The 115,343-nt window shown below is 31.3% G+C and carries 113 protein-coding genes (2 of these 113 running past the window's edge); 47 read left to right on the top strand and 66 right to left on the bottom strand.

The features are described from left to right. The 6 genes from aroC to WA327_RS10815 all read left to right on the top strand — a co-directional run. Positions 1-315: the final stretch of a chorismate synthase gene (aroC, locus tag WA327_RS10840; RefSeq protein ID WP_336069622.1), read on the top strand. The gene continues 744 nt to the left of window position 1, outside the view; 315 of the gene's 1,059 nt are visible here — the last part of the coding sequence; its start codon lies beyond the left edge, outside the window; its stop codon occupies positions 313-315. 78 nt (positions 316-393) lie between these two features. After that, positions 394-1,719 carry a dicarboxylate/amino acid:cation symporter gene (locus tag WA327_RS10835; RefSeq protein ID WP_336069620.1) on the top strand — a complete coding sequence of 442 codons (1,326 nt, stop codon included), beginning with the start codon at positions 394-396 and terminating at the stop codon, positions 1,717-1,719. 158 nt (positions 1,720-1,877) lie between these two features. Then, positions 1,878-2,915 carry a glutathione synthase gene (gene gshB / locus WA327_RS10830; RefSeq protein WP_336069618.1) on the top strand — a complete coding sequence of 346 codons (1,038 nt, stop codon included), beginning with the start codon at positions 1,878-1,880 and terminating at the stop codon, positions 2,913-2,915. A gap of 9 nt (positions 2,916-2,924) precedes the next feature. Beyond that, positions 2,925-4,073, top strand: coding sequence for a sulfurtransferase (locus WA327_RS10825; RefSeq protein ID WP_336069616.1), 1,149 nt, complete (start codon positions 2,925-2,927; stop codon positions 4,071-4,073). Then, positions 4,073-4,903, top strand: coding sequence for an N-formylglutamate amidohydrolase (locus WA327_RS10820; RefSeq protein WP_336069614.1), 831 nt, complete (start codon positions 4,073-4,075; stop codon positions 4,901-4,903). The genes WA327_RS10825 and WA327_RS10820 overlap by 1 nt, the downstream gene beginning before the upstream one ends. 2 nt (positions 4,904-4,905) lie before the next feature. Further along, entirely contained in the window at positions 4,906-6,063 is a 1,158-nt protein-coding gene (locus WA327_RS10815) for a flavohemoglobin expression-modulating QEGLA motif protein (protein WP_336069612.1), read from the top strand. A gap of 77 nt (positions 6,064-6,140) precedes the next feature. Here the strand turns inward: WA327_RS10815 and WA327_RS10810 are convergent, their stop codons facing one another. From WA327_RS10810 to WA327_RS10795, 4 genes are all read right to left on the bottom strand, one after another. Beyond that, a complete protein-coding gene (locus WA327_RS10810; RefSeq protein WP_336069610.1) occupies positions 6,141-8,246 on the bottom strand; it encodes a mucoidy inhibitor MuiA family protein in 2,106 nt (701 codons plus the stop codon). 267 nt (positions 8,247-8,513) lie between these two features. After that, complete coding sequence (locus WA327_RS10805; protein WP_336069608.1) at positions 8,514-8,867, bottom strand: hypothetical protein; 354 nt, start codon at positions 8,865-8,867, stop codon at positions 8,514-8,516. A gap of 38 nt (positions 8,868-8,905) precedes the next feature. Next, complete coding sequence (locus WA327_RS10800; protein WP_336069606.1) at positions 8,906-9,325, bottom strand: DCC1-like thiol-disulfide oxidoreductase family protein; 420 nt, start codon at positions 9,323-9,325, stop codon at positions 8,906-8,908. Between the two features lie 20 nt (positions 9,326-9,345). Continuing rightward, the gene (locus WA327_RS10795) at positions 9,346-11,157 is read right to left on the bottom strand and encodes a tetratricopeptide repeat protein (RefSeq protein WP_336069604.1); all 1,812 of its coding nucleotides are present in this window, start codon (positions 11,155-11,157) and stop codon (positions 9,346-9,348) included. Positions 11,158-11,514: 357 nt separating this feature from the next. Between WA327_RS10795 and WA327_RS10790 the strand changes: the two genes are divergently transcribed. After that, positions 11,515-13,080 carry a thiol-activated cytolysin family protein gene (locus WA327_RS10790; protein WP_336069601.1) on the top strand — a complete coding sequence of 522 codons (1,566 nt, stop codon included), beginning with the start codon at positions 11,515-11,517 and terminating at the stop codon, positions 13,078-13,080. Positions 13,081-13,118: 38 nt separating this feature from the next. On the opposite strand, the gene WA327_RS10785 is transcribed toward WA327_RS10790, so the two are convergent. From WA327_RS10785 to WA327_RS10775, 3 genes are all read right to left on the bottom strand, one after another. Next, the gene (locus tag WA327_RS10785) at positions 13,119-15,293 is read right to left on the bottom strand and encodes an endonuclease MutS2 (protein ID WP_336069598.1); all 2,175 of its coding nucleotides are present in this window, start codon (positions 15,291-15,293) and stop codon (positions 13,119-13,121) included. A gap of 101 nt (positions 15,294-15,394) precedes the next feature. Continuing rightward, on the bottom strand, positions 15,395-16,228 hold the full coding sequence (locus tag WA327_RS10780; RefSeq protein ID WP_336069595.1) for an HNH endonuclease domain-containing protein: 834 nt from the start codon (positions 16,226-16,228) through the stop codon (positions 15,395-15,397). A 13-nt stretch (positions 16,229-16,241) separates the two neighbouring features. Further along, the gene (locus WA327_RS10775) at positions 16,242-17,732 is read right to left on the bottom strand and encodes a YfcC family protein (protein WP_336069592.1); all 1,491 of its coding nucleotides are present in this window, start codon (positions 17,730-17,732) and stop codon (positions 16,242-16,244) included. 380 nt (positions 17,733-18,112) lie between these two features. Between WA327_RS10775 and ung the strand changes: the two genes are divergently transcribed. Further along, complete coding sequence (gene ung, locus WA327_RS10770; protein WP_336069589.1) at positions 18,113-18,778, top strand: uracil-DNA glycosylase; 666 nt, start codon at positions 18,113-18,115, stop codon at positions 18,776-18,778. Between the two features lie 194 nt (positions 18,779-18,972). Here the strand turns inward: ung and WA327_RS10765 are convergent, their stop codons facing one another. From WA327_RS10765 to WA327_RS10740, 6 genes are all read right to left on the bottom strand, one after another. Beyond that, complete coding sequence (locus WA327_RS10765; RefSeq protein WP_336069587.1) at positions 18,973-19,173, bottom strand: hypothetical protein; 201 nt, start codon at positions 19,171-19,173, stop codon at positions 18,973-18,975. A gap of 3 nt (positions 19,174-19,176) precedes the next feature. Continuing rightward, a complete protein-coding gene (locus WA327_RS10760; RefSeq protein WP_336069585.1) occupies positions 19,177-20,031 on the bottom strand; it encodes a substrate-binding domain-containing protein in 855 nt (284 codons plus the stop codon). Positions 20,032-20,090: 59 nt separating this feature from the next. Continuing rightward, positions 20,091-20,960, bottom strand: a complete 870-nt coding sequence (locus WA327_RS10755; protein WP_336069584.1) for a nucleoside phosphorylase — start codon at positions 20,958-20,960, stop codon at positions 20,091-20,093. After that, positions 20,960-21,892, bottom strand: a complete 933-nt coding sequence (locus WA327_RS10750; protein ID WP_336069583.1) for a DUF1835 domain-containing protein — start codon at positions 21,890-21,892, stop codon at positions 20,960-20,962. Before WA327_RS10750 ends, WA327_RS10755 begins: the two co-directional genes overlap by 1 nt. Positions 21,893-21,895: 3 nt before the next feature. Then, entirely contained in the window at positions 21,896-22,222 is a 327-nt protein-coding gene (locus WA327_RS10745; RefSeq protein ID WP_336069580.1) for a translation initiation factor, read from the bottom strand. A 71-nt stretch (positions 22,223-22,293) separates the two neighbouring features. Continuing rightward, a complete protein-coding gene (locus tag WA327_RS10740; RefSeq protein ID WP_336069579.1) occupies positions 22,294-23,241 on the bottom strand; it encodes a 2-oxoglutarate and iron-dependent oxygenase domain-containing protein in 948 nt (315 codons plus the stop codon). A 135-nt stretch (positions 23,242-23,376) separates the two neighbouring features. Here WA327_RS10740 and WA327_RS10735 point away from each other — a divergent pair, with 135 nt between their 5' ends. Then, the gene (locus tag WA327_RS10735; RefSeq protein WP_336069577.1) at positions 23,377-25,353 is read left to right on the top strand and encodes a dehydrogenase E1 component subunit alpha/beta; all 1,977 of its coding nucleotides are present in this window, start codon (positions 23,377-23,379) and stop codon (positions 25,351-25,353) included. A 37-nt stretch (positions 25,354-25,390) separates the two neighbouring features. Here WA327_RS10735 and WA327_RS10730 read toward each other — a convergent pair whose 3' ends face one another. Then, positions 25,391-25,522: a hypothetical protein gene (locus WA327_RS10730; protein ID WP_255593076.1), complete on the bottom strand. Its 132-nt coding sequence runs from the start codon at positions 25,520-25,522 to the stop codon at positions 25,391-25,393. A 360-nt stretch (positions 25,523-25,882) separates the two neighbouring features. Between WA327_RS10730 and WA327_RS10725 the strand changes: the two genes are divergently transcribed. After that, positions 25,883-26,659, top strand: a complete 777-nt coding sequence (locus WA327_RS10725; RefSeq protein WP_336069574.1) for a hypothetical protein — start codon at positions 25,883-25,885, stop codon at positions 26,657-26,659. Here the strand turns inward: WA327_RS10725 and WA327_RS10720 are convergent. The 8 genes from WA327_RS10720 to WA327_RS10685 all read right to left on the bottom strand — a co-directional run bounded on the left by WA327_RS10720 (position 26,652) and on the right by WA327_RS10685 (position 36,921). Beyond that, complete coding sequence (locus WA327_RS10720; RefSeq protein WP_336069572.1) at positions 26,652-28,034, bottom strand: TolC family protein; 1,383 nt, start codon at positions 28,032-28,034, stop codon at positions 26,652-26,654. The two genes, WA327_RS10725 and WA327_RS10720, sit on opposite strands and share 8 nt — an antisense overlap. 2 nt (positions 28,035-28,036) lie before the next feature. Continuing rightward, positions 28,037-29,389, bottom strand: coding sequence for a biotin/lipoyl-binding protein (locus WA327_RS10715; protein ID WP_336069570.1), 1,353 nt, complete (start codon positions 29,387-29,389; stop codon positions 28,037-28,039). A gap of 1 nt (position 29,390) precedes the next feature. After that, positions 29,391-31,058 (bottom strand): ATP-binding cassette domain-containing protein, encoded by a 1,668-nt coding sequence (locus WA327_RS10710; protein WP_336069569.1) that lies wholly within the window; start codon positions 31,056-31,058, stop codon positions 29,391-29,393. Beyond that, the gene (locus WA327_RS10705; protein WP_336069567.1) at positions 31,051-31,737 is read right to left on the bottom strand and encodes a TetR/AcrR family transcriptional regulator; all 687 of its coding nucleotides are present in this window, start codon (positions 31,735-31,737) and stop codon (positions 31,051-31,053) included. The genes WA327_RS10710 and WA327_RS10705 overlap by 8 nt, the downstream gene beginning before the upstream one ends. Before the next feature lie 66 nt (positions 31,738-31,803). Next, positions 31,804-33,069: a mechanosensitive ion channel domain-containing protein gene (locus WA327_RS10700; protein ID WP_336069565.1), complete on the bottom strand. Its 1,266-nt coding sequence runs from the start codon at positions 33,067-33,069 to the stop codon at positions 31,804-31,806. A 71-nt stretch (positions 33,070-33,140) separates the two neighbouring features. Further along, positions 33,141-33,728 (bottom strand): pseudouridine synthase, encoded by a 588-nt coding sequence (locus WA327_RS10695; protein WP_336069563.1) that lies wholly within the window; start codon positions 33,726-33,728, stop codon positions 33,141-33,143. Then, on the bottom strand, positions 33,718-36,024 hold the full coding sequence (locus tag WA327_RS10690) for a DNA topoisomerase 3 (protein WP_336069560.1): 2,307 nt from the start codon (positions 36,022-36,024) through the stop codon (positions 33,718-33,720). The genes WA327_RS10695 and WA327_RS10690 overlap by 11 nt, the downstream gene beginning before the upstream one ends. Positions 36,025-36,108: 84 nt before the next feature. Then, a complete protein-coding gene (locus WA327_RS10685) occupies positions 36,109-36,921 on the bottom strand; it encodes a DUF1853 family protein (RefSeq protein ID WP_336069558.1) in 813 nt (270 codons plus the stop codon). 105 nt (positions 36,922-37,026) lie between these two features. Between WA327_RS10685 and WA327_RS10680 the strand changes: the two genes are divergently transcribed. Continuing rightward, positions 37,027-38,583 carry a DEAD/DEAH box helicase family protein gene (locus tag WA327_RS10680; protein WP_336069557.1) on the top strand — a complete coding sequence of 519 codons (1,557 nt, stop codon included), beginning with the start codon at positions 37,027-37,029 and terminating at the stop codon, positions 38,581-38,583. Positions 38,584-38,641: 58 nt separating this feature from the next. Next, complete coding sequence (locus WA327_RS10675) at positions 38,642-39,757, top strand: DEAD/DEAH box helicase (RefSeq protein ID WP_336069555.1); 1,116 nt, start codon at positions 38,642-38,644, stop codon at positions 39,755-39,757. 53 nt (positions 39,758-39,810) lie between these two features. Here WA327_RS10675 and hpf read toward each other — a convergent pair whose 3' ends face one another. After that, positions 39,811-40,116 carry a ribosome hibernation-promoting factor, HPF/YfiA family gene (gene hpf / locus WA327_RS10670; protein WP_336069554.1) on the bottom strand — a complete coding sequence of 102 codons (306 nt, stop codon included), beginning with the start codon at positions 40,114-40,116 and terminating at the stop codon, positions 39,811-39,813. Between the two features lie 126 nt (positions 40,117-40,242). Between hpf and WA327_RS10665 the strand changes: the two genes are divergently transcribed. The 3 genes from WA327_RS10665 (at position 40,243) to WA327_RS10655 (ending at position 44,816) form a co-directional block, all read left to right on the top strand. Next, positions 40,243-43,080 (top strand): pitrilysin family protein, encoded by a 2,838-nt coding sequence (locus WA327_RS10665; RefSeq protein WP_336069553.1) that lies wholly within the window; start codon positions 40,243-40,245, stop codon positions 43,078-43,080. A gap of 164 nt (positions 43,081-43,244) precedes the next feature. Continuing rightward, positions 43,245-43,604, top strand: coding sequence for a hypothetical protein (locus WA327_RS10660; RefSeq protein ID WP_336069551.1), 360 nt, complete (start codon positions 43,245-43,247; stop codon positions 43,602-43,604). A 147-nt stretch (positions 43,605-43,751) separates the two neighbouring features. After that, complete coding sequence (locus tag WA327_RS10655; protein ID WP_336069549.1) at positions 43,752-44,816, top strand: alkene reductase; 1,065 nt, start codon at positions 43,752-43,754, stop codon at positions 44,814-44,816. 554 nt (positions 44,817-45,370) lie between these two features. Here the strand turns inward: WA327_RS10655 and WA327_RS10650 are convergent. The 3 genes from WA327_RS10650 to WA327_RS10640 form a co-directional block, all read right to left on the bottom strand. Beyond that, on the bottom strand, positions 45,371-46,453 hold the full coding sequence (locus tag WA327_RS10650) for a T9SS type A sorting domain-containing protein (protein WP_336069548.1): 1,083 nt from the start codon (positions 46,451-46,453) through the stop codon (positions 45,371-45,373). A 256-nt stretch (positions 46,454-46,709) separates the two neighbouring features. Continuing rightward, positions 46,710-47,138: a peptidylprolyl isomerase gene (locus tag WA327_RS10645; RefSeq protein ID WP_336069547.1), complete on the bottom strand. Its 429-nt coding sequence runs from the start codon at positions 47,136-47,138 to the stop codon at positions 46,710-46,712. A gap of 98 nt (positions 47,139-47,236) precedes the next feature. Next, positions 47,237-48,115, bottom strand: coding sequence for a winged helix-turn-helix domain-containing protein (locus WA327_RS10640; protein WP_336069546.1), 879 nt, complete (start codon positions 48,113-48,115; stop codon positions 47,237-47,239). A gap of 127 nt (positions 48,116-48,242) precedes the next feature. Here WA327_RS10640 and WA327_RS10635 point away from each other — a divergent pair, with 127 nt between their 5' ends. Together WA327_RS10635 and WA327_RS10630 are read left to right on the top strand one after the other, a co-directional pair. After that, positions 48,243-49,046 carry a hypothetical protein gene (locus WA327_RS10635; protein WP_336069544.1) on the top strand — a complete coding sequence of 268 codons (804 nt, stop codon included), beginning with the start codon at positions 48,243-48,245 and terminating at the stop codon, positions 49,044-49,046. Positions 49,047-49,343: 297 nt separating this feature from the next. Further along, complete coding sequence (locus WA327_RS10630) at positions 49,344-49,631, top strand: DUF3817 domain-containing protein (protein ID WP_336069543.1); 288 nt, start codon at positions 49,344-49,346, stop codon at positions 49,629-49,631. Positions 49,632-49,640: 9 nt separating this feature from the next. Here the strand turns inward: WA327_RS10630 and WA327_RS10625 are convergent, their stop codons facing one another. Both WA327_RS10625 and WA327_RS10620 read right to left on the bottom strand, forming a co-directional pair. After that, positions 49,641-50,030, bottom strand: coding sequence for a hotdog domain-containing protein (locus tag WA327_RS10625; protein ID WP_336069541.1), 390 nt, complete (start codon positions 50,028-50,030; stop codon positions 49,641-49,643). Between the two features lie 3 nt (positions 50,031-50,033). Next, complete coding sequence (locus tag WA327_RS10620) at positions 50,034-50,921, bottom strand: DUF72 domain-containing protein (protein WP_336069539.1); 888 nt, start codon at positions 50,919-50,921, stop codon at positions 50,034-50,036. A gap of 121 nt (positions 50,922-51,042) precedes the next feature. Here WA327_RS10620 and WA327_RS10615 point away from each other — a divergent pair, with 121 nt between their 5' ends. From WA327_RS10615 to WA327_RS15075, 3 genes are read left to right on the top strand one after another with little or no spacing between them, the layout of a single operon-like run. Beyond that, positions 51,043-51,459: a glyoxalase gene (locus tag WA327_RS10615; protein WP_336069537.1), complete on the top strand. Its 417-nt coding sequence runs from the start codon at positions 51,043-51,045 to the stop codon at positions 51,457-51,459. A gap of 6 nt (positions 51,460-51,465) precedes the next feature. After that, complete coding sequence (locus tag WA327_RS10610; RefSeq protein ID WP_336069534.1) at positions 51,466-51,789, top strand: hypothetical protein; 324 nt, start codon at positions 51,466-51,468, stop codon at positions 51,787-51,789. Between the two features lie 17 nt (positions 51,790-51,806). Continuing rightward, the gene (locus WA327_RS15075; protein WP_407942461.1) at positions 51,807-51,911 is read left to right on the top strand and encodes a GreA/GreB family elongation factor; all 105 of its coding nucleotides are present in this window, start codon (positions 51,807-51,809) and stop codon (positions 51,909-51,911) included. Here the strand turns inward: WA327_RS15075 and WA327_RS10605 are convergent. The 7 genes from WA327_RS10605 to WA327_RS10575 form a co-directional block, all read right to left on the bottom strand. Beyond that, the gene (locus tag WA327_RS10605) at positions 51,908-52,591 is read right to left on the bottom strand and encodes a DUF2461 domain-containing protein (RefSeq protein ID WP_336069532.1); all 684 of its coding nucleotides are present in this window, start codon (positions 52,589-52,591) and stop codon (positions 51,908-51,910) included. The genes WA327_RS15075 and WA327_RS10605 overlap by 4 nt on opposite strands. A gap of 94 nt (positions 52,592-52,685) precedes the next feature. Beyond that, positions 52,686-52,841, bottom strand: coding sequence for a hypothetical protein (locus WA327_RS10600; RefSeq protein ID WP_336069530.1), 156 nt, complete (start codon positions 52,839-52,841; stop codon positions 52,686-52,688). A 27-nt stretch (positions 52,842-52,868) separates the two neighbouring features. Beyond that, a complete protein-coding gene (locus WA327_RS10595) occupies positions 52,869-53,108 on the bottom strand; it encodes a hypothetical protein (protein WP_336069528.1) in 240 nt (79 codons plus the stop codon). Between the two features lie 95 nt (positions 53,109-53,203). Then, positions 53,204-53,362 carry a DUF1328 family protein gene (locus WA327_RS10590; RefSeq protein ID WP_304144336.1) on the bottom strand — a complete coding sequence of 53 codons (159 nt, stop codon included), beginning with the start codon at positions 53,360-53,362 and terminating at the stop codon, positions 53,204-53,206. A gap of 47 nt (positions 53,363-53,409) precedes the next feature. Then, the gene (locus WA327_RS10585) at positions 53,410-54,312 is read right to left on the bottom strand and encodes a mechanosensitive ion channel family protein (protein ID WP_336069524.1); all 903 of its coding nucleotides are present in this window, start codon (positions 54,310-54,312) and stop codon (positions 53,410-53,412) included. A gap of 50 nt (positions 54,313-54,362) precedes the next feature. Beyond that, entirely contained in the window at positions 54,363-54,866 is a 504-nt protein-coding gene (locus tag WA327_RS10580; RefSeq protein ID WP_336069522.1) for a DNA starvation/stationary phase protection protein, read from the bottom strand. A gap of 161 nt (positions 54,867-55,027) precedes the next feature. Next, entirely contained in the window at positions 55,028-55,807 is a 780-nt protein-coding gene (locus tag WA327_RS10575) for a tRNA pseudouridine synthase A (protein ID WP_407942460.1), read from the bottom strand. Positions 55,808-55,895: 88 nt separating this feature from the next. On the opposite strand from WA327_RS10575, the gene WA327_RS10570 reads away from it, so the two are divergent. Both WA327_RS10570 and WA327_RS10565 read left to right on the top strand, forming a co-directional pair. Next, positions 55,896-56,333: a hypothetical protein gene (locus WA327_RS10570; protein ID WP_336069520.1), complete on the top strand. Its 438-nt coding sequence runs from the start codon at positions 55,896-55,898 to the stop codon at positions 56,331-56,333. A gap of 93 nt (positions 56,334-56,426) precedes the next feature. Beyond that, on the top strand, positions 56,427-58,148 hold the full coding sequence (locus WA327_RS10565) for a sodium:solute symporter family protein (protein ID WP_336069518.1): 1,722 nt from the start codon (positions 56,427-56,429) through the stop codon (positions 58,146-58,148). On the opposite strand, the gene hisIE is transcribed toward WA327_RS10565, so the two are convergent. The 19 genes from hisIE to WA327_RS10470 all read right to left on the bottom strand — a co-directional run bounded on the left by hisIE (position 58,145) and on the right by WA327_RS10470 (position 76,993). Next, the gene (hisIE, locus tag WA327_RS10560; protein ID WP_336069516.1) at positions 58,145-58,741 is read right to left on the bottom strand and encodes a bifunctional phosphoribosyl-AMP cyclohydrolase/phosphoribosyl-ATP diphosphatase HisIE; all 597 of its coding nucleotides are present in this window, start codon (positions 58,739-58,741) and stop codon (positions 58,145-58,147) included. The genes WA327_RS10565 and hisIE overlap by 4 nt on opposite strands. 42 nt (positions 58,742-58,783) lie before the next feature. Further along, positions 58,784-59,539 carry an imidazole glycerol phosphate synthase subunit HisF gene (gene hisF, locus WA327_RS10555; RefSeq protein WP_336069514.1) on the bottom strand — a complete coding sequence of 252 codons (756 nt, stop codon included), beginning with the start codon at positions 59,537-59,539 and terminating at the stop codon, positions 58,784-58,786. A gap of 77 nt (positions 59,540-59,616) precedes the next feature. Beyond that, a complete protein-coding gene (hisA, locus tag WA327_RS10550; RefSeq protein ID WP_336069513.1) occupies positions 59,617-60,351 on the bottom strand; it encodes a 1-(5-phosphoribosyl)-5-[(5-phosphoribosylamino)methylideneamino]imidazole-4-carboxamide isomerase in 735 nt (244 codons plus the stop codon). A gap of 15 nt (positions 60,352-60,366) precedes the next feature. Then, a complete protein-coding gene (hisH, locus tag WA327_RS10545; RefSeq protein WP_336069510.1) occupies positions 60,367-60,960 on the bottom strand; it encodes an imidazole glycerol phosphate synthase subunit HisH in 594 nt (197 codons plus the stop codon). 85 nt (positions 60,961-61,045) lie between these two features. Then, positions 61,046-62,179 (bottom strand): bifunctional histidinol-phosphatase/imidazoleglycerol-phosphate dehydratase HisB, encoded by a 1,134-nt coding sequence (hisB, locus tag WA327_RS10540; RefSeq protein ID WP_336069507.1) that lies wholly within the window; start codon positions 62,177-62,179, stop codon positions 61,046-61,048. Positions 62,180-62,215: 36 nt separating this feature from the next. Further along, a complete protein-coding gene (hisC, locus tag WA327_RS10535) occupies positions 62,216-63,268 on the bottom strand; it encodes a histidinol-phosphate transaminase (protein WP_336069505.1) in 1,053 nt (350 codons plus the stop codon). Between the two features lie 64 nt (positions 63,269-63,332). After that, positions 63,333-64,619, bottom strand: a complete 1,287-nt coding sequence (hisD, locus tag WA327_RS10530; RefSeq protein ID WP_336069502.1) for a histidinol dehydrogenase — start codon at positions 64,617-64,619, stop codon at positions 63,333-63,335. A 78-nt stretch (positions 64,620-64,697) separates the two neighbouring features. Next, entirely contained in the window at positions 64,698-65,555 is an 858-nt protein-coding gene (hisG, locus tag WA327_RS10525; RefSeq protein WP_299096749.1) for an ATP phosphoribosyltransferase, read from the bottom strand. 263 nt (positions 65,556-65,818) lie between these two features. Then, complete coding sequence (locus tag WA327_RS10520) at positions 65,819-66,634, bottom strand: prohibitin family protein (protein WP_336069496.1); 816 nt, start codon at positions 66,632-66,634, stop codon at positions 65,819-65,821. Positions 66,635-66,647: 13 nt separating this feature from the next. After that, positions 66,648-68,681 carry a VWA domain-containing protein gene (locus WA327_RS10515; protein WP_336069494.1) on the bottom strand — a complete coding sequence of 678 codons (2,034 nt, stop codon included), beginning with the start codon at positions 68,679-68,681 and terminating at the stop codon, positions 66,648-66,650. 68 nt (positions 68,682-68,749) lie between these two features. Then, positions 68,750-69,496: a 3-oxoacyl-[acyl-carrier-protein] reductase gene (gene fabG / locus WA327_RS10510; RefSeq protein ID WP_027878974.1), complete on the bottom strand. Its 747-nt coding sequence runs from the start codon at positions 69,494-69,496 to the stop codon at positions 68,750-68,752. A gap of 117 nt (positions 69,497-69,613) precedes the next feature. After that, positions 69,614-70,486: a succinate--CoA ligase subunit alpha gene (sucD, locus tag WA327_RS10505; RefSeq protein WP_336069491.1), complete on the bottom strand. Its 873-nt coding sequence runs from the start codon at positions 70,484-70,486 to the stop codon at positions 69,614-69,616. An 83-nt stretch (positions 70,487-70,569) separates the two neighbouring features. Beyond that, positions 70,570-70,974 (bottom strand): nuclear transport factor 2 family protein, encoded by a 405-nt coding sequence (locus WA327_RS10500; RefSeq protein ID WP_336069489.1) that lies wholly within the window; start codon positions 70,972-70,974, stop codon positions 70,570-70,572. Next, entirely contained in the window at positions 70,974-71,909 is a 936-nt protein-coding gene (locus WA327_RS10495; RefSeq protein WP_336069487.1) for a UDP-3-O-(3-hydroxymyristoyl)glucosamine N-acyltransferase, read from the bottom strand. Before WA327_RS10495 ends, WA327_RS10500 begins: the two co-directional genes overlap by 1 nt. 23 nt (positions 71,910-71,932) lie before the next feature. After that, positions 71,933-72,499: an elongation factor P gene (efp, locus tag WA327_RS10490; protein WP_336069485.1), complete on the bottom strand. Its 567-nt coding sequence runs from the start codon at positions 72,497-72,499 to the stop codon at positions 71,933-71,935. 22 nt (positions 72,500-72,521) lie between these two features. Next, entirely contained in the window at positions 72,522-73,307 is a 786-nt protein-coding gene (gene lpxA, locus WA327_RS10485) for an acyl-ACP--UDP-N-acetylglucosamine O-acyltransferase (protein WP_336069484.1), read from the bottom strand. Positions 73,308-73,310: 3 nt separating this feature from the next. Continuing rightward, a complete protein-coding gene (locus WA327_RS10480; protein WP_336069481.1) occupies positions 73,311-74,723 on the bottom strand; it encodes a bifunctional UDP-3-O-[3-hydroxymyristoyl] N-acetylglucosamine deacetylase/3-hydroxyacyl-ACP dehydratase in 1,413 nt (470 codons plus the stop codon). Next, on the bottom strand, positions 74,710-75,738 hold the full coding sequence (gene lpxD, locus WA327_RS10475) for a UDP-3-O-(3-hydroxymyristoyl)glucosamine N-acyltransferase (protein ID WP_336069478.1): 1,029 nt from the start codon (positions 75,736-75,738) through the stop codon (positions 74,710-74,712). Before lpxD ends, WA327_RS10480 begins: the two co-directional genes overlap by 14 nt. Positions 75,739-75,763: 25 nt before the next feature. After that, positions 75,764-76,993 carry an HD domain-containing protein gene (locus WA327_RS10470; RefSeq protein ID WP_336069477.1) on the bottom strand — a complete coding sequence of 410 codons (1,230 nt, stop codon included), beginning with the start codon at positions 76,991-76,993 and terminating at the stop codon, positions 75,764-75,766. Between the two features lie 37 nt (positions 76,994-77,030). Between WA327_RS10470 and WA327_RS10465 the strand changes: the two genes are divergently transcribed. From WA327_RS10465 to WA327_RS10440, 6 genes are all read left to right on the top strand, one after another. Beyond that, positions 77,031-78,584 (top strand): PglZ domain-containing protein, encoded by a 1,554-nt coding sequence (locus tag WA327_RS10465; RefSeq protein WP_336069475.1) that lies wholly within the window; start codon positions 77,031-77,033, stop codon positions 78,582-78,584. 27 nt (positions 78,585-78,611) lie between these two features. Beyond that, on the top strand, positions 78,612-79,025 hold the full coding sequence (gene tsaE / locus WA327_RS10460; protein ID WP_336069473.1) for a tRNA (adenosine(37)-N6)-threonylcarbamoyltransferase complex ATPase subunit type 1 TsaE: 414 nt from the start codon (positions 78,612-78,614) through the stop codon (positions 79,023-79,025). Between the two features lie 167 nt (positions 79,026-79,192). Continuing rightward, positions 79,193-79,339 carry a hypothetical protein gene (locus WA327_RS10455; protein WP_336069470.1) on the top strand — a complete coding sequence of 49 codons (147 nt, stop codon included), beginning with the start codon at positions 79,193-79,195 and terminating at the stop codon, positions 79,337-79,339. 154 nt (positions 79,340-79,493) lie between these two features. Then, entirely contained in the window at positions 79,494-79,829 is a 336-nt protein-coding gene (locus WA327_RS10450; RefSeq protein ID WP_336069468.1) for a hypothetical protein, read from the top strand. Between the two features lie 58 nt (positions 79,830-79,887). After that, complete coding sequence (locus tag WA327_RS10445) at positions 79,888-81,087, top strand: alanine dehydrogenase (RefSeq protein WP_336069467.1); 1,200 nt, start codon at positions 79,888-79,890, stop codon at positions 81,085-81,087. A gap of 65 nt (positions 81,088-81,152) precedes the next feature. After that, positions 81,153-81,533: a hypothetical protein gene (locus WA327_RS10440; protein ID WP_336069465.1), complete on the top strand. Its 381-nt coding sequence runs from the start codon at positions 81,153-81,155 to the stop codon at positions 81,531-81,533. Here WA327_RS10440 and WA327_RS10435 read toward each other — a convergent pair. Beyond that, entirely contained in the window at positions 81,530-82,705 is a 1,176-nt protein-coding gene (locus WA327_RS10435; protein ID WP_336069462.1) for a proline dehydrogenase family protein, read from the bottom strand. The two genes, WA327_RS10440 and WA327_RS10435, sit on opposite strands and share 4 nt — an antisense overlap. 89 nt (positions 82,706-82,794) lie before the next feature. On the opposite strand from WA327_RS10435, the gene aroB reads away from it, so the two are divergent. Together aroB and WA327_RS10425 are read left to right on the top strand one after the other, a co-directional pair. Then, positions 82,795-83,859, top strand: coding sequence for a 3-dehydroquinate synthase (gene aroB / locus WA327_RS10430; protein ID WP_336069461.1), 1,065 nt, complete (start codon positions 82,795-82,797; stop codon positions 83,857-83,859). A gap of 86 nt (positions 83,860-83,945) precedes the next feature. Then, positions 83,946-84,263 carry a hypothetical protein gene (locus WA327_RS10425; RefSeq protein ID WP_336069459.1) on the top strand — a complete coding sequence of 106 codons (318 nt, stop codon included), beginning with the start codon at positions 83,946-83,948 and terminating at the stop codon, positions 84,261-84,263. 59 nt (positions 84,264-84,322) lie between these two features. Here WA327_RS10425 and WA327_RS10420 read toward each other — a convergent pair whose 3' ends face one another. Then, the gene (locus tag WA327_RS10420; RefSeq protein ID WP_336069456.1) at positions 84,323-84,802 is read right to left on the bottom strand and encodes a winged helix-turn-helix transcriptional regulator; all 480 of its coding nucleotides are present in this window, start codon (positions 84,800-84,802) and stop codon (positions 84,323-84,325) included. 73 nt (positions 84,803-84,875) lie between these two features. Then, on the bottom strand, positions 84,876-86,012 hold the full coding sequence (locus WA327_RS10415; RefSeq protein WP_336069454.1) for a M14 family zinc carboxypeptidase: 1,137 nt from the start codon (positions 86,010-86,012) through the stop codon (positions 84,876-84,878). Positions 86,013-86,325: 313 nt separating this feature from the next. Between WA327_RS10415 and WA327_RS10410 the strand changes: the two genes are divergently transcribed. From WA327_RS10410 to WA327_RS10400, 3 genes are all read left to right on the top strand, one after another. Continuing rightward, positions 86,326-86,748 carry a helix-turn-helix transcriptional regulator gene (locus WA327_RS10410; RefSeq protein WP_336069452.1) on the top strand — a complete coding sequence of 141 codons (423 nt, stop codon included), beginning with the start codon at positions 86,326-86,328 and terminating at the stop codon, positions 86,746-86,748. Positions 86,749-86,847: 99 nt separating this feature from the next. Next, entirely contained in the window at positions 86,848-87,219 is a 372-nt protein-coding gene (locus WA327_RS10405; protein WP_027878954.1) for a hypothetical protein, read from the top strand. Between the two features lie 2 nt (positions 87,220-87,221). Further along, positions 87,222-88,019 (top strand): TerC family protein, encoded by a 798-nt coding sequence (locus WA327_RS10400; RefSeq protein WP_336069450.1) that lies wholly within the window; start codon positions 87,222-87,224, stop codon positions 88,017-88,019. On the opposite strand, the gene WA327_RS10395 is transcribed toward WA327_RS10400, so the two are convergent. The 6 genes from WA327_RS10395 to WA327_RS10370 all read right to left on the bottom strand — a co-directional run bounded on the left by WA327_RS10395 (position 88,006) and on the right by WA327_RS10370 (position 95,533). Continuing rightward, positions 88,006-90,639 (bottom strand): DNA gyrase/topoisomerase IV subunit A, encoded by a 2,634-nt coding sequence (locus WA327_RS10395; RefSeq protein WP_106677838.1) that lies wholly within the window; start codon positions 90,637-90,639, stop codon positions 88,006-88,008. The two genes, WA327_RS10400 and WA327_RS10395, sit on opposite strands and share 14 nt — an antisense overlap. Before the next feature lie 55 nt (positions 90,640-90,694). Then, positions 90,695-91,225 carry a hypothetical protein gene (locus WA327_RS10390; RefSeq protein ID WP_336069447.1) on the bottom strand — a complete coding sequence of 177 codons (531 nt, stop codon included), beginning with the start codon at positions 91,223-91,225 and terminating at the stop codon, positions 90,695-90,697. A gap of 1 nt (position 91,226) precedes the next feature. Beyond that, positions 91,227-93,083, bottom strand: coding sequence for a DNA topoisomerase IV subunit B (locus WA327_RS10385; protein ID WP_336069445.1), 1,857 nt, complete (start codon positions 93,081-93,083; stop codon positions 91,227-91,229). Between the two features lie 355 nt (positions 93,084-93,438). Then, positions 93,439-93,891, bottom strand: coding sequence for an SRPBCC family protein (locus WA327_RS10380; RefSeq protein ID WP_336069442.1), 453 nt, complete (start codon positions 93,889-93,891; stop codon positions 93,439-93,441). 94 nt (positions 93,892-93,985) lie between these two features. Then, complete coding sequence (gene ychF / locus WA327_RS10375; RefSeq protein WP_027878949.1) at positions 93,986-95,080, bottom strand: redox-regulated ATPase YchF; 1,095 nt, start codon at positions 95,078-95,080, stop codon at positions 93,986-93,988. A 99-nt stretch (positions 95,081-95,179) separates the two neighbouring features. After that, complete coding sequence (locus WA327_RS10370) at positions 95,180-95,533, bottom strand: 4Fe-4S dicluster domain-containing protein (RefSeq protein WP_106677846.1); 354 nt, start codon at positions 95,531-95,533, stop codon at positions 95,180-95,182. Positions 95,534-95,604: 71 nt separating this feature from the next. On the opposite strand from WA327_RS10370, the gene WA327_RS10365 reads away from it, so the two are divergent. From WA327_RS10365 to WA327_RS10325, 9 genes are all read left to right on the top strand, one after another. Further along, positions 95,605-96,666, top strand: a complete 1,062-nt coding sequence (locus tag WA327_RS10365) for an acyl-CoA reductase (protein WP_336069436.1) — start codon at positions 95,605-95,607, stop codon at positions 96,664-96,666. A gap of 115 nt (positions 96,667-96,781) precedes the next feature. Then, a complete protein-coding gene (serC, locus tag WA327_RS10360) occupies positions 96,782-97,843 on the top strand; it encodes a 3-phosphoserine/phosphohydroxythreonine transaminase (protein ID WP_336069435.1) in 1,062 nt (353 codons plus the stop codon). Positions 97,844-97,910: 67 nt separating this feature from the next. Further along, positions 97,911-98,867, top strand: a complete 957-nt coding sequence (locus WA327_RS10355; protein ID WP_336069434.1) for a D-2-hydroxyacid dehydrogenase — start codon at positions 97,911-97,913, stop codon at positions 98,865-98,867. A 111-nt stretch (positions 98,868-98,978) separates the two neighbouring features. Next, positions 98,979-99,617, top strand: coding sequence for a DUF937 domain-containing protein (locus WA327_RS10350; RefSeq protein WP_336069433.1), 639 nt, complete (start codon positions 98,979-98,981; stop codon positions 99,615-99,617). 87 nt (positions 99,618-99,704) lie between these two features. Further along, positions 99,705-100,136, top strand: coding sequence for a DUF6146 family protein (locus WA327_RS10345; protein ID WP_304140695.1), 432 nt, complete (start codon positions 99,705-99,707; stop codon positions 100,134-100,136). A gap of 35 nt (positions 100,137-100,171) precedes the next feature. Then, positions 100,172-100,663: a DUF6787 family protein gene (locus tag WA327_RS10340; RefSeq protein ID WP_336069432.1), complete on the top strand. Its 492-nt coding sequence runs from the start codon at positions 100,172-100,174 to the stop codon at positions 100,661-100,663. Continuing rightward, positions 100,664-100,996, top strand: coding sequence for a hypothetical protein (locus WA327_RS10335; RefSeq protein WP_304140699.1), 333 nt, complete (start codon positions 100,664-100,666; stop codon positions 100,994-100,996). Between the two features lie 76 nt (positions 100,997-101,072). Further along, complete coding sequence (locus WA327_RS10330; protein WP_336069429.1) at positions 101,073-103,343, top strand: TonB-dependent receptor; 2,271 nt, start codon at positions 101,073-101,075, stop codon at positions 103,341-103,343. Positions 103,344-103,460: 117 nt separating this feature from the next. Then, positions 103,461-106,193: a DNA methyltransferase gene (locus tag WA327_RS10325; RefSeq protein WP_336069425.1), complete on the top strand. Its 2,733-nt coding sequence runs from the start codon at positions 103,461-103,463 to the stop codon at positions 106,191-106,193. 8 nt (positions 106,194-106,201) lie between these two features. On the opposite strand, the gene WA327_RS10320 is transcribed toward WA327_RS10325, so the two are convergent. Both WA327_RS10320 and folE read right to left on the bottom strand, forming a co-directional pair. Next, positions 106,202-106,501 (bottom strand): hypothetical protein, encoded by a 300-nt coding sequence (locus tag WA327_RS10320; RefSeq protein WP_336069423.1) that lies wholly within the window; start codon positions 106,499-106,501, stop codon positions 106,202-106,204. Between the two features lie 309 nt (positions 106,502-106,810). Further along, positions 106,811-107,407, bottom strand: a complete 597-nt coding sequence (gene folE, locus WA327_RS10315) for a GTP cyclohydrolase I FolE (protein ID WP_336069420.1) — start codon at positions 107,405-107,407, stop codon at positions 106,811-106,813. A 191-nt stretch (positions 107,408-107,598) separates the two neighbouring features. Between folE and WA327_RS10310 the strand changes: the two genes are divergently transcribed. The 5 genes from WA327_RS10310 to WA327_RS10290 all read left to right on the top strand — a co-directional run bounded on the left by WA327_RS10310 (position 107,599) and on the right by WA327_RS10290 (position 114,114). Beyond that, complete coding sequence (locus WA327_RS10310; RefSeq protein ID WP_336069418.1) at positions 107,599-110,094, top strand: DUF5916 domain-containing protein; 2,496 nt, start codon at positions 107,599-107,601, stop codon at positions 110,092-110,094. A 50-nt stretch (positions 110,095-110,144) separates the two neighbouring features. Then, positions 110,145-110,804 carry an ABC transporter ATP-binding protein gene (locus WA327_RS10305; RefSeq protein ID WP_336069416.1) on the top strand — a complete coding sequence of 220 codons (660 nt, stop codon included), beginning with the start codon at positions 110,145-110,147 and terminating at the stop codon, positions 110,802-110,804. Between the two features lie 67 nt (positions 110,805-110,871). Beyond that, positions 110,872-112,080: a GAF domain-containing sensor histidine kinase gene (locus WA327_RS10300; protein WP_336069414.1), complete on the top strand. Its 1,209-nt coding sequence runs from the start codon at positions 110,872-110,874 to the stop codon at positions 112,078-112,080. A gap of 3 nt (positions 112,081-112,083) precedes the next feature. Beyond that, positions 112,084-112,848: a TIGR02757 family protein gene (locus WA327_RS10295; RefSeq protein WP_336069413.1), complete on the top strand. Its 765-nt coding sequence runs from the start codon at positions 112,084-112,086 to the stop codon at positions 112,846-112,848. Between the two features lie 69 nt (positions 112,849-112,917). Next, on the top strand, positions 112,918-114,114 hold the full coding sequence (locus WA327_RS10290; protein ID WP_336069411.1) for a GAF domain-containing sensor histidine kinase: 1,197 nt from the start codon (positions 112,918-112,920) through the stop codon (positions 114,112-114,114). Positions 114,115-114,116: 2 nt separating this feature from the next. On the opposite strand, the gene WA327_RS10285 is transcribed toward WA327_RS10290, so the two are convergent. Beyond that, positions 114,117-115,343 carry the 3' portion of a hypothetical protein gene (locus tag WA327_RS10285; RefSeq protein ID WP_336069408.1) on the bottom strand. It continues 39 nt past the right edge of the window, so only the last 1,227 of its 1,266 coding nucleotides appear in the window; its start codon lies off the right edge, out of view — the gene reads right to left on this strand; it ends in the stop codon at positions 114,117-114,119.

Here is a 115,343-nt window from a genome sequence, read left to right as displayed (position 1 = left end):
GGATTTTGTGGTGCTAAAATGAAAGGTAGCGAACATAACGACCAATTCAATATCGATGGAAGCACAAAAACCAATCTTTCTGGTGGTATCCAAGGAGGAATAAGTAACGGTATGGATATTTATTTTAGAGTTGCTTTTAAACCTGTAGCAACGATTATGCAAGACCAAATAACCATTGATAAAGATGGAAACGAAGTTGAAATGCAAGGTAAAGGAAGACACGATCCATGTGTTGTACCTCGTGCCGTACCTATTGTAGAAACTATGGCTGCATTGGTTTTAGCTGATTATTATTTAATTAACAAAATATATTAATTGTCATTCCTGAATAGTCAGGAATCCTTAAAAACTAACTAAATAGAATATTGCTTAGGCAAGAGTGAAACATATCATATGAAAAAACTAGCATTACACTGGAAGATTATTATAGGAATGGTAATAGGTATCGTTTTCGGTTTTATAATGAATACTATTGATGGAGGAAAATTATTTACAACGCATTGGATAGCTCCTTTCGGAAAAATTTTTATTAATCTTTTAAAGTTAATTGCAGTTCCTTTGATTTTAGCATCATTGATTAAAGGTGTATCTGATTTAAAAGATATTTCAAAAATCAAAAAAATGGGCTTGCGTACTATTGGTATTTATATCGCAACAACTTTAGTTGCAATAGTTATTGGTTTAAGCATAGTAAATATTGCAAAACCAGGTACAGGTATGCCAAAAGACACCATCGAAAAAATTAAAATGAAATATGAAAATGATGCTGGTGTTGTCGATAAATTAAACAAAGCCAACGCCACTAAAGATGCTGGTCCATTGCAGCCATTAGTAGATATTTTCCCTAGTAATATATTTCAATCTTTTGCAGATGCTTCAATGTTACAAGTCATATTTTTTGCACTTTTTGTAGGTATTTGTCTGTTGCTGATTGGAGAGAAAAAAGCCAAACCAATGGTGGATTTTTTCGATTCGCTAAACGAAGTCATCATGAAAATGGTCGATTTAATTATGCTGTTTGCTCCTTATGCTGTATTTGCATTAATGGCAAACGTTATCATTGCTTTTGACGATACTGAGATTCTTTTAAAACTTTTATACTATGCGTTATGCGTTGTTGGTGGTTTAATTTTAATGATTTGTTTTTACTTAGTATTAGTTAGCTTTTACACCAAAAAATCGCCAATGTGGTTCTTACAACAAATTAGTCCTGCGCAATTATTAGCATTTTCAACCTCAAGTAGTGCCGCAACATTACCAGTAACAATGGAACGCGTAGAAGAGCATCTTGGCGTAGATAAAGAAGTTTCTGGATTTGTATTACCTGTTGGTGCTACCGTTAATATGGATGGAACAAGTTTATATCAAGGTATTGCTGCAGTATTTATCATGCAGGTTATTTGGCCAGAAGGACTAACTTTTACCAATCAAATCGTTATTATTTTAACAGCTTTACTAGCCTCTATTGGTAGTGCAGCTGTACCTAGTGCTGGTATGGTAATGTTAGTGATTGTTTTAGAGTCTATAGGTTTTCCTGCAGAATTATTACCAATTGGATTAGCACTAATATTTGCAGTAGACAGACCTTTAGATATGTGTCGTACCGTAGTTAATGTAACTGGTGATGCAACAGTATCTATGCTAGTAGCAAAGTCTTTAGATAAGTTGCACGATCCACATCCAAAAGAATGGGATGATAATTATGAAAACGTGAAATAAGCAGAGAACAAGTTTTATAAACTTTGTGAATCGCTTATCCTGAGCGAAGTCGAAGGATCTACTTAATTAATAGTATCTAATTTATTTATCACAAATTATTTTTAACATTAATATTTTTTAATAATTTTAATCATCTAACCAACCAAAAACCTTAAAAAATGAATGTTTGCTTTATCATGTATCCATGGGATCAAATAGACCCAGAAAATGACACAAGTCTAGCGCTTATTAAAGAATGTGCTAAACGTAACCATGGTGTTGCTATGTGTTCTCCAGCAAATTTAACGATTAGAGATAGCGTGACTAGTGCGTTTTGTACCGTAATAGGACGTATGGATAAAGTGCCAACGTCATTAAAATCATTTTATAAAAAGGCAGAGCTAAGAGAAGAAATGCTTCCGCTTGCTGGTTTTGATGCTATTTTCTTCAGAGCAAATCCGCCACTTGACCCAATCATGCTTAACTTTTTAGATTCGGTTAAAGATGATGTGTTTATCATCAATTCTTTAGAAGGTATGCGTGAAGCAAATAATAAATTATACACAGCTGCTTTTGGTGATGCACACAGCAATATCATTCCAAATACTCATGTATCTAAGAATAAAAAATACCTAATAGAACAAATTAAAAATAGTAAATCTGATAAAATGATTCTTAAACCGTTAAATGGTTTTGGTGGATCTGGTGTTATTTTAATTGAAAAGTCTGCGATGAGTAATATTAATTCTCTATTAGATTTTTACATAAGCGGAAAAGACGGCACATCAAACTATGTGATTTTACAAGATTATATTGAAGGTGCCGATCAAGGTGATGTTAGAATTTTAATGTTGAATGGTGAAGCTGTTGGCGCAATGAGACGTGTACCTGGTAGTGATGATCACAGATCTAATGTATCTGCTGGCGGAAGTGTACAAAAACATACGCTAACAAAAGCTGAAAAAGCATTATGTAAACAAATTGGACCTAAACTGGTTAAAGATGGTTTGTATTTTGTAGGTATCGATGTTATTGGCGGTAAGTTAGTAGAAGTCAATGTGATGTCACCTGGAGGAATTACTTACATCAACAAAGTTTACAAAAACAAACGTAGAGTTGAAGAAAAAGTAATAGATTTCTTAGAAAGCAAAGTGTTAGATAATTTGGAAGCTTTTAACAGACGCTCTAGATTACGTAAAAGAGTAGACGAAGCTTAATATTTAGCTATGGAAGGTTTTGATAACATAGTTTCTGTAGATTGGTTAAAAAATCATATTAATGACCCTAAAATTGTTGTTTTAAATGCAACGATACCAAAAGTTACTGGTGATTTTAAAACAGAAACACACCAAATCCCAAACGCTCGTTTTTTTGATATAAAAAAAGCGTTTAGCGATGTTTCTGCAGAATTCCCAAATACAATTCCTTCAGAAATTCAATTTCAAAACGAAACTCAAAAACTAGGCATAAATCAAGATGATTTCATTGTTGTTTATGATGAAATTGGCGTGTATTCTAGTCCTCGTGCTTGGTGGCTTTTCAAAACTTTTGGTCATAATAACGTAGCTGTTTTAGATGGTGGTTTTCCTGAATGGAATGCACATCAATTTTCAACTGAATTAAAATCAGAAAAACAGTATCCTTTAGGTGATTTCACCGCTAAATACAATCCAAATAACGTGGTGTATTTTGAGTCTTTAGACGCTATTAAAAAAGACCCAAATTTCAAAATTATCGATGCACGATCTAACGATCGTTTTATGTGTCGCGTGCCAGAACCAAGACAAGGTTTACGTTCTGGACAAATACCAAACTCGGTTAATTTACCGTATCAAAAGGTGTTAAACGGACATAAATTTCTGCAAAAAGAACAAATTGCTTCAATTTTTAAAGATTTAACAGACAACAATCAACATTTAGTATTTAGTTGTGGCTCTGGTATTACGGCTTCAATTTTAAGTTTAGCTGCAACAATTTCAGCATATAACAATAGTGTTTACGATGGTTCGTGGACAGAATACGGAACTTTAACAACAGGACATATGAATGATCCAAAACAATGGACAAAAGAAGAGTTATTAGCCTATATTTTAATTTTTATAGCGCATTCTGATTTAGAAGAAACCCGAAAAGAAAAAGAATATATCCTTTCTAGAGTAGATAAAACTATCTACAAACGTGTTGAAGAAAAATTTGAAGAAGATAATGATTATCAAAGCATTCAAAATATTATCGAAGCTGTAAAAACTCATGATTATTATCGTAATGATTTAGCAGATTTGTTTGCAGATATTAAATTAATGGCGTTTGCAGATGGTGGTTTTTATATCATGGAAAAAGAGGCTTACAACTACCTAAAAAAGATTTTAAAATAGTGGAAAGGCTTAGTATTTCTCAGATCATTTCAAAAATTGAAAATGAAGACTGTTTTCATGCGGTTGCAGAAGACTATTCTTTCACTTTAAAAATAGACAGTTACGTGCATTACGTTTGTGGTGCTGTACACGACGGACATCAGTTTAGAAAAGAACTTTGGGGCAATTGCTTGCATACCGAATATGAGCGTTGGTACGAAGAAGATCCTGAAACTAAAAACATGGTAACTTCGCATCCAATAGTCATTGCAGGAATGGATTCACGTTTTGAATACGATTTAAATCGTGCGCCAGAAACCGCTATTTACACAGATGCTTGGGGCAAACAATTATGGAAAAACCCATTACCAGAAGCTCAAAAAGAAAAATCACTTCAAAAACACGACAACTTTTACAAAGTCGTACACGCTTTAATTAATAAAATTGAAACCAAATTTGGAGTTTGCGTGGTTTACGATATGCATAGCTACAACTGGAAACGTTGGGATAGAGAAGTGCCAACTTGGAATTTAGGCACCTCGAATATAGACAACAACCGTTTTGGAAATGATGTTGAAACTTGGCGACAAAGCCTAAGCGAGCTTGATTTACCTAACGGAATTAAAAGTACATCTAAAGTCAACGATACCTTTCAAGGTAATGGATATTTCTTAAAATTTATTACTCAGAATTTTCAAAATACCTTAGTTTTGGCAACCGAAATTGCTAAAGTCTATTGCGATGAATATGAATACATTATGTATCCCGAAGTTGTTGCAGCAGTAGAAGAGCAGCTAAAAACTAGATTGGTAACTCATGCAAACGCATTTTACCAAACACACAAACAATAAAAATGACATCTACTTTAGAAGAAAAATACCAAAACTTATTTGATATTGACGCTAATCTTAATCGATTGGTCAAAAAGATTGAATTACTTAATTACATCAATCCTTTAAATATTGAAAGCGAGAAAAAACAATTCTTTTCTTCTAAATATAATTACGAGCCACAATTTAAATACCCAAAAATTAGATTTAATGGCTACAAATTGCATCGATTATTTTTTTCGCAACGATTAGAGCGTATAAAAGACGAAAGTATTCGTGAGCTTTACAAAGACATTATTTACGAATATTCTGGCTTAATAGAGTGTATTGAAACCATTGGTCAAGGACGAAAATTCTACTTTAATAGTTTAAAAAGTTTTGGTACACCAACCGAAAGAGATATTGAAAATGCAAAGTTTATCCTGCGTTTTGATGATAGTGATTTTGAAGAAGATTTATTACCACTTTACAACGTAGACGATGCTATAGCTTACTTTGAAGATTATCGTAAACGTTATGATTTTGATTTTACTATAAAAAAATCGACTAATATTTCTGCAGCAGCAATGGTGCAAAACAATACTAAAACTTTACTATTACGTCGTAATCATAAGTTTAGTAAAAATCAATTAGCAGTATTAGCCAATCATGAAATTGGTGTACACATGGTTACTACGTTTAACGGATTATCTCAGCCTTTAAAAGTGTTTTCTAACGGTTTTCCTAATAATGTAGAAACCCAAGAAGGATTAGCCGTGTATTCTGAATATATGTCAGGTAATTTAACCATTACCAGATTAAAAGAATTAGCGTATCGTGTGATAGCTGCAGATAGTTTAGCAAAAGGATATAGTTTTTCAGATACGTTTGACTTACTTCACAATCAATATAAATTAAACCGTGATAAAGCCTTTATAGTAACGTTGCGTGTGCATCGTGGTGGCGGATTTACAAAAGATCATTTGTATTTAACCGGTTTAAAAAAGGTTTATGATTATGCTAAATCAGGAGAAGATTTAAATGTTTTATTGACAGGAAAAGTGACGTTAGAATATAAAGACGTTATATTAAAAATGCAGGAATTAGGCTTAGCCATTCCATCTATTCACTACACAGATGCATATTTAACAAACGATAATCAAAATAAGAATTTTGATTTTATATTGAATAGTTTGAAGTAGCATAAAAATTGAAAAACCTCAAAACCATTCAAATAGAATAGGTTTCAAGGTTTCAAAACAACCAACCATCTCAATATTTATAAGTTGACACGTTTTTCTTTGGGGTATTTTACAGTATATGAAAATTTATGTTTTTCAGATTTTTGAGATTTTAGATTAATTTTCCATTTCATAATGCCTTTATCTTCATTATAATTAGAAGTTTCTGTTTCGATATTATCAATTTTAATTTCTTTATTTTGACTTATCGGGATTCTATCAAGCAACACAATATCTATTGCACTTGCTTTGTTATTTTTAATTTCAATTTCAAAAGCCTTATTAATTACTTTATTGTTTCCTATAAAAGTGGTCTTTTTAAAATCGTCTAGCTGAGTTCTTTTTACAACCACATTAGGGTCTACTCCAAGTGATACTGTTAAACTATCTGTTGTAGATAAGGGGTTTATGTTGGTTTTGCCAGAGTAGCTACCTTCAAAATAAACGTTAGCTTCTCCAGGTAGTAATCTGTATTGTTCCCAGTTACCAATTTTGGCTGTTAAAAAGACATTTTCGTTTATGACAGGAGCTGTAAAATAATTGTATTTGGCAGGGACATCATATTTTTCTATCTCAATAACGGTTATGTCGCCATTAGTAGCTATAGTATATGGTTTTTTAATTTCAAAACGTGTGTTTGTAATACCTTCTTCTATGGTGTCTCCGTTAGAGGTGGTTTCTTTAGTAGTAACAACTATAACACCATTAGCTCCTCTTGAACCATATATTGCAGTTTCACTAGAGTTTTTTAATGTTTCTACATTCAAAATACTATTTGGATCTATATTTGAAATTTCATTTTGACTAACTACAACACCATTGACAACAAATAAAGGAGGATTATTTGGATTAATCGTTCCGACACCTCTAATTTTAATTGCGGGTTCATCATCCCAATCTTCCTTTTTAGCCATTTCTCTTACTTTATTCGTGTAATTAGAATTTGTATTACTAATATTATTTGTGCCATAACCTATAACTATAACTTCATCTAAAGTATTATTATCTGGATATAAATTAGTATTAATTGTTGTTGAATGTATAGCAATATTTTTAGTTTCATAACCAACATAAGAGAATATTAATTCTTGCCCTTTTTCTACTTGTATTGTGTATTTGCCATCAAAATCAGTAGTGGTACCAATAGATGTCCCTTTAATTAAAACAGTTGCACTTGGAAGAGGTAATCCATTTTCATCACTAACAACACCAGATACCGTTTTAATTGTTGGGTTGTATTTATAGTTGTAACTTTTTATAACAGAGTTACTATTGTATGCACTATACTTACTTATAAAATTTAAATATTTTGGATTTACATCTGGTTTTATATTATTTGTATTAGGGTCACTAGTAGATAAGGTTAACTGTACATTATCCCAATTATTACCTGTGTTTTGATACACATGGGCTTTGTATGCTAATTCTAAGGGTGTATTTATTTTTTCGGCTTTTAAATCGTAAATAGGAAACCAACCTGCTTGCGTAACATTGTATTTAATAATTAAGTCTAAATTGGTAGTAACATCTGTATTTAATTTTACTGTAATTTCACCCGTTTTAATATCTTCTTCAGCATTAAACGCTTGTAACTGTTTTGTTAAATCATTGATAGTTTTATTATAATCTGCTATTTTTTTGTTAGACTTAAAAATGTCTGTTTTTATTGCAGTAATTCGTTTTCTAAAATAGTCTGTAAGTTGTTTTAGCTTTTCTAGGCTAACTACTTCATTTTCATTTCCTAATTTCCGATTATTTTGAATAAGTGTCATTTCTTCAATAAAGCCAGAAATTAAATTTTCTTCAAAAGTGATACTATCTTTAAGTGTTTCTATATTCTTTTTAAGAGTTTCAACTTCTTCAGAGTTTTCTGCATTTGATAAATAATTAACACCATAATTAATAGATAACACTGTTGCATCTTTTAATCCTGAAATCTGTATACTACTTTCTTGTATATAAGGTGAAAGCTTGTCAAAAGTAAATGCTGTGGTTCCTTTTTCTAAGGTTATTGATGCTGTTCTTGTCAATTGCGCACCTTCTAAATAAACGGTAACTTCAGTTAAAGTGGTTTTAGGTTTTTGGTTATCGGCATAAAGACATGCTGAAAATAATAGGGCTAGTAGTAATAGTTTGTATTTCATGATTTTTGTTTTAAATTAAGTCTCAAAGCATTACATAGTCCATTCATTAAAAGCTAATAATAGGGTAGACTTGCCTTTTATCAGAACTCAATCGATTCCCTACTAACAGAAGTAAGGCTTGAGCTGACCGTAATGCCTTGAGACTTTTTATCAACCTCTAACCAAAGGTAATTTGAATGTGAAAACTGTAAAAAGTATATTTAGGGAAGTGAACTTTTGATTAAGTAAACTTATGCTTTAGGTGAGTTATTCGTTTTAATTTAAATATTATTCAGTGTAAAAAGGTCTATACTTTTTATAGCTATTATATTTTCCTAAGTCAATATCACTAATTTTTGGATTGTCTTTTAAATAGATAACTTTAAATCTTTTGTTTTTTATTTTACTAATATCAAAATAAGAGGTAATTGTACTTTCTTCTATTTTAACACTATCAATATAAAATTGATAAACTAAATCATAAGAAGATTTATTAAGATGCTTTAATTTAATAACTTTTCCTGTAGTTGTAACACCTTTTTTTGATAATGAATTTTTATCAGAATAATTCTTATAAAGTCCTATACAAATAGCTAAAATTAAAATTGAAAATGCTAATATTTTTTGATTTTTAGTGTTCATTATACTATTTATTTTTAAATATCATATCGAGAACAATATTACTCCAAAAACTTACTCTTTAATTCTGGTGTTGGAATCATACAAGCCTCTTTTTTACCGTACCATTTGTAGCGGTTTTTGGCTATAAAATCATAAACCCAATTTCTAATAAAAGCAGGAACAATCAAAAATATAGCAAGTAGAGCAGAAGGAAAGCCCAAATCTTTAGTAATGTATAGTGCAGCTGTAGATTTCACCTTAAGTCCTTTGTCTTCAGAATATAATATAATTGAATCTGTTTTTTCAGTATCAATATTATATTTATTAATGATGTCTTGACCAGTTTTACCTTGTAACGGCGCAAACATAAAGGTGTTTTTTTTATCGTGTTTAATCACATATTGCACAGAACTGTTGCAAAGATTACAAACACCATCAAAAAGGATTAATTTTTTATGTTTTGGAAGTTGATTCACCATACAAAAATACAATGCAAGTTTTACAAGCTATTTAAAAACTCTGTTAAATCCTGATCTTTATCTAAATTAAGCTTTTTCTTAAGTCTATATTTTGATTTTAAAACACTGTCAGGCAATACATTAAGCATAGATGCTATTTGTTTAGTTGTTAAATTCATACGAAGAAATGAAGCTAACCTAATTTCCTTTTCAGAAATATCTACATTAATAGATTTAATTTTATGGTCAAAGTCATTATGTACTTCTGAAAAATATGATTTAAATATTTCCCAATCTCTATCTTCGGCGCTTTCACGTTTTAATAGCATAACAATTCTTCTAAACTCTACTTTAAATAATTCTGGAGATTGTTTTATCTTTTCTAAGTTTTCTTTTAATTCTTGTATAAAAGCATTTTTTTGAACTAAATGAAGTGTTTGTGATGCAAGCTCTTTCTTTTTAAATTCTATTTCTTGTTTATAGATTTCTTGTTGCTTTTGATTAGCTATTTTGTCTTTTTTTATTTTTTGTTTAAACCCAAAATAGAGTAAACTAGCAATAGCTAAAAAAGATATCATACCAATTGCGTATATTTTTTTTTGAAGTTTACTTAGGGATATATCTTTTTCTAACAATTTAATTTGTGCAGATTTTTTTTCTGATTCAAATTGCTCTCTTAGATTCGTAATTTCTATTTCTTTTTTTTTAGTAAAAATTGAATCTTTAGTAGTTATATAATCTTTATAAACGGATACCGCTTCATCACTTTGATTATTTAACGCTAAAGCTTCTGCGTGTAGTTTTAATGCTGAAAGATAGGCGTCAGATATACCTCGCGTCTTTTCTTCATTATATACCAAAGTAGTTTGTTCTAACGCTAAAGAGTTTTTATTTTTATCTAAATAGGCTTGTGCTAAATAACGCCTATTCATATTTTCTAAAATTTTATTATCAAATTTAATGGACTGTAAAATTGAAGATTTAAATAATTGAATAGATTTTTCAATATCTCCATTTAAATAATAAGCATACGCTAAATGAGATTGTCCATACAAAACACCACTTTCATTTTCTTCTATTTTCATTATTTTTATGGCTTCTGGTATTTTCTCTAATGCTAATTGTTGATTACCACTATCATTTGCTGCAATTCCTATACTAATTAAAGTTGCAGCATACATTTTTTTGTCTCCTGCTTTTAAAAATCCTTCTGAAGCTTCTTTAAAATATGAAATAGCTAACTCATTATCTCCGTTAGAGTTATAGGCGTTAGCCAAAGTAAATAACAAGCCACTTTCTCTATGTATATCATTACTTGCTTTTACATATGGTTTTGTATCTAATAATAGTTGTATAGATTTTTTTATATCTCCAATACGTCTGTAAGCACTTGCTAATCTAATTCTGCTTATTGCTATTTCACTACTGTCTTTAGCATATTCTGCCCAATAAACAGCTTTATTATAGATAGGTATTAAGCTATCAATTGTTCCGTTTTTAGAATAAGCATAACCTATTTCTCGTAATAACCTATTTGTAACTAAAGGATGTTTTTTGCCATCTAATGTTAAACCTTTTCTAGCGTAATTTATATGATCGTTACTATTTCCAACTAAATCTAATACGTTACATATTTCAAAATATGTTTGAGCTAAAATACTATCATTTTTAATTGCTAATGAAGCATTAATAGCTTGATCAAAAAATGTATTACAGTTAGCTTTATCATTTTTTAAACATTTCTTTCCTTGTTCTATTAATAATTTTGGTTTTTCAGGTAAATCATAAACTGCATTCTGAGCAAATGAAACTTGTAAAAACAAAATAAAGAATACAATTAATAGTTTTTTCATGGTATTAATTTTGTTCTGACTAAGTTACTAAATCTCTTTACTTAATTTACAATTTGCAAGTTTAGTGTCCTATGCTTTGATATTAAAGCAGGTACTTTGTCCATAATATTCTACTTTCTTTAATCTGTTAAAATATTGTTTTTCAATTACTTATTTTTATTTTATTTAAACTTGTCTATACAATAAATTTAATGCTTGTCCATACTTTGTCTATACTTAAAATTAGATTTTACACACATTAACTTCTAGTTTTGAGATGTCTTTAGACACCATTTGTGGTGACTTACTTAATGGAAGGCTGCAGACTTCTTTTATGTAAGCATCTAAAATGGAAATAACCACAAATAATATTTTATTATGAAAACAAGTATCAAAAACCATCTGTTAGTCCCAAAAATTATTAGTACAATAACGTTAAGTCTTTTTTTTATAATCTCTTGTAGTGAAAATGAAGATTTAGATCCTAAAAACCAGACTAATCCTGATGCTACTAGTATCAATCAATATATTGCGGGATTATCTTATAATTCAGACAGCATGTTAAATGTACAGGATACTGGAGGTGCTTCTAGCCAACGTATTGAGACATCTAATCAAACAATTCCTCAATCACCCAACATGGGAACTGTACAAATATGTAACATTAGAGATTTTAATTTAAAGTCAAATTTTGATGAAGTGTCTATTTTAAGACCAACTAACGGAATTATCTATCCAGGCGCATTAGTAAAAGGTGATCAAGGTATGTTGGATGGAGCACCTACACCATTAGCAATTTCTAGAGCTCCTATTACTTTAACCTTAGATTTACCTGGATTAGGAGCTAACGGAACTATAGTTGTAGATAACCCTGCTGGAAGTGCAAATGTTAAAACAGAAGTCGATAACGCCTTATCATGGTGGAATAATAATGCTTATCAAGAAGGTTACGTAAATGCAGCAAATTCATCTTACACGGCTGCAACATCATATTCTTCAATACAATTAGGTTTAGATTTGGGTGTAAATGTAGAATGGGCTACAGGATCTTTTGCATCACAATTACAATACGAAAGCTCTACTGAGCAACGTGTGGCATCTATTGTTTTTAAACAAGTTTTTTACACTATAGATGTAAATACACCTTTAAATCCTTCAGATTTTTTTAGCGCAACAACCACATTAGACGAGGTTCAAAATAAGATGGATAATGTAGAGCCGCCAGCATATGTAAGCTCAGTTTCTTATGGTAGAATTATTATGGTAAGAATGCAAACCTCTAACACTAACACTTCAATAAACCTAGATGCAGTACTTAAATATGCAACAGGTGTAAGTGCTGCAGTAGATGTTAATGCACAATATGAATCTATCATTTCTAATTCATCTTTAGATGTAATTACTATAGGAGGTAATGCAGAAGTTGCAACAAGTGCCATTAATGCAGCAAATATTAACGAAGGTCCTGGTTCTTTAAATTATATCATTACTGGTGAAAATGCTGTATATAGTGCTAGCAACCCTGGTGTGCCAATCGGATATCAAATACGTTATTTAAAAGATAATACACTAGCTAAAATGGGCTACACTACCGAATATACTGTTGAAGAATGTGGAAGCACTCCTTTTTATCACGATGAAGTAACTGTTGAAAATGATTCTTTTCATGATTGTAGATTTAGATTTAAGTACAAAGCACAAAATCAAAATAACTTTTCTACATCAAGTTATTATTTTTTAAATCAAGGTGATGTACTTAGTAAAACTCCTCCTAATGGTGCTCATGAAGTTGAAGTTGAATTTGAATATCAGTTTGGATCTGGTGGATGGAATTTTATTGATGACTATGATTTAGGCTATATCAATTCAGAAAAATGCTATAAGTTAACAGGAGGAAATATCTTCGGTGCAGCATCAACAGTTGGCTCTGTAGGTTGTAACTAACAAATAAAAACCATAGTTCTTAGCTATGGTTTTTTTATTTATTTTTTTACTGCTTCTACCAATTCTAATTGGTCTAAACTTACATTGGTCGTAAAAATACCGTAGTTAACAATAGCTTTTCCTTTGTCGTCAATACTATCAATACTTCCAACAGCTTTACCGTCTTCCATACGTACGCGGTCACCAACTTTTAAAACTGGTTTTGGTGGAGCAGGTTTTTCGGCTTCTTTTTTCTTCGCTTCTTTCTTTTTTTTACGAATCACTTCCACCTTTTTCTCTGCTTCTTTTTTGACTTGTTGTTGTTTTGCTTTTTCGACTTTAGCTTGTTTGGCGGTTTGTTTTTTGCGTTTAGAATTTTCAATTTGTACTAACTTGAACAACTCTGCCATTAATTCGCGTTTACGCTTATTATTAAAGTAACCTTCGGCTAAATCATTTACTTTTTGACCTAAATAAATCAAACGCTGATTGCTATCATACAATTCTTGATAGCTTTCTAATTTTTTCTGAATTTTAGCATTAATCTCTTCTAGCTTATCCGCTTCAGATTGCTTTTTCTGTTCGTTTTTCTTTAGGTTTTCGCCTGTTTTTTCAAGTTTTGCGCGTTCTTTTTGAAGTTTAGCAATGGTAGCATCAAAACGTACTTTACTGCGTTCTATCTTCTTTTTTGCTCGGTTAATTAAGCTATACGGAATCCCGTTTTTTTGCGCAACTTCAAAAGTAAAACTACTTCCTGCTTGTCCTAAAGCCAGTTTGTACATAGGCTCTAATGTGCGCTCGTTAAACATCATGTTGGCGTTAATCATTTCGTTCTTTTCATTAGCTAATAGTTTTAAATTAGCATAATGCGTCGTGATAATTCCAAATGCTTTACGGGCATAAAATTCTTCTAAAAACGTTTCGGCTAACGCACCACCAAGTTCTGGATCCGATCCTGTACCAAATTCGTCTATCAAAAACAGTGTATTCTTGTTTATTTTCTTCAAGAAATAATTCATCTGTTTTAAGCGATAACTGTAGGTACTTAAATGATTTTCAATAGATTGATTATCACCAATATCGCTAACAATTCGGTCAAATAAGCAGACTTTACTACGCTCGTGCACCGGAATTAACAAGCCAGATTGCAACATGACCTGCAATAAACCAACGGTTTTTAATGTAATACTTTTTCCACCAGCATTTGGACCAGAAATAACAATAATACGACTGTTATCTTTTAGCTCAATAGTTTGTGGATGCGTTGTTTCCTTTTTTTCTAAATTGTTTAAATAGAGTAGAGGATGAAAAGCATCACGTAAGTACAGCTCTCGGTTTTCTGTGATTTCTGGTAAAATCGCATTCATCGATTTGGCATATTTTGCTTTTGCCGAAATCACATCTATTTTAGTTAAAAACGATTGGTATAACTCTAAAAGCGGTAAATAAAACCTAACGTAATTGGTCACATCTTTTAATATGCGTACTACTTCTTCGCTTTCTTCGTATTGTAAATTATTAAGTTCTCTGGTGTGTTGTAAAGTGGTTTCTGGTTCTATGTAAACAATACTTCCAGTTTTACTTCCGCCCATAATGGCACCTTTAACCTTACGTCTGTACATGGCTTTTACTGCCAAAACACGCTTGTTATCGACTACAGATTCTCTAATATCATCAAGATATTCTAAATTATGATAATGGTTTAAAGCACTGGTAAAACTAGAGTTTATTTTACCTTTTAACTTGTTTATTTGTTGGCGTAACTCATACAAGGTTGGTGACGCATCGTCTTTAACTTCGTTAAATCGGTTAACAACGCTATCTATTTTGTCTATAATGTCTGTAGTGACTTCAATTTTACTGCTAAACTGCTGTAAATTTGGATAATAGGTTTCAAACTTTTTAAAAAATTTGATTAGATCGTTACTGGTTAACGATATAGAAACCAGCTTTTTAAGGCTATGTGGCTCTAAAAAGGTGTTTTCTATATTTAGTAGTTTTAACTCTTTGGTAATTGGGTCAAAACCATGATTTGGTATGCGATTATCGTTATAAAAAGACGAAATATACTCGTTAGTTAATTGTAACGAAAACAGTAAGGTTTCTTTGTCTTTGTATGGCGAAATAGAAAGCGCAGCCTCATTACCCAAAGCAGTGATACAATACTCACTAACTTGGTTTAAAACGGTAGCAAACTCTAAATCTTGTAATGTTTTTTGATGAATGTTTATCATGTCTATCCTGTCTGCTTTTGCAGAACTTTCAACGCTTGGTTAATTCTTTTATAGCGTTGCAAAGGTAGGGAATTGAAGTTTTACAAAATAAAAGTGAATGTTTAATTAATTAAAATATTAAATATTTCTTTAAAATTTTCATCCATTGATTTGTAATCATAAATTGTCATTCTAGTCGGAGATCCGTTTAATTTCATTGTTTTTCCGTGTTCGATAATGACTTCATCAAATGATTTTAATGTTTTTCTTAATTTGGAATAGTAATAATTGTGAAAACTAGATTTTTTTTTGCCTTTAATAACTTCAATAGCTCTTCCAATAGAAAAAAATATTAACCCTTCATCTTGATCAAACTTCATAAATGAAAATGATTCAGATTCTATTTTTATAAAAAACTCTTTTACTAAATCTAAACTAAGAGTATTATCAAGTAACTTTTCTTTTTTAATCGGTTTTTCAGGAAAGAAATTATATATTTTTAAAATACTATCTGTAAACTCTTTAACTCCTATTTGATGTTTATTTAGTTTTTCACAAAGCTTTTTTGTCAATTCACTATTCTGAATTGAATTACTATGATAATTAGTAATTTTATTTTTAATATTTTCTAAATAAGCCCAACACTTTTGATATGTTTCTTCATTTAAGTAATTGAATGGTAAACTATCTTTTTTCCTTCTGTTACAGCTTCTACAAACAGGTAAAATATTCCAAGGGAAATCTTGTCCTCCTTTTGATAGAGGATAAAAATGGTCTAACTCATATTTTTTCCTAATTCCTTCATCAAAAAGACCTTTTCCACAATAAGGACATTTCTTTTCAAAATAATTAATTGCGTCTATTTCAGCTTCTGCTAATCTAGTCTTAAGATTAGTTATTCCAAAAACAAGTTTTTCTTCATTTAAACTAAGTTGATTTACTAATTTTTCATCCATAAATTAAATTATTTTAAACATAACAAGAAACCGTCATCACCACTAAAGTAAAGACTACTAAAATGATAAATAGAGGCATTATAAATTTCAACCATTTATCAAACCCAATTTTTACCACAGCTAAAGAGGCTAAAATCAAGCCTGTTGGGTTAATCATATAAAATAATCCCATACCGTATTGGTAGGCATTCACTACAATTTCTCTTCCAACACCAACGCTATCGGCTAACGGAGACATAATTGGCATAGTTAATACAGCCATACCAGAGCTACTTGGAATAAAAAAGGATAATCCTGCGTAAATGGCGGTCATTGCACTTGCAAAAACACCTTTATTCATGCCTTCTGTTGCAGAACTAGCGTAATACAATAAAGTATCACTTATTAATCCATCTGCCATAATTACGGTAACACCACGTGCAATACCAATAATTAGTGCAACACCTAATAAATCGCTTGCGCCTCTAACAAAAGTGTCTATAAAGTCGGTTTCTTTAATTTTTGCAATAACACCTATAATAATTGCGCCTACTAAAAATGTGGTTGTCATTTCTATAAACCACCATTCTAAAAAGACAACGCCGTAAATCATAATGACAAAACACAACGCAAATACAAATAAAGATAGGCGTAACCTGCTATTAAAATTTACTGCTTTTTTATCGTGTGTAAATAGTGCTGCAATTTGTTGTTGTTGGTCGTAAACTATAGATTTTTTAGGATCGTTTTGTACGCGTTTACCGTAGCGAATAATATAAATTAAAGCAATAGTTAAACAGGCTAATAACATAAAAAATCGTCCCCAAATACCAGTTGTCCAACTTATACCAGCAGCATCACTTGCAATAATTGCACTAAACGGATTAACCGTAGAACACATGGTACCAATAGCGCTACCCAAAAAGATACACGCAATACCAACAATAGCATCGTAACGCGCAGCTAAAAACACAGGAATTAAAATAGGGAAGAAGGCAATGGTTTCTTCAGCAAAACCAAAAGTTGTTCCTCCAGCAGCAACTAAAATGGTCACTAAAATTATGAGGATAAACTCGCGTCCTTTTAACATCTTAGCTAACCAACCAATACCAGCATCAAAAGCGCCAGTACTATTGATAACACCAATTAATCCACCAATAATTAGCACCAGAAAAATGATATCTGCCGCTTCAATAATTCCCTTTATTGGCGACTTTACAAAATCGAAAAACCCTTGTGGCTTGGCTTCTAATTGGTGATACGTTTTTGGGATGTTTATAGGTTTATAAATATCACCACTTGTAAATTTTTCTAACGGAATTTTTATATTTAAATCCTCTAAAGTTTGTTGTGTGGCAGGTAAGGTTTCGGTTGTTGAGATACCTGTTCTGGTAAAGGTATTATCTGCACTGTTATAACCTAAAGTCTCGTATTTTCCTGCGGGAATCACCCAAGTTAATAACGTTACTAATCCTGCGATGATTAGTAAGATGGTTTGCGCTGAAGGGAATTTTAGTTTTTTCATATGTATTAAATACTCACTTTAATCTGAGAACTGTTTTTAATTTAAAGATGCTTCGATACTTCGACTGCGCTCAGCACAGGCTAGTTCAACTTGATAATTATTTTTTTTTGTCATATCGAACGTAAGTGAGACATCACATTTCACTTGTTGCAATAATGGATGTGATTTCTCCTTTTTAGTCGAAATGACTGTTGCTATTTTATTTTAATATTGTCATATCGAACGCATGTGAGATATCTCATCAAACTAATCTATAATGAATAATGTGATTTCTCCCTATTGGTCGAAATGACAAAGCTTTTTAAAAAATAAAGATAGTATTATTTTTATCTTTGAAAGCACTTCAGTAATTAGAAGAATACCATTTTATTTACAAACTTATGAACGTAGACATTAACCCAAGTTGGAAACCTTTTTTACAAGACGAATTTGACAAACCGTATTTTAAAAATTTAACCGAATTTGTTAAGGAAGAATATAGTAAACATCAGTGTTTTCCTCCAGGAAACCTCATTTTTAATGCGTTTGAAAAATGTCCGTTAGACCAATTAAAAGTCGTGATTATTGGTCAAGATCCGTATCATAATTACCATCAAGCCAACGGATTGTGTTTTAGTGTCAATGATGGTATTGCGCATCCGCCATCTTTAATTAATATTTTTAAAGAAATTGAAACCGATGTCAATAGACCATATCCAAAAAGTGGCAATTTAGAACGTTGGGCAAAACAAGGTGTATTTTTATTAAATGCAACATTAACGGTTAGAGCGCATGAAGCTGGTAGCCATCAAAAACAAGGTTGGGAAACCTTTACAGATGCTGTAATCAAAACCATAAGTGAACAAAAAGAAGGCGTTGTATTTTTACTTTGGGGCGGATTTGCAAAGAAAAAATCCAAACTTATTGATGCTAAAAAACATCATATTTTAACGTCGGGTCATCCGTCGCCTTTAAGTGCTAATCGTGGATACTGGTTTGGAAATAAACATTTTAGTAAGACTAATTCTATTTTGAAGGATTATGGGTTTGAAGTGATTGATTGGTAAAAAAAACGGCTTCGCGTTTTAGGTCAAACTCTCCGATTTTTACTAAAGTAAAAATCACCTCTCTTCAGATGAAGAGAGGAACTAAATTTGTTCTATTTTCAGAGCTAGCTCTCCTCTTTAATCAAAGAGGAGAATGAATTTTAGTTTTTCTAAAAAACTAAAAGAAAGAGGAGTTTGATGTTGTACTTAGTATGTTATCTCTTCAAAACACGTTTACCAATCAAAATCACGATAACTAATGGTAAAAAATAAACTATAAGTTGAAATGTGAGTGTTGAAGATACTTCAGTAGCACTTGCAGCAGAACCAAAAATGAGAAAAGCTATTAAAATTTCAATATAAACTATTACAAGATAGAGTAGTGCTAGACCAATGATTTTTAGAATTGTTTTCATGGTTTACAACTCGGCAACAAGGTCTTTATAGTCCCATTTTTCTTCAATAATGTTTAAATCAAATAGTTGATCTTGTACTTTTTTTATGGTGGCTTTAGAGATGTTTTCTTGACTCCATTCGGTTAGACTTAACCATTCTTGTACGTCTTCTAATTCTTGCTCATATCTATTAGCAATCATGCGGTCAATGCTTGGTATGTCTTTAAACTCAGACGTCGTAGCGTTTACAATATCTAAAATGGTTTTTACGTCTTCTTTATTGGTTTTTAAAAACTCTTCTCTAACTGCAATAACAAAGCATGGCCAAGGCGAAGGACAATTACCAACGCGTCTAAACGTACCGTTATCTACTAAAGGTTTTGTGGTAAATTTTTCCCACATAAAATAATCAGCTTTACCTTCTGTAAGACCTTCTACAGCGCCATCTAAGTTTTTTATGACTTCAAAATTAAGATCGGTTTCTAAATTCCAATCATTATTTTTTGCATTAACATAAGCCATTAAATGCGAACCTGATCCGTATCTACTTATGGCTGCTTTTGTGCCTTTAAGGTCTTCAATTTTATTATAATCTGATTGTGCAGCTACGTGAATGCCCCAAATTAATGGCGACTCTACAAATACTTGAACAATTTTAGATGGATTACCGTCTATGATGTCTTTTACAATTCCTTCGGTAAGGATTACAGCCATATCGATATCACCATCGCGTAAGCCTTTATTCATTGCGCCAGTACCTCCAAAATAATCTTTCCAACGCAGATTGATTCCTGCATCTTTATATTCGCCATGTTTTAAGCCTAAATACCAAGCCAGATTAAAATGTTCTGGTACGCCACCAATGTTTATTTGTTTCATTTTATTTACTTCAGTTTTTCTGCGAAAGCGAAACCCTTAAAAAAACTTATAAAGTTAGATTACTCTACAAACTTATTAAGTGTGTATTCTATTAAATTTTCGACCACTTGTTTTGGGTCTTTGCTGAAAGTACCGTTGGCACGATTAGCAATTATAGCGTTAAGTGACAGTGCATTATGACCTAAAAGTTTTGATAAACCATAAATTACTGAGGTTTCCATCTCTAGGTTAGTCACTCTAAAACCGTCATGTTTAAATGTGTCCATTTTATGATTTAATTCGGCATCAAAAAGCGGCAAACGCAACACACGACCTTGCGGACCGTAAAAACCGCCAGCAGTTGCTGTCATACCTTTAAATACATTAGGACCTTCAAATTGTTTTTCTAAAGCTTCACTATTATTTATGATAATTGGACGCGCTTTTTTGCTATCCCAATTTGTGAATTTTATAAAAGCATCTTCAATATCTGGATTGCTTATTTTATCAATTTGATAGAAGTGAAGCATTCCGTTTAAATCTAAACCGTGAGACGCCATTACAAAAGAATCTACAGGGATATCTGCCTGCAAAGAGCCAGAAGTACCAACACGAACAATGTTTAGCGATGTTAATTGTTCTTTTGGTTGTCTAGTCTTTAAATCGATGTTTACTAAAGCGTCTAATTCGTTTAAAACAATATCTATATTATCTGGTCCAATACCAGTAGAAATAACGGTTAAGCGTTTTCCTTTGTAAGTACCCGTTTGTGTTTTAAATTCTCTTTTTTGAATAGAAACTTCAACGCTGTCAAAGTATTTTGTTATTTTTTCTACGCGATCTTGATCACCAACAAAAATGATGGTGTCTGATATATGTTCTGGTTTTAAATTAAGATGATAAACACTACCATCTGGATTTAAAATTAATTCTGATTCTTGAATTGCCATTATTTAATGGTATTAACTAATTTACTTTCAGTTTTTAAATACTGAAAATCTGATTTTTTTACGCCTCCAAATTGGAAGTCTGATTTCATTTCTTCAAAGAAGTTTTGCTGATGCTCTAAAGCTAAAAATCCGTTTCTGTTAAGCTCTAGCTGTTCTTCGGTTTCATCATAAAAAAGCGAAATATTATTAATAATACGCTCTATTTGCATGTCTCCATAGCCATAATAACCTTGATAATGTAAGCCATAACCTAATAAATGATGACGGTCTTTTATTTTATACTCGTTAATTAGCTTTAAAAGGTTGTATTCCATCATATTTAAGCCTGTTCTGGTATCTGGAAAACGCTTCATGTGCGCTTTTAAACAGTTACTCATGTAAATATAATTTGAAGGACGTACAATTAATTCTTTTAATAAATTATGGTCATTTTCGCAGTAAATACGCCATGCTTTTTGAGCAAAAGCAATATCATCTACGTTTAATTGAATTCTGTTTTCGTAATTAAACTGAATTTGTTCTGGAGTTAACTCTCCAAAGCCTTTAAGTTGTTTTTCGCCTTCAATTTTACCACAATTAACAAGAAAAATAGGTAGTCTACACATTTTTTGCTTTAATAAACTTATGGCTGCAATCATGTTAATGTGACAGAACAAATCGTATTCAAACCAAAGGATAACTTTTTCGTAATCTTCTAGTTTTGAAAGTTTATCAAGCTCTTTTCTAAAAACTTCTTCTTTATATGGAATGTTGTAGGTAGACTCAATAAACTCTTTTCTTAAATTGAAAAAATTATCGTTATCTATTTCTTTAGTGGTTGGTCCAACGCATAACATTTCATGCCATGTCATTAGTTCTCCTTCAAAATTTAACTTGGTTAAATATTCTGTTAATACACCACCATTAGTGATATGAAACGTTTTTTTACTCATAATTTAACCTCCAACACGTTTTACATTAAAACCTTTTTCTTTTAAGATTTCCATAATTTTATCACGATAATCACCTTGAATTATAATTTTATCATTTTTAAAACTACCGCCAACACTTAGCTTTTGTTTAAGCTCTTTAGCTAATAGTTTAAAATCTTCGTCAGCACCGGTATATCCCTCTAAAATGGTAATAGGTTTTCCTTTACGTTTTTCGTATTTACAAATTATCGGATCGTCTTGTAACCAAATGTTGCTTTCTTCTAGCTGTTCTTCGGTTTCTTCTGGTACGTGATCAGGAAATAAGTTTTTTAATTGGTCTTGTAAGTCCATGTTGTTTAGTTTACAGTATCAGTTTGCAGTCACAATGATTTAGAATAAACAACTGTGACTGCGACTGAAAACTATTTTTTTAATCCTAATTCTCTTAAACGCTCGTCTAGGAATTCGCCTGCTGTAATGTCTTCAAATTGTTTTGGGTTGTTTTCATCTACACAACTATCTAAAACATCTAATTTCATTTCGCTAATTGGATGCATAAAGAAAGGTATAGAGTAGCGTGAAGTTCCCCATAATTCTCTTGGTGGATTAACAACACGGTGAATTGTAGATTTTAATCTGTTGTTGGTGTGACGTGATAACATATCACCAACGTTAATCATTAATTCATCAGGTTCTGCGATAGCGTCTATCCATTCTCCGTTATGGTTTTGTACTTGCAAACCACGACCTTGTGCACCCATTAATAAAGTGATTAAATTAATATCACCATGTGCTGCTGCACGAACTGCATTGTCTGGTTCTTGAGTAATTGGAGGATAATGAATTGGTCTTAAAATGGAGTTTCCGTTGTGGATATAGTTATCAAAATACGTTTCTTCTAAACCTAAATGAAGCGCTAAAGCACGCAAGACATACTTAGCTGTTTTTTCTAGGGTTTGATACGCTTTTTTACCAACTACATTAAAATTAGGCACCTCTTTTACTTCTACATTTTCCGGGTATTCTTTAGCACGTTGTGGATCATCTTCTACATATTGTCCAAAATGCCAAAACTCTTTTAAGTCGCCTTCTTTTTTACCTTTTGCACTTTCTTTTCCAAAAGACACATAACCACGTTGTCCACCAATTCCTGGTATTTCGTATTTCTGTTTTGTACCAACAGGTAATTCAAAGAAGTTTTTTATTTCAGCATATAAATCGTCTACTAATTTATCGTCTAAAAAATGACCTTTAAGCGCTACAAAACCTATCTCTTCGTAAGCTTTTCCAATTTCATCTACAAATTTTTGTTTTCTCTTAGGATCATCAGATAGAAAATCCTCTAAATTAACACTTGGTATTTTATTCATAATGTGTAAAAATTATAATCTTCTAACTACAAATGTAACGAAAACTAAGCAAAAACAGTAGTTTATTTTATTCGTAATTATACTATATTTGGCATAGTATATATTATCATATTTTCAATTTTTGAAAGCTTATTAATGAAATTTGACAAATCAACCTTAAATAACGATACGCTGTTAGATCTTTACAAGCGTTTACTTAAACCTAGATTAATTGAAGAAAAGATGCTTATTTTACTTAGACAAGGTAAAATAAGTAAATGGTTTTCTGGTATTGGGCAAGAAGCCATAGCGGTAGGACTAACATCTGCTATGCAAGACGAAGAGTACATTTTACCAATGCACCGTAACTTAGGTGTTTTTACAACAAGAAACATCCCGTTATACCGTTTATTCTCGCAGTGGCAAGGAAAAGCTAATGGGTTTACAAAAGGTAGAGACAGAAGTTTTCATTTTGGTACACAGCAATATAAGATTGTAGGTATGATTAGCCATTTGGGACCACAATTTGGTGTAGCAGATGGTATTGCTTTAGCATCTAAACTAAAAAACAAAAACCAAGTAACTACAGTGTTTACAGGTGAAGGCGGAACAAGTGAAGGTGATATACACGAAGCCTTAAACGTTGCTTCTGTGTGGCAATTACCTGTGCTATTTTGTATAGAAAATAATGGTTACGGCTTATCTACACCAACAAAAGAGCAATACAATTGCGAGAATTTAGCAGACCGTGCTATTGGTTACGGTATGGAAAGCCACATTATAGATGGCAATAATATTTTAGAGGTTTACACAAAAATTTCTGAAATTACAGAAAGCATCCGTAAAAATCCGCGTCCTGTATTAATTGAATTTAAAACCTTTAGAATGCGTGGTCATGAAGAGGCTAGTGGTACCAAATACGTACCGCAAGATTTGATGGATCAATGGGCTAAAAAAGATCCAATTGAAAACTATCAAGAATTTTTAAAGAATGAAGGTATTTTAACAGATGAAGAAGAAGTTAAAATTAAAGAAGATATTATCCACGAAATAAACGAACATTTAGAAATCGCTTTCGCGGAAGAACCAATCACACCAGATTTAAGCACTGAGTTAAATGATGTTTTTCAAGAGTTTAAATATCAAGAAGTTAAACCAAAAGAAAACAAAGAAAAATTACGTTTAGTTGATGCTATTTCTGAAGGATTAAAACAATCTATGCAACGCCATGAAGATCTTGTAATTATGGGACAAGATGTTGCAGAATATGGTGGCGTTTTTAAAATTACAGAAGGCTTTGTTGAAGCTTTTGGTAAAGAACGTGTTCGTAATACTCCTATTTGTGAATCTGCCATCATAGAATCTGCAATGGGATTAAGTATTGCGGGTATTAAAAGTGTTGTAGAGCTACAGTTTAGTGATTTTGTAACCTCAGGTTTTAATCCAGTAGTTAACTATTTAGCAAAATCACATTACCGTTGGAATCAAAATGCAGATGTGGTATTACGTATGCCATGTGGTGCAGGTGTTGCTGCTGGACCATTTCATAGTCAAACTAATGAAGCTTGGTTTACAAAAACACCAGGTTTAAAAGTTGTGTTTCCTGCGTTTCCTTATGATGCAAAAGGTTTGTTAGCTACAGCTATTAATGATCCAAATCCTGTACTGTTTTTTGAGCACAAAGCGTTATATAGAAGTATTAGACAAGATGTACCAACAGATTACTATACATTACCGTTTGGCAAAGCTTCATTATTAAAAGAAGGTAATGACATAACAATTATTGCTTACGGTGCAGCAGTACATTGGGCTTTAAATACATTAGACGTACATTCTAACATCTCAGCAGATGTTATAGATTTAAGAACACTTCAACCTTTAGATACAGAAGCTATCTATACTTCAGTAAAAAAGACAGGTAAAGCTATTATTCTGCAAGAAGATTCTTTATTTGGTGGTATTGCTAGTGATATTTCATCTTTAATAATGGAACATTGTTTTGAATATTTAGATGCACCAGTAAAACGTGTAGCCAGTTTAGATACACCAATTCCTTTTATTAAACAGTTAGAAGAACAATATTTAGCAAAAGGAAAATTTGAAGAAGAATTATTAAAATTATTAGAGTATTAAAATAAAAAAAGCAAGTGAATCTCACTTGCTTTTTTTATTAGTGTGCATAGCGTTTAACGCCTCGCCATAATCCGTTTTTTGTACAACTAAACCTAAAGATTTCTCTATTACAGTGTACGTTTGATAAAGTATTTTGATTTAGTCTTCTTATAATTTTTGGTGTTTTCATGATCTTTGTGGTTTAGTTGTTATTTACTTAGTGTCTATAACGTCTTTTACTATTCCAAACGTTACTTTTAGTTCCTTTTAAAGTTTCTGATAATCGATTGTTGTTTAAAGTTCTCATAATTAATAGTTTTATTTGATTGATTTAAAATGATTTACACCTATATGACGAGTATAAAACAAAAATGTTACAGTACTTTGTATAACATAATACCGTTTTAACAATTTTTAACATTTATGTATATTGTAAAAAAATTAATAAAACCCTTTTGCTTATAGTGTTAATAGTAAATTAACAAGGATTAATATAATTTTAGTATTTAGGTATAGTTTTTGAATTAATTTAGTACCAATTAATTTAAACATGAAGATTTTAATTTCATTCTTAATATTTTTTTCAATAACAGTATCAAGTTTTTCTCAAATTGATAGTGAAAGAATTGGTATTGCAATACCTGCTGAAGAAACTGAAGATCCAAAAGATGATCCAGAATTAATTATTGAACCTGTAGAAGAGCAGCAAAATGATATAAAACCAGACGATAACGATAATGTAGTAACTGCACCAAAAGATGCTAAAACAGAAGCTCTACCTAAAAAAGAATTTTCTATGGTAGAAAAAAATAATTTGAGAAATCCTGGTGAATTATTTAAAAAACAACTTGATCGTCAATTAAAGTTTAAAGAAGATGACGAGAAGAGCAATAACGGAAGTTTAGTTAATCAGTTTTTAGGTGAATATCGTACCACAGCAAAAGCCGTAAATATCATTTACCGTGATCATCAATATCCTGATGGTGATATGATTAGAGTGTTTATAAACAAAGATATTGTTGTACCAAGTGTCGTTTTGACTTCTGGATTTAATGGTCTGTTATTACCTTTAGATGAAGGTATTAACGAGATAGACTTTTTAGCTTTAAACCAAGGAACTTCTGGTCCAAATACTGCTGAATTTCAGATTTTAGATGAATTTGGAAACATTATAGCAGCAAACCAATGGAATTTAGCAACAGGCGTAAAAGCTACGATTACAGTAGTTAAAGAAAAGGAAAGTCCGCTAAAACTAAAATCTCAAAGCGTTGGACAACAAGAAAAAGCTAAAGATTCTATACAAACAAATTCAAAAAAATCTAATTAGGTAACACACCTAAACTATTAAATAATTTTGCTTTAGTTGAAAGAAACTTATTTTGAAGTTGTATGGCTTTTACCTGAACTTCTATCAATTTATTTTCACGTGTGTTGATTAAAAACACAGAGCTTTCTCCAAAACTAAACTTACGTTCTTCTGCACTTAACATAGTATCATAATCTTTTACTATATCTTCGATAAGCTCATTTTGAATAATGTAAGATTCTAACTCGTTTGTTATAGCGTCTATTTTGTTTTTCAATTGAAGTTCGGTATCAGATAATTCAAAATTAGCATCTTGTACTTTAAGTTTAGACAACTTTAAATCACCACGTTCTTTCCTTAAAAATAAAGGAAAAGCGGCACTAATTTTAGCTTTATATGCAGCAGAATTAAATGAGTTTGAAATATCTGGCGTTTCGGTTAAAAAGTTATATTCCAAATCTATTTTAGGTAGTAATTTATTAGCTTTTAATTTTTGATCTACGCCTAAACCATCTATTTTTCTTTGTAAAGCAATTAGTTTTGGATGATTATTTAACTGAAAACTTTCTAATTGATTTAAAGCTAAAACATTATCAATTTCTTCTTCATTAATTGTTACTGGTTTTACAGTTTCGCTAATATCTACAGGTGTTTGGTTTAGCCAAATGTAATTTGAAGCTTCAAGTCTTGCTTTCATTAATTTAACTTTAGCTTGTTCTAATTCTAATTTTCTGTTTTTTACTGTTATACCAGATTCTAAACTATCTATTCCTGCTTTATCACCAGCTAACACACTAGATCTTACACCATTAAATCTTATAGTAGCGTTTTCTAAAAACTCCTCATAAATTTTACTTTCTTTATAAGCCTGGACCCAATTAAAATAGGCTAAAGAGGCATTATAAATAACTTCGTTAACCATTAATTTACGTTCTGCAATGGTTTGTTCTTTATAGAATTTCGCCTTTTTTAAATCCGCCATTCTTTTATTGATAAACAAACCTTGACCTACCGAAAAACCAACACCAGCGCTAAATAATCCATCTTCAGGAACTGTGTTTTCTGGATTTAAATAGTATCCTGAGTTTTCTTCAAAGTTTGCTTTTAACTCTATACCGTACCATGTTGGGACTTTAAAAGTTGCGTTTAGTCTTTCGTAATATTCTGTGTTTTTGTAGTCTTTTTCGTTAAAACTACCTTCAACTTTAGGGTCAAATCCTCCACGAGCTTTTAGTAAAGTCGCTTCACCAGATGCCAACTTTAAATCTGCTTGTTTTGCTATGGGATGATATTGTTTTACATAACCTAAATATTCGGTATAACTTAAACTATCTAAAGTTTGACCTAGTAATAGGATAGGTAAGAGGCTAAATATGAAAATAAATGTGTTTTTCATTTTTATTTTTTAGTCTTTGTGTTTGATGCATCTTCAGGTTGATAGTAATTTGGAGGGAAACCATTAAGCTGTCGCCATAATTCAAACCAAATAGGCACATCTTCTAATAAACCTATTGTTCTGGCTCCAGATCCAACTCTAATGGCTTCAGGCCAAGCGTAATCGTCTTCATCAGGTGCTAATAGTATTCTAAACTTGCCGTTTGGACTTATAAAACGCTCTATAGCTACAACTTTAGCACCATAAGTACCGTAAGATACGTTAGGCCAACCGCTAAAAATAATTGCAGGCCAACCATCAAATTGTACTCTAAATTCTTCACCTAAATGCACTAATGGTAAATCGATTGGATCTACAAACGTTTCGATAGCAATGTCGTATTTAGAAGGCATGATTCCTACCAATTGCTCACCTTCTTTAAATGTTTCACCAATACCACCTTTTATAGCTTTGTTAATAAAACCATCTTGTGGTGCTTTGATGTAATACATATCATTACGTATAGAATAATTTGTGTAATCGCTTTCTAATTTTGAAACTTGCGCTTCGGCGTCAAACTGATTAGATTGCGCAGTAAACTTGTCACTTCTTGCTTTTGAAATTTTATCTGCATACTCTGCATCAATACGGTTTAATTCGACTTGAGCATTGATAATTTCGTTTTTAGATGCTAAAAATTTATTCTCTTGAGAGATTAATTTTGCTTGTGTTTCTTGTAATTTTAATCGTTTTGCTTCAACATCTGTAATTGCTTTTAAACCTTCAGACTGTAATTGCTGTGTACGATTAAACTGAGTTTCGGCAATACCTAAATTAGTTTTGGCAGCTTCAAAATCTATACTATCACTTTTTGTTTTAAGTCTAGCTTGTAACAGTTTGTTTTCGGCTTGTTTCAACTTTAATTGTTTTTCATTAATTAATGCTGAAATCTGTGTGTTTAAGGCTTTAACTTTTTCGCTATATGAGGTAACTGAAGACGATTTAGCTTTTATTTGCTGATTCGTTCTTTCAACTAAATTAGGGTCGAAATATTCATTTTTTACTTCAGAAATATGAAGAATGGTATCGCCTTTATTAACAAAATCTCCTTCTCTAACATACCATTTTTCAATACGTCCAGGAATTGGTGATTGTATAGTTTGCGGACGCTGATCTGGTGTTAAAGTTGTTACCATACCTGGCGCCGTAATGTTTTGTGTCCATGGTAAAAACAGTATAATTATTCCTATAATCCCAAAGGTGATTAAGAAACGATTAAATGCTTTAAAATGCTCTTTGCCAAATGCTTTTTTACCACATTCGTATTTGGTTAAATCTAACCTATCATCAAGCTTATTATTTGAAATATTTAACATCTTATTTATTGTTAATTATTTGACCATTATCTAATGAAATTATTTTGTCAAGCTTATTCTCCCAAAGTGGATTCTGACTTACAACAATTAAAGACCAACTGTGTTTTTTATCTATTAAAAAGTCTATAATTACCGATGCTTCTTTTTGATCAAAATGATCTAAAGGTTCTTTTAAAACTAATAGTTTAGGCTTTTTAAGAATAGCTCTAGCCAAAATTATTTTTTTAGAAACTGTGTAAGACATTTCTTTACCTTCTGGACGTAAAACAGTGTTTAATCCTTTTGGTAAATGTTTTACAAACTCTGATAATCTTACACTTTCTATTGCTGAGTCTATTTCTGCTTTTGTAATTGTACTGTCTCCAAAAGTTAAGTTTTGGTAAAGTGTACCTTCAAAAGGTGTTTCTTCTTCTAAGGTTTGTCCTAAATGTGCACGATAATGATTTAAGTTAATACCGGAAAGAGAGTTATTGTTTACAAACACATTACCTCTGGTAGGCTTTATTATTCCTGAAATTAGCTTTAATAAACTAGTCTTACCAGAACCATTTGTACCGTTAACTAAAATTCTATCTTTATAGTCAATTTTTAGATTTATATCTTTTAGAATAGGTGTTTCCTTTTCAGGAACTTCATAATAGATATTTTCAAATTCTAAGTTGAAATCTTTAGCATCAAAGTCTAAAATATCACCGTCTTGAGATTCTAATTCTTTATCAACTACTTTCCCAAGCTTTTCAATAGAAGTTAAAACGTCATAAAATGTTTCTAAACCAAGTATTAATTTTTCTACAGAATTAATCACTAAAAGAATAATAATCTCAGCAGCAACAAACTGACCAATATTCATTTGCTGATTTAAAACTAATGCACCACCAATTACCAAAAGACCAAAAGTTACTAAGACTTTAAAGCCAATTAGCTGCATAAATTGTATGATTAATATTTTAAAATGAGATTCTCTAGCTTCTAAATAATCTGTAACTAATTCATCATTTTTAGATAGAGCTAAGTTTGTTCTTCCTGATAATTTAAAACTTACAATAGACCTTGCTATTTCTTCTAACCAGTGAGCGACACGGTATTTATGATCAGATTCTTTAATACTTGTTTTTAATCCTTTTTCTGCTGTGTATTTAAAAACGATGTACATTAATACTATTAATAATACACCATAAATAATAAAGAATGGGTGATAAAAAGAGAGTAGAAGTAACCCAAATATAATTTGAAGTATTGCTGCTGGAAAATCTACTAAAATCTTAGCCAGTCCTTTTTGTACAATTACTGTATCAAAAAAACGATTGACTAATTCTGGCGGATAGTAACCTCTTAAAGCGCTCATTTTTATTTTTGGCAATCTGTAAGCAAAATCAAACGAAGCTCTGGTAAATATTTTTTGCTGAATATTTTCAATAATACGTATTTGCATAAGTTGCAAAACACCAACAAACACAACACCTAATGTTACTAAAATGACTAAAACAATCCAAGATGTGCTTACTTGAGCTGCTTGTAACAAATTAATAATTGCCTGAATACCTAATGGTAAAGATAGATTTACTAATCCTGCAAAAATGGCATAAAAGAAAACTTGTTTTAAATCTTTTTTATCAAGCTTTAATAGGTTGATAAAGCGTTGCCAAGCGGTTAATATTTTTTTACTCATTAAGTGTAATATTTAAAGTGTTAAACACCAAATCTTTATAAAATGCTGTTGGTGCTTCATTTGGTTTTAAACCAGAAATAGACTTAAAATGTTCTTTTAAGTATTGTTGGTGTAAAGCACCTTCTATGACTGTATTTGCTAAACAAAAAGGATGTTCATAATCACTATTTACTTCTTGTATAAGTTCTTTAAGTCTTAAAACAAGTCTTTTGTAAATTGAAAAGTAACCTTCGTCATTATCTAAATCTACTTGTTTTGTTAGATATGATTTACTGTATTCGTGAATGATAATACGTTTTAAAACAACTTCATCTATATGTTCAAAGTCACTATCTAAAGTTGTTGTTCTTGTTAAAATATCAATAGCTACATCTAGTTTTTTTATTGGATCAGTAATATTATTAATAGCAAATACTAATTGATATTCTGTCCAACTCCAATACCATGAAGCTAAATAGACTAGTAAATTATGCTTGTTTTCAAAATAGCGATATATACTACTTTCGTTAGAGCCAATTTTAGCACCTAATTTTTTAAATGTAAATGCATCAAAACCAATCTCGTCAATTAAAAGAATACTATTTTCTACAATGCGTTTTCCTAAGCTTGAAGATTCTGGGTCTTTTAAAAAGATATTATCGTTAATCGTAATTTTTAAATTAGATAGTATGTTTAGCATATCAAATCTATTATGATTGCTAAAATAATAGTATTACTATCATTTTTTAAAATGATTAACTATACATTAACTTTTTGCGCTATTATTGAAGTTTTTAAAGGTTGAATTATCTGGTAATTCAAAAATTTCTAAATCAAAATAAGGTACAGCTGCCAAAAAATGATCAAATAAATCACTCATTACATACTCGTAGTTTTCCCAACGTTTATCTTTACTAAAGCAATAAATTTCAATAGGAATACCTTGTGCAGTAGGCTGTAACTGTCTTGCCATAAGCAACATTTCATCATTTATTGCAGAATGTTGCTCTAAATACGTTTGTATAAATTTTCTAAATACACCAACGTTGGTAAGGTTTCTTCCGTTAATTAATAAAGATTTATCAGCATTATTTACAGTGTTATATTGGTCTAACTTCTGTTGCATATGGGTTAGATAGCCTTTAAGAATTTGAATATCTTTTAAACGCTCTATATCCTCATTAGTCAAATATTTAATTGAAGTTTGCTTAATTAACATATGTCTTTTTATACGTCTACCATCAGAGTTAGTCATGCCTCGCCAATTCTTAAACGAATCAGAAATCATGGCATAAGTAGGTATCGTTGTAATGGTATTATCCCAGTTTTGAACTTTTACGGTTGCCAAATTAATCTCTATAACATCTCCATCTGCACCATATTTTTCAAAAGTAATCCAATCACCAATTCTAACCATATCGTTTATTGCTACTTGAATACTAGCAACAAACCCTAAAATTGTATCTTTAAATATCAATAAAATAATTGCCGAAACAGCACCAAATCCTTTAAGAAAGTTCCATAAAGAAAGGTCTGTTATTACCACAATAGCTAATAAAAAACCTGTAATCCAAGCAAATATCATAAAGACTTGAATGTAACTATCTATAGGTTTATCCTTTAATCTTGGTAAGGTTTTAAAATAACTTTTTAATGTATTTAGCAGGCTTCTTACTATCCAAAGCCCTAATACAATCGCAATAATAGCTACAACTTTTTCAAGGATTATGTGCATGTATTCAAAATCATAAAATACAATAGGAATACTCTCGTGGGCTAAGTATAATGCAGGAACGTGAGCTGTATTGGCTGGTACACGATTAGAGATTAATAAATCATCAAAATTAGATTTTGTACTTGATGCAATTCGGGCAGAAATAAACCTAAGAATAGTTCTTATAACTAAATCAATAATAAAAATTCCAACAAATGCAATCACAAAAAGCACAAGCATATTCATATACTTAGCTGAAGAAACTGTAAAGTTCAAATCTCTAAAATAATCGTAAAAATAGTGTGTATATTGGGTCATGATTAGTCTTTAAAACATACAAAAATACAGAGTTTTTAAAGATTTTTACTACTAAAAAAACTAAAGATTAGTTAAAGTATTTCTGGTAAATCATTTAAGGCTTCTACATCACCAACTTGCATGTTTTCTAAATGAATATTTCCAACTCGTACACGTACTAATCTTAGTGTAGGAAAACCTACTGCGCTAGTCATTTTTCTAACTTGTTTAAACTTTCCTTCTTGTAAAATTATTGAAATCCAAGTGGTTGGTCCATGTCTGTCATCTCTTATTTTTTGAGAGCGTTCGGGTAGGATAGGAGTAGTCTCTAAAATTCTAGCTTTGCAAGGTTTTGTATCATATTTAATGCCATCAAAACCTATGCTTACACCTTCTTCTAATTGTAATATCGCTTTCGCGGAAATAGCGCCATCTAACAAAGCATAATATTCCTTTTCTATACCAGATTGGTTGATGTAATTACTCAGTTTTCCATCTGTAGTTAATAGCAATAAACCTTCACTTTTTTTATCCAATCTACCAATTGGCATTGTACCTTCAGGAAACGTACCAAGCTCTGATAAAAAGCGTTTTTTTTGCTCATGCTTAGCATTGCTGTCAAACTGACTAAGCATTCCGTAAGGTTTATATATTTTAAAGTGTTGGTGTTTATTTTTCATTTAAAATTTTAAAAACCAACTCTTTAGTTAGTTGCTGTCCTTTTGCTTTCTCCCTAATTAAATCGTAGCTAAACCTGAAATCGCAACCATTTTTATAGTCGCTACAACCATAAGCGGTTTTTCCTTTTATAATGGTACCTTTTTTACATTTAGGACAAGTTTTTTCTTCTACGTTTGTTTTTGTCGCTTTCGCGGAAATTTCTTTTTTAGGCTCTAATTTTAATTTAAAATTATCATCAAAACGAAGCAAACCTTCAACAGAAGCCTCTTTAACCTTAAATCCCTTTAAGTTTACAGTAGATCCTTTATCTAATAAGCGTTTGTATTGATTTTCTGATATTTTTTTTGAAGCATATTCAAAAGGTAAAACAAAATCACAATCTTTTCCGTATAGTGTGCAACCGTAAGCCGATTTTCCTTTTAATAATTGTCCTTTTTTACATTTTGGACATGTTTTACCTACAATACCTTTTTTTGAAGTTTTTTTAGATGGTGATTTGCTGGCGTTGGCTGGTTTATTATTAGTATAACTTAATTTAGCTTGAACCTTTTCTGTTCTAACTTCGTACACCAAATGGTCTACCATTTTTTTCATGTTATTGATAAATGCTACAGCGCTATATTCACCTTTTTCTATGTCTTTTAGTTGTTTTTCCCAAAGTCCTGTTAGTTCTGCAGATTTTAATAATTCATTTTGAATTAAATCTATTAATTGAATACCGGTAACCGTTGGCAATACCTGTTTTTTATTACGTTTTATGTATTTACGTCTAAACAGCGTTTCAATAATATTGGCTCTTGTAGATGGACGACCAATACCATTTTCTTTCATTAAATCACGTAACTCGTCATCATCTACTTGTTTGCCTGCGGTTTCCATTGCACGCAATAAAGATGCTTCCGTAAATTGTTTTGGTGGCTTGGTTTCTTTTTCTAAAAAAGAAGGCTCATGCGGACCTTTTTCGCCTTTCTCAAACGTAGGCAGAATACCAGTTTCTTTAGTTGGCTTATCTTTAGTTTCAAAAACAATACGCCAACCTTTTTCAAGTATTTCTTTACCTGTGGTTTTAAAGTTTACAGCTTCTGCTTTACCAATTACGGTTGTGTTTGAGACTTTACATTCTGGATAAAACACCGCTATAAAACGTTTGGTAATAATATCGTAAACCTGTTGTTGATTATACTGCAAATTGGTTTGTACACCTGTTGGAATTATCGCATGGTGATCGGTTACTTTAGCATCGTCAAAAACCTTTTTAGATTTTTTAATTTTTTGACCTAGAAGTGGCTGAATTAATTGACTGTAATTAGTCAAGTTTTTCAAAATCCCTGGTACTTTAGGATAAATATCGTTTGGAAGAAATGTAGTATCTACACGTGGATAGGTTACCACTTTCATTTCATATAACTTTTGAACTATTTTTAAGGTTTCTTCTGCCGAAAAGCCAAATTTTGTATTGCAATACACTTGTAAACCTGTTAGATCAAACAGTTTTGGTGCAAATTCATTTCCTTTCTTTTTGGTAATGCTTACAATTTCAAAATCGTGTTCTTTAACAATATTGGCTAATTTTTCGCCATCTTCCATTTTAAGAAAACGTCCTTCTTCGTAGCTAAATAATGTATCACGATAAAGCGTTTGTAGTTCCCAATAAGGTTGTGGTTTAAAGTTTTCTATTTCTTTCCAACGGTTAACAACCATGGCTAGCGTTGGTGTTTGCACACGACCAATAGATAAAACTTGTTTGTAACCACCATATTTTACGGTGTATAAACGCGTAGCATTCATCCCTAAAAGCCAATCGCCAATTGCTCTAGAAAACCCAGCATAGTATAAGTTATCGTATTTTGTGCTAGCTTCTAATTTTTCAAAACCTTCTTTTATGGCTTCTGTGGTAAGAGAAGATATCCATAATCGTTTAACTTCACCTTTATAATTGGCTTGGTCTAAAACCCAACGTTGTATTAATTCTCCTTCTTGACCGGCATCACCACAATTTATTACAACGTCTGCTTTATCAAATAAGGATTTTACTATTTTGAATTGTTTTTTAATACCAGAATCGTTTGATACTTTGGTTTCAAACTTATCAGGTAACATGGGTAAGTTGTTTAAATCCCAACTTTTCCAATAGGGTTTATAATCGTTAGGTTCTTTTAGTGTGCATAAATGACCAAACGTGTAAGTTACCGCATAACCATTACCTTCAAAGTAGCCATCACGTTTGGTTTTGGCGCCTAAGACTTGAGCAATTTCTCTTGCTACACTAGGTTTTTCGGCTATACAGACTTTCATTTAGATTAAAAAATTTAGTGTTGCAAATTAAATGAAATTGTTAAGTTTTGGAAGCAGTTTTATGACTAAGTTATTAACGGTTCATCACCACCAAACCATAAAACTTTTTTTAATTTCTCCGTTTGGAAATTTCATCCAAAGCATTGGCGCGTATTTTTCTTCATAAAATGTTTTTAATTGAGGAAGCATTTGCTCATAGTTATTCCAGTTTACATTTGGGTTTACATCTACTAACCAATCTAATTTTTTAGGAATATAAAATTTACAGTGTTTAAAATTTTCTAAATTATTATAGTTGAAATAAAAGCCATAAACACAATCATTATTTAGTGTTTTAAGCATGATATTTTTGCCATAAGGCATAAAAATTTGAGCTTTAAAATAGATTTTCTGTTTTATATCTACTGCTTTTAGATTTAGTTGTTCTAAGTAAGGTGTTGTTGTGTTAGAATAGAGTAGTGGTAATTGCTTGTCTTTTAGCTTTTTTAGTTTTTGTGTTAAAGTATCTTTACGGTTTGGTCCAATACAATGCTCAATTTCTGTCTTTCCAACAGTGGTATCAAAAAGGTAGAATTTATATTGAATTTCTAGATGAAATGGCTTCTCTTCATCCAAATAAATAGCATCAATCTCTCCATTTGTTGCTTTATTTTTATTTATAACTTGAAGGTTTTCTGATAATAATTTGATTGATTTAAATTGTTTTAACTCTTCAAAAACAAAATGCTCTACTAATTGTCCTAGTCTTAACTTTTTAGTTATCAGCTTTGTAAAAACAAATTGTTGTGGTAAGGTTTTAGTAAAAGGTGTAATCCCAAAAACTTCAGAGTTAAATAAATGCGGAGTTCTAAAAAAACCGCTAAACTTATCTTGGTAATTGTCAATTTTTCCTGCCATATTTTGAGATAAATGTAATCAATAAATTTTTTTTAGTAATTATTCGTCATAAGTATATTATCGTTGTATTTTTGCACATCTTAAATTTTATAGAACTATTAATTAATGTCAGTCCAAACACAAGAATTACAAGAACGTACAGAAGGTAAAAGTTTATATAATTATCAAAAAGGAGCCATAGACAAGATTTTTACTTGTTTTGAAGAAGCGCCAGATAATTACCATTTACTATACCAATTACCAACTGGTGGTGGTAAAACAGTTATCTTTTCTGAAATTGTTAGACAATACCTTAAAACCAGACAAAAACAAGTTTTAGTAATGACGCATCGTATAGAGCTTTGTAGACAAACCTCTAATATGCTAACAGAATTTGGTGTATCTAACAAAGTCATTGATAGTAAAGCCGATTTGAGCGATCAAGGTGATTACAACTGTTTTGTGGCAATGGTTGAGACTTTAAATAATCGTTTAAATGATGATAAACTTGATATCTCAGATATTGGTTTAGTAATTATTGATGAGGCTCATTACAATAGTTTTACTAAATTATTTAAGTTTTTTGAAAATTCGTTTATTCTTGGTGTAACAGCAACGCCTTTAAGTAGTAATATTAACCTTCCTATGAAGGATAATTACAACGAATTAATTGTAGGAGAAACCATTCAATCTCTTATAGAAAACGAATTTTTAGCACGTGCCGAAATCTATAGTTATAACGTAGGTTTAACCTCTTTAGTTGTTGGTGCTAATGGTGATTATACTGTAAAATCTTCTGAAGATTTATATACAAATACAGACATGTTAACCAAACTTTTACAAGCTTATGAAGAGCGTTGTAAAGGCAAAAAAACATTAATATTTAATAACGGTATTAATACCTCATTACACGTTTATGACACCTTTAGACGTGCAGGATATAAAATTGCTCATCTAGACAACAACAATACTAAAAAAGAGCGTAAAGCCATCTTAAAATGGTTTAAAGAAACGCCAGATGCTATTTTAACTTCGGTAAGTATTTTAACCACTGGTTTTGATGAGCCTACGGTAGATTGTATCATGCTTAACCGTGCAACAAAATCATTGACCTTATACTACCAGATGATTGGTCGTGGATCTCGTATTTTAGAGAAAAAAGACAAATTTACGGTTATAGATTTAGGTAATAATGTACACCGTTTTGGTGCTTGGGGCGCAGATTTAGATTGGCATAAAATTTTCCGTTCTCCTAACTACTATTTAGATGGAATTTTAAGTGATGAAGAACTTGAAAACAACTTTAAATATGAAATGCCAGACGATATGCGCAAAGAGTTTAAAAACTCTGAGCATGTATATTTTGACATCAAAAAAACCTATATAGATTCTATTAGATCTGGAGAAAGTTCTAAAGTAGTTTTAGAGCGTTCTATCGCGCAACATGCACATATTTGTGTAGAAAATAGTGAAGATATGTGGGACGCATTAGCTTTAGCTAAACTTTTAGGAGACGATATTGATTACCGTATTGGCAGATATACTAAATGTATTAGTAAAAGTACACACAATTTTGTAGATTGGTTAAAAGACGATTATCGTAAAAAATTAAATGCGAAAATTAGATCTGATTTTGATGAAATCTATGAAGAAATCAATGGTTTTCCTCCACCAGAAGAATAATAGCTTCATTTTCAAACTAAAATATAACAAAGTCTAACGACTATCAATTAAATATTATATGACTTTTAAAGACTTAGGCTTAGATAAAAACTATGTAAAATCCTTGAAAGAAATTGGTATTAAAACACCAACCGAAATTCAAGAACAAGCCATACCTATATTATTAAGTAGCCAAACCGATTTTGTTGGGTTAGCCCAAACAGGAACTGGTAAAACTGCTGCATATGGATTACCGCTATTACATAAAATAGACTCAAAAAAGAATCATGTACAAGCTTTGGTTTTATCACCAACGCGTGAACTGGTTCAGCAAATAAAAAAGCAACTTTTTAAATTCACTAAATACAATCCAAACCCAACATTTGTTGAGCCTGTTTTTGGTGGAGAAAAGATAGATATTCAGCTTAAAAATTTAGCTCGTACAACGCATGTTATTGTGGCTACACCAGGTCGTTTAGTCGACTTAATGCAGCGTGACGCAGTAGATTTATCAAACATTAAAACTGTTGTTTTAGACGAAGCAGATGAAATGCTAAGTATGGGTTTTAAAAATGATTTAACGACCATTTTAAATGCCATAAAAAGCAAAAAAAGTACTTGGTTATTTAGTGCAACAATGTCTAATGATTTAAAGGATATTGTAAAAAGATATATAGCAGATAACGCTGTACGTATTGAAATAGACAGAAACAGTATTGTCAATAAAAATATAAGTCACTTCTTTATTGAAACTTCAATTCATCAAAAAGCAAGTACAATCATGCAAATTTTAGATGAAAGAGCAGAAGAACGTGGTATCATTTTCACACGTACTAAAGCTGGTGCACAAGCTTTAAAACACCAATTACAAGTAGAAGGTTTTAACGTAGATGCGTTAGAAGGCGATATGACTCAAAAAGATAGAGATAAAGTCATGCGTGCATTTAAAAACGAATCGTTACAGTTTTTAATTTCAACGGATGTTTCTGCTAGAGGAATTGACGTTAATGATGTTAGTTTTATCCTTCATCATCAATTACCAGAACATTTAGAATACTACACACACCGAAGCGGAAGAACAGCAAGAGGCGGAAAAAAAGGAGTTTCAATAGCTTTAGTATTACCAAACGAACATAATGAGGTTACCAAAGTAGAACAAGCCTTGGGTATTAAAATGAAACAAATTACTGTTTAACAAGACAAAAAAAAAGCGACCAAAATGGTCGCTTTTTTTATAAAATATAGTTTTTAATGATGTGTTTTCATCTTACCCTTTCGCTTTGCTAATTGGTTTTCTAATTCTCTAACAGCTTCACTCACACTTTTATGAAAAGTGTCTTTACTGTCTTTAGCAAATAATCTAGGTCCAGGTGCACTTAGTCTAATACTAGATATCATACCGGTTTTATCATCGCTAGTATTTTCAACTTTAAAAAACACATCAGCTCTAACTAAAAATTCATATTTATTAAATAATTTTTGCACTTTTTCTGTTGTGTACTCTTCTAAAGCCTTGCTAGCCTTTACATTATCATATTCAAATTTTATATCCATATTATTTTGGTATTAAAGTTCCTCTTAAAGATAATTAAAATTGAATTTTTTTCATATCCTTTTATTAAAAATTTAAGACAATTAAATATTGTTTATCTTTAGGCTTCAATCAAAAATATATTCAAAATGAAACTCTTAAAAACGTTATCCATTTTGTCTGTATTTGCTATTTTTTCTTGCAACGATACAGATAAAAAAACAGAAACTTCTAACACAGACACTACTGTAGATTTTAAAATTGATTACGAAAAATTCACATTAGACAATGGTTTAGAAGTTATTCTTCACGAAGACCATTCAGACCCAATTGTTGCTGTTGCAACTATGATGCATGTTGGTTCTAACCGAGAAAAACCTGGTAAAACAGGATTTGCACACTTTTTTGAACACATGAGTTTTAATGATTCTGAAAATGTGCCAGTTGGTGCTAACAGAAAAATGATTCCAGAATGGGGCGGAAGTAGAAATGGAGGAACTTGGAGTGACGGTACCGTATATTACGAAGTAGTGCCAAAAGATGCATTTGAGAAAATTATGTGGATAGATTCAGATCGTTTTGGATACATGATTAACACTGTAACTAAAGAGGCTTTAGAGCGCGAAAAACAAGTTGTTAAAAACGAAAAACGTCAGCGTGTTGACAACTCTCCTTACGGATATACAGACGAAGTTATTAGAAAAAACTTATATCCAGAAGGGCATCCATACAGTTGGACAGTTATCGGTTCTTTACCAGATTTACAAGCAGCAACTTTAGAAGATGTTAAAGAGTTTTACAACAAATATTACGGAGCTAGTAATGCATCACTAGTAATTGCTGGTGATATTAATATTGAAGAAACTAAAGACTTAGTAAAAAAGTGGTTTGGAGAAATACCAAGTGGACCAGAAGTAGAAGACTTAAGTTTTGAGCCTGTTAAATTAGACAGTGTAAAAGCATTATATTTTGAGGATAACTTTGCAAAATTACCAGAATTACGCATGGTAATCCCAACGGTTAAAGAATATCATAAAGACACTTATGCTTTAAATATTTTAGGTCAATTATTAAGCGGAAGTAAAAAATCGCCTTTATATAATGTTATTGTTGAAGAAGAAAAATTAGCACCAAGTGTAAGTTCTTACCAAAGTAGCAGTGAGCTAGCAGGAGAGTTTGTGTTTAGAGTTCGTGCAAATGCCAATACAGATTTAGATAGCGTAAAAGTTGCTATTGAAGAAGGTCTAAAACGTTTTGAAACTAATGGTGTCAATGAAAAAGAACTAAAACGTATCAAAGCAGAGCTTGAAACTCAGTTATATCAAGGTGTTAGTACGGTTTTAAATAAAGCATTTCAATTAGTACAAGATAACGAGTTTGGTGGTGATCCAAGCTATATCACAAAAACAGCAAACCTGACTAATGCTGTTACAGCAGAAGATGTTATGCGTGTTTACAATCAATATATAAAAGATAAAAACTACGTGATGACAAGCTTTGTTCCTAAAAATCAAGTGGAGTTAGCTGTAGCAGATAGTAAAGAAGCAGAAGTTTGGATTGAAGAAGTAAAGCAAAATGTTGCTAACGAAGAAGTGAGTCAAGGTGAAGAAGCTATTTACGATAAAACACCTAGTAAATATGATAGAAGTGAACCTCCTTTTGGAGAATTACCAGTATTTAAATCACCAGACATTTGGAAAGGCGAATTGGCTAATGGTATGGATTTATACGGTATAGAAAACACAGAAGTACCTTTAGTACAGTTTGATATTACAATTCCTGGTGGACAACTTTTAGATCCAGAAGGTAAAGAAGGCGTAGCTAGTTTATTTAGTGATGTAATGATGCAAGGTACAGCAACAAAGTCGCCAGCAGATTTAGAAGAAGCTATTGGACTGTTAGGAGCAAATATTTATATGTATAGTAGTGATGAAGACTTTCATATTGCAGGTTCATGCTTAACTAAAAACTTTGACGAAACCATTAAATTAGTCAAAGAAATTATCTTAGAACCTCGTTGGGACGAAAAAGAATTTGACCGCCTAAAACAAGCTTTAGAAACTAATTTAAAGGGTCGCGAAGCTAATCCAAACGCAATTGCAAGTAATGTGTATAGCCAATTATTATACGGTGAAGATAGCCGTTACGGCATACCAAGTTCTGGGACTTTAGAAAGCACTAAAGACATAACCATGGAAGATATGAAAGCTTATTACAAAAATTTAGTACCAAGTCAAGCTACTTTCCATATTGCTGGAGATGTTGATAAAGACGAAACTATTGCTGCACTTCAACCATTAAATGAATGGAAAGGTGAAGCGGTTTCTATTCCAGAAGCAAACATTGAAGCTAATGATACTGCTGGTAAATTGTATTTTGTAGACGTACCAGACGCAAAACAATCTGTATTATATATAGGAAAACTAGCGTTATCTGGAAAAGATGAAAATGCAAATAACTTAGATTTTGCTAACGAAATTTTAGGTGGCGGATCTAGCGGAAGATTATTCCAAACCTTAAGAATTGGTAAAGGATATACTTACGGCGCATACTCTAATATTTCAGAAGCAAATGTTATCAGTCCATTTACTATAAGAACAAGTGTACGTGCAAATGCAACTTTAAAATCTTTAGAGATTATCAAAGACATGGTTAAAGGTTACGAAAGTAGTTTTACAGAAAACGAAGTAGAACTTACTAAAAACAAAATCTTAAAAGGAAACACTAGAGCTTACGAAAGTTTAGGTGCGCAATTAGGTATTTTAAGACGCATGAGTAAATACGATAGAGCAGAGGATTACCTTGATAAAAACCAAGAAGAGTTAATCAATATGACTCTTCAAGATTATAAGTCAATCATCAATAAATATATGAATGAAGAAGATTTAACTTACTTAGTAGTTGGTGATAAAGCTACACAGTTTGAAGAAGTTAAAAAACTTGGTAAACCAGTAATAGAACTTGATATTTATGGAAATAAGCTATAATTTTTAAACAAAAGTTAATTAAAAGCGTAACAAAAGTTACGCTTTTTTTATGTCTAAATATTAACAAATGTTAAACCTTCATAGATATATATTAAAGTTTGCTTAAATGACTTGACAAGACCCTAAAATCACTGTATATTATTATAAACCAAAAATCTACAATGATGAAAAAGATACTTACCATTTTAGCATTTTTAATTACAACTTCAATTGTAGCACAAGATACATTCACTCAAAAACATTCAGAAAAGTTAGATGAAAGAGCTACCGAAATTGCTAAAGCATACGACAAACAATTAGAAATGACCACCAAACAATTTATGTTGTTTGAAAAGAAAGTAGAGGAGTTTCTAATTACAAGAAATAAAATTGAAAATAACTTCACAGGAAAAACCAAATTAGCCAAATTATATAATATGCAGCGTGAAGAAACTGCAGAAATGGCGGACATTTTAACACAAATTCAGTTAGATGTTTACAAGCAAATAAAGGATGATATTCAACCCTTAGACGAAGTAAAATAACCATTTATATAATTGATTAATAACAGATTAAAATTAACCGATTTAAAATTATTAAGTCGGTTTTTTTCATCTAAAACTTTTAAAATTAAGTTAAACTACTTGGAAATATATTCCATGGTAAATATATTTGTATAAAAATCAAACAATATGACCTTATATAACGAATACAAACTAAAAAACACAACCCTTAAAAACAGAATCGTAATGGCACCAATGACGCGTAGTCGTGCGATTGATAACATTCCTAACGATTTAATGACCGAGTATTACAGCCAACGTACTGGTGCTGGATTAATTATTAGCGAAGGTACATCGCCATCTGTTAATGGTGTTGGTTATGCACGTATACCAGGCGCTTACAGTCCTGCACAAATAGAAGGTTGGAAGCAAGTTGCCGAAGGTGTACACAAAAACGACGGAAAAATATTTGTGCAATTAATGCATTGCGGACGTATAGCTGCAGACGAAAATCTTCCTGAAGGAGGAGAAGTTATCTCAGCAAGTGCTGTACAAGCAGATGGAGAAATGTACACAGATGCTAAAGGTATGCTACCACATACTACGCCAAGAGCAATGACTTTAAAAGATATAGAAAGCACTCAAAATGAATATGTTAATAGCGCAAAATTATTAGTAGATACAGGCATTGATGGCGTCGAGTTACACGCTGCAAACGGATACTTATTAGAGCAGTTTTTAAATCCAAAATCTAACGTAAGAGAAGATAATTACGGAGGAAATTTTGAAAACAGAGCTCGTTTTGTACTAGAAACAACAGAAAAAGTAGTTGCTGCTATTGGCGGTGACAAAGTAGGAATACGTTTATCTCCATACGGTGTTAACGGAGATGTGCAACATGATTACGAAGATTTAGTAGAACTATACAACTATTTAGCTTTAGAGCTTAAAAAGCTTGGTATAGCATACATACACATTGCAGATCATACTGCAATGGGCGCACCAGAATTTAAAACAGATATTAAAGCAACTATAAAAGGAGCTTTTGTTGGAACTGTAATTTCTGGTGGTGGCGTTGCTAGCGAAGCAGATGCTCAAAAAGTTTTAGATGAAGGTATGGATTTAGTTTACGTTGGTAGACCATTTATATCTAATCCAGATTTAGTAGAAAAATTTAAAAACCATAAAGAATTACAAGACCCAAATCCTGATACGTTTTACACACCAGGAAAAGAAGGTTATACAGATTATTAAAAGTGAATCCCTTAGAATACTATTACTATTAATAGTTTTGATTAGTTAGTTTTAAAACGCTTGGAGTAATCTAGGCGTTTTTTAATTGCTATGAATTGAAAGTATAGAGTACAATCTAAAAACTTCTATTTTACATAATATAAATTATAGAACAATTATAATAATTAGCTTAATAACGAGGAACGAGATATTTGACATAATTTTCAATACAATAACACGTATGTGTTTCATATTGTAAAAAATTATGTCAAGCTAATTATTATAAATCCAAAATAAATATTTGTTATCCATACTTGATTCTGAATCAATATTAATCCTAATTTTTTATTTCAAAAATAATATGATTTCTAACGTTGTTCGAAATGACTTTGAAAAATCTAAAAAAATGGTCATTTTCATAATTCTCATAATTTTAATATTCTGTACAACTAATAAAAAATTTTTAAATACGCGATTCTCAGCGATTAGATAATTTCAACCTAAAACATAAAAAAGCTGATATAAATAAATACATCAGCTTTTAAAAAGATTATAAATTGTAAAATTTAAGTCGTTTACTTTTTTACAATCTTATAATAAAATTGATTTCCGTTTTCTAAAGTGACATTTATAAAATAAACTCCAGCAGATTGATCTATCGTTAATGTTTCTTTATTTTTTGAAAACACTGTTGAAGTCGTTAAAACTTGTCCTTTTGTATTATACAATTTTAAAGTTGCATTACTAATTACTTTACCAAAATCTAAAGTTACTTGTCCTGTAGTTGGATTTGGATATACTACAATTTTATAGTCTGTTTTAATAACTTCTTCTGTACTAAGAACACCTTCACCACCAGAAATTGTAAAATCACAACCAGCTGCATTTGAAGTCCAAGTACCATTTGGAGGAAAATTAGTATCTGAATTATTAAAAGCTAAGCCAGTACCCATGATATTATACGAAATAATACATTCTTCTAATATACTGTCATATACACAAGCTCCATATTCTAATATCCACGCAGTTCCTGTCCAATATATTCTATATTCTTGCGGTACACCTGCACAACTACTTTGAGTTGCAGCACCAGAACAATTAGAAGTTCCTGTTTTTGTATAAACATTTTTACCGTTATTAATTTCACCTGGAATACTTATGTAATCTCCATAAGCATTTGGATCGGAACTACAACTTCCAGTTACAGAAATAGTAATATCTTCTCCTCCTGAAAGAATAAAATTGCAATCAAAATTATTTTCAATATAATCTGAAGAAACCCAATCTCCATTTGGAGGAAGTGTCGTATTAGCACTATTAGTTGCATATAAAGCTCCTGAAGTATTACCATTGGGAACACATTCTTCTCCCAATTGCCATTCGCATATAAAATATGCCCTAAGTTGCCATTCTGTTCCACTCCATTCTATCCTATATTCTGCAGTACTTAAGCAATAAGGTTGAGTTGGATTTTGGCTACAATCAACAACATTATCTGAAATATATGAGTTACGTCCGTTTACTATACCAGATATACTGTAAGTATCCATTGGACTTGTATTAGAGAAATTACAATTACTACCACTGTTAGATATTGTAATTTGTGCATTAACACTGCACACGACAAATAATAAAATTAAGAGTAAAGTTTTTTTCATATAAAAAGTAGGTTAATAGTTTGGACACCAAATATAAACATATATTAATTACATTTTTTGTCTGACCTACTTTATTTAATTATTAATTATCATAAAAAAACGCTTTAGAAAACTCTAAAGCGTTTTTAATTATAATAGTAATAGTCTATTTAAACTGTCATTCCGAAAGAGCATAGCGACGAAGAATCTCATCCTACTACGCTTCTACTCTATAATGATGCGATTTCTCTCTACGTTCGAAATGACTAATAATATGTTAGTTTATCCCAACAACCTCTAAATCAAAGATTAAATCTTGACCTGCTAACGGATGATTAGCATCTATAACAATATGGTCTGCTTCTACTTCTGCCACACGTAATTGTTGTTGTGATCCATCTGGTCTAGACGCTACTAAGCCCATACCAACTTCTGGTGTAATCTCTTTTGGTAATTCTTCTTTTGCTACTTTTTGAAACAACTCTTTACGTACGTCTCCATAAGCTTCTTCTTTTGCAATAGTTACAGTTTTCTTTTCGTTAACCGCCATATCTATTAATGCATTTTCAAAACCAGGTATTAATTGTCCTTGTCCTAATTGTGCTTGTAAAGGCTCTCTTTCTGCCGAAGTATCAAACACTTGACCATTTGTTAATTTACCTGTGTAATGTACCTGTACGGTATCGTTTGCTTTTACTTTACTCATAATTTTTGTTTATAATTTGTAAATAGCTACAAAGGTATGGCTCTTATATTGGTTTGACGAATAATTAAGAAATAGTTTAGAAATTCAACAATCAACAACTACTCCACTTCCAACTTATAACCAACACCATGTACGTTGGTTAGTTTAATGCGTTGGTCTTCTTGTAGCTTTTTTCTCAATTTAGAAATGTACGTATCCAAACTTCTACCAACTACAACACCATGGTCTTCCCAAACCCGTTTAGATAAAGTTTCACGTTTAATAATTTGGTTTGGCTGCGCTATAAAAATGCTAAGTAGCTCGCATTCTTTTTTAGACAAAGTAATTTCTTTAGCGTGTTTTATTAGCTTGTTTTGTTCTGGATAAAAGGTAAAACTACCAATAGTTTTAGCATTTGTACTAATGGGTTGTGCTGTTGCTTTGGGTTTAGATTTCAGCTTTACATACAACAATAATCCTATAATTAATAAGACTAACGGTATAGCATAATAAGCAAAAGGCGTTGTAGTTTTTATGGTATAAAACGCTACGGTTATGGTGTAGCAATCTTGTTTTAATGCTCTGCCGCCACAAGGCACAATACCTTGTTCTATATCTTGTTTCATTTGGTAGCTGTACGCTACTTGATTATCGCTGCAACGTTGTACTTCGGTAATATAATTATTTGGTAAATTGGCTTTTTTAAAACTAGTTTTTACCTGCTGTACCAAACTATCTGGATGTATGCTTAATGGTGTATTAAATTGTAATTGGTAACGGTTATCGCCCAAATCTTGTATTGGCGGTACTACCGTTGTACTATCTTGATTGCTTAATAATAGTTGGTGACCAACATCTCTTAAAGCTATTTTTACAACTTGGTTTGCTGCTGGTTCTTGTGTTTTTGTGCAAGATTGTAATACCATACTAACCAAAATTAGTACGATTACAGGTTTAAAAAATGGACGTATTAACTTCATAATTACTGTAAATAACATACATTTTTATGAGATTTTACAACTGTTGACACTTCTTTTACACTTTTTTGACACTTTTAACGGCTTATCGCTATAGTTTTATGACATCAATTTTTTTTAAATCTCATTAATCATTAAATTTAAAGTTATGAAAAAACAAGTTTTAATCCTTGGCACAGTAATTATTGCGTTTGCATTAACAGCGTTTACTGTTTTTAAAAACGACATCAAAGACGTTACACCAACGCAAATAACTACTACTGAAACTGAAGACGTGGTTTACGGACCAATGGAACACGAACCAATTAAAAAAAATGAAGTCTTTGAAGATTTTATTTATGAAATCGGCACACGTTTTATGCCTATAAAAAAATCGGTAGTCCTTAACGCAAAAACCTTAAAAGATGTCTACGATGTAGAAACACTTAATAGCATGAAAAGCTTAGAAGCGGTGCGATTACTAAAAGTGGTTAACGATAGACAACAAGATTTAAATTTAGCTGGAACAACAGCAGATTTTACCACAGAACAACTTAATTACTTACAAACGCTAGACTATGGCGACAATATTATTTTTAGAACAGAATTTATAGACAATTATTCTGGTGGTTATAACTATTCTACACCACATCATACGATTGTACCAGACGTGCAAGCACAATATTCTGAAGGTTTTAAAGCCTTAAAAACCTATTTTAAAGACCAAACCGAAACTGTTAGAAAAGATGTTGATCCAAAACAGTTAAAAGCTGGTAAACTATATTTTACAGTAACCAAAACAGGTGATGTTAAAAACATACATTTAGATCATACTTCTAATTACCCAAAAGTAGATAAGCAACTTATTAAATTGATGAAAGATTTACCTGGTACTTGGTCACCAGCAAAAGATGAAAACGGTAACACTGTTGACCAAGAGTTAGTTATTTCTTTTGGGTTGATGGGTTGTTAAATCTGTTATTTCGCACTAGATGCGGAATCTGTTTTAACCGTATGAGATACTGAAACAAGTTCAGTAAGACATAGATAATCTGTTGTCATTCCGAATGAGGTACGAAGAGGAATCACATTCTTTTTTAAAAACAATAATTATGTGATTTCTCAATACGTTCGAAATGACTTAGGGATTATTATTACTAACTATTCTGCTAAATAACAAAACAAAAAAGACATCAAAATTAACATGATGTCTTTCTTTTTTTATTGGTTTTACTAAGTATAACCCGTAATTTTACAAAAAAAATTATTGATGAGTTTACTTAGCATTTTCAGAATTATCGCACTGTTAGAAGGTGTGTCTTATATATTACTTCTATTTATTGCAACACCTATAAAGTATATGGCTGATGATCCAACTTACGTTAGAATGTTAGGGATGCCACATGGTTTATTATTTATCGCTTACATTGCAATTGCTGTTTTATTAAAACCAGAACAACAATGGAATAAACGTACATTTTTAGTCATTCTAGCAGCGTCTTTAATACCGTTTGGTACTTTTTACGTAGACAAAAAGTTTTTGGCACCAAAAAAATAGGCTTCTCTCCTACTTTTTTAATCGGTCTTTAACGTACTCTATTTTGGTTTTTCCATGTGGAGATGGTTTTCCGTTTTCATCTAAATTCACCATGATAATATCTTCAACAGAGATAATAGTTTCGCGTGTGCGCATATTACGTACTTCGCATTTTAAGGTTAACGATGTGCCACCAAACTTTTTTACGTCAATACCAATTTCAACAATATCACCTTCGGTTGCTTTGCTCATAAAGTTAATTTCACTCATGTATTTGGTGACTACTCTGTTGTTTTCTAATTGTACGATGCTATAAAGTGCAGCTTCTTCGTCTATCCACGCTAAAAGCTTACCGCCAAACAGTGTTCCGTTTGGGTTTAAATCTTCGGGTTTTACCCATTTTCTGGTATGAAATCTCATAGGTTAAAATAAATTTTGTTGTTGATCTTCATTAGGGACTTTTAATTGAGCGCCTAATTCTGCATTCAATTGTTTTATAAAATATGCCGAAAGTAACGGCGATTCTTTTTCTATATTTTGATGAATAAAAAAGTCTATCTCTTTAATTCCTTGTGTTTTCCAAGTTTTTAATCGTTCTATCCAATCGTCAAGTCGTGTATAATCTGTTGGATGATTGGCACCAACATAACGCACAAAAGCAGTTGGATTGGTTAATCGCATGTGCATTAAATCGCGTCTGCCAGCCGTATCTACAATAACATTAGATATATTATTGCTTTCTAAAAGTTGAAATAATTCTTTTGAAACCGTTGGATCGTTATACCAATCGGTATGTCTAAATTCTACTGCTAAGGGAATTTCTTTAGGCCAACCTTCAATAAAACTAACCACACGATTAAAGTCTTTTGGAGTAAAATTATTGTGCATTTGCAAAAAGATGGTGCCTAACTTTTCTTGTAAATTTACTGCAGAATATAAATAATTATCTACCACTTCTTTAACTTCGTTAAGGCGTTTCCAGTGACTAATTTCTTGATTTAACTTAGGGAAAAACTTAAAATTTGAAGGTGTTTTTTCTCTCCATTTTTCAAATTGTTCTGGCGGAAAAATTCGGTAAAACGTTGCATTAAGTTCTATACTATTAAATTGTGAAGCATAATACTCCAATTCGTCTTTTGTTCCTCTTGGATAAAAGCCTTTTAAGTCTGCTCTATTCCACTTAGCGCAACCCACATAAATTTCTGGTTCATTATCATCTTTAACCATATTAAGTACACGTTTGGTATCTTTATGGTCTTTAGGCAAAGTAAAGTCTACAGTTTCTGGGTTGGTAACGCTTCCAAATTTCATTTAAATAAGTATTTACTTCAAAATTACAACTTCTAAATTGTTAATAAGACCGTTAAAAACAATTTTTAACTATTTGTGCATTGCTAATATTTATCAATAATTTTAGTAAAAACTTACTATCATGACTACACGAGACCAACAGCTTTTAGCTGCACGACCAACCATTGAAAGTATGACCATTAACGACACTATGAGTAGTGAAGAACGTTTTCAAAACGAAACGTTAAGACCAGTAATTAAACTGCAAAACGATTTGTTTATTGAAGTGTTTAGAAACTACATTGCAAAGCATAAAAATGTGTTTTACCAATTAACCATTGAAAAGCGTTTAAATTACATTGAAAACGCAATACACAAAGATATTAAGTTTAGAAATAGCCTTAAAGGTATGGTGATTGGACAATTTACAGTAGATGAATATTTGACGTATATAAAAAACTCGTCTGCGCTTAATAAACGTATGATGAATATTGTAAAACAACGCTTGCAAAGCAACATTCAATTATTTGAAAAACCGGAGTATTTAGCTGCGGTTTAAGCTAAAATGACAACAAAACAACAACTTTTACAGATTTGTAATACACATGTAGAAAATCGCATAAAGGATTACAAAAACGAGATTGAACTTTTAAAAGAATCTTTAGAAAACAACGATAAACCGAATAACGAAGACGACGATTCTGGTAACGGTAAATTAATGAATGACCTTGAAAAAAATATAGGTTATTTAAACGAAGCCAGAAAAACACAAGAATACCTTAAACTTGTTAAAACCAACTTACTATCACCTAACGTGGCTTTAGGAAGCTTAGTAAAAACAGATAGTTTGCAATTTTTTATTGCTATTAGTTTAGGTAAATTGAATTAGATGGTGATACGTTTTATGTGATTTCTTTACAATCTCCAATAGGTCAATTATTAATGCAAAAAACAGTTGGTGATCGTTTTGAATTTAATGGCACTAAATATACCGTTACCGAAGTTGACTAATCGTTAAGTATAGAAACACCGTTAAGATCTGTAGTTAAAACATCGCTCATATAATCAAAAAATGGACGAATGGCTTTAAATGCTGTATCTACTTCATCTATAAAATGTTTAGACAATACTTGATCGTCTGTAAACTGTTTTATAAAAATGTACTGTTTACGACGTATTAAGTCTATTGCCGGATGCTCTTTATCAAAACCTTTTGGTGCTGTTTTTAAGCTATCGCCTTTAAAATCTCCCCAAATATTAGAAAAGGTTTTTTCTTTTAAAATATCACGCATCTCTTGATCGTCTATTTCAAATTCTTTTCTAATACGTAGTAAATCTTCTTTATTTGGATCCCAAAAACCTGTAGCTATAAAACTCTCATTATTAGGTTGAATATGAATATAATATCCGCCTCTTAAGTTGGGTTTTACACGGTTAAAAGAGCAACCAAAATGAGTTTTGTATGGTTGTTTGTTTTTAGAAAAACGCACATCTCTATAAATCCTAAACTGTTTTAATTTATCTATTTGATCGTGTTTATTTAATAGCTCAAACACTTCTTTATTAAAGGCTTTTACTTCTTTTTCTATCGCCTTAAATTCTGGTTTATGTTCGTTAAACCAATCTCTATCATTGTTTTTTTCTAATTGTTTTAAAAAAGTAAATACGCGTTTGGGTATAGTTGTTTCCATTACAATTTTTATAATTTAATTTTTTAATAAAGTTACAAAAAAACCTCAGTTACAACTGAGGTTTTTTGTTTCATAACAATTTATATTTTGATTTTTAATCTACTGCATCTTCAACGTCATCTGCTACATCTTCAACAGTATCTTCTACTTTTTCTCCTGTAGATTTTTCTTCTCTACAAGATGTAAATGCTGTTGCTAAAGAGAACATTAGTACTAATGCATAAATCGATTTTTTTAACGTAAATTTCATAATATTTGGTTTTTAGTGGTTAATGGTTTATTGTTCGTCCGTCATTTCTTCGACTTCTTCTTTACTTTCTTCTTTATACTCTTCAATTTCATCTTCTACGTCCTCCATTGCATCTTTAACATCATCTGAAGCTTCATCAATGTCGTCTTGCATTTCGTCCATAGTTTCTTCAATTTTTTCTTCTGGAGTTTTCTTTTCATCTCTACAACTTGTAAACACTGTGGTTAGTGAGAACAAGATTAAGAAGGTATATACTAATTTTTTCATTTTATTTGGTTTTAAATGGTTAATAAATAGAACTAATCAGCTAGCTTATTTTTGCTTCTAAATAAATTTAAGTAACTGATTAGTTGACTAGTAATTTATCTAGTTGCTCCTCTTAATAGTGATACTACAAATAGCACTAAAAAGACAAAGAATAAGATTTTTGCAATTCCTGCAGCTGCTCCTGCAATGCCACCAAAGCCTAAAATTCCGGCTATAATTGCGATAATAATAAATGTGATTGTCCAACGTAACATAATTTTTGGTTTTAAATGGTTAATGTTTAACTAACAGCGCTTTGCTTTTAGTTATTAGAGAATTGCTCCTCTAAGTTTTGAGCTTCAAATGATAATTTGTTGTCAAATTGAAGCGTTCTGATAGGAAACGGAATGTTAATATCCGCTTTATCGTATGCTTTTTTAATTTCGATAATGGCTTTACTTTTTGCTCTTAATTTTTCTAGAGCATTTTCGGCATCAATCCAAAATCTACATAAGTAATTTATTGAGCTTGATCCGTATTCTGTAAAGTAAAACTCTACATCTTCTGGTTTTTCTATTTGATCAAAAGTGTTGCAAATGGTTTCTTTAGTCAGTTGCTCTACTTGTTCTAAATCAGACTCGTAGCCTACACCGCATTCTAAAAACACTCTCATTTTTGTGGTTAGCGTGTAATTTTTTAGCGGATTCTCTAAAATCTTTTTATTAGGTATGACTACTATATTGTTATCTGCTTCTTTTAAGGTGAAATCTTTAAGATTTATATCCATTACTTCTCCAGAAAATCCATTGGTTTCTACCCAATGTCCTATTTGTATTTTCTTTCTAAAAGACAATACAATACCTGCAAAAGTGTTAGATAAAGTACCTTGTAATGCTAAACCTATTGCTAAACCTGCAACACCAGCACCAGCTAATAAAGAGGTTAATGTTTTACTAAGATTTAAGATACCTAAGGCTAAAAATAGTCCTGCTAATACTACAACTACTGCAGAAATACGTCCTACCATTTTAGTAATAGAGTTTTGCTCTACTCTTTTAGCCATTAACTTACTTACATATTTGTTTACATATTTTGAAACAAAATAGGCAGCAAACAATACTATGATTGCTAAAATTAGATTTGGTATGTTGGTTACTATAATATTAAACCAACCTTCTAATTTTTCAATTAGTAAATTATAGGCTTCTGATAGTTGATTTTTCATAATGTTGTTGTTTTAAAAGGTTAATACTGTTTTAATTATTAATTGAATAATTAACTAGCTACAGTATCTTCTTTTAATTGCTCTGTAGACTTTTTAGTCCAAGCATTTAACATCCAACTTGTTTTTTCTAATTCTCTAATGTATGCTCCAATTAAATCTACAGTACCTTCATCACTAGCATTTTCAGCAGAATCTATAACACTAGACATTTGCGCCAAGATAATTTTATGGTCTTTTAAAAGTGAATCTATCATTGCTTGGTCAGAAATCATAGCGCTTTCCTCTTGCACGGTTGCAATTTTAATGTAATCACTAAACTTGCTTACAGGGTGATGTCTAAGTGTTAAAATTCGCTCAGCTATTTCATCAATTTTTACTTGTGCGTCATTGTACATGTTTTCAAACTGTTCATGAAGGTCAAAAAAGTTTTTTCCTAATATATTCCAGTGAAAACTTCTTAATTTTTGGTAGTACATATGGTAGTCAGATAATAATGTATTTAGCTCCATTACTACTGGTAATAATTTTTCATCTTGCATATTCAAATAACTCATAATCAATATTATATTTTTGGGTTGTTTAATTTGTTTAACAATACTAAGTTACTATTAAACAATATTGATTACAGGATATTTAACTAGCTTTAACTAATAGCTTTAGCTTTTAACATAATATTGTGTTAAGAAAAATGAGTTATGTTAAATCAATTAACAGATTAATCAAACTCTAGTTTGTGAAGAATAAGTCCAGATGCAGGCGCAACATAATCTATAGCAACAGTGTTTTCGGGAGTTAAGCTAGATTTTATATCTTCTAAAGTCAGCTCTCCTTTTCCTAAATTAATTAGTGCGCCCATCATTAATCGTATTTGATTTCTCATAAAACCTTTACCTCTTACACGTAACATATACGTTGTTTCAGGGAAAAAATTTGCAGTATAAAGTGTGTTTTCTACAATTTCGCAAGTATCAATTTCTCTTTCGTAGATACCATTATCTGTTGGTCTAAAACAGTAGTTCTTTAGATAATGTTTACCTTCAAAAAGTTTTGCGCCTTCTTGCATTACCTCAATATTCAATGGATCTAAAATAGTAGTCATTATTGGCGCACAAAATGGATGAAATTTCCCGCCAAAAGCAAAAATGTATATATATTCTTTAGTTTTTGAAGATTGAATAATATTAAAACTAGCATCTACTTCTCTGATAGATTTAGCACGAATATCTTGAGGTAAATTGTAATTAAACAACTCTAAAAACGCGTCAAAATCTTCAATAGATTCTTCTAAAAACAACTCGAAAGCAGCATTTTCTGCACTAACCATTGCATCTGTACGACCAGAAACTAAAGTTTTAAAAGGCTTTTTATTTAAAATGAAATTTAAAGTACGATCTACCATTAAATGTAAGGTTTTTACATCGGGTTGTTTTTGCCATCCGTGAAAACGATAGCCTAAGTATTGAATGGTGATAACGTAAAAGAATTTCTTTTTCATAATTATTGCCGAAAATAAGTTTTTACATCACAATTGGCAAAAATTTTATAAATTGTATATCACAAAAACTAACTAAATTTTAAAAATTATGACAACAACTGCACAAAAACCACCAATTTGGTTCTGGATAGTAAGCGTTATTGCTTTAATATGGAACGCAATGGGTGTAATGGCTTACTTAGGACAAGCCTTTTTAACAGAAGAAGCTTTAGCTGCAATGCCGCCAGAACAACAAGAAATGTATAGTATAGATTATCCTGCATGGTATACAGCAGCGTTTGCTATTGCTGTATTTGCTGGATTTATTGCATGTATTATGCTTTTAGCAAGAAAAAAATTAGCTAATATCTTATTTATAATTTCATTTATTGCGGTAATAGTTCAATCTATTTTTACATTCTTTCTTTCGCCTTTAAAGGATAAAATGACTGCTTTTGACTCATCAATGTCAATTTCAATACCTGTTATAGCAATACTTTTAATTATTTTCTCAAATAAAGGTATTGCAAAAGGTTGGCTTAAATAACAAACAACAACTCAAGTAAAAAAAGCATTAGAAATTTCTAATGCTTTTTTATTTGTCAATAAATCTTAGATTTGTTTATCAACATTTAAAATTATGGTTCTATCTACTTTAGATTGGGTAATTATTGCCTTTTTCTTAATTCTTTTTGCTGCAATCGGAATTTTTGTTTCTAAACAAGCCGGAAAAGATACAAAATCATTCTTCTTATCAAGCCGAAATATGCCTTGGTGGTTACTAGGTGTAAGCATGGTTGCAACAACTTTTGCTGCAGATACACCTGGTTTGGTTACCGAATTGGTTAGAACAAACGGCGTTTCCGGAAACTGGGTTTGGTGGGCATTATTATTAACAGGAATGTTGACCGTATTTTTTTATGCAAAACTTTGGAGAAAAAGCGGAATTACAACTGATTTAGAGTTTTATGAACTACGCTATAGCGGAAAAACAGCTGGTTTTTTACGTGGATTTAGAGCTATTTACCTTGGTGTTATTTTTAATATCATTACTATGGCTGGCGTATGTTTGGCTGGAGCAAAAATTGCAAATATTTTATTAGGAATTTCTCAAGAAGAAATGCTACTCTACGCTTCTATTATTGTTGTGATTTACTCAACATTAGGAGGATTAAAAGGTGTTTTGATTACAGATTTTATTCAGTTTATTATTGCAATGGTTGGAAGTATTTGGGCTACGATTTATATTGTTAATATCCCTGAAATTGGAGGCATCAACAATCTTTTAACTAATGAAAATGTAGTAGATAAATTAGCCTTTTTTCCTGATTTTAGCAACACAGAAGCACTAATAACTTTGCTAATTATTCCGTTAGCTGTACAATGGTGGAGCACTTGGTATCCTGGTGCAGAACCTGGTGGCGGCGGATATATTGCACAACGAATGCTAGCTGCTAAAAACGAAAAACATGCGACTTGGGCAACTTTATTTTTTAATGTTGCACATTACGCCATCAGACCTTGGCCTTGGATTGTGGTTGGTTTGGCATCTATTGTAATATTTCCAAATTTAGAAACTATTTCTAACACCTTTCCAAACCTTACCAACCAAATGAAAGGTCATGACGTTGCTTACGCAGCAATGATGACCTATTTACCTGCTGGATTAATTGGTATAGTTTTAACATCACTTATTGCGGCGTTTATGAGTACCATTTCAACACAATTAAATTGGGGAAGCTCATATATTGTTAATGATTTTTATAAACGATTTTTAAAACCAGAAGCTACAGATAAAGAGCAGGTTTTAGTTGGACGTATTTCAACAGTGTTATTGATGCTATGCGCTGCGTTATTTTCATTTTATCTACAATCGGCAGCAGATGTATTTAATCTGTTACTTCAAATTGGTGCTGGAACAGGATTATTATTTATTTTACGATGGTTTTGGAGCAGAATTAACCCTTACAGCGAAATTGCAGCTATGGTCATTTCGTTTTTAATCGCAGTTTTCTTTTTTATTAACGGAAAACTAGAAACACCTTTAGTAGACATTGCTGAACATTGGCAATTAGTATTTGGTGTTGTTACTACTACAATAGGATGGATTATTGTGACGTTAATAACTCAACCTTCAGATGCAAAAACATTAGCTTCTTTTAATGCTTTGATATTTGGTGACGAATCAAAATTTAAAGGTTTTGGCAATAAAACAATTAGTTTTTTCTGTGGTGTTTTTGGTGTTTACGCATTATTGTTTTCAATTGGAAGTTTTATTTATGGCAATAGCTTAAAAGGATTTGTATTATTAGTTATTACAACTGTTTTAGGGTTTATTATTTACCGATTAAATAAGGATTAGTGTCTTTCTTTTAAAACCTTAATCACATCTTCCAACTTAAAACCTTTTGCTTGCAATAACATTAAATAGTGAAACAACAAATCGGCACTTTCATTTAAAAATAAATCGTCGTTATTATCTTTAGCTTCAATAACGACTTCTACAGCTTCTTCACCAACTTTTTGAGCCACTTTATTAATTCCTTTTGCAAATAATGAAGCTACATACGATTTTTCAGTATTACCAGCTTCTACTCTACTTTGTATTGTGTTTTCTAATTGGGTTAAAAATCCGTAAGATTCGGTATTAGCTTCATTCCAACATGTATCGCTTCCAGTGTGGCATATTGGTCCTTTTGGATTTACAATTACTAACAAAGTATCGTTATCACAATCTAATTTAATATCTACTAAGTTTAAAACGTTACCGCTTTCCTCACCTTTGGTCCAAAGTCGGTTTTTGGTACGACTAAAAAAGGTTACTAGCTTTGTATCTTGAGTTTTTTTAAGCGCTTCTTCATTCATATAACCAAGCATCAACACATTTTTGGTTGTTGCATCTTGAATGATTGCTGGGACTAATCCGTCTTTATTTTTATTGAAATCTATGTTCATAATGTTGATTTTTGGATTCCGCATCAAGTGCGGAATGACAATTTATAGTCTAACAGAAACACCTTTCTGTTTTAATTCTTCTTTTAAGTCTTTTATTTCTATTTCACCAAAATGAAATACACTTGCAGCCAAAGCAGCATCGGCTTTTCCTACTTTAAAAGTATCTGTAAAATGTTTAATAGTTCCTGCGCCACCAGACGCAATGATTGGGATATTTACAGTGTCTGATAGTTTAGCCAAAGCTTCATTTGCAAATCCGTTTTTTGTTCCATCGTTATTCATCGAGGTAAACAGAATTTCGCCTGCGCCTCTTGTTTCAACTTCTTTTGCCCAATCGAATAGATCTATTTCGGTTGGAATACTTCCACCAGCTAAATGCACTTTCCATTGTTCTTTAACTTGTTTGGCATCTATAGCAACTACAACACATTGGCTACCGAATTTACTTGACAATTCATTAACCAATTCTGGTCGTTTTACAGCTGAAGAATTTACAGATATTTTATCTGCACCAGATTTTAAAAGCATATCTACATCTTCTACACTTGAAATTCCGCCACCAACGGTAAATGGAATATTGACTTGTCCTGCGACTTTAAGCACCATTTCAATTATTGTTTTTCTAGCTTCTAAAGTTGCAGAAATATCTAAAAACACCAATTCGTCTGCACCTTTTTCTGCATACTGTTTTGCTAATTCTACAGGATCGCCTGCATCTCTTAAATTAACAAAATTAACGCCTTTAACGGTTCGACCGTTTTTAATATCTAGACAAGGTATGATTCGTTTTGTTAGCATTTATTTGGCTTTTGGCTCTTGGCTTTTTGCTTCTAACGTGTTGCTAAAAGCAAAAGGCTAAAGGCTAATTATTTATATTATAAAAAGCGTTCTAATTCTTTTAAACTTATTCTGTTTTCGTAAATAGCTTTTCCAATTATGATTCCATCGCAACCAATTTCAGATAAAACTTCAACATCTTCAATAGTAGTTACTCCACCAGAAGCGATAAGTTTAACAGATTGATCTGCGCTACCATTGGTACATTGGTTGATTATTTTTTTATACAAACCTACTGATGGACCTTGAAGCATTCCGTCTTTTGAAATATCTGTACATACCACATATTGAATACCATTTTTTTGATAGTCTTGTATAAATGGTACAACGTCTAAACTACTTTCTTCTAACCAACCAGAAATGGCGATTTTTTCATTTTTACAATCGGCACCAAGGATGATTTTTTGCGTTCCATATTTATTAATCCATCTTAAAAAAGTGTCTGTGTTTTTTACAGCTATACTTCCACCGGTAATTTGTTTAGCTCCAGAATTAAAAGCTATAAATACATCGTCGTCTGATTTAAGTCCGCCACCAAAATCAATTTTTAAATTGGTTTTTGTTGCTACCTTTTCTAAAACTTTATAATTGACTACGTGGTCTGCTTTTGCACCTTCCAAATCCACCATATGTAAGTATTCTATGCCTGCATCTTCAAATTGTTTGGCAACTTCTAACGGATTTTCATTGTACATTTTTGTAGTGCTGTAATCGCCTTTAGTTAATCTTACGCACTTTCCTTCTATTATATCTATTGCTGGTATTATTCTCAAAATAATTGTTAGTTTCTAGTTGTTAATATTTAGTTTTAAAAAATTCTTAAGAATTTTTTCTCCTTCTTTTCCACTTTTTTCTGGATGAAATTGTACTCCGTAAAAATTGTTTTTTTGTAATGCTGAAGCGTATTTTACATCATAAGCTGTTGTTGCAATTGCCTCTTGGCATTGTTCTGCATAAAAACTATGCACCAAATACATAAATTCATTCTCTTTGATATCTTTAAACAAATCTGATTGAAGATTACATATCGTATTCCAACCCATTTGTGGCACTTTTACTGTGTCTGAAAACCGTTTTACATCTACATCAAAAATACCTAAGCCTTTTGTATGTCCTTCTTCTGTAGATTTACACATTAATTGCATACCTAAACAAATCCCTAAAACCGGTTGTTTTAACTGTGGAATTAATCGATCTAAACCTGATTCTTTTAGCTTTTGCATTGCACTACTCGCCTCGCCTACACCAGGAAAAATCACTTTATCTGCTTCTTTAATTTCTTTTGGATTGTTGGTTAACAACGATTCAAAACCTAAGCGTTTAAAAGCAAATTGAATGCTTTTGATGTTTCCTGCACCGTAATTTATGATGACTATTTTCATTTATTGTCATTCCTGCGAAGGCAGGAATCTTATTTATTATTGTTCATTTTTTTTAGATTCCGTATCAAGTACGGAATGACAAGTACTACAACATACCCTTTGTACTTGGTAAAATCATTTTTTCAACGTCGCGTTTTACAGCCATTTTTATTGCTTTAGCAAATGCTTTAAAAATCGCTTCAATTTTGTGATGCTCGTTTGTGCCTTCTGCTTTGATGTTTAGGTTACATTTTGCACCATCTGTAAAGGATTTAAAGAAGTGAAAAAACATTTCGGTTGGCATTTTGCCAATCATTTCGCGTTTAAAATCGGCTTCCCAAACCAACCAATTTCTACCACCAAAATCTATTGCAGCTTGCGCAAAACAATCGTCCATTGGTAAGCTAAAACCGTAACGTTCTATACCTAACTTGTTACCTAAAGTCGTTGCAAACACTTCACCTAAAGCTATTGCTGTATCTTCAATTGTGTGATGCTCGTCTACCTCTAAATCACCATCGACTTTAATGTTTAAATCTAATTGTCCGTGACGCGCAATTTGGTCTAACATATGGTCGAAAAAAGCAATACCTGTATCGATATTACTTTGTCCTGTTCCGTCAAGATTTAAATCGATTTTAATCTTGGTTTCGTTGGTGTTTCGTTCGATGCTTCCTGTGCGTTCTTTAGCTTTTAAGAATTTGTAAATCTCTTCCCAATCGTTACTTTCTAATCCGATAAACTGGTCTAAAGAATCTCGTTTTACCGTAATTTCGTCCGTTCCTAAATTGGTATTGTCATTGATAAAAATGCCTTTAGAACCAAGGTTTTTAGCTAATTCGACATCGGTTAATCGGTCACCAATAACAAACGAATTTTCTAAATCGTAATCTTCGCTAAAATATTTGGTTAACAAACCTGTATTTGGCTTTCTAGTTGGTGCGTTATCCTTGGCAAAAGTTCTGTCTATAAATTGTTCTTCAAAAATAACACCTTCGTTTTCAAAAGATTGAAGCACAAAATTATGTATTGGCCAAAACGTGTTTTCTGGATACACATCTGTTCCCAATCCATCTTGATTGGTAATCATTACGATTTCGAAATCTAATTCTTTGGCAATTTTACTTAAATATGTGAAGACTTTTGGGTAAAATACCAACTTCTCAAAACTATCGATTTGTTCGTCTGCTGGTTCTTTAATTAATGTGCCGTCACGGTCTATAAATAGTACTTTTTTCATCTTATTTGTCATTCCTGCGCAGACAGGAATCTATTATTAGTTTAACTTCTTTAATACTTCAATCAATTTCTCATTTTCTTCACTCGTGCCAACCGTAAAACGCAAACAATTTTCACAAAGTGGCTGATTGGTTCTGTTGCGAACAACAATGCCTTTTTTTACTAATTGATTATATCGTTTTGTCGCATCATCTACCTTAATTAACACAAAGTTGGCCTGTGTTGGATATATAGTGTGAATCCAAGTAATCGACTTTAACGCTTTAATTAACAAGCTTCTTTCTGAAATTATATTCTGAATTTCGTTTTGAACGTCTTGTTGCTTTTCTAAACGTTGGAATGCCTTTTGCTGCGTTAATTGATTGACGTTATATGGTGGTTTTATTTTGTTTAAAATTGAAATAATTTCGGTTGAAGCGTAGCAAATTCCTAGTCTGATGCCTGCCATTCCGTAAGCTTTAGACAACGTTTGTGTAACTATCAAATTTGGAAAATCTGATAATTTAGATATCCAACTTTCATCTTCTGAAAAATCGATATACGCTTCATCAATCACTACTATTCCATTGAAATTAGTTAATAATTTTTCAATTTTTGAAGCTTCAAAACTATTCGCTGTTGGATTGTTTGGCGAACATAAAAATAACAGTTTTGTATTGTCGTTTTGAGTGTTTAAAATGTCGTTTACTTTTGGTTGAAAATTTGCATCCAATTCAATCCTTAAAACCTCTATAGCATTTGTATTTGCTAATACGTTGTACATTCCATAAGTTGGCGGTAATGTGATAACATTATCTTGGTTTGGCTCGCAAAATGCTCTAAAAATTAAGTCTAACACTTCATCACTTCCGTTACCTAACAGGATATTTTCGATTGGAATGTGTTTAATATTTGACAACATCGATTTTACATCTTTTTGTTGAGGATCTGGATAACGATTTACACCATTTTCAAACGGATTTTCATTAGCATCTAAGAAAATCATTTGGTTTGATGTTGCGTCTTTAAACTCATCTCTCGCCGAAGAATACGGTTTTAAAGCTGCAATGTTTGGTCTGACTAAGTTATTTATGTTGAAATTTCGTTTCATATTATAATCTTTAGATTCTTCGCTTTCATTTCGACTGCGCTCAATGTGACAGCTCTGAATGACATTAATTCGTTAAGTCTTTTAATCTAATCGAAACTGCGTTTTTGTGCGCTTGTAAACCTTCAGCTTCAGCCATTAGTTCTATGGTGTTTCCTATGTTTTTTAAACCTTCTTTTGTGATGTTTTGAAACGTAATCGCTTTTGTGAAACTGTCTAAATTTACGCCTGAATACGCTTTGCTAAATCCATTAGTTGGCAAGGTATGATTAGTACCAGATGCATAATCGCCAGCACTTTCCGGTGTGTAATTACCAATAAATACAGAACCTGCATTTTGAATACCATCAACATAAAAGTCGTTGTTTTTAGTCGCAACAATAAAGTGTTCTGGACCATAATCATTGATTAATTCTAATGCTTCTTCATCTGTTTTTACTAAAATAGATTTTGAATTATTGATAGCTTGTTGCGCAATGTCTTGTCTTGGTAATGCTTTAATTTGCGTTTTAATTTCAGTTTCAACTTCATTTATAAAATTTTCAGACGTTGATACTAAAATTACTTGACTATCAGTTCCGTGTTCTGCTTGACTTAATAAATCTGAAGCTACGTAACTTGCATTGGCGCTATCATCTGCCACAACCAACAATTCGCTTGGTCCTGCAGGCATATCGATTGCGACACCATATTTAGTAGCCAATTGCTTTGCAACAGTTACAAATTGGTTTCCTGGACCAAAGATTTTATAGACTTGCGGAATAGTTTCGGTCCCAAACGTTAATCCAGCAATCGCTTGAATGCCTCCAACTTTCAGGATTTTAGTGACACCACAAAGTTGAGCAGCATACAAAATTTCGTTAGCAATTTTACCGTCTTTATTTGGTGGCGAACATAACACAACTTCTTTACAACCAGCGATATTTGCAGGAATTGCCAACATTAAAACCGTTGAAAATAATGGCGCTGTACCAGCAGGAATATAAATCCCAACTTTTTGTATGGCACGTTTTTCTTGCCAACAAGTAATTCCAACAGACGTTTCTACGCTTACCTTTTCTGTTTTTTGTGCTTTGTGAAAGACTTCAATATTTGACTTCGCTTGGTTAATTGCAGCTTTTAATTCTGTAGATAATTTTGAAGATGCTTCTTTGATCTCTTGTGTAGTCACGAGATTAGATTGTAAGTCTGCTCCATCAAATAACTTTGTATATTTTGAAACTGCAGCATCACCGTTGCGTTGTATGTCTTCAAAAATTTGATTTACCGTACTTTCTATATCGTTAACAGTTTGTGTTGGTCGTTTTAAAAGTTCTGACCACGTGTTTTTATTTGGGTATTTTATTGTTTTCATTTCTTCTCGTTAATTAGGCTTCGACTGCGCTCAGCCAGACATTAATTTTAAATATTAGATTCCTGCTTGCGCAGAAATTTAGAGCACCATATTTTCAATTGGACAAACTAATATACCTTCTGCTCCATTGGCTTTTAATTCGTCTATAATTTCCCAGAAATCGTTTTTATTTATTACAGAGTGTAATGAACTCCAACCTTCTTCAGCTAGCGGTAAAACCGTTGGACTTTTCATTCCTGGTAAAATATTTATAATGTCGTCAACCTTGTTATTTGGTGCATTTAGTAACACGTAGCGTGAGTTTCTTGCTTTTAAAACCGATTGTAATCTAAACTGCAACTTGTTTAAAATCGCTTGATTTTCAGAAGAAATTTGAGGTGAAACTGCTAAAACAGCTTCCGATTTTAAAATGACTTCAACTTCTTTAAGGTTGTTTTTGAATAAGGTGCTTCCGCTAGAAACAATATCAACAATCGCATCTGCTAAACCAATATTTGGCGCAATTTCTACAGAACCGTTAATAATGTGTAAATTGGCGTTAACGTTGTTGTCTTTTAAAAATTTATTGACTGTGTTTGGATACGACGTCGCGATTCGTTTTCCTTCTAAATCTTTAATAGAATTATAGCTTTTTCCTTTTGGAATCGCGACAGACACTTTACAGCTAGAAAATCCTAATTTCTCTGCAATAGTGATGTCTTGTCCTTTTTCTACCAAAACATTTTCGCCAATAATAGCAACGTCTACAACACCATCTTTTAAATATTGAGGAATGTCTCCGTTACGCAAATAAAAGACTTCTAATGGGAAGTTTTTAGCCGAAGCTTTAAGTTGATCTTTACCATTATCGATAGAAATACCAACGTCTTTAAGGATTTTCATAGAATCCTCATTTAATCGTCCTGATTTTTGAATTGCAATTTTTAGTTTACTCATTTTTCTTTTTTGTTAAAGTGTTTGAGTAAATCTTTTTGGGTAAGATTCCTGTTTTTACAGGAATAAAAAAAACCGCTTGATTTACTCAAACGGTTTTAAAAATATTTTGGTTTTATTCAATACATTTCTAGCTCGCTTGAGTGCAAGTATGGAAATGATGATGATGTAATTGAATAAAAGTCATGTATAGTTTTGTTCTGTACAAAGATTGTAAATTAATATTTAAAATTCCAAATCATGAAATGTTAAAATTAATTTAATTATTATTGATTACCTAAAATAATAGGCATTCCACTTTCACCAGAACCTATTATAACAACTTTACTATTAGGTGATTCTGCTAATTTATTAGTCGCTTCAATACCCTTATCTTGAAGGATTTTATCTGTTAAAGAAGCGCTTAAAATTCTATTAGCATCTGCTTTACCTTGTGCCTCAATACGTTGTTTTTGAGCTTCTTTTTCAGCAGTAACTAATCTAAATTCATACTCTAAAGATTCTTGTTCTTGTCTAAGTTTTCTTTCTATTGCTTCTTTAATTGTAGGTGGTAAAGTAACATCTCTAATCAAAACATTATTAAGTTGAATGTATTGACTTTCTACAATTTTTCTAGTTTCTTCAAAAATTTCTTCTTGAATAGCATCTCTTTTAGTAGAATATAATTGTTCTGGAGTATAACGACCTACTACACTTCTTGCGGCACTTCTTATAGCAGGTTGTAAAACTCTGCTTAAATAATTTTCTCCTTTCTCATTATGCAATTTTCCTAAGTTTTTAACATCTGGTTCGTATAGCACCGATGCATCTAATTTTATATCTAATCCATTAGATGATAATACAGACATTTTTTCTGGAATTTCTTGCTGACGTGTTTCGTAATCTATAACTCTATTCCATGGAGCAATTATATGAAAACCTGGACCTAAAGGTGCTTTTTTAGAGTCTACTCCATCTCCTAAAGTTTCATATAAAACTGCAGCATGACCGGCATCTATGGTGACAGCAGATTTAGCTATGATAATTATAAATATAACTCCCGCAATGATAAAAGGGAATGCAATTTTTGGTAATCTTTCCATTGTAATTTTTATTTTAAATTAATCCTTTATATTTCCTGATAAACCATTCTAAAGCTAAGCACAATGCTATAAAAAATAGTAGATAATACCAGTTTATCAAAGGTACAACTCTTTTATTGGTTTTAAGAATTGGCTGATAACGATTATCTGATAATAAACTATCTGCCAAAGTAGAAGTGTTATCAATAAAATAAGCTTGACCTTTACTATTAGTAGCAACTTGTTGCAACTTTGTTACATTAGCGTTTAAAAATTGTTGCTCTATATTAAATGGTATAATTTTAAAATTACCTGACGATGATAATTTATCTGTAGTAGAACTAACTGTAATACTGTAATCTCCAGCGTCTAAACCATTTAAATTAACTTGATAACTGTTGTTTTTTAGTATTAATGGTCTTGATATTTTTTGATTAGTCTCCTTATTATTAAGTGAAATATTTAAGTTTTCAGTTGCATCAAATTCGTAGTTTTTATTGAAATATTGTGCGCTGATAACAATATTATCGCTACCATTGTAAAATGAATTATAATCGACTGTTAACCTATTTTTGCGTTGATTTGAAGCTAAATACTGCACCATTTTACCAATAAAAGCATCAAACGCTTCAAATGATTGATTGTTTAGGAAGCTTTGTGAACGCCACTTCCAAAGGTTTTCTCCAAAAAGGATCGCTTCTCTTCTATCATTAGTTTCAAAAGTTGCTAAAAGAGGCTCGTTTGTAGGAATACCAGAAACGGTTTTATTCAAAATAGATTGGTAAGGCACAGAAAAATCTGGTGCACCAAAATTAGATTTTAATGGAGGAAAGCTTTCAAAATCGATATCATCTATAATAAAATTGCTATAATTTTGATTCAGGTTAGCTTGATAATCTTCGGTTTGTGATGTGATTTCTAATTGATAATTTTTGGAAACTGAATTTAAAAATCGCCAGTCTGTTTTTACTCCAGAAATTAACCATTTATTTTTATTTTGAGCTTCTAAAGCTTCAAATAATTGTTTAAATGAATTGTTTGGCTGATACGCTATAATTAATTGAAAATCATTTAATTGATTTAAAATTTCATTTGGTTTTAAAAATGAAACTTCGCGCTGTTCATTACTTTCAATACTTTTTTTAATTGCACCTAAATCTGGATGTAAAACGGTGCTAACAACTGCTACTTTTGTCTTTTGATCTATAACTTCAACAGCAAAATTTTTATAATTATTAGTCTTATTTTTTTCAGTTGAAATAGGAACTATTTGCGCTTGATGACTTTGAACACCAACGGAAGTTGCTGGTAAGGTTGTATTAATAATTTCGGAAGATTTATCTTGAGAAAACGTAATTGGTTTTGAAAATACTGTTTTACCGTTTTGGGTGATGATAAAGTTTTTTGCTACTGTTTCATTTCCGTTATAAATAACAATCGCTTCAATTGGAAATCTATTTTTTAAATACGCATATTTATTAACGTTTAACTGACTAATTTTTAAATCGGAATACGTTATGGTATCACCAAGTATGATTGGATAAATCGGTTGTTTATAGTTATTAGCAGAGAATTGATAATCGCTACCTATAGTTTGATTCCCGTCAGAAATTAGTAATGTTGGAGCTGTTGTATTTTTATAGATTTCTGATAAATCTCTAAATACTTTATTTAGGTTGGTTTGTTGGTCTTTAAAATTTAAACTATCTGATGTGTTTAATTGATTTCCAAAAGTGAAATATTCAACATTAAACTTATCATTAATCTTTTGATTTTCTTTTAGTTGACTTATAAATTCAAGTTCTTTTTCATTTTGTTTTAAATGAGAAATAGATGCTGAATTATCAGCTACAATAACTAAATTAGGTTTTTCTGTATATGTAGAATTTTGTTCAAATTTAGGATTAATTAAAAGCAAAAACACAGAAAAAAAGGTGAAAAACCTTAAAAAAACAAAAAGCGCATTAAAAGACAATGCGCTTTTTGTTTTGTATTTATACTGGAAAAGCGCTAAAAGTAGCGCTATAATTCCTGCTAATATGATTAATAATATATCTTGTGTAGACATCTTTTAATATATGAAGTACTATTTTGTTATAGATAAATAGTATTTCAAAAAAAATCTAGGATGAAAATTTACGTTAACATTCCGCCATCAACGTTAATCGTTTGTCCTGTAACATAAGCGGACATATCACTAGCTAAAAATACACAAGCATTTGCAATATCTTCTGGCGTACCACCACGTTTTAATGGTATTGCATCACGCCAACCTTGCACAGTTTTTTCGTCTAATTTTCCTGTCATTTCAGTTTCGATAAAACCAGGAGCAATTACGTTACTTCTAATGTTTCTAGAACCTAACTCTAAAGCTACAGATTTAGAAAAACCAATAATACCAGCTTTACTTGCTGCATAGTTAGTTTGTCCTGCATTACCTTTAACACCAACAACAGAACTCATATTGATAATAGATCCTTTACGTTGTTTAAGCATAGTACGTTGTACAGCTTTTGTCATGTTAAATACAGATTTAAGATTTACTTCGATTACTTTATCAAAATCTTCTTCGCCCATACGCATTAACAAGTTGTCTTTAGTAATACCGGCATTATTTACTAACACATCAATGCTACCAAATTCAGCTAACACATCTTCTGCTAATTTTTGAGCTTCTTCAAAACTAGCAGCGTTACTTTGATATCCTTTAGCTTTAACACCTAAAGCGTTTAGCTCTTCTTCTAATTCATTCGCTGCTTCAACAGAAGAGCTATATGTAAATGCTATATTTGCTCCGTTTTGAGCAAAGACTTGTGCTATTCCTTTTCCTATTCCTCTTGAAGCACCTGTAATAATAGCTGTTTTATTTTCTAAAAGTTTCATTTATAATTCTGTTTTCAATTAGTATTTCAAATATAGTTATTTAGAATGTTATTGATAAGAAAAAGCCTCATAATTGTCATAAAATTATGAGGCTTTAAATAGTTTATGTTATTGGGCTTATCCCATTACTTCAGCTACTTTTTTACCTATTTCTGCTGGAGAATCTACCACGTGGATTCCGCAATCTCTCATAATAGCTTTTTTAGCTTGAGCTGTATCATCAGATCCACCAACAATTGCTCCTGCATGCCCCATTGTACGACCAGCTGGCGCAGTTTCACCTGCTATAAATCCAACGATTGGTTTTTTGCTTCCTGAAGCTTTGTACCAATTAGCTGCGTCTGCTTCTAATTGCCCACCAATTTCACCAATCATTACAACACACTCAGTTTCTGGATCGTTAATTAATAATTCTACAGCTTGTTTAGTAGTAGTACCGATAATTGGATCACCACCAATACCGATTGCTGTAGTAATACCTAAACCTTGTTTTACAACTTGGTCTGCTGCTTCATAAGTTAAAGTTCCTGATTTAGAAACAATACCTACTTTTCCTTGTTTAAATACAAAACCTGGCATGATACCAACTTTTGCTTCACCTGGAGTAATTACACCAGGACAATTAGGACCTACTAAGCGACAGTCTTTACCTTTAATATAATCTGCAGCTTTAATCATGTCTGCTACAGGAATTCCTTCTGTAATACAAATAATTACTTTAATACCAGCGTCTGCTGATTCCATAATAGCATCTGCTGCAAATGCTGGCGGAACAAATATAATTGAAGTGTCTGCTCCTACTTTTTCTACAGCTTCTGAAACTGTGTTAAATACAGGTTTGTCTAAATGTGTTTGACCACCTTTACCTGGTGTAACACCACCAACAACGTTGGTACCGTATTCTATCATTTGACCAGCGTGGAAAGTTCCTTCGCTACCTGTAAATCCTTGAACTATTATTTTTGAATCTTTGTTTACTAAAACGCTCATGTTTTGTATTATTAAGAATTTTTGAATGAATTTATTTTTCGTGTAACAAAAATAAGTTTTTGATTGCTATTTCTAAAGTATTTTTAAACTTTAATTTCAGAAAATGAGTTTAAATTTTGAGAATTTTCATCTGCAAGCTGACTTATTTCAAAACCTCTGTAAAGTTTACCTTCTTTAACTTCCCAAACTGTAATAAAATGCGCTAAAGGTTCTTCTTCATCAGGTTTTTCTATTGAAGTTACATAAACAGTATATCTTGCTGTTATTGTATTATTATCTTCTAGTAAATGACTAAGCTTGTAATTAAAAGAATGAAATGCTTTTTTTAGCGTTTCAATTCTTTCTTTAATCATCTTATAATCAGAACATCTATAGCCTTTACTACTATTCCAATGCAACAAACAATCTTTATGAATGTATTTGATAGCATCATTGTCTTTGGCTAAATCAAAACTGTAAAATGATTTTACAACCTCTTTTGCTGTCATTATTTCTCTTTTAATTGTTTTAAAATTTCAGGAATTCTTTTAACGTAAGCTAAATCTTTCAGCTTCACTCTAGATTCTTCTATTGGTGTACCAAAATAAGATTTTCCGCCTTCAATAGATTTTGTAACTCCTGTTTGCCCTAAAACATTGGCTTTTTTACCAATAGTAATACCACTTGTTGTACCAACTTGTCCCCAAAGCGTCACTTCATCTTCAATAACACAACAACCAGCAATACCTGTTTGAGAAGCTATTAAGCATTTTTTACCTATAACGGTATCGTGACCAACTTGAATTTGGTTATCTAGTTTAGATCCTTCACCAATTGTTGTATCACCGGTAACACCTCGGTCAATGCTACACATAGCGCCAATATCTACATTATCTTTAATAATAACACGTCCACCAGATTTTAATTGATCAAAACCTTCTGGTCTGTTTTTATAGTAAAAAGCACTTGCACCTAAAACACAACCAGCATGAATTGTAACATTGTTACCAATAATCGTATCATCATAAATACTTACGTTAGAATGAATGACACAATTATCACCAATAGTCACGTTATTTCCTATAAAACAGTTTGGTTGAATAATGGTATTTTTTCCAATTTTAGCAGTTTCTGAAATTGCTGAACTTGAAGGAACAAATGGCTTAAAGTGATTAGTTAGCTTGTTGAAATCTCTAAAAGGATCATCACTAATCAATAATGCTTTTCCTTCAGGACAATCTACTTCTTTATTAATAAGAATAATAGTTGCCGCACTATTTAAAGCTTTATCGTAGTATTTTGGATGATCTACAAATACAATATCTCCAGGTTCTACAACATGAATTTCATTCATACCTAAAACCTCAAAATTTTCATCACCAACAAACTCGCAATCAATTAATTGTGCTAATTTTTTAAGTGTATGTGACTTTGGGAATTTCATTTTAAAAAAATAAAAGAGTTAAATTATTCTTTAACTCTTTCTTTATAAGTTCCTTTTTCTGTTTCAACCTTAATTTTATCACCTTCATTTATAAATAAAGGCACATTAACTGTTGCTCCAGTTTCTACAGTTGCAGGTTTAGTAGCATTTGTTGCTGTATTACCTTTTACACCAGGTTCTGTTGCTGTAATTTCTAAAATTACTGTTGCTGGCATATCTACAGAAAGTGGCATATTATCTTCTGAATTGATTTGAATAGTTACTACTTCACCTTCTTTCATTAAATCTGGTCTATCTAAAGCAGATTCTGATAATCTAATTTGAGTAAAATCTTCTTCATTCATAAAATGATAAAACTCGCCATCATTATATAAATATTGAAATTTATGAGTTTCAACTCTTACATCTTCTAATTTATGTCCAGCAGAAAACGTGTTATCTAAAACTTTACCTGTAGTTACACTTTTTAATTTTGTTCTAACAAACGCAGGACCTTTACCTGGTTTTACGTGTAAAAACTCGATGATTTTATAAATATCGTTGTTATATCTAATGCATAAACCGTTTCTAATATCTGATGTTGTTGCCATTATTTAAGTTTAATTTGAATTTTTAGTTTGATGTGAAATATCCTTTCATAATTCCACGATGAGAATTTTTGATAAACTGAAGGATTTCGTCTCTTTCTGGAGTTGCTTCCATTTCAGCCTCAATAATTGCTACTGCTTGAGAATTATTATAGTTTTTCTGATAAAGAATTCTGAAAATATCTTGAATTTCTCTAATCTTTTCGGTTGTAAAACCACGACGTCTTAATCCAACTGAATTTATACCTACGTAAGATAAAGGTTCTCTTGCTGCTTTTACAAAAGGTGGCACATCTTTACGAACTAAAGATCCACCAGTTACAAATGCGTGATTACCAATAGAACAAAATTGATGTACTGCTGTCATACCTGCTAAGACTACAAAATCTCCAACTGTAATATGACCAGCTAACGTACTATTATTTGAGAATATACAGTTGTTTCCAACAATACAATCGTGAGCAATATGGCAGTATGCCATGATTAAGCAATTATTACCAACAACCGTTTTCATTTTATCGGTTGTTCCTCTGTTGATTGTTACACATTCTCTAATGGTTACATTGTCACCAATAATAGTTAATGTGTCTTCGTCATTATATTTTAAATCTTGAGGCACTGCAGAAATAACTGCACCAGGAAAAATATTACAGTTCTTCCCTATTCTTGCACCTTCCATGATTGTAACATTACTACCTATCCAAGTACCTTCTCCTATTGTTACATTATTATGAATGGTAGCAAAAGGCTCTATAACTACATTTTTTGCAATTTTGGCTCCAGGATGAACGTATGCTAATGGTTGATTCATTGTTTAGTTGTTTTTAACTTTAGTTATTTGCGCCATAAGTTCGGCTTCAGCACATAATTTACCGTTTGCATAAGCATAACCTTGCATATGACAAATACCACGACGTATTGGCGTGATTAATTCGCATTTAAAGATTAATGTATCACCAGGCATTACTTTTTGTTTGAATTTTACATTATCCATTTTCATGAAAAATGTTAGATAATTTTCTGGATCTGGCACTGTGCTTAATACTAAAATACCACCTGTTTGTGCCATAGCTTCTACTATTAAAACACCAGGCATTACTGGCGCGCCAGGAAAGTGACCTCTAAAGAAGTCTTCATTCATTGTTACGTTTTTAGCTCCAATAACGTATTGATCTGTTAGTTCAAAAACCTTATCTAATAGTAAAAATGGCTGTCTATGTGGTAGCATGTCCATAATTTGATTTACATCCATTAATGGTGTTTGATTTAAATCAACTTTTGGAACATTATTACGTCTTTCGTTTTTAATTAATTTAGACATTTTTTTTGCAAACTGTGTGTTTACAAAATGTCCTGGTTTATTAGCAATTACCTTACCTTTGATATGAGTTCCTATTAAAGCCAAGTCACCAATAACATCTAATAATTTATGTCTAGCTGCTTCGTTTGGATGATGTAAGGTTAAATTATCTAAAATACCGTTAGGTTTAACAGCAATTGATTCTTTATTAAATGCAACTTTAAGTTTTTCAATAGTTTCTGGCGAAATTTCTTTATCTACATAAACAATTGCATTGTTTAAATCTCCTCCTTTAATTAAGCCATGTTCTAATAAAGACTCTAATTCGTGTAAAAAACTGAAAGTTCTTGAGCAAGCTATGTGATTTTTAAAATCTGACATACTTTCTAAAGTCGCATTTTGAGTTCCTAAAACTTTAGTCCCAAAATCTACCATTGTTGTTACCTTGTAATCTGAAGCTGGCATAACTAAGATTTCGCTACCTGTTTCTTCATCTGTGTAAGAAATAACATCTGTAACTTCGAATACTTCTCTAGTAGCTTCTTGCTCTACGATTCCTGCTTTTTCTATAGCTTCAACAAAAAACTTAGAAGAACCATCCATTATTGGTGGTTCAGAATTATCTAATTCTAATAAAGCATTATCAATACCCATACCTACTAATGCAGCCAAAACATGCTCGCAAGTCTGTATCGTTACTCCATTTTTCTCTAAACAAGTACCGCGTTGTGTATTAGTAACATAGTTAGCATCTGCTTCAATTACTGGAGCACCTTCTAAATCTATACGCTTAAAAGCAAAACCAGCATTTTCTGGCGCTGATTTAAAGGTTAATGTAACATCTTTACCAGTATGTAAACCTACACCTGTTAAAGACACTTCGCTTTTAATGGTTTTTTGTTTGACGTCTGTATTAATTATTGCCATTATTTTGTTTTTCTAAGTCGTTTACAGTTTTAACTATTTTAGGTAAGTTTTTAAAATACACATATGATTTATTAAAATCCCCGTATGATAACGCAGGTGAACCTTGTAATACTTCATTGTCTTTTACATTTCTACCAATACCAGATTGCGCTTGTATTTTTACATTATTACCAATTGTAATATGTCCTACAATACCAACTTGACCACCAATTTGACAGTTTTCACCAATTTTTGTTGATCCTGCAACACCTGTTTGCGCTGCTATTACAGTGTTTTTACCGATTTCAACATTATGGGCAATTTGTATTTGATTGTCTAGTTTTACTCCTCTTCTTATGATTGTAGATCCTAAAGTAGCTCTATCTATTGTAGTTGCTGCTCCTATATCTACAAAGTCTTCTAAAATCACATTACCTATTTGAGGCACTTTAGAGTATTCTCCGTTTTCATCTGGTGCGAAACCAAAACCATCAGCACCTATAATAGCACCTGAATTAATCACACAATTCTTACCAATTACAGATTCTGAGTAAATTTTTGCTCCAGAAAAAACAACTGTATCATCTCCTATGGTTACATTATCACCTACATAACTGCTAGGAAAAATCTTTACATTATTACCTAAAGTTACATTATTACCAATATAAGTAAATGCTCCAATATATATGTTATCTCCCTTCTTTACATTTTCTGAAATGTAAGACGGTTGCTCTATTCCTGATTTGTTTAGCTTAACTTGATTATAATATTCTAATAATTTTGAAAATGCTTTATAAGCATCTTCAACTTTAATTAGTGTACAACTAAGGTCTTGTTCTGGCTTAAATGTATTATTAACAATAGCTATGGAAGCTTTTGTTGAATATATGTAATGCGTGTATTTAGGGTTTGCTAAAAAGGTTAATGCACCTTCTTCCCCTTCTTCTATTTTTGATAATTTAGAAACCTCTACCTGAGGATTGCCTTCTACGACACCTTCTAAAATACCAGCTATTTGTTCTGCTGTAAATTTCATTATTGGCAAAAATAGAAAAAATGAATTAAAGTTTTTGCTTTGGATAACATATATAATGTTTTGTCACCTTTTTTGATAATGCTTTTAAGTTTAATTGATCCGAAGCCTTGACTACATCTTCAACCTTTCCTGACTTATATAAAATTTTTATATTTTGTTTACTTCTGGTATACGCTTGGTTACTGATTTCGCCTTGAAACACAAAATATTTGGCTTCGTCTTCTGTAATATTATATTTTTCTTTCAAAAAATTTATTTGAGCGTATAAAAAATCTTCTTTGATAGGTTTCTTTTTAATTTTCACTTTAAGCAATTGCCTATCTACAATCATTTCGCAAAGGTTGCTTAACACAAAATCGCCATGATGTTGCCAAGCTTTCATTGCTGAAATTATATCATAATCATCTAATTTAGCAAAAGTTTCAAGACAATTATCATCAAATTCATTTAATGTAATTTCATTCTTTAAAAAGAATTGTAACGGTTTACTCGCTTCCAGTTTTAAACCTTGCCTACTTAATTCTTTAGCTCGTTTTAGGACTCTAATTATAAGTTGCTCAGCAGCTAAACTTGTTTTGTGCAGATAGACTTGCCAATACATCAATCGTCTTGCGACTAAAAATTTTTCGACACTATATATCCCTTTATGCTCAATAACTAACTCGTCATCTTTTACGTTAAGCATTGTAATAATACGTTCGCTATTAATATTACCTTCAGAAACACCTGTATAAAAACTATCTCTTTTTAAGTAATCTGCACGATCCATATCAATCTGACTTGATATTAACTGAAGCATAAACTTACGATGATAATCTCCTTTAAAAATTTGGATTGCAAGTGTTAAATCGCCGTTAAATTCTTCATTCAACTTTTGCATGAAAAGCACAGAAATTTCTTCGTGGGACACACCGTTTACAATACTATGCTCCATCGCATGAGAAAACGGACCATGACCTATATCATGTAATAAAATAGCTATGTAAAGCGCGTTTTCTTCTTCTTCAGAAATTTTAACACCTTTAAAACGAAGTACTTGCACAGCTTTCTGCATTAAATGCATACAACCAATAGCATGATGAAATCTAGTATGATGCGCACCAGGATACACCAAATATGACAAACCCATTTGAGAAATACGTCGCAATCTTTGGAAGTACTTATGCTCTATTAAATCAAAAATTATCGAATTTGGTATGGTAATAAATCCGTAAATTGGATCGTTTAATATTTTAAGTTTGTTTATTTTTCTCAAACTAAATCTTTACATTATAATTAGATAACAAATATACATGAACAATATAAATATTCTTTGGGTAGACGACGAAATTGATTTACTTAAACCACATATACTATTTTTAGAACAAAAAAACTACAATGTTACAACCTGCAATAGCGGTACAGAAGCATTAGAAATTTTAAATGACAAGAATTTTGATATTGTTTTTTTAGATGAAAATATGCCAGGTTTAACAGGTCTTGAAACTTTAAACGAAATAAAAGAAATAAAAGACACCATTCCTGTTGTAATGATTACCAAAAGTGAAGAAGAATATATCATGGAAGAAGCTATTGGTAATAAAATAGCCGATTATTTAATAAAACCCGTTAACCCGAATCAAATTCTATTAAGCCTGAAGAAAAACCTAGATCATTCTAGATTGGTTAGCGAAAAAACAACTTCAAATTATCAACAAGAATTTAGAAAAATAGCAATGGATCTTGCTATGGTTAATAGCTATGAAGATTGGGTTGCTTTATATCAAAAGTTAATTTATTGGGAAATTCAACTAGAAGATATTGAAGACCCAAGCATGTTTGAAATATTAGAATCTCAAAAAAACGAAGCTAACATACAATTTGGTAAGTTTATAGATAAAAATTATCCTACTTGGTTTCAACCTAACACAGATGCACCAATATTATCTCATACGCTTTTCAGAGAAAAAATTGCTCCAGAACTTAGTAAAGAGCAGCCTACCTTACTTATAGTAGTTGATAATTTAAGGTATGATCAATGGAAAGCATTTGAACCAACAGTAGCTAATCATTATAAAAAGGAAAATGAAGAAGCATTTTTTAGCATTTTACCAACCGCTACACAATATGCAAGAAACGCTATTTTCTCAGGTTTAATGCCTGCTGATATGGAAAAACTACATCCAAATCTATGGAAAAACGATACAGATGAAGGTGGAAAAAATCTACACGAAGCAGATTTTTTAGAAGCTCAAATCAAAAGATTAGGCTTAAATCATTTAAAACATGAGTTTTACAAAATAACCAACCTTAAAAGCGGCAAACAATTAGCTGAAAATTTTAAAGGACTAAAAGACAACGATTTAACAGTTGTAGTATACAATTTTGTAGACATGCTTTCTCACGCAAAAACAGATATGGAAGTTGTAAAAGAATTAGCCTCTAACGATAAAGCGTACAGATCTTTAACCCAAAGTTGGTTTAAAAATTCACCATTATTAGAGATGGTTCAGCAAGCGCAACAACTAGGTTTTAAATTAATTATTACAACAGATCATGGTACAATTAATGTTAAACATCCTTCAAAAGTAATTGGAGATAGAGACACAAGCTTAAATCTACGCTATAAAACAGGTCGAAGCTTAAGTTATGAAGAAAAAGATGTTTTAGTAGCTAAAGATCCTAAAACAATACACTTACCTTCTATTACGATGAGTAGTTCTTTCATTTTTGCAAAAGGTGATTTGTTTTTTGCATACCCAAATAATTACAATCATTATGTTAGTCATTTTAGAAACACCTATCAACATGGCGGTGTTTCTTTAGAAGAAATGATTATTCCTTTTGTTGTATTAAATCCGAAATAAATTAATTTTGCAAATAAAATTGCAACAGTGGATTTTACATATACATTAGATCAAATAGAAGAAGCTTCTAATTTTGTTTTAGAAAATGCCAATTCAAAAATAATTCTTTTTGAAGGTGAAATGGGTGCTGGAAAAACAACACTAATAAAAGAGTTAGTTAAAAAATTAGGAAGCCAAGACATTGTTAGCAGCCCTACTTTTTCTTTAGTAAATGAGTATGAAACTGACAATGATACTATTTATCATTTTGATTTATATCGTGTTAATGACGAAGAAGAGTTATATAATTTTGGAATTGAAACATATATATATAATGATAAATATGTACTAGTAGAATGGCCGGACTTATTAAAACCAATGTTACAAGAGAGTTTTACTATTTTAAAATTTGAAACAACAAATAATAATTCTAGACGTATCAATTTGATTAATACTAAATAAAAAATTACTTTATTTTTTAACAAAAAAATGTATTTTTGACCTGTTTACGGTTTTAACCACATCAAAAAATTAAAAAAACACGGTTTTTAACATAATTTTAACATTTAGCTTGAAATCCTATTAGTTTTCAACATAAATTAGCGGTAATTAATTAAATCCCTAACATTATGAAAACTAAAAAGTATGTAATTGCTTTAGCAATTTTTGGTGGTGTATTATTCACTGCACAAGCGACAAATCTGATTGATTTAAATGGACAACAAACAACAAGCATCGAAAAAGCCAGAATTAAAGTCCCAGGACAAGGTAAGTAACAGTAAATCATCAGTAATATATGGAAGCTTAATTGCTACAGTTATAGCTTTAACTCCATTATTATTTAATGCATACGTAAGTGTTCCAGATCAAAAGGTTTGGAACACTTATTTTTTTACCTATAACAGTGAGTACTATGAAAGCGCATTTGTAATGGCGTGGACATTAATGAGTAAATTAATTCCTCTTTTATTAATGTTCATATGGATATCAACATGCAGACACTGGTGGTATCATGCCATATTAATACCAATAGGTATGTTTATATATCAAATTATTGTTATTTTAGATGACGATCTTTCTTTTGCTGATCAAAATGAAATGTTTGTACTACTTCCAGTAATGATAATCATTATACCATCAATATATCTTGTAAGAGCAAGAATATTTAATAGAATAAATACAGTAACAAAATCAACACAAGAATTAGAAGACGAGTTAACCTTTAGACCAAAATCTCTTTGGGGAAAAATTAAGCAGTATTTTTAATGTTAAACAATTACAATTTATTTCGTAATTTGTTTCATATTTAAAAACTAGCTAACCAATGTCCAAATCCATTACGCCTTTCTCTAAAGCACAGCTTATCCCTCAAGAAGAAACTTTAGAGGTTTATAAACATAAAAGCGAGCTTTTTATAGGTATACCAAAAGAAACCGCTTTTCAAGAAAAGCGTGTTTGCTTAACACCAGATGCTGTTTCTGCAATAATCAATAATGGACATCGTGTTCTTATAGAATCTGGCGCAGGTCTTGGCGCTAATTTTACAGACAAAGATTATAGTGAAGCTGGCGCAGAAATCACTAAAGACACAGCTAAAGTATATAGCTGCCCAATGATTTTAAAAGTTGAGCCACCAACTTTAGAGGAATTAGAGTTAATAAACCCGCAAACAACACTTATTTCTGCACTACAAATAAAAACTCAATCTAAAAAATACTTCGAAAAACTTGCTACAAAACGCATTACAGCCTTAGCTTTCGAATTTATAAAAGACGAAGACGGTGCATATCCTGCTGTTAGAGCTTTAAGTGAAATTGCTGGTACTGCTTCTGTTTTAATTGCATCAGAATTATTAAGTAGTTCAAGTCAAGGAAATGGGTTAATGTTTGGCAATATAAGTGGTGTTCCTCCTACAGAAGTTGTCATTTTAGGCGCAGGAACTGTTGGCGAATTTGCCGCAAGAAGTGCAATAGGCTTAGGTGCTAATGTTAAGGTCTTTGACAATTCAATAACCAGATTACGCTGTTTACAAGCTAATTTAGGTCGCACCATTTACACGTCTACAATTCAACCAAAATATCTAAGTAAAGCTTTAAAACGTTGCGATGTTGTAATTGGAGCTGTTAGAGGAAAAGACAGGTCACCTATTATCGTTACAGAAACCATGGTTGAATCTATGAAAAAAGGATCTGTAATTATTGATGTTAGTATTGATATGGGCGGATGTTTTGAAACTAGCGAAGTCACTACTCACAACAAACCAACGTTTAGAAAACACGATATTATTCATTATTGCGTCCCTAATATTCCTGCTAGATATTCTAGAACTGCTTCTGCTTCAATAAGTAATATTTTTACACCATATTTATTAAAAATTGCTGATGATGGCGGTCTTGAAAACGCTATACGTTTTGATAAAGGCTTAAAAAATGGACTTTATTTTTATCACGGAATATTAACTAGTCGCGCAGTTGGTGAATGGTTTGATTTAAAGCATAGCGACATCAACTTATTAATATTCTAAAATAGTTTTTGTTTTTATTATTTAAGTGAAATGATTTTACGAATTTTGCCCAAATTTTAAACTTCATGAAATTTATTCACAGATTAGGATATTACCTTGGTGGTTTTGCAATCGGATTAGTATTATTAGCTTTCTTTTTAAACGGAAGTAACACCTCTTGCCAATACGATTATGGTCCAGAATCTAGAGTTCTAAAAGATATAAACACTAAAGTTTTAAAATACTCTTCTGAAAGTGAAATTTTATTACAAAATAAAGAGATAGATACCAACACAATAAAAAATATCCTTAAAGAAGGAGATGTTATATTTTCTGAAAGCGAACCAAGAAAAGAACCTTGTGGTATCTATCATATTGAACAAAAAAAGGATAATAAAACTATTATCCTTTCTGTTGAAAACTGTAAAAAAACAGCCGTATTGCAATCTATAAAAATAGTAGACTAGGCGTTTTTTCTTCTATTTCTTTCTTCTTTTATTAATGTTAGCTCTCTACTTGTTTGTCCCGCTACAGATGTATTTTCTTCAGCGCGCCTAATTAGGTAAGGCATAACATCTTTAACAGGTCCAAATGGTAAATATTTAGCAACATTATACCCATTGGCAGCCAAATTAAAGCTTATATGGTCACTCATACCGTATAATTGCCCAAACCAAACTCGGTTATCTTTTATATCAATATTTAAAGTTTCCATAAGCTCCATAGCTATATAGTTACTCAATTCATTATGAGTACCAATAAAAATTGAAATATCATCAATATGATGTAAAATATATGTTAGGCAGTCATTAAAATTAGCATCTGTGGTTGCTTTATCCTTACATATCGGACTCTCATAACCTTTCTCTTCAGCACGCTCGCGTTCTTTTTCCATGTAAGCACCACGAACAATTTTATAGCCCAACATAAAACCTTGCTCTTTTGCTCTTTTATGCGAAGCTTTTAAAAATTCCAACCTGTCATGACGGTATGTTTGTAACGTATTATAAACAACAGGCACTTCTGTGTTGTAGGTTTTCATCATTTCTTCAGCAAGTTCATCTGCAGCATCTTGCATCCAACTTTCTTCAGCATCAATTAAAACTTCAACATCTTTTTGTTTAGCTAAACTACACACATCATGATAACGCTGCACTACTCTATCCCATTCTTTTTGCTCTTCTTCTGTAAATGGCTTCCCTTCACCTTTTTTCTGAAACAGATAAAAACGTCCAAATCCAGTTGGTTTAAAAACAACTATTGGCATTGCTTCTCTCTCTTCACAAAAACGAATTATTTTTATAATCTTCTGCGCCGCTTCATCAAAATGAGATTCTATTTCTTTTCCTTCAACAGAATAGTCTAAAACAGAACTCACTCTAGCCTCATACATTTTATCTATAACACCCAAACAATCTTCTTCACTTACTCCTCCACAAAAATGATCAAAAACTGTAGCTCTAATCAATCCTTCTACTGGCAAATGTGCTTTTAATGCAAAATTTGTTGCTGCTGTTCCTATTCTAACTAACGGTTCGTTAGCTATCATTTTAAACAAAAAATAAGCACGTTCTAACTGAGAATCGCTTTTCAACTTAAAAGCTACTTCAGTGTTTTCAAAAAGTTTTTTATCTACCATTATCACTTAAAAATTATATACAAATATAAATGAAGTATAATAGAATTTATTTAAAAAACTCCTTATTTTTACACTTCATTTTTACATTTATGACATCCATCCAGACACAAGATTACGCCATACATTTTAACGAGAATTGCTACACTAATCTTAACCAACAGATTGAGAAAAAAAACTATACATCTATTTTTATTTTAACCGATAGTAACACAAATAGATTCTGTGCTACTCAACTTTTATCTCAAATAGAAACTGAAACCAGAATTGAAGTTTTAGAAATAGAACCTGGTGAGCAACTTAAAAACCTTGAAACTTGTGCTAGCTTGTGGAGTGCTTTAAGCGAACTTGGTGCAGACCGAAAAAGCTTGATGATTAATTTAGGTGGTGGCGTTGTGACAGATTTAGGTGGTTTTGTAGCTTGTTGTTACCAACGTGGTATTGATTTTATAAATATGCCAACCACTTTATTATCTATTGTTGACGCATCAATTGGTGGTAAAAACGGTGTAGATCTTGGCGCTTTAAAAAATCAAATAGGGATTATAAAAACACCAACTATGGTGTTAATTGATACTTCATTTTTAGGAAGTTTACCACAGCGCGATATGCGTTCTGGATTGGCTGAAATGATTAAACATGGATTAATAAATAACCCAAAGCATTACAAAGATTTACAAGACTTATCTAAACTTACACTTGAAGATTTAGATCGATTAATTTTTGACTCCATTTTAGTGAAAAAAGAGATTGTAGAACAAGATCCTACAGAACAAAATTTAAGAAAAACTTTAAACTTTGGTCATACACTTGGTCACGCTATAGAATCTTATTATTTAAACCAACCAGAAAAGGCTTTGTTGCACGGAGAAGCTATAGCTATTGGGATGATTTTAGAAAGTTATTTATCGCATAAAATATTAGGTTTAGATACAGAATCTTTAAATGAAATTAAATCGTTATTAACTAAAACTTTTGGTCATCCTAAAATTGAAACTTCTGATTTTGAAAATATTATAGAATTAATGAAGCATGACAAGAAAAATGAAAATGGTGTTATAAAATTTGTTCTTCTTGAAAAAATCGGAAACTGCAAAATCAATCAAGAAGCTTCCAAAAAACTGATAATCAATTCTTTTGAATTTTATAACAATTAACATTTTTGTATTAAAATAAATCGTAATTTTAAGTAATTTACTTTTTACATGACTACACTAACCTCTTAATTATTAAATTATTAGGTATGAAAAAAGTTATTGTCGATTACAAAAAATTAACACCAGAAGTACTACAATTACTTACTGAAAAATTTCCTGACGGTTATGGAGATGATGATATTATCAAATTTGAGGATCATCACAATCATTCTATTGAAGCTATAGAAGTTAAAACCAAAGATGCAATCTATCTAGTAAAAGTCAGCAGTAAACTTCACTACACTATGACTAATTTTGATGCAAGCTTAGATTTTGAAACCAATGACGATGGTCATATTGTTATGGATTTTAATGAAAATACAACTTTAAACAACGATATTGTTTTGATTAATGAAGAGGAATAAAAAAACGCTTTAATTAAAATTAATTAAAGCGTTTTTTTAATTTTTACTAATATATAAAACTACATATCATTAAAAATACTGTGCATTAAACGTTTTTTATCGTTAATACTTTCTTCCATAGAAATCATCGTTTCTGTTCTGTAAACACCTTCAATATCATCTAACATAAAGATAACATCCTTTGCATGCTCTGTGTTTTTTGCTCTAATTTTACAGAAAACATTAAATTTTCCTGTTGTAATGTGAGCTACAGTAACAAAAGGTATCTCGTTAATACGCTCTAAAACAAATGTAGTTTGAGATGTATTTTGTAAAAACACTCCAACATATGCTATAAACGAATACCCTAATTTTTTATAATCTAAAGTTAAAGAAGACCCTTTAATAATACCTGCATCTTCCATCTTTTTTACTCGTACGTGAACCGTACCAGCAGAGATTAATAATTTTTTAGCGATATCTGTAAAAGGAACTCTTGTGTTATCGATTAACATATCAAGAATTTGATGATCAATTTCGTCTAATTTAAACTTTGCCATTTTATTGAATTAATAGATTTTAAGCAAAAATAGTACAAAATCTTTGATTATTCTTTATTTTAAACAAAGATTTTTAAGCTTTTAATGATTTTTTCACATTATTTATCAATACGAAATCGTTTTCGTATCCTATATACAATGCTTCTTTTTTTACTGTTTTTATCTCTAATTTATTGGCTTCAATCCACTTATGAGCGAAAAAACTTTCATTTTTAAAAATTTTTTCAACTTTTGGTACAAAATGAAGCTTTTTATCTATTAATTTTTCTTGATATTGAATAGCAATGTTGCAAACTTCACCTTCAACTAAAGCTTCTTTAATTATGACATCAAAAAATAGCTTTTGGTTTTCTGGTATTTCAAAATAAGGCTTATAATTTGTTCCTGTAATATCATTATTTGCAATGTAAGATAAGCCTGCTACTAAAGCTTGATAAGCAAAACGCCTAACCTCTTCCCTGTCATAATCATTTTTATAATGACCTGTTTCATATAATATTGTAGGCGTTTGTTTCATTTGAAAGCTATCACCAACGCAATTAGCGTTAAAACCATCATCATAGCGTCCTATTTGATCAGATAACTGTTTTTGCATTGTGTTATTGATAGCCGCAATAACTTCCATAGCTTTTTTTCTAGTCAATGTAATGTCTCTTTCCTTATTTTCAGCAGGAGATAAAAAGGATAAAGTAGCTACATTATTGGTGTTACCAGCACTAAAAATAGTACGCTGACCATGTAGATTAAAGCAATAATGAGGTTTAAAAGCAGTGTAACAGTCTAATAATACCTTACTTTCTGGTTGTGATAAATCTTGCGCATCTCTATTTAAGTCAACATTATTAGCGTTTAATCTTGTGTAGGCTTTTGCACCGTCAGGATTAAGCATTGGAATTATTTTGATGGTACAATTCTTTAATATGTCTTCTAAAAAATAGCTTTTAAAGCCATTTAATAGATCAAAAATGGCTTTTGTAGTTGTAGACTCGTTGCCATGCATTTGTGACCACATTAATATCTTTTTAGGCCCATTACCCAAAGTTATAGAATAAATATTTTCACCTAAAACAGAAGTCCCAATAACTTCAGTAATAAAATTAGATGGCAAATTATTGATTAAAGGAGCAATGTTTTTTAAGTGAATATATCTACCAAATAAAGAAGATTCTTTACTCTGTTTATACCAAGTATTTAAGTCTGTGATTGTCATAGTAATTATTATACGTTACAAATGTAAACAATCTTTATTTTACAATTGTAAACACTTAAATTTACATTTGTAATTTACTTATGTAAACATATTTATGCGTTTTAATATTAAAATACTCACTTTACTACCCAAAGTCATATACAATATCATTATAAAACTTTAGAATATTTATTTTCAGTTATTTGTATATTTATATTTAAAGTAATTATTTAATAACAAAAGACGATTTATAACCGTTGCTTTTACATTATTAACTATTTTTTTACAATTGTAACATTGAAATTCCAAACACTTTGTTTACATTTGTATCAACATGATAAACAATACAGAATTTGCTAAACGACTTCAAAAAGTCATAGATTATTACGGTGAAAGCGCCTCTTCTTTTGCCGAAAAAATTGGTGTGCAACGCTCTAGCATTTCGCACATACTTTCTGGTAGAAATAAACCAAGTTTAGAATTTGTTTTAAAAGTACTCTCCTCTTTTCCTGAAGTAGAATTGTATTGGCTATTAAATGGAAAAGGAAATTTTCCTGCTGAAAAAAATTCTACAGAAATAAAATCTGAAATTCCTCCTCGACCAGAATCTCAAAATTTATTTTCTGAAGTTGAAGAAAAAACTACGGAAACAAATTCGACTTCAATTTCTCAAATTCAACAACATTCAAAAAAAGAAATCGAGCGTATCGTTATTTTTTATAAAGATGGTAGTTTTCAAAATTTTGAGAATTCGTAAGTAAGTCCATAAAATTTTCAAATACGAAAGTTATAAGTAGGTGAGAAATTATACGATTTTAATAAGCTAGTTTTGTAATTTTGTAGTAAATATTTTTTTATGAAACATTTTATCCTTTTGCTTTTAACATTAAGTCTATTTAGTTGTTATCAGGTTGAAAGAAATTGTAAAGATTTTAAAACAGGTAAATTTACTAGTGAAGTAACCATTAATGATAAACTGTATAAGTCTACATTTTTTAGAAATGATACGCTACAAGTAGAAACTTACGAAGGTAAAACCGATAGTTCTTCTTTGCGATGGATTAATAATTGCGAAGTTATTTTTAAAACCATAAATCCAAAGAGTATGGCAGAGCAAAAAGATATTCACTTAAAAATATTAACCACAACAGATTCTACTTATACCTTTGAATATTCTTATGTTGGCGAATCTAAAAAACAAAAAGGTATAGCTTATAAACAACAATAAACATGATAGAGTTTTTAACCTCTAGTGATGCTATTTTTGCATTACTAACGCTTACATTTTTAGAGATAATTTTAGGAATAGACAATATTGTGTTTATCTCTATCGCTGCAAATAAACTTCCTGAAGAACAACGTGGTAAGGTTACTAATATTGGATTATTATTAGCAATGGTACAAAGAATAATCCTTTTGTTTTTTGTTTCTTTTTTAGTTGGTTTATCTAAGCCTTTTTATACTTTAGATTTAAATTGGATGCATTTAGAGTTAAGCTGGCAAGCCATAATTTTATTTGCTGGTGGATTATTTTTAATCTATAAAAGTACTTCTGAAATAAGAGAAAAAGTCTCTGATCCAAAACATGATGAAGATGAAGTTAAAGGAAAAGCTATAAAATCGTTTCAACAAGCTATTATACAAATATTAATTATAGATTTTATTTTCTCTATAGATTCTATTTTAACAGCTGTTGGTATGACTAATGGTTTATCAGATAATCACAATTATAATTTAATTTTAATGATAATTGCGGTTGTTATTTCAATAATAATAATGATTGGTTTCGCTAATAAAATTAGACGTTTTATAGACAAAAACCCAAGTATACAAATACTTGGGCTTTCTTTTTTAATCTTAATTGGATTTATGCTAATTACAGAAGCTGGACATTTATCTCACACAACTTTCTTTGATAAAAAAGTTGGTGCAATACCTAAAGGATATCTATATTTTGCTATTGCATTTTCTTTATTTGTCGAATTTTTGAATCAGAAAATAAGCAAAAAACCTACTAAAAAAGTGTAGGTTGACCGGAATCATCAAGGTTACTTCCTTCTTCTAAATCTTCTGACGGTTTTGAAGAAACATCTTCTTCGTCTATTACATCAATGGTATCTGCTGGAACGTCTTCTGGCGCTTCATAAGGTAAAGGATCTAAAAGACTTATTTGGTTAACCTTATCTTTAGTTAATTGATTACCAAGTGCATTTATACCTTTAATTGCTATAAATTCTTCTAAATTAACTTGAAGATTTTCCTTTCTATCTTTACCTCTTTCTTTAGTAAATTCTACTTCCGCCATAGGTTTCCAATCGGTAGACACAATTTCTAATTGTGATTTTGGATGTTCTGATATAAATAAATCTTCTTTGCTTTCGTTTTCAATTAAAAAACGTTTTACGTAGTAACGTTCTTTATCGCCATCATAATAAATTGCAGAAATTGGCTTTTTAGGTATCCATTTTTCCAAAACAATCATATCGTCATCAAAATGCGCTGTTACTTCTGGAATTATAGTTTTTACATAACCACGTTGGTTGATTACTAATAGTCGATCTTCACCTCTAAATTCACCTAACAATTCTCCTCTACCGTCTACATTTAAACGCTGTACTGTGTCGTCAAACCATATTTTACGTGGTTTTAACGTAGACACACCTTTTTCTTTTAATTCTATTTTTTTGATAGCATATTTGGTGACCAAATTACCTTTACTTGCACGACCTTTTATTAAAATGTCTGCAAAATCTATATCCCATTTAAGTTTTTTAATACTTCCAACTTGTCTTAAAAATACCGAAATGACTTCGGCTTCTCCATTAGGGTTTGCAGAGAAATACCAAACTTTACTCGATTTATTTCCATTAGTTAAGTCGTACTCTTTATCTCTAGTCATGGAAGTTACGGCAAAACGTTTGATATACGAAGGTCCTTTGCTTCCATCGCGATAAATCATATTGTAAATAGTACGCTTGTCTTTCTTTTTAAAGACTGCAACGTGAATAATATTTTTACCGATAAAGGTTTTACTATCTACTTTAGTGACCATCATTTTACCTTCGGCAGTAAACACAATAATATCGTCTATATCACTACAATCGCAAACATACTCGTCTCTTCTTAACGATGTACCAATAAAACCTTCTTCTCTATTTACGTAAAGTTTTGTATTTCTAATCACCACTTTTGTAGCATCTACATCTTCAAAAGCGCGTAGTTCTGTTTTACGCTCTTTACCTTCGCTATATGTTTCTTTTAAGCGTTTAAAGTACGCTATTGCGTAATCTATTAGGTTAGCTAAATGATGTTTAACTTCAGCAATTTGATCCTCTAAAGCATCGATTTTTTGTTGCGCTTTATCGATATCGAATTTAGAAATTCGTTTAATTCTAATTTCGGTTAAACGTACAATATCTTCTTCTGTAATGGCACGTTTTAAATGTTTTATATGTGGTTGAAGTCCTTTGTCTATCGCTTGGATAACGCCTTCCCAAGTTTCTTCTTCTTCAATATCACGATAGATACGGTTTTCTATAAAAATACGTTCTAACGATGCAAAATGCCACTGCTCTTCAAACTCGTTAAGTTTGATTTCTAATTCTTGTTTTAATAACTGAACTGTGTTGTCTGTACTACGACGTAACATTTCAGAAACACCTATAAATAACGGTTTGTTATCTTCAATCACACAGCCTAATGGCGAAATAGAGATTTCGCAATTTGTAAATGCGTAAAGTGCATCTATAGTTTTATCTGGTGAAATTCCTGACGGTAAATGCACCAAAATTTCTACTTCTGCAGCAGTATTATCTTCTATTTTTTTGATTTTGATTTTACCTTTATCATTCGCTTTTAAGATAGAATCTATTAACGACGATGTTGTTGTACCAAAAGGTACTTCGGTAATTACCAAAGTGTTTTTATCGTATTGCGAAATTTTTGCACGTACACGCACTTTTCCGCCACGCATACCATCATTATAATCGCCACAATCTGCAATACCTGCAGTTGGAAAATCTGGTAAAATTGTAAAACGCTTACCTTGAAGATGCTTGACAGACGCATCGATAAGCTCTATAAAATTATGCGGTAATATTTTTGTTGATAATCCTACCGCAATTCCTTCCCCGCCTTGCGCTAACAATAACGGAAACATTACTGGTAGATTGATTGGTTCTTTACGTCTACCATCGTAAGACGCTTGCCACTCGGTAATTTTTGGATTATAAACTACATCTAAAGCAAATTTAGAAAGACGCGCTTCGATGTAACGTGATGCTGCTGCGCTATCTCCGGTAAGGATATTTCCCCAGTTACCTTGTGTATCAATTAACAGGTCTTTTTGACCAATTTGTACCATAGCATCTGCAATACTGGCATCTCCATGCGGATGATACTGCATGGTATGACCAACAATATTAGCTACTTTATTGTAACGACCATCATCTAAGTCTTTCATGGAGTGCATGATACGACGTTGCACTGGTTTAAAACCATCTTCTATTGCTGGTACTGCACGTTCTAAAATAACATAAGACGCATAATCTAAAAACCATTCTTTATACATACCAGTAATCCTGGTAATGGTTTCGTTAGCGTCTTGGTTTTGGTCGTTTGTTAAGTCTTCGTTTTCTTCTTCTGCCATATTGTTATTCCTGTCTAAAGGAAATTATTTATTTAGACTTAAATATAAGTTTTAATTATTCGATAGTTAAATAATATTCTACATCTATCAATTCAAAAGTATTTGATATACCTGTTGAATGCGGCTCTTCAACATCATATGTAATAACACAACTTGAATTTGCATCAATTGATGTACAAGAATTTATGCCATAATTAGTTGAAAATTGGATATTATCTGAATTAATAGTTATTCTTTGTATACCTTCTACTGGTTGGTCGCTAAGGTTATTTAATTGAATTTCAAATTGTAATCTAGACGTATTATTACCTGTGTCTTGTGTGTATTCAAACTGAATTACATTATAGCTAAAGTCTTCTAATTTTTGAGGTTCTATTTGTTCTGCATCAGTTGGCTCTGGAAAATCACAAGGTACTTCTTGTTCTGTGTTATAGCTGTAAGATGCTCCGTCAAGAATATAAAACTGCGGTATGGTAATTGTTTTTGTACAACTTTGAGCCTCATTAGTTATGTTATCATCATTAGAAGAACAATTAAAACATAATAATAAAACAAATAATAAATTTAATATAGCTTTATATTTCATCCTACTTCTCGTCTATTATATCCATTTCAACTTTTAAGTTATCTATGATAAACTCTTGTCGCGATGGTGTGTTTTTACCCATGTAAAAAGACAATAATTCTTCTATAGACATATTATCGTCAAGCATTACAGGATCAAGTCTTATATCGTCACCTATGAAATGTTTAAATTCGTCTGGACTAATTTCACCTAAACCTTTAAATCGTGTAATTTCTGGTTTTGGCTTTAGTTTTTCTATAGCGTTACGACGTTCTTCTTCACTGTAACAATAAATAGTTTCTTTTTTGTTTCTTACCCTAAATAATGGTGTTTGTAAGATGTAAAGATGTCCGTTTTTAATAACTTCTGGAAAAAACTGTAAGAAAAAAGTAATTAACAACAGTCTAATATGCATACCATCTACATCGGCATCGGTTGCAATTACGATGTTATTGTAACGTAAATCTTCTAAAGATTCTTCTATATTTAAAGCTGCTTGAAGTAGATTAAACTCTTCGTTTTCGTAAACTATTTTTTTGGTTAAACCGTAACTGTTTAATGGTTTTCCTTTTAAACTAAAAACCGCTTGCGTATTAACATCTCTAGATTTTGTGATACTTCCCGAAGCCGAATCTCCCTCAGTTATAAACAATGTAGTTTCTAGATTTCTTTCGTTTTTTGTATCACCAAAATGCACACGACAATCGCGTAATTTTTTATTATGCAGACTTGCCTTTTTAGCACGATCTTTAGCTAATTTTCTAATACCAGAAAGTTCTTTACGTTCACGTTCTGCTTGTAATATTTTACGTTGAAGCTTTTCGGCTGTTTCAGTATTTTTATGTAGAAAGTTATCTAAGTACGTTTTGATAAAATCGTTAACATAAGTTCTAACGGTTGGTAAATCTCCACCCATATCTGTAGAACCTAATTTTGTTTTAGTCTGACTTTCAAAAACTGGTTCCATTACCTTTATGGCAATTGCAGAAACAATAGACTTTCTTACATCTGAAGCATCGTAATTTTTACCATAAAAATCTCTGATAGTTTTTACAATAGCTTCTCTAAAAGCGTTTAAATGCGTTCCTCCTTGCGTTGTGTTTTGTCCGTTAACAAAACTGTTGTAATCTTCGCTATATTGTGTTTTACTGTGCGTTATTGCAACTTCGATATCGTCACCACGTAAGTGTATTATTGGATAAAGCTGATCGTCTTCTTTAATTTTTTCTGAAAGAAGATCTTTTAATCCATTTTCGCTAAAGTATTTTTCGCCATTAAAAACTATGGTTAAACCAGGATTTAAGTACACATAGTTTTTAAGCATTTTTGCTACATACTCATGACGAAACTTGTAATTTTTAAAGATAGTTTCGTCAGGAATAAATGAGACTTTTGTTCCTTTTCGTCTAGAGGTTTCTTCTAAAAACTCTTGATCTACAAGGTTTCCTTGCTCAAAATCGGCAGATGCACTTTTACCATCACGAGATGATTCAACTCTAAAATATGTTGATAAAGCGTTAACTGCTTTTGTACCAACACCGTTAAGTCCAACCGATTTTTTAAAGGCTTTAGAATCGTATTTACCACCAGTATTCATTTTAGACACGACGTCTACAACTTTTCCTAATGGAATACCACGACCATAATCGCGCACGATTACTTTATTGCCTTGTATAGATATCTCGATGGTTTTTCCTGCGCCCATAACAAACTCGTCTATCGAGTTGTCTAATACTTCTTTAAGCAGAATGTATATACCGTCGTCTGGCGATGATCCATCACCAAGTTTACCAATATACATACCAGGTCGCATACGGATGTGTTCTTTCCAGTCTAACGAGCGTATATTGTCTTCGGTATAATTTGTTTGTTCTGACATAAATTTAGGTGCGAAATGTGAGATAAGTTGCTAAGATAACATAACCCAATAAAAAATGAAATAGTAGACTACGAAATTAATTAACAATGTATTTTGATAAGTTGGAATATAATTTTTCTGACACGAATTTCACGAATTTTCACTAATTATTTAGTATTTTAACTTGTTGTGCATTATGATAAAAATTCGTCAATTCTAATCGATTTTATGATTAATAGAATTAAAATCAATATCGAAATAGAATTTTTAATTTAAACATGTTCTCGATACGATTTTTCGTGCCTCAAAATCACTCGAACTGACGCTTAAAAATGGTCTTAAATTCAATAATATTTAAATAAATACGAGTTGTTTTTTAATTTTCTTCAGCTTCTATTTTCAAGTGCGAATTTCTTGTTAAGAGTAAATTTTTCATGTAGTTTTTTAAAAACAATACATCAGCTATTTTACCAAGTATTCCTAAAGGTGATATGTAGTGAAATTTGTCAATCATTTTTGTTTTATCTCCTACAGAAATAAATAGATGCTCATGTCTAAAACTCTTAAATACTCCTGAAACCATTTCATCTACAAAATAATTTGGTGAATCAAATTCTGTTATTTTTGAAGTTAACTTTTGTTTTATTCCAAAATGATTGGCTTCCCAAGTAACCCATTCATTTATACCGATTAAACCAGAAGTTTTTCCTGCAACAGCTTTTTCCTTAGAGTGTTTAAGTGACTTTGTATAAAAATCAATATTTCGAGATAAATCAAAACAAGTTTTGATATCTGAGTTTATTATTGTTTCTAAAACTATTAAAGGCATAATCAAATGTAAACAAAAAAACGAGATGAAAATTCATCTCGTTTTTAATGTCTTAAATCTTAATATCTAATTGTGAAGCAATCTAAAATGTAAATTACACATTAAATCTAAAATGCATTACATCTCCATCTTTTACGATGTATTCTTTACCTTCAACACGCATTTTACCAGCTTCTTTTACTTTAGCTTCGCTACCAAATTGTACATAATCATCGTAAGCAATAACTTCTGCTCTAATAAATCCTTTTTCAAAATCGGTATGAATTACTCCTGCTGCTTGTGGTGCAGTTGCACCTACATTTACAGTCCAAGCTCTTACTTCTTTAACTCCTGCAGTAAAGTAGGTTTGTTGGTTTAATAATTTATAAGCAGAACGGATTAATTTTGCAGATCCAGGCTCGTCTAATCCTATGTCTTGTAAAAACATTTGGCGCTCTTCGTAATCATCTAATTCATTGATATCTGCTTCTGTGCCTACTGCTAACACTAAAACTTCAGCATTTTCATTTTTTACGTTTTCACGTACTTTTTCAACATATTCATTACCAGAAACAGCACTACCTTCGTCTACATTACACACATACATTACTGGCTTTTCTGTAATAAATTGTAATGGTTTTACGTAAGCTTTATGGTCTTCTTCAGAAAAATCTAAAGCTCTAATCGATGTTCCTGCCTCTAAAGCTTCCTTAATTTTTAATAAAACAGCTTCTTCTTTTTGAGCTTCTTTATCGCCTGTTTTTGCAGCTCTTTTTACTTTGTCAAGCTTTTTTTCTACTGTTTCTAAGTCTTTTAATTGCAGCTCTATATCTATAGTTTCTTTATCTCTTATTGGATCAACACTACCATCTACATGAACAATATTATCGTTATCAAAACAGCGTAACACGTGTAAAATTGCATCTGTTTCTCTAATATTTGCTAAAAATTGATTACCTAAACCTTCTCCTTTACTAGCTCCTTTTACTAATCCAGCGATATCAACAATTTCTACTGTTGCTGGTAAAACACGTTCTGGTTTTACTAAACTTTCTAACTTTTCCAACCTTGGATCTGGTACATTTACCACACCAATATTAGGCTCTATCGTACAAAACGGAAAGTTTGCACTTTGCGCTTTTGCATTAGACAAACAATTAAATAAAGTCGATTTTCCTACGTTTGGTAAGCCTACAATTCCTGCTTTCATTGTTATATTTTATTTTTAACGAGTGCAAATGTACACATTAATCCAATAAAAAATCCCAAGTGTTAACTTGAGATTTTAATTTTTTAGATAAATATTATGTTATCCATCAGGATGCATAAATTTTTGTTTACCAAGTAAGGTTTCTTCACTTTCTACATGATCATCATCAGGTACACAACAGTCTACAGGACAAACTGCAGCACATTGCGGCTCTTCATGAAATCCTTTACATTCTGTACATTTATCAGGGACAATGTAATAAATCTCATCACTTAAAGGCTCTTGCGCCTCATCTGCATCAACTTCTTTTCCATCAGGTAAAACCAATTTACCTTCTAAACTTGTTCCGTCTTTATATCTCCAATCGTCAGCACCTTCGTAAATTGCAGTGTTTGGGCATTCTGGCTCACAAGCTCCGCAGTTTATACATTCGTCTGTTATAATAATTGCCATAGCGTAATTTCGTTTTTGTTTACTTAACTTTGTACAAAAATAAAGCCAAAAATACGGTTATACAAATTATAATGGGTAACAAATATTACATAACTACAGCTTTCGCCGAATTAGGCCAATTTTTAAGCCAATTTACTACTAAAGGAATTGAAAAAAAAGAAAATGTTCTACATAATGACTTGTTTTTTGATGGATTTAAACATCAAATAAAATTAGCCAAAGAACATAATGGCTGGTTTACTGAAAACAATATTTTATTCGCTTTAGAAGGCTGGGCTAATTTATTGACTGAAAACAATTTAAAGCAATGGTTATTAAGTTATAATTTAAACGAAGTCAAGCCAAAAAAAGTAGCTATTATAATGGCAGGAAATATCCCTTTGGTTGGATTTCATGACTTTTTAAGTGTTTTAATCACTGGACATGATGTGTTGGTAAAGCAATCGTCTAACGATAAACACCTTTTACCTTTTTTAGCTAAATATTTAGAATATGTTTCTCCTGAATTAAAAGGAAAAATAACATTTACCGAAGACAAACTTCAAGATTTTGATGCTGTGATAGCAACAGGTAGCAACAATACTGCTAGATATTTTGAGTATTATTTTAAAAATAAACCATCAATAATTAGGCAAAACAGAAACTCGGTAGCAGTTTTAACTGGTGATGAAACTGAAGATCAACTTAATGCCTTATCAGAAGATATTTTTAGATATTATGGGTTAGGCTGTCGCAACGTTTCAAAACTATTTGTACCAAAAGACTATAATTTTGATAGCTTTTTTAACGCGATGTATAAATGGCATCCTATAATTGAAGAGGCTAAATACACTAATAATTATGATTATAATAAAGCAGTCTATTTAATGAGCGAATTTGACATGCTAGAAAATGGTTTTTTAATGATTAAAGAAGACCAAAGCTACGCATCTCCTATCGCAACTGTTTTTTATGAATACTATGATAGTTTAGAACAACTTCAAAACAAACTAAACATTGATAAAGATTTAATTCAATGTGTTGTGTCTAAAGGGCTAACCGAAAACGATGTAGATTTTGGTATGACCCAAAAACCACAACTTTGGGACTACGCAGATGATATTAATACTATTGAGTTTTTGTTAAAAATATAGTTGATAAATTATCATATTAATAACATTTTTTACAGTATTAATTAGCACCTTTGTAATGCTAAACAAACTATATATACTGTAAATCTTTTACAGTGTATGCATAAAATATTAAAAAATGCAAAGACACAATTTTAGCGCAGGACCATGCGTATTGCCTCAAGAAGTATTACAAAAAGCCTCTCAAGCGGTTTTAGACTATGACAACGGATTATCTTTAATTGAAATTTCTCATAGAAGTAAATCCTTTGTAGATATTATGGAGCAAGCAAGATCTTTGGCTTTAGAATTACTTGGTTTAGAAGGCAAAGGTTATAAAGCTTTATTTTTACAAGGTGGTGCAAGTATGCAATTTTTAATGGTTGCTCAAAATATGTTAGAAAAAAGAGCGGCATATTTAAACACAGGAACTTGGTCTGACAAAGCTATTAAAGAAGCTAAAATCTTTGATGACATTATTGAAGTTGCGTCTTCTAAAAATGCTAATTACAATTATATCCCTAAAGGATACGAAATCCCAGAAGATTACGATTATTTTCACTGTACATCTAACAATACCATTTTTGGAACACAAATAAAAGAGTTTCCAAACTCACCAATACCAATGGTTTGTGATATGAGTTCTGACATATTTTCAAGAACCTTAGATTTTTCAAAATTTGATATTATTTATGCTGGTGCTCAAAAAAATATGGGTCCTGCTGGTACTACTTTAGTTGTAGTAAAAGAAGATGTTTTAGGTAAAGTATCACGTAAAATTCCTTCAATGTTAGATTATAAAGTTCATATTGATAAAAGTTCAATGTTTAATACACCGCCAGTTTTTGCAGTGTATACAAGCATGTTAACTTTACAGTGGTTAAAAGATTTAGGAGGTATTAAAGCTATTGAGGAAGAAAACGAAAAGAAAGCGCGTTTAATTTATTCTGAAATTGATTTAAACCCATTATTTAAAGGTTTTGCTGCTAAAGAAGACCGTTCTTTCATGAATGCGACTTTTACTTTAACTAATGACGATTTAAAAGAAACCTTTGATACCATGTGGAAAGAAGCTGGTATTAACGGACTTAACGGACACAGAAGCGTTGGTGGTTACCGCGCAAGTATGTACAATGCATTATCACTTGATAGTGTAAAAGTTTTAGTTGAAGTAATGAGCGAGCTAGAAAGCAAAGCTTAACCATTTCATAAACAAAAGATTAAAATTAATTTAGATTTTCGCTTTTGCGGAATTAAAAAATAAAACAATGAAAGTATTAGCAAACGATGGTATATCAAATAGCGGAATCGAAGCTTTAGAAGCAGCTGGATTTGACGTTAATACCACAACCGTAGCACAAGAACAATTAATAGATTACATTAACAAAAACGATATTACTGTACTTTTAGTAAGAAGTGCAACCAAAGTTAGAAAAGACTTAATAGACGCTTGTCCAAACCTAAAAATAATAGGTCGTGGTGGCGTTGGTATGGATAATATTGATGTAGAATATGCACGACAAAAAGGCATTCACGTTATTAACACGCCTGCTGCATCTTCACATTCTGTTGCCGAGCTAGTTTTTGCTCACCTTTACGGATTAGCAAGATTTTTACACAATGCCAACAGAGACATGCCTTTAGATGGAGATTCTAAGTTTAAGGAGCTTAAAAAAGCATACGCTAAAGGAACCGAATTAAAAGGAAAAACCCTTGGTGTTATTGGTTTTGGACGTATTGGTCAAGCTACAGCCAAAGTTGCAATTGGTGCAGGAATGAAAGTTATTGCTTTTGACCCATTTATTGAAAATGCCGACTTAGAATTAGAGTTTTTTGACGGACAGAAACTAAATTTCAATATAAAAACTGTATCTAAAGATGAAGTAATTAAAAACTCAGACTTTTTAACGCTTCACGTACCAGCACAAAAAGAATACGTGATTGGTAAAGACGAATTTGACAACATGAAAGATGGTGTTATCATCGCTAATGCTGCTCGTGGTGGCGTTTTAGATGAAGTTGCTTTAGTCAACGCAATAGAAAGCGGTAAAGTAGCAAGAGCTGCTTTAGATGTTTTTGAAAAAGAGCCACAACCAGAAATACAATTATTAATGAATGCTAATTTATCATTAACGCCTCATACTGGTGCAGCAACTAACGAAGCGCAAGACAGAATTGGTGTTGAGTTAGCAGATCAAATTAAAAGTTTGCTATTAAACGACTAAAACAAACGTTTTATAGAATAATATTAAATAGAAAAAGCCTCAATAAAAAATTGAGGCTTTTTTCGTAAATTAGATGTCTTAACAGTTACAAACCTTAAAAAATTAAATAAAATGGCAGGAATTTTAGATTTACTAAACTCAGATATTGGTAAAACAATTATTAGTGGTGTTTCTGGATCTACAGGAACAGACGAAAACAGAACAAGTAGCGTATTAACTATGGCTTTACCAGTTATGATGAAAGCTATGGAACGTAACGCAGCTTCTTCACCAGAAGGTGCTCAAGGTCTTTTAGGAGCAATTATGGATAAACATGATGGTAGTATTTTAGACAACCTTGGTGGATTATTTAGTGGAGGCGTTGATGAAGACGTTAAAACAGATGGTGATAAAATTTTAGGTCACGTTTTAGGTGCTAAAAAAGAAGGCGTGCAACAAGTTATTGGTCAAAAAGCTGGTCTTGACGCTGGTTCTGTTGGTGATATTTTAAAAGTAGCTGCACCAATTTTAATGGGTGTTTTAGGTAAACAGGCTAAACAAAACAATGTAAGTTCTACTAACGATTTAGGCGGATTACTTGGTGGATTACTTGGTGGTAGCGGCGCTAAAGAAGAACAAAGTTTCTTAGAAAAAATATTAGATGCAGATGGCGATGGTAGCGTTGTAGATGATGTTGCAGGAATGGTATTAGGTAGCGCTAAGAAAAAAGGTGGACTTGACGGACTTTTAGGTGGTTTATTCGGAAAATAATTACCAACTAACATATTATAATCAAGCCAAACGTTATGTTTGGCTTTTTTTTGCTATAATTTTAGTAACTTTAGTAAAAACAGAACTATGAAAAATTTAGCTTTAGTTGCTATTATTCTTTTAATAGCTTTTAGTTGTGGTACAACTCAAAAAACTGTTGAGACTGACAAAAGTCCTGCGCAGGTTGGAGACACCATTAAAATAGCTAGCGAAGAATCTGAATACGACATTATTATAATAGAACCAGGTTTTAATGTTTGGTTAAATACAACTGCTAGACCAGAAGGTTTTTACAACCAAACTTATCTTGAAAACAAGAACATTTTTTATGTACAAGCTTGGAATAGTCGTGTATTACAACCTCAGCGTTACAATCCAAATTTGTATGAAATGCAAATTAATTACCAACAACACATAGATTACGGTTACGAGGTTAATTACAAACTTTATAATTACTTCATTTATTTTCAAAATAAGTATAATCAAAATCTTTTAGGCGGTCGTGTGCCTCCTTTTTAAATCGTTTTGTATTTTTGCAGCTGTAAAAATCAGCTATGAAAGCATTTAAACAACGCTGGCAAATTCAACAAAATTGGCAGCTCCTCTTCCCTATTTTAGGCGTATTAGGTTTACTTTATTCTAGTTACAAACTGGCTAATTTATTTTTTGATAATATCTATCTAAAAATAGGTCTAACTCTTGTAATTACATTTGTATTATTAAAATTTACCCTATTCTTATTCAGTAAATTAGAGAATAAATGGAAGGTTACTTACCGCTGGGAATTAATTACCATATTTATCGTTTTTGCAATTACAGGATCTTCTTCAGTCTTTGTAGGACGACCATTAATAAAGTTTATAGGAATTACTAAAGAAAACTTAAATCCTACTGTTTATTGGTTCTTATATATTATTATTGGGCTAATTTTTTACCAAATCCTATTAGTTTGTTTTGGTTGGCTGTTTGGTCAATTTAAATTTTTCTGGAATTTTGAAAAGAAAATGCTAAGACGTTTTGGTTTAGGACGCTTTTTAAACGAATAAATGCACACAATTAAACACATACTAACAAAAGGCTTTGCAGTACTACTTACAGTAGCTGTGTTGTTACCTGCTGCGGTAAAAGCTATGCATGTGTTTGAAAACCACAAACATGAGGTGTGTACAGAAAAAACTAGCGATCATCACTTACACCAAATAGATGTAGATTGTGACTTTTATAAAATAAAACTCAACAATTCGCTATCATTTTCTGTATTTAGTTACACACTTTTAAAGGTTAAAAATAATCATAAGCCTATCCTTTCTCAATACCAATTTATTAGCTCTTACCAGCGATTAGGTATTGTACTTCGTGGTCCGCCACAATTTGTATAAACACTGTTATAGATTTCGCTTTCGCGATATCCAATTTATTATTTAAAACACTTTATACAAATTCATATTTAAAAACATGAAACAATTTTTATTTATGCTAATTGCTATGGTATCCACCGTAACAATTGCACAAAACAATATATCTGGACAAGTCACCATTAATGATTCTTCAGAGCCTATTCCTTACGCAAATATTTATTTTCCGCAGTTAGAAAAAGGAACAACTACCGATGACAACGGAAATTTCACTATAAATAATTTACCTTCTGGTGTTCAAAAAATAACCATTTCGGTGATTGGTTTTGAAACCTTTTCAGAAAACATTACGCTACCAGCAACAAGTCCGTTTCAATTTCAATTAAAACCTTCTGCTATAGAAATGAGTGAAGTTATACTTTCAACGCCATTTCATAAGCTTCAAAAAGATAATGTAATGAAGGTTGAACAAGAAAAAATAAGCACTTTAAAAGCAAAAGGTGCTGTAACTTTATCTGACGGAATCACTAATATCGCTGGTGTAGAAAGCATTACAACTGGTATGGGAATTGGTAAACCTGTTATTAGAGGTTTAAGTAGTAATCGTGTGTTAGTTTACGCGCAAGGTGTAAGACTAGAAAACCAACAGTTTGGTGCAGAACACGGTTTAGGCATTAGCGATGCTGGTATAGAAAGCGTCGAAGTGATAAAAGGTCCAGCATCTTTACTTTACGGTAGTGATGCACTTGGTGGCGTTTTATATCTAAATCCTGAGCGTTTTGCAGATCCAAATAGTACTGCAACTAATATAAACACTAGATATTTTACAAATACAGATGGTTACAATGTTAATTTTGGGTATAAAGCATCTGCCGATAAATTTAAATTCTTAATTAGATTAGGTCAAGCAGAACATAGCGATTATCAAACCCAAGATTATAGAGTAACCAATACACGTTTTAGAGAACAAGATTTAAAGGCTGGTTTAGGTTACCAAAGCACCAATTTTAAAACCGATTTTAGATACAATGTTAACCTTTCTAAACTTGGTATTCCTGAAGACATTGGAATTCAGTCTGATTTAAAAACACCTTTAGAGCCTTACCAAAGCTTAACCAACCATATTTTAAGTTCAAAAAGTACGTGGTTTTTTGATAATTCTAGCTTAGATATTAACTTAGGTTATATCTACAACGATAGACAAGAATTTGAAGACCATCATCACGAAGAACACGGTGAGGAACACCATGACGAAGATGAAGATGACCATGATCATGACGAAGATGCGCACGAAGAAGAACATGAAGATGAACACCACGAAGACGAAGCGCCAGCACTACATATGAAGTTAAAAACCTTTAACTACAACATTAAATACAACTTACCTGCTATGGGTAGATTTGAAACTATTGTTGGTGTACAAGGTATGCTTCAAAACAACAGTAATTATGGCGAAGAACAATTAATACCAGACGCAACAACTAATGATGTTGGTGTGTTAGCTACATCACATATTCATTTTGAAACTTTTGACTTGCAATTAGGTGCACGTTTTGATCACAGAAGTATAGATATAGACAATGCTATTACTAAGCAATTTAACAGCTTTAATGGTGCTGCTGGTATCAAAGCTAATGTGACTAAAACTATTGTAGCACGATTAAACCTAGCCACAGGATTTAGAGCACCAAATTTATCTGAGTTAGTGTCTGATGGGACTCACCACGGAACAAATAGATACGAAGTAGGAAATATAGACCTTAAAAATGAGCAAAACTTTCAAACCGATTTAGCCTTAGAATATGCTAACGAGCATTTTGAAATTTTTGCCAACGGTTTTTATAACCACATTAATAATTACATCTATTTAGCGCCTAACGGAAATTTTATAGACAACACACCTGTATATAACTATTTACAAAGTAATGCGCGTTTATATGGTGGCGAGTTTGGTGTACACTTACATCCGCATCCTTTAGATTGGTTACATTTAGAGTCTAGTTTTGAAACCGTAACAGGACAACAAGATAATGATGATTATTTACCATTAATACCTGCTAACAGTTTAACCAACACGTTACGTGCAGAGTTTAATACCAATACCCTAAAAAACAGTTATGCATTTGTAAAACTGCGTACCACATTTGCACAAAACAATGTGAGCCAGTTTGAAACCACAACACCAAGCTACAACCTTTTAAGCGCTGGTGTTGGTACAACGATTACATTATTTAAAAATCCTTTAGATATAAGCATTGCAGGTACTAACTTAACCGATAAAGTGTACATTAACCATTTATCACGCTTAAAAACAGATGGTATTGCTAACATGGGACGCAATATTAGTTTTGGTTTAAATTATACTTTATAACTGTTAATAACATAGTGAAGATTACTTCAAAAAAATCCCGACTTAGCGTTGGGATTTTTTTATATTTAGATATTAAAAGTTATTTGAATATTTAAAACTAATTAACAAAATATATTAATGGCATTAAGCTGGAATGAAATAAAAGATCGAGCGTTAAAGTTCTCAAATGAATGGGCAGAAGAAACAAAGGAACGAGCTGAAAAAGATAGTTTTTGGAATGATTTTTTCAACGTTTTTGGAATATCACGCAGACGAGTGGCAACATTTGAAGAACCTGTCAAAAAATTAAGTGGAAATCAAGGATTTATTGACCTTTTTTGGAAAGGTACTTTACTTGTTGAGCATAAATCAAAAGGAAGAAGTTTAGACAAAGCTTTTGAGCAAGCAACTGATTATTTTCCTGGACTAAAAGAACACGAATTACCAAAATACATTTTAGTTTCAGATTTTGACAAAATCAAACTTTTTGACCTTGACGAAAAAACTGAACACGAATTTCACGTTTCAGAACTTTACAAAAATGTAAAACTCTTTGGCTTTATTGCAGGTTATCAAAAAAGAACTTTTAAAGAAGAAGACCCAGTAAATATAAAAGCTGCTGAGTTAATGGGAAAACTTCACGACCAACTTGAAGAGTTTGGTTATAAAGGGCATCATTTAGAGGTGTATTTAGTTCGTTTACTATTTATACTTTTTGCTGACGATACAAGCATTTTTGAAAAAGATACTTTTAAAGAATTTTTAGACCAAAAAACAAACGAAGACGGAAGTGATTTAGGAGCTTTAATGGCTCAATTTTTCCAAGTTTTAAATACACCAAAAGAAAAAAGACTTAAAAACTTAGACGACCATTTAAATCAATTTCCTTATGTAAACGGTAAATTATTTGAAGAGTTTTTACCTATTGCTTCTTTCAATACCAAAATGCGTAACATTTTATTGGAAGCATCTGGTTTAGATTGGGGAAAAATATCACCTGCGATTTTTGGTTCACTATTCCAAAGTGTAATGAACCCAGAAGAGAGAAGAAATTTAGGAGCTCATTATACTTCTGAGAAAAATATATTTAAACTTATCAAACCACTTTTTCTTGACGAGTTAAGAGCAGAATTTGAAAAGATAAAATCAAGTTCTAAAAAACTCAAAGAGTTTCATCATAAATTATCGACTCTAAAATTTCTTGACCCAGCTTGTGGAAGTGGAAATTTCTTAATTATTACTTACAGAGAATTAAGACTTTTAGAAATTGACATTTTACGTGAGCTATTTAAAAAAGGGGAACAAGTTTTAGATGTTTCCTCTATTCTTTGGTTAGATGTAGACCAATTTTACGGAATAGAATATGACGAATTTGCAGCAAAAATAGCAGAAGTTGCTATGTGGTTAATTGACCACCAAATGAATATGCGTGTTTCAGAAGAATTTGGGCAATATTTTGCACGTTTACCATTAAAAAAAGCAGCTAAAATTATACACGGTAACTCTTTAAGAATCAATTGGGAAGATGTTGTGCCCAAAACAGAACTTTCTTACATCATTGGAAATCCACCTTTTATTGGTGCAGCAATGAAGAACAAAACTCAAATTGAAGATATGAGTGTTGTTTTTGAAAAAACAATTAATTACGGTAAATTAGATTATGTAGCTGCTTGGTATTATTTAGCTGCTAAATATATTAATGATACAAATATCGAAGCTGCTTTTGTGTCGACTAATTCTGTATCACAAGGAGAACAAGTTTCGATTTTGTGGTATGAAATTTTAGTTAATCAAGGTTTGACAATAAATTTCGCTCATAGAACATTTAATTGGAAAAATGATGCAAAAGGTAAAGCTGCTGTTCATTGTGTTATTATTGGTTTTTCTTTAAAAGAAAAACAGAAAAAACTCTATGATTATTATGATATCAATGGTGAACCTGATGAAATCATTGCTCGTAACATCAATCCATATCTAGTTAATGGTAATAACATTTTTATTGATAAAACTAGAATTCCAATATGTAACACTCAAAAAATGATAAGAGGTAATATACCATATGACGATGGTAATCTATTATTATCACAAAACGAAAAGGATGAATTAATCAAGACTAACCCAGAGTTAAATATTTTAATAAAAAGATATGGAGGTTCTTTTGAAATGCTTAATGAAAAATGGAGATACTGTTTTTGGCTTAAGGACATTAACCCTAGTTTAATACAAAAATCAAGTATTCTAATAGAAAGAATTAATAAGTGTAAATCATTTCGTGAATCAGCCAAATCTAAATCAGTAAATTCAAAGGCTTCAACACCTTACCTTTTTGGAGACATTAGACAACCTGAAAATGATTACCTTTTAATTCCAAGAGTTTCATCTCATAAAAGAAACTATTTACCAATAGGTTATATACCTAAAGAAACAATTCTGGCTGATAGTGCGTATGGTCTTCCAAATGCTACAAAATATCAATTTGGGATTTTGCAATCACTTATGCATAATGTATGGATTAGAACTGTAGCCGGTAAACTCAAAAGTGATTATAGGTATTCTAACAACTTAGTTTATAATAATTATCCTTGGCCACTTGAACCTAGCGAAAAAAACAAACAAAAAGTAGAACAAAAAGCTCAAAAAGTATTAGATGCAAGAGCAGAATTTCCTGATAGTAGTTTAGCAGATTTATATCATCCGTTAACAATGCCTTCTAATCTAGTAAAAGCACATCGAGATTTAGATAAAGCAGTTGATTTATGCTACAGACCTCAAGCCTTTACAAATGAAACTGCTCGAATTGAATACTTGTTTGACTTGTATAATCAGTACACAGAACCATTATTGAACGAAAAGAAAACAATTAAAAAGTAAAACCAATCCTATTTAACATCAATAGTTTGATCTTGTTTTTTGTTTGAAAATACATAGGTATATAACCACATAATGGTAAAGGTTGGGATGACGTCAAAACCAGGTAGCGCCTCTTCTATAAAAGACACTACTGCTGCTACTCTACCCGTTTTACCTTTATAAAGTTTAGTCATTAACCATGCAGATGCTGGTGCCCAAATGATGTCTCCAAATTCGCCAATACCAGGAATAATAAAAGTAACATATCCTAAAGCATCAAAAAGCAAACCTAAAAACAGTTTGGTGTATTTGTTTGTGTTGTTGTTCATTTATAATGTTTTGAATTCTATAAAGTTAATAGCAAATAGTATTCCAAAAATGAAAGAGTAATACGTATTTGGTGTTTGGTAGTAAGTTATTAGTCTTTACTAATTGTTCGTTTTAATAAAATTTCGTCAATTCGAGTGAATTTTACGATAGTAATGAGTAAAATTTGTATCGAGAATAAGAATTTTTGCTTATTAACCTTTTCTCGATAGCTCTATTGAACTTATCTAAATACAATTTTATCGTTTTACTTCGACTACGCTCAGCAATCACTCAAAATCACTCAAACTTTTCAACTTTGAACTTTTAAGCTAACTCAAATCTGCATTAATCAGATTTAAAAACTCAGTACGTGTTTCAATATTTTGAAAAGCGCCTCTAAAACCCGATGTTGTAGTTACCGAGTTTTGTTTTTGCACGCCACGCATCATCATACACATATGACTAGCTTCAATCACTACAGCAACACCAGCAGGTTTTAAAGTATCGTTTATACAATCTAAAATTTGATGTGTTAAGCGTTCTTGTACTTGCAAGCGTCTTGCAAAAACATCTACAACACGTGGTAATTTACTTAGTCCGACAATATGTCCGTTTGGGATATAAGCAATATGTGCTTTACCAAAAAATGGCAAAATATGATGTTCGCAAAGCGAATACAATTCAATATCCTTAACAATAACCATATCATGATAATCTTCTTTAAACATGGCGCCTTTAAGGATTTCGGCAGCATCTTGATTGTAACCTTGCGTTAAAAACTGCATGGCTTTTGCGGCGCGTTCTGGTGTTTTTAGCAAACCTTCACGTTTGGTATCTTCACCAAGTTCTGTAATAATACTTTTGTAACGGTCTTTTACATCGTCGGTTACTTGCATGTTGTATTCTTCAAATTTCTTGTATGGCATAATAGTTTAATTACTTCACAATAAAAATAGTGTTTTCTATTAATTAACCATTGATTCTCTATAATTTCTGAAAAGATTTTAACGTTATCTTATGAGAAAAATGCAATGACAAACATAGTTTTGCATCCTTAAGTGTAACATTATTACTTTTGTATAGTCTTTATTGAGAAAACCACATTTAATCAATCAAAATGAAATTAATCTTAACATCGCTATTCACCATATTATTAGCATTTCAACTCAATGCTCAAGACAAAAAAACTTACCAAATAAAACGTACAGATATAGCACCAAAAATAGATGGTGTTTTAGATGATATCGCATGGAATGATGCACAAATTGCAACAAATTTTACCGAATTTAGACCAGATTTAGGCGATTTGCCTAACAAAGAAAAAAGAACCGAAGTAAAAATGACGTACGACGATGCTGGTATTTATATCGCAGCGTATTGTTATGACAATCCAGAAGATATTTTAAAACAGTTTACACAACGTGATAACTTTGGTCAATCTGATTTTTTTGGCATTATTTTTAACCCTAATAATGACGCACAAAATAACACCGAGTTTTTTGTATTTAGTTCTGGAACACAAGCCGATGCTGTTGAAAGTCCTAATAACGGAGAAGATTTTGGCTGGAATGCTGTTTGGGAAAGCGATGTAAAAATGCAAAACGACGGTTGGATTGTAGAAGTTAAAATACCTTACAGAGCTTTACGTTTTACCCAACAAGAAAACCCAACTTGGGGCATACAATTTCATAGACATTACCGTAAAACTAGAGAACAAATGACGTGGAATCCTGTTGATCCTTCTAAAGGAAATATTGGATTATATCACGCCGAACTTAAAGGCATCAAAAACATATCGCCACCAACACGATTAAGCTTTTTTCCATACGCTTCTGGATTAATTAGCACCTATGATAATGAAACCGAAACCGATCTTGCAGCTGGTATGGATGTTAAATATGGTATTACCGAAAATATTACGCTTGATGCCACATTAATACCAGATTTTAGTCAAGCAGGTTTTGATAATGTGATTTTAAATCTTGGTCCATTTGAGCAACAATTTTCAGAAAGAAGACAGTTTTTTACAGAAGGTATTGATTTGTTTAGCAAAGGTAACCTCTTCTACTCTAGACGTATTGGTGATGCACCAAGCGGATTTCCTATTTTAGATGATGACGAAGATATTATTGAATACCCAGAAAAAGTGCAGCTGTTAAATGCTGTAAAAATTTCGGGACGTACAAAAAATGGTTTAGGAATTGGTTTTTTTAATGCTATTACCCAAAAAACCTATGTAGACATAGAAAAAACTCAAGTTTTAAACCCAAATTCTGACAACGAAGAAATAAGAAAATCTAGACGCAAAGCTATTGTAGAGCCTTTAGCTAACTACAATATTATGGTTTTAGACCAGCAGTTTAATAAAAACTCTTCGGTAACATTAATCAACACCAATGTAACTAGAGATGGCGATTTTAGAGATGCGAATGTGACTGGGTTTTTAACCAATATTGTCAATAAAAAGAATACTTACGGTATTTATGCCAATGGAAAAATGAGTACGTTTAATGACGTATCGGATAAAGAAAACGGTTATGCTGTAGAAGCTGGAATTGGTAAAATTAGTGGTAAATATAGAGTGTCTTTGGACTATAATTATGCCGATACTAATTTTGATCCAAATGATTTAGGTATTCAGTTTAGAAACAATTATAATAATTTTAGTGCAAGTGCTAGTTATCGCATATTTGAACCGACAAAACATCTAAATAACATGTATATAGGTACTTGGTTTAACTATAATAGGTTAGCTACACCTAGCGTGTATACCGGAAAAAATACAGGTTTTGAATTTAACGCTACTAACAAAAAGTTACTTAGTTATGGTATTAATAGTAACTGGAATATTGGTGAACAACATGATTATTTTGAACCTCGTAATGGTTTTAATAGCTTTTTTACAACCAAAAATTATGCGCAAACCAATATATGGATTTCTTCTAACTACAATAAGTTTTTTGCATTAGATGCTAATTTTGGTTACGGACGTTTTTTTGATAAAGAGCGTGATAACTTTAATAATTATTGGTTTGGAATCAATCCTAGATTTAAATTTAACGACAAGTTTTTATTATTGTTAGGTTTTGATTATGATGACTATACGGCAGATAGAGGTTATGTAAACGGACAAGAAATTTACGACCGTATCATTTTTGGTCAACGTGATAGAATACAAATTACGTCTAGTATTTCTGGAAGCTATAATTTTAATTCTTTTAACGCATTAACGTTAAGTTTTAGAAACTATGTAAGTACCGTAACCTATGACCCAGAAATGTATGTTTTACAAAGTAATGGACGTTTGGTACAATCTGAGGTTTACACCAAAGAGAATATAAGTTACGATCCTGATTTTAATCCAGATATTAATTTTAATACTTGGAATTTAGACTTAAGCTACACGTGGCAATTTGCACCTGGTAGTCAGTTAACAGCTTTATATCGTAATCAGATTTTTAATCAATCCTCAAACTCAGATGCAAGTTATTTTGATACGTTAGACGATTTATTTAAGCAAAAGCAACGTAATACCTTCTCTTTAAGAATGGTATATTTTATAGATTATAACGATTTAAAAAAGGTATTCTCTAAAAAAAGTAACTTCATCTAACCTTGCTAAAGCTAATTTAAAGTAGTAATTTTCAAGCTTTATAAAAGTCTATGATTAAAGCAAAAAACATTCACAAATATTATGACGATTTGCACGTACTAAAAGGTGTAGATGTTACGATTAATAAAGGTGAAATTGTCTCGATAGTTGGTGCTTCTGGAGCAGGAAAAACAACCTTACTTCAAATATTAGGAACCTTAGATTTTATTGATAAAAACTCAGAAACAGAGTTAATTATCAATGATAAAAACATTACTGCTTTAAATGAAAAACAATTAGCTGAATTTAGAAATAAACACATAGGTTTTATTTTTCAGTTTCATCAATTATTACCAGAGTTTACAGCGTTAGAAAATGTGTGTATTCCTGCGTTTATAAAGGGAACTAATAAAAATGAAGCCGAAAAACGCGCTAAAGAATTATTAGACTTTTTAGGTTTATCACACAGATACAACCATAAACCCAATGAACTTTCTGGCGGAGAACAACAACGTGTCGCTGTTGCTAGAGCTTTAGTAAACAATCCTGAATTAATCTTTGCAGACGAACCGTCGGGTAACTTAGATAGCGAAAGCGCAGAAAATCTTCATAATCTATTCTTCAAACTTCGTGATGAGTTTGGACAAACCTTTGTTATAGTTACACACAACGAAGAATTAGCAAATCTAGCCGATAGAAAACTAACAATGGTAGACGGTAAAATTGTTTAACCTTTAACGTATTTGCATATATATTTTCACTACTTTAGTTAAACAAAATTTCTGACTCTCTTAAAAAATGCAGCTAAACACAATTCCTAAAAATGACAAAGAAAGGCTTTTAGCTGTACAGAGTTACAAGCTAGATAGGTGTCAAAACGACATTAGCTTTAATAATATTACTTCACTAGCCTCTACATTAACCAATATGCCTATCTCTTTAATTTCTATTGTAGATAAGGACGAAGTTTGGTTTAAATCTGCAAGAGGTATGCAAATAAGTACTTCTGAAAGAGATTTATCTTTTTGCAGTTATGCAGTAGCAAGTGATGATGAGGTTTACATTGTAGAAGATACGAAAAAGGACTTATGTTTTGTTAATCATCCGTATGCACAAAACGGTGAAGAGTCTATTATTTTTTATGCTGGTGTTTGTTTAATCGATAAAAACAATCACAAATTAGGTACACTTTGTGTTATAGACAATAAACCTAACACAATAAATAATGACCAGAAAGAGGCTTTAAAATTACTATCGCAACAAGTTGTAAAACTAATAGAGCTTAATAAAAGCAACTTAAAGCTTAAACAAACCAAAAGAAAGCTTACCAAAAAAAATAAGATGCTTAAAGGGTTTGCCTCTCAAGTAGCGCATGACATGAAAATGCCTTTAGCAAACATGATTTTAACTACAGATATTTTAAAATCTAAATATAAAGACGCAATTGGCGATAACGGAGTTGACTACTTAAAAAACATAAAATCGTCGTCACTTTCTTTAAGTAACTATATCAATAACCTTTTAAATTACTACGAAAACAGCCATTCTTCTTCATCTTCTGTAGAAACATTTTCTTTTAATCAATTACTAGAAGAAGTTATAGACATCATAAATATAAAAGTAGATTGTACAATTAATCTACCTGAAAAAGATTATGATATAACTAGTAATAGAGCTGCTTTAGAACTTGTTTTATTAAACTTAATTACTAATAGCTTAAAGTACAATGATAAAGATGAAACTGTAATTGATGTAGAATTAGACACCAAACAAGCAGATTTTAATTTTATTACGGTTACAGATAATGGTATTGGCATACCAAAAGACAAACAGAAAAAAATATTTAAGTTGTTCTCTACAGTTGAAGAAATTGATCGTTTTGGACAAAAAGGTCACGGTATTGGTTTGTCTACAGTAAAAAAATTAGTTAGCAATTTAGGCGGAAATATTACTGTACATTCTGAAGTTGGTGTTGGTAGTAGCTTTAAATTTTCTATCAAAAAATAAGTATTGGAAACAATAGAAAACCTCAAAGAATTTTTAGATCAAAAAGTAATACAATATAACAACCCAAAGTTTATTGAGAGTGATCCTATTCAAATTCCACATCAATTTTCTAAAAAAGAAGATATTGAAATAGCAGGATTTTTAACCGCTACTATTGCTTGGGGAAACCGTAAAAGCATCATCAATAATGCTAATAAATTAATGGATTTATTAGAGCATTCGCCATATGATTTCATTTTAAATCATAAAGACGAAGACTTACAACGTTTTGAAACCTTTGTACATCGTACTTTTAATGGTACAGACTGTATTACTTTTATAAAAGCACTTCAGCATATTTATAATAATCACAATGGTTTAGAAGCTGTTTTTACTAAAAATAATAATGAAAATTTACAGCATTCTATTTCAGAATTTAAACAAGTATTTTTTGAAATCAATCATTTACCAAGAACACAAAAACATATAAGTGATCCTATAAAAAACAGTGCTGCAAAACGTATTAACATGTTTTTACGTTGGATGGTTAGACCAAATAATACAGGTGTAGATTTTGGTATATGGAAAAGCATAAAACCTTCAGAGTTATCTTGTCCGTTAGATGTACATTCTGGTAACGTTGCTAGAAAATTAGGCTTACTAAGCAGAAAGCAAAACGATGCTAAAGCGTTACAAGAATTAGACAAAAACTTAAGAAGTTTAGACCCAAAAGATCCTGTTAAATATGACTTTGCTTTATTTGGTTTAGGAGTTTTCGAAAAATTTTAACATAATTAAAAACCTTGACCTTTATCTTTACGTAAGCTTAAATACAAACCTTAAGCCTACAAAAAACAAATGATTGCACCCAAATTCCCTGAAAACGAAAGCGAACGCCTAAATGCCGTTAAAGAATACAAATTATTAGATACCTTACCTGAAGAAGATTTTGATAACATTACCAATCTTATTGCTAATATTTGTGATGTACCTATTTCTTTAATCACGCTTTTAGATGCCGATAGAAACTTTTTAAAATCTCATTACGGTATTCCGTTTAATGAATCACCAAGAAACATATCCTTTTGTGGTCATGCTATATTAGACAAAAGTCCCATTTTTATAGTAGAAGATGCTACTAAAGATGAGCGTTTTCATGACAATCCTTTAATAAAAGAACACAACATTGCTTTTTATGCTGGCGTACCTTTAATTAATCCCGATGGTTTTCCTTTAGGCACATTGTGTATTTATGATGTAAAACCAAAACAGTTAGACAAACAACAACAAGAAGCAATGATAACATTAGCTAAGCAAGTTGTTAATTTATTTGAGTTACGATTAAAAAACATACAATTAACTAATGCTTATAATTTATTAGAAGAAAGGCACCAATCATTAAATACATTTGCAGGTAAAGTGTCTCATGATCTAAAATCGCCATTAGCTAATATTACCTCATTATCACAATTATTTAAAGATGAATTAAAAGTCTCTCACCCTGAAATAGATTTACAATATTTAGATTTTATTGAAGAATCTGCAGATACTTTAAGAGCTTATATTGACGGAATTTTAATGCATTATAAATCTGAAGCTTTACTACAAGACAAAAAAGAAGCTACCGAATTATCTAGCATCTATAATGATGTAAAGCAAATACTAAGCTTAAAAACATCTCAATTTCAGCTTAATGATGACGCTAATTTAGGAGATATTAATAGGTCTGCAGTTACTCAAATTATATTAAATTTAGTTGATAACGCAATAAAATACAACACAAAACCACAACCATTGGTTGTTTTAGGTTATAGTGAAAGTGAAACACATCATCACTTTACAGTTTCTGATAACGGTAACGGAATAGCTATCAAGAAAAAAGAATCGTTATTTGAACTTTTTAATACAGCACATGATGCTGATAAATACGGAAATAAAGGTACTGGTATTGGATTATACACCGTTAAAACTTTAGTCGAAAAATTAGGCGGAGAAGTGAGTTTAACCTCTAAAATAGATGAAGGCACAACTTTTACTTTTTCTGTAGAAAAGTAAGCTTAATATTCAATAACAATATCTGTAATTGACTTTGTGCTATTGTTATCTATAAATTGTTTTACTTCATCTAAATTTTTACATAATTGGTTATTCTGTTTATAAACAGATAATTTTTTAACCAAAACATATATCCAACTATTATCACCATATGCAATCGTTCTTACTGTCATTTTATATTTATCATATTGTATAGACATGGGTTCTTTAGGATAGTATTCAAATTCATATAGTTCTTCATCAAAACCTACAGCTTTATCTGTCATTATCACTAACCATTCTCCTTCACCATAAGTCACATTTGTAACTTTCAAGTTTTGTTCATATTTATTATTAACCCAATCTACAGGAAATTTTTCATCTTTGTTCCAAGCTTGTTTCTTTCCAAATTTTTCACCTTTTGTCATAATCAGTACCCATTTGTTATTAACATAGTTAACTTCTGTTATTCGGTAATTTTTTTTCCACATAGATTCTATCCATTGTTCAGGAAAAGTTGTACTAATATGCCATTCTTGTTTTGAGTATAAACCGTAATCTCCGTAAGACATAACTACTAACCAATTATTGTCTATATAACTGACTTGTGTAACTTTAAACTTCTTTTTTAATTGCTCTACAATCCATTGTTTAGGAAATGTCTTTTGTGTTTTATAAATAATATCTTCATTAAAACCGCTTGAACGCGTTGCAAAAACTGCTATATTTTTTGGTTTAGGCAAATCTGCATCATTTTTTGGGGTATAATTCTTAAGAAAGTATTGGTATTCTTTTTCATCAATTTTAAAAAATTGTTGTAGATATTCTGGTGTTATATCACTTTGGTCTACTTTATTCCAATACTTTATTTTTTTTCCTTTCCAAATGATATCGATATCTTCTTCTATAATTGGGTTTTCGTCATCGTAACGATAAATATTATTAATTGGCTCTGAATATTTCTTGTAAGCAGAAGATTTATCAGACACAACATAAAAATTATCTGCATAATAATTATCGTTACTCGAGCCTTTAATAGATTTTACATCAAAACCGTCAAAATAATTAATATGATTTTCTCTATGGATTACATCTGCTTTAAATGAAACTATATTTTCTTCACCGTTTATAAAATAATTTACTCTAAAAAAAGCATCATCTTCTGTTATTGCCAAAACTGCTAAATAAGCGATCCCATCAGATTCCCATAAAATTTCATATAAATGTTGGGCTTTTACTTGTATAGTACT

The organism is Mesoflavibacter sp. CH_XMU1404-2, assembly GCF_037029465.1.
Classification (GTDB): Bacteria; Bacteroidota; Bacteroidia; order Flavobacteriales; family Flavobacteriaceae; genus Mesoflavibacter.
This window is presented reverse-complemented; position numbering and strand designations above follow the sequence as displayed.

Coding starts and splice junctions, on each gene's coding strand:
- WA327_RS10760 (WP_336069585.1), bottom strand. CDS start 20,031: ATGAAACAAATAAACATTGGTGGCGTACCAGAACATTTTAATCTGGCT.
- WA327_RS10710 (WP_336069569.1), bottom strand. CDS start 31,058: ATGAGTAAAAAAATATTAACCGCTTGGCAACGCTTTATCAACCTATTA.
- WA327_RS10500 (WP_336069489.1), bottom strand. CDS start 70,974: ATGACAGCAAAAGAGGTTGTAAAATCATTTTACAGTTTTGATTTAGCC.
- WA327_RS10310 (WP_336069418.1), top strand. CDS start 107,599: ATGAAATTAATCTTAACATCGCTATTCACCATATTATTAGCATTTCAA.
- gshB (WP_336069618.1), top strand. CDS start 1,878: ATGAATGTTTGCTTTATCATGTATCCATGGGATCAAATAGACCCAGAA.
- WA327_RS10435 (WP_336069462.1), bottom strand. CDS start 82,705: ATGGTAGATAAAAAACTTTTTGAAAACACTGAAGTAGCTTTTAAGTTG.
- WA327_RS10445 (WP_336069467.1), top strand. CDS start 79,888: ATGTCCAAATCCATTACGCCTTTCTCTAAAGCACAGCTTATCCCTCAA.
- WA327_RS10790 (WP_336069601.1), top strand. CDS start 11,515: ATGAAAACAAGTATCAAAAACCATCTGTTAGTCCCAAAAATTATTAGT.
- WA327_RS10330 (WP_336069429.1), top strand. CDS start 101,073: ATGAAACAATTTTTATTTATGCTAATTGCTATGGTATCCACCGTAACA.
- WA327_RS10815 (WP_336069612.1), top strand. CDS start 4,906: ATGACATCTACTTTAGAAGAAAAATACCAAAACTTATTTGATATTGAC.
- WA327_RS10725 (WP_336069574.1), top strand. CDS start 25,883: ATGAAGATTTTAATTTCATTCTTAATATTTTTTTCAATAACAGTATCA.
- WA327_RS10370 (WP_106677846.1), bottom strand. CDS start 95,533: ATGGCAATTATTATAACAGACGAATGTATAAACTGCGGAGCTTGTGAG.
- WA327_RS10630 (WP_336069543.1), top strand. CDS start 49,344: ATGAGTTTACTTAGCATTTTCAGAATTATCGCACTGTTAGAAGGTGTG.
- WA327_RS10395 (WP_106677838.1), bottom strand. CDS start 90,639: ATGGCAGAAGAAGAAAACGAAGACTTAACAAACGACCAAAACCAAGAC.
- serC (WP_336069435.1), top strand. CDS start 96,782: ATGCAAAGACACAATTTTAGCGCAGGACCATGCGTATTGCCTCAAGAA.
- WA327_RS10785 (WP_336069598.1), bottom strand. CDS start 15,293: ATGATAAACATTCATCAAAAAACATTACAAGATTTAGAGTTTGCTACC.
- WA327_RS10720 (WP_336069572.1), bottom strand. CDS start 28,034: ATGAAAAACACATTTATTTTCATATTTAGCCTCTTACCTATCCTATTA.
- WA327_RS10350 (WP_336069433.1), top strand. CDS start 98,979: ATGGCAGGAATTTTAGATTTACTAAACTCAGATATTGGTAAAACAATT.
- WA327_RS10425 (WP_336069459.1), top strand. CDS start 83,946: ATGAAAAAAGTTATTGTCGATTACAAAAAATTAACACCAGAAGTACTA.
- WA327_RS10420 (WP_336069456.1), bottom strand. CDS start 84,802: ATGGCAAAGTTTAAATTAGACGAAATTGATCATCAAATTCTTGATATG.
- WA327_RS10320 (WP_336069423.1), bottom strand. CDS start 106,501: ATGAACAACAACACAAACAAATACACCAAACTGTTTTTAGGTTTGCTT.
- fabG (WP_027878974.1), bottom strand. CDS start 69,496: ATGAAACTTTTAGAAAATAAAACAGCTATTATTACAGGTGCTTCAAGA.
- WA327_RS10585 (WP_336069524.1), bottom strand. CDS start 54,312: ATGAAAAATCAACTATCAGAAGCCTATAATTTACTAATTGAAAAATTA.
- WA327_RS10780 (WP_336069595.1), bottom strand. CDS start 16,228: ATGGATGAAAAATTAGTAAATCAACTTAGTTTAAATGAAGAAAAACTT.
- WA327_RS10570 (WP_336069520.1), top strand. CDS start 55,896: ATGACAACAACTGCACAAAAACCACCAATTTGGTTCTGGATAGTAAGC.
- WA327_RS10450 (WP_336069468.1), top strand. CDS start 79,494: ATGGCGTGGACATTAATGAGTAAATTAATTCCTCTTTTATTAATGTTC.
- WA327_RS10455 (WP_336069470.1), top strand. CDS start 79,193: ATGAAAACTAAAAAGTATGTAATTGCTTTAGCAATTTTTGGTGGTGTA.
- WA327_RS10800 (WP_336069606.1), bottom strand. CDS start 9,325: ATGGTGAATCAACTTCCAAAACATAAAAAATTAATCCTTTTTGATGGT.
- hisIE (WP_336069516.1), bottom strand. CDS start 58,741: ATGAACATAGATTTCAATAAAAATAAAGACGGATTAGTCCCAGCAATC.
- hpf (WP_336069554.1), bottom strand. CDS start 40,116: ATGGATATAAAATTTGAATATGATAATGTAAAGGCTAGCAAGGCTTTA.
- WA327_RS10405 (WP_027878954.1), top strand. CDS start 86,848: ATGAAACATTTTATCCTTTTGCTTTTAACATTAAGTCTATTTAGTTGT.
- WA327_RS10365 (WP_336069436.1), top strand. CDS start 95,605: ATGGGTAACAAATATTACATAACTACAGCTTTCGCCGAATTAGGCCAA.
- folE (WP_336069420.1), bottom strand. CDS start 107,407: ATGCCATACAAGAAATTTGAAGAATACAACATGCAAGTAACCGACGAT.
- WA327_RS10565 (WP_336069518.1), top strand. CDS start 56,427: ATGGTTCTATCTACTTTAGATTGGGTAATTATTGCCTTTTTCTTAATT.
- WA327_RS10305 (WP_336069416.1), top strand. CDS start 110,145: ATGATTAAAGCAAAAAACATTCACAAATATTATGACGATTTGCACGTA.
- WA327_RS10580 (WP_336069522.1), bottom strand. CDS start 54,866: ATGAGTTATTTGAATATGCAAGATGAAAAATTATTACCAGTAGTAATG.
- WA327_RS10795 (WP_336069604.1), bottom strand. CDS start 11,157: ATGAAAAAACTATTAATTGTATTCTTTATTTTGTTTTTACAAGTTTCA.
- WA327_RS10590 (WP_304144336.1), bottom strand. CDS start 53,362: ATGTTACGTTGGACAATCACATTTATTATTATCGCAATTATAGCCGGA.
- WA327_RS10610 (WP_336069534.1), top strand. CDS start 51,466: ATGACAACAAAACAACAACTTTTACAGATTTGTAATACACATGTAGAA.
- WA327_RS10640 (WP_336069546.1), bottom strand. CDS start 48,115: ATGTTATTTACAGTAATTATGAAGTTAATACGTCCATTTTTTAAACCT.
- ung (WP_336069589.1), top strand. CDS start 18,113: ATGAACGTAGACATTAACCCAAGTTGGAAACCTTTTTTACAAGACGAA.
- WA327_RS10480 (WP_336069481.1), bottom strand. CDS start 74,723: ATGGCAATAATTAATACAGACGTCAAACAAAAAACCATTAAAAGCGAA.
- WA327_RS10605 (WP_336069532.1), bottom strand. CDS start 52,591: ATGGAAACAACTATACCCAAACGCGTATTTACTTTTTTAAAACAATTA.
- WA327_RS10400 (WP_336069450.1), top strand. CDS start 87,222: ATGATAGAGTTTTTAACCTCTAGTGATGCTATTTTTGCATTACTAACG.
- WA327_RS10660 (WP_336069551.1), top strand. CDS start 43,245: ATGAAAAAGATACTTACCATTTTAGCATTTTTAATTACAACTTCAATT.
- WA327_RS10655 (WP_336069549.1), top strand. CDS start 43,752: ATGACCTTATATAACGAATACAAACTAAAAAACACAACCCTTAAAAAC.
- hisG (WP_299096749.1), bottom strand. CDS start 65,555: ATGAGTAAACTAAAAATTGCAATTCAAAAATCAGGACGATTAAATGAG.
- hisC (WP_336069505.1), bottom strand. CDS start 63,268: ATGAAACGAAATTTCAACATAAATAACTTAGTCAGACCAAACATTGCA.
- WA327_RS10495 (WP_336069487.1), bottom strand. CDS start 71,909: ATGAAATTCCCAAAGTCACATACACTTAAAAAATTAGCACAATTAATT.
- ychF (WP_027878949.1), bottom strand. CDS start 95,080: ATGAAAGCAGGAATTGTAGGCTTACCAAACGTAGGAAAATCGACTTTA.
- WA327_RS10805 (WP_336069608.1), bottom strand. CDS start 8,867: ATGAACACTAAAAATCAAAAAATATTAGCATTTTCAATTTTAATTTTA.
- WA327_RS10730 (WP_255593076.1), bottom strand. CDS start 25,522: ATGAAAACACCAAAAATTATAAGAAGACTAAATCAAAATACTTTATCA.
- WA327_RS10690 (WP_336069560.1), bottom strand. CDS start 36,024: ATGAAAGTCTGTATAGCCGAAAAACCTAGTGTAGCAAGAGAAATTGCT.
- lpxD (WP_336069478.1), bottom strand. CDS start 75,738: ATGAAATTTACAGCAGAACAAATAGCTGGTATTTTAGAAGGTGTCGTA.
- WA327_RS10700 (WP_336069565.1), bottom strand. CDS start 33,069: ATGACCCAATATACACACTATTTTTACGATTATTTTAGAGATTTGAAC.
- WA327_RS10650 (WP_336069548.1), bottom strand. CDS start 46,453: ATGAAAAAAACTTTACTCTTAATTTTATTATTTGTCGTGTGCAGTGTT.
- WA327_RS10645 (WP_336069547.1), bottom strand. CDS start 47,138: ATGAGTAAAGTAAAAGCAAACGATACCGTACAGGTACATTACACAGGT.
- WA327_RS10520 (WP_336069496.1), bottom strand. CDS start 66,634: ATGGAAAGATTACCAAAAATTGCATTCCCTTTTATCATTGCGGGAGTT.
- WA327_RS10355 (WP_336069434.1), top strand. CDS start 97,911: ATGAAAGTATTAGCAAACGATGGTATATCAAATAGCGGAATCGAAGCT.
- hisH (WP_336069510.1), bottom strand. CDS start 60,960: ATGAAAATAGTCATCATAAATTACGGTGCAGGAAACATCAAAAGCATT.
- WA327_RS10695 (WP_336069563.1), bottom strand. CDS start 33,728: ATGAAAAATAAACACCAACACTTTAAAATATATAAACCTTACGGAATG.
- WA327_RS10685 (WP_336069558.1), bottom strand. CDS start 36,921: ATGGCAGGAAAAATTGACAATTACCAAGATAAGTTTAGCGGTTTTTTT.
- WA327_RS10415 (WP_336069454.1), bottom strand. CDS start 86,012: ATGACAATCACAGACTTAAATACTTGGTATAAACAGAGTAAAGAATCT.
- WA327_RS10575 (WP_407942460.1), bottom strand. CDS start 55,807: ATGAAAAAGAAATTCTTTTACGTTATCACCATTCAATACTTAGGCTAT.
- WA327_RS10620 (WP_336069539.1), bottom strand. CDS start 50,921: ATGAAATTTGGAAGCGTTACCAACCCAGAAACTGTAGACTTTACTTTG.
- aroB (WP_336069461.1), top strand. CDS start 82,795: ATGACATCCATCCAGACACAAGATTACGCCATACATTTTAACGAGAAT.
- WA327_RS10410 (WP_336069452.1), top strand. CDS start 86,326: ATGATAAACAATACAGAATTTGCTAAACGACTTCAAAAAGTCATAGAT.
- WA327_RS10300 (WP_336069414.1), top strand. CDS start 110,872: ATGCAGCTAAACACAATTCCTAAAAATGACAAAGAAAGGCTTTTAGCT.
- WA327_RS10715 (WP_336069570.1), bottom strand. CDS start 29,389: ATGTTAAATATTTCAAATAATAAGCTTGATGATAGGTTAGATTTAACC.
- WA327_RS10340 (WP_336069432.1), top strand. CDS start 100,172: ATGAAAGCATTTAAACAACGCTGGCAAATTCAACAAAATTGGCAGCTC.
- WA327_RS10465 (WP_336069475.1), top strand. CDS start 77,031: ATGAACAATATAAATATTCTTTGGGTAGACGACGAAATTGATTTACTT.
- WA327_RS10775 (WP_336069592.1), bottom strand. CDS start 17,732: ATGAAAAAACTAAAATTCCCTTCAGCGCAAACCATCTTACTAATCATC.
- WA327_RS10745 (WP_336069580.1), bottom strand. CDS start 22,222: ATGGACTTACAAGACCAATTAAAAAACTTATTTCCTGATCACGTACCA.
- WA327_RS10705 (WP_336069567.1), bottom strand. CDS start 31,737: ATGCTAAACATACTATCTAATTTAAAAATTACGATTAACGATAATATC.
- WA327_RS10735 (WP_336069577.1), top strand. CDS start 23,377: ATGAAATTTGACAAATCAACCTTAAATAACGATACGCTGTTAGATCTT.
- WA327_RS10380 (WP_336069442.1), bottom strand. CDS start 93,891: ATGCCTTTAATAGTTTTAGAAACAATAATAAACTCAGATATCAAAACT.
- WA327_RS10290 (WP_336069411.1), top strand. CDS start 112,918: ATGATTGCACCCAAATTCCCTGAAAACGAAAGCGAACGCCTAAATGCC.
- sucD (WP_336069491.1), bottom strand. CDS start 70,486: ATGAGCGTTTTAGTAAACAAAGATTCAAAAATAATAGTTCAAGGATTT.
- WA327_RS10665 (WP_336069553.1), top strand. CDS start 40,243: ATGAAACTCTTAAAAACGTTATCCATTTTGTCTGTATTTGCTATTTTT.
- WA327_RS10385 (WP_336069445.1), bottom strand. CDS start 93,083: ATGTCAGAACAAACAAATTATACCGAAGACAATATACGCTCGTTAGAC.
- WA327_RS10440 (WP_336069465.1), top strand. CDS start 81,153: ATGAAATTTATTCACAGATTAGGATATTACCTTGGTGGTTTTGCAATC.
- WA327_RS10755 (WP_336069584.1), bottom strand. CDS start 20,960: ATGGCAATTCAAGAATCAGAATTAATTTTAAATCCAGATGGTAGTGTT.
- hisD (WP_336069502.1), bottom strand. CDS start 64,619: ATGAAAACAATAAAATACCCAAATAAAAACACGTGGTCAGAACTTTTA.
- WA327_RS10515 (WP_336069494.1), bottom strand. CDS start 68,681: ATGTCTACACAAGATATATTATTAATCATATTAGCAGGAATTATAGCG.
- WA327_RS10740 (WP_336069579.1), bottom strand. CDS start 23,241: ATGAATAAAATACCAAGTGTTAATTTAGAGGATTTTCTATCTGATGAT.
- WA327_RS10680 (WP_336069557.1), top strand. CDS start 37,027: ATGTCAGTCCAAACACAAGAATTACAAGAACGTACAGAAGGTAAAAGT.
- WA327_RS10335 (WP_304140699.1), top strand. CDS start 100,664: ATGCACACAATTAAACACATACTAACAAAAGGCTTTGCAGTACTACTT.
- WA327_RS10600 (WP_336069530.1), bottom strand. CDS start 52,841: ATGAAATTTACGTTAAAAAAATCGATTTATGCATTAGTACTAATGTTC.
- WA327_RS10595 (WP_336069528.1), bottom strand. CDS start 53,108: ATGAAAAAATTAGTATATACCTTCTTAATCTTGTTCTCACTAACCACA.
- WA327_RS10390 (WP_336069447.1), bottom strand. CDS start 91,225: ATGAAATATAAAGCTATATTAAATTTATTATTTGTTTTATTATTATGT.
- WA327_RS10625 (WP_336069541.1), bottom strand. CDS start 50,030: ATGAGATTTCATACCAGAAAATGGGTAAAACCCGAAGATTTAAACCCA.
- WA327_RS10825 (WP_336069616.1), top strand. CDS start 2,925: ATGGAAGGTTTTGATAACATAGTTTCTGTAGATTGGTTAAAAAATCAT.
- hisB (WP_336069507.1), bottom strand. CDS start 62,179: ATGAAAAAAGTACTATTTATAGACCGTGACGGCACATTAATTAAAGAA.
- WA327_RS10835 (WP_336069620.1), top strand. CDS start 394: ATGAAAAAACTAGCATTACACTGGAAGATTATTATAGGAATGGTAATA.
- WA327_RS10635 (WP_336069544.1), top strand. CDS start 48,243: ATGAAAAAACAAGTTTTAATCCTTGGCACAGTAATTATTGCGTTTGCA.
- WA327_RS10750 (WP_336069583.1), bottom strand. CDS start 21,892: ATGAGTAAAAAAACGTTTCATATCACTAATGGTGGTGTATTAACAGAA.
- hisF (WP_336069514.1), bottom strand. CDS start 59,539: ATGCTAACAAAACGAATCATACCTTGTCTAGATATTAAAAACGGTCGA.
- WA327_RS10810 (WP_336069610.1), bottom strand. CDS start 8,246: ATGAAATACAAACTATTACTACTAGCCCTATTATTTTCAGCATGTCTT.
- WA327_RS10325 (WP_336069425.1), top strand. CDS start 103,461: ATGGCATTAAGCTGGAATGAAATAAAAGATCGAGCGTTAAAGTTCTCA.
- WA327_RS10345 (WP_304140695.1), top strand. CDS start 99,705: ATGAAAAATTTAGCTTTAGTTGCTATTATTCTTTTAATAGCTTTTAGT.
- WA327_RS10765 (WP_336069587.1), bottom strand. CDS start 19,173: ATGAAAACAATTCTAAAAATCATTGGTCTAGCACTACTCTATCTTGTA.
- WA327_RS10615 (WP_336069537.1), top strand. CDS start 51,043: ATGACTACACGAGACCAACAGCTTTTAGCTGCACGACCAACCATTGAA.
- lpxA (WP_336069484.1), bottom strand. CDS start 73,307: ATGAATCAACCATTAGCATACGTTCATCCTGGAGCCAAAATTGCAAAA.
- efp (WP_336069485.1), bottom strand. CDS start 72,499: ATGGCAACAACATCAGATATTAGAAACGGTTTATGCATTAGATATAAC.
- WA327_RS10675 (WP_336069555.1), top strand. CDS start 38,642: ATGACTTTTAAAGACTTAGGCTTAGATAAAAACTATGTAAAATCCTTG.